Source organism: Pseudomonas sp. LBUM1663 (assembly GCF_059695905.1).
On the sequence record NZ_CP166792.1, the window covers coordinates 513,111 to 628,453 of the forward strand.

Consider the following 115,343-nt stretch of genomic DNA (forward strand, 5'->3'; position numbering starts at 1 on the left):
GCCGACGACGCTGAATTGGCCGCCTATGGTTTGTACAGCCAGGCCGATGAAGCCTGGATCGTCACCCTCACTGCCGGTGAAATCGAAGCCGAACACTATCAACAGCTGGGCCTGAACAAGGTCGAGGCGGCGCGCCTCAAGGGCCGTTTGCGCGCCTGGGACAGCATCGCGGTGCCGCGTTGGGCGGGTGTGCCTGAAGCGCATTGCGTGCAGCTGGGTTATTTCTGCCTGCAACTGGCGGCGATGCAAGCCGCGCCAGCGCAGCCGATGGGTTCCCGTGAGGCCGAGTTGAGCGACACCCGCGTGTATCGCCAGTTGAATCCGTTTGCCCTGCCGGGCGACATCGATGGCGCACCGACCTGGAACAACCTGCTGGCCGATCTGCGTGAACTGTTGTTGCGCGCACGCCCAGAAGTGATCGTGCTGCCGCACCCGACGCTGGATCCGCACCCCGATCATCTCTGCGCCCAGCAAGCGGTTCTCGAAGCCTTGAAAGGCCTTGAATGGCAGCCGACCACGTTGCTCGGCTACGCCAATCATCTGCACGATAACGACCGCTGGCCGATGGGCGACTCGGGAACCGGTACGGCGCTTCCCCCGGCTTTCGATTCGACCAGCCTGCTGGTTCCCTATTGCCTTGTGCTTTCTGCGGCGCAGCAGCGTGACAAGGCCATGGCGTTGGGAATGATGCACGACTTGCAGCCCCGGGCACCGTTCAAACGGCGTTTGCGCCGCGTGTTGCAGCGTCTGTTGGCGGGGCGCTCCGGCTCACCCTACGGTGAAAACGAATTTTTTCGCAAGGCTGTGCGTCGCCATGAACTGTTCTGGCGTTTGTAAGTAAGTGACTCTGCCTCTGGACAGGGTTGGCTTCAGGTTTGGCTCAGTTTGCCTGGTGCGGCAAGGAAGACGATGAAGATTCTATTTCTGGTACAGAAAGATCAGCGGGCCATTCTGGACCGCTTGTACGAGGGTGTGGCTGCTCATTGCGAGTGCGACTTGCGGTGGCTCAGCAGTGAGGATCAACGCAACTTGCGCGGCTACTTCCGGCGTGAAGTCGACGTGTCACGGTATGACCGGATTGTGTTCTTCCTGCGCTTCAAGCAGGAAATCCGTCAGGCCGGGTTTATCCGTACGATCCCCAATCTTGTGATTCTTGAGCACGACGCTTACCAGAATTACATTCCTTGCAAGTACACCGGCAAGTTCAGTGCGCATTACCGCCGCATGCCTTGGGTACGGGTGATCAGTTCCGGTTTCGTGGTCGCCGAACGTCTGCGCGGGGAGGGGTTCGACGCGGTGTTCGTTCCCAAGGGATACGACCAGACGCTGTTGCAGGACCAGGGCCGCGAGCGCGATATCGAACTGGCGTTTGTCGGCAGTACCAACAGCGTCGCTTACAGTGGCCGCAAGGCTTTGCTCGATGAGTTGGGGCGCGTTGAATCCCTGGTGGTGACGCGTACCAAGTCCGGTGAAGAGTACTGCGACACGCTCAACCGTATTCGCTTCTTCGTCAGCGCCGATGTCGGTATGGGCGAGTTCATGATCAAGAATTTCGAGGCCATGGCGTGTGGCTGTGTGTTGCTGGCCTATGATCAGGGCGCGGCGGAAAGCCGCGCGCTGGGTTTGCAGGACATGCACAATGTCGTGTTCTATCAGGACATCCCTCAGCTACAGGAAAAGCTTGCCAAGCTGCGGGCCGACCCTGAGCTGGCGCAGCGTATCGCCCACAATGGCCGCGAACTGGCGGTCAGCCAGTTCAGCTTTGCGCGTATCGGCCAGCGTATCGTCGAGGAACTCGAACCGGTATTGCGCCCTCGAGCGCCGTTAAGCCTGCTGGAAAAAGTGCGCCTGAAACTGGGTGTTTGACAAGAACTGTTCAGCCATTGATATTGCTGATACTTCGACTTTATCGAGAATCAGGTGCTGTTTTCCGAAGAAAGTAACATCACATTGGTAGTCACCAGCTGTGGCCGCCTGGATCTGCTCAAGGCTACTCTCCAGAGTTTTGATCGGTTTAACACCGCCCCCATTCGCGAAGTGTTCATCACTGAAGATGCGGGTGATGAAGGGGTGCACGCGGTCATTCCTGCACATTGGAAGGATCACTGCACGGTGTTCGTCAATCAGCCGAAGCTGGGCCAGTTGGCGTCGATCGATCTGGCATACGAGCACGTCACGACGCCGTACATCTTTCATTGCGAAGATGATTGGGAATTCTATCGCTCTGGGTTTGTGGAAGATTCCATGACCATACTTGAGTTGCGCCCGCAAATCCTTCAGGTGTGGCTACGCAACTATATTTATGATCTGCGTGTTCACAGTCCCTACATTCATCTGGGGGCGCGTGAGGTTATCGCTGGGGTGCCTTGCTATCCATTGATCTCCGACAAGCCAGAGTGGCAGAGTTTCTCGCTGAACCCCGGGCTGCGCCGCATCAAGGAATATCGGCTGTGCGCTCCCTTTGCCGCGCATGGTGGGGAGAAGGCGCTGTCACAACGTTACGCGCAGCTGTATTTAACGGCAGTGACGCTTGAAGGGGATGCTGTTCTTCATACTGGCTTTGGCGTTCACGTACAGACGCCAGTTGAGCGTCAGCGCAAGGCGCGCCGCAGTCGACGCGAACACGTAAAGTCCGCATTGTTTCTATTGCTGGGAGTCGGCATTGGCTGGTTCATCAATTAAGTGCACCGCAGCTTATATCCTGAGAACCGTGCATTGGCTTCTTGCCCTATGAGTATTCTTAACGTCATGTGGGCAGGCGGCTCTCCGTTCGCCTCGATTCACAAGGTTCATCAGCAGATACTGTCTCAGGCCGACCCCGCCGCGTCGGTCAAGACCTGGTTACTTCAGGGGCGCGCGTCAGTATGCGGGGTCAATGTCGGAGACGTTCGGGAGTGGGGGCTGTCCTCTGCCCGCTTGAAAGGGCGACATTTCTGGCGGCTGATGAAGCCCTGGACGCGGGCTAATTTTCACAAGGCCCTCAAAGACAGTGATGCCCGTGTACTGCTGCTTGATGGTCTGGGCGTAGCGCGAACGCTGCTGCCCATACTCAAAACCCTGCCGCATCTGCGAGCCGTGGTGATTTTTCATGGATCTTCACGACTTCATGCCGCTGATCGAGCGCTCTTTCAGCAGTTCCCGGCTTCCCGGCTGACATTGGCCGCGGTGTCGAACACTCTGGCAGCCTTGCTGGCCCGCGACCTTCAAATGCCGATCATGACCTTGCGCAGTGCGTTCGACCCTGTCGCCTTCCGCGCTGCAGTGCTCCCTCGGGGGGAAGCCCGGGTCCGGCTGGGATTACCCCAGGACGACACGCCGGTACTCGGTGCGGTGGGACGACTGGTGGAGGAAAAGGGTTTTGCCTGCCTGCTCGATGCCTTTGCCAAGGTGTTGCAGCATCGGCCCGATCTGCGACTGGTGATTATTGGCGAAGGTTCGACCCGAGCAGCGCTGCAAGCCCGTATTGATAACCTGGGGTTACGCGCCAGCGTCTCATTGCCGGGCCATCTGAACGACGCCGCGCGGCTTTACAGTGCGTTCGACTGGGTTGCGATCCCTTCGCTGGACGAAGGCCTGGGCCTGATCATGCAAGAAGCTGTGATGGCGGGTGTTCCGGTACTGTCCAGCGAACTGGCAGTGTTTCGCGAGCAGTTGGCAGACGCAGGCTGGTATGCCCCAGTAGATGATGTGAGCGCCTGGAGCGATGCCATCGAGCGAGCGCTCAGCGTCTCCCCCGGGAAAATTGCTGCGGATCAATATCAGGCACTTGCGCCCGACCAGGCCTGGCGGGATTTCAGTCAGACCGCCCGCACATTGCTCTCATGACGGCAGTAAAGCCTGCTCCAGCGCCTGCATTGGAAAGCTGTCGTTCAGCTTCTCTCGGTCAATATAGCGGGCGAAGTGCTGCAGGTTGCGCCTGATCAGATACTTGGGCAGCGGTCCTCGCAAAAAGCGCATGTCCGCCACATCGATCAGGCCCATCCGGTTGTCCGGTGTGACCACGATGTTGCCCAAGTGCAGTGAACGAAAATAGATACCCGATGCGTGAAGACTGCGGATCAGCCCGACCAGAGCAGGTAAGGACTGTTGCCAGTTGAAACCGTCCTTGCTGGCGATCTGGCGCAGGGTTTCACCCGGCAGAGGCTGGTAAAGCACAGCCGTCATGCCTGGGGCTTGCAGTCGATAGAACTGCAGGACCTGAAAGGTCGGCACGCCAAGCTTTTGCAGTTCGACGGCATTGTCGATGAAGCGTTTTGAATACGGGCGGAACAACGCGGAAGAAAAAATACGCTTGCGACGAAACAGTTTGAGGATATTCCCATCCTGCAACAGGTAGACTTTCGGACCGAAGCTGTCGGTCTCCAGTACTCTGGCGCCTTCAATCATTTGATTTAAAGCGGCTTGCGGAAGCCGGGAGCATTGCATCGTAGGAAGCCTTGTTGAAATAGCGGGGCACTGTGGCGGGCAATGATGCCGAAAAGTTTCAGTTTTAACCATGCCGGGATGGGTGGGAGAACTATCTCAGGAGTAATTTGATGCAAGCAACTCGTTGGGCGCAGGTATGGATGATGATGGGGCTGTTGTGGTTTCTGCTGGCCATCGCTTTTGCGCCTACCAACAAAATTTATCAACAGGGGCTGGTTGCACTGCTCTGGTTGCCGGCCATGGTATTCGCCTGGCCGGCGCGTGCTCGGCTCCGGGAGCTCCTGTATGAGCAGCGCTGGGTCTACCTGCCAATGCTCGGCCTGCTGGTCTGGTCGCTGATCAGTCTCTTGTGGACGATCGACCCGGACCCGACTCGCGGCGCCAAGCGTTTGCTGTACATCGCAGTATTCCTGCTGTTCTTCCCGGTGTTTGCCGATGCCCGACCCGAGCGAGTGATTCGCGTCATGCAATGGGGCGGCATCGGGTTGGCGCTGTCTGCGCTACTGGCCATCATCAAGTTCTATTGGGTCAACGGCAATGCCTGGTACGGGCGAATTGAAGGTTTGGGCCAGTTGTCTCACCCGATTTTGGGTGGCTACGTCATTGGATTGGCAGCCGTGTGGCTGGTCCACTGGGTGCCGCAGACCCGCTGGATGAGGGTTGTCTGGGCGGTTGCACTGGCGTTGCTTGGTATGTTTGTGGTGCTTAGCCAGAGTCGTGGTGCCGCCTTGGCGTTGTTGCTCTCTTGCCTCGCCATGCCGATCTGGTGCCGTGATCGACGCAGCCGCATCGTCGCGGTATCGGCGCTGACATTGGCGATGCTGGCTTTCTGGTTTCTCGAGCCTTTGGTCATGGCGCGCGGTGTTTCCTATCGCCCCCAGATCCTCATGGTCAGCCTGCAAATGATCTCCGAACACCCATGGACCGGCCTGGGCCTTGGCGGCAACTACAAGGTGATCGCCGACGGTCAGTACTTCGACCACGCCCATAACCTGTTCACCCATGTGGCTATCGAACTGGGTCTGCCGGGCCTGCTATTGTGGTGCGCGGTGTGGCTTGCAGTACTGCGGGAGGCCTGGAAAGCCCGGGAAACGATATACGGACAAGGTGTCATCGGTGTCTGGTTATTCTCGTTCCTGGCCATGCAGTTCGACGCGGCCAACCTGACCGGAACGCCAAGAGCCGAGTGGTTCATCAGTTGGTTGCCCATTGGCCTGGCCAGTGTTTTGGTATGGGCGCGGGTCAAAACCGACGCTTGTGATAAAATTTCGCGTTCTTCCTAACCAGTGAGCTCTACGATGAGTGACGCACCGCCCAAAGCGGGACAGGATTCCAGCCTGAAAATCTATTTTCGGCTGTTGGGGTATGTAAAACCCTATGTTGGCCTTTTCCTGCTGAGTATCGTGGGCTTCGTGATTTTTGCCTCCACCCAGCCCATGCTGGCCGGGATTCTCAAATATTTCGTCGATGGCCTGAGCAACCCTGAAGCGGTGCTCTTTCCTAATGTGCCCTATTTGCAAGACTTGCAGTTGCTGATGGCTGTGCCGTTGCTGATCATCCTGATCGCCGCGTGGCAAGGCCTGGGGTCATTTCTCGGCAACTACTATCTTGCGAAGGTTTCGTTGGGTCTGGTGCATGACCTGCGTGTCGAGCTGTTCAACAAGCTGCTGGTGCTGCCCAACCGCTATTTTGATACCCACAACTCCGGGCATCTGATCTCGCGTATCACTTTCAACGTGACCATGGTCACCGGTGCTGCCACGGATGCCATCAAGGTGGTGATTCGCGAAGGTCTGACCGTGGTCTTCCTGTTCGCCTATCTGCTGTGGATGAACTGGAAGCTGACCTTGGTGATGTTGGCGATCCTGCCGCTGATCGCGCTCATGGTCGGCAATACCAGCAAGAAATTTCGCAAGCAGAGCAAGAAGATCCAGGTTGCGATGGGCGACGTTACTCACGTTGCGTCCGAGACCATCCAGGGTTATCGCGTGGTACGCAGTTTCGGTGGCGAGAGCTACGAGCAGCAGCGTTTCGCCGAGGCCAGCCAGAGCAACACCGACAAACAGCTGCGCATGACCAAGACCGGCGCGGTCTACACGCCGATGTTGCAACTGGTGATCTACTCCGCCATGGCCGTGCTGATGTTCCTGGTGCTGTTTCTGCGCGGTGATGCGACCGCCGGTGACCTGGTGGCCTACATCACCGCTGCCGGTCTGCTACCCAAGCCGATTCGCCAATTGTCGGAAGTCAGCTCGACGATTCAAAAAGGTGTGGCCGGTGCCGAAAGCATTTTCGAGCAGCTGGATGTCGAGCCGGAAATCGATTTGGGTACCGTCGAGCAAGAGCGAGTCAGTGGCCGTCTGGATGTACGCAATCTGAGCTTCACCTACCCTGGAACCGACCGTGAAGTCCTGAAAAATATCAGTTTCACCGCAGCACCGGGGCAGATGATCGCGTTGGTGGGACGCTCCGGCAGCGGGAAGTCAACCTTGGCCAGCCTGATTCCGCGTTTCTATCACCACGAAACCGGTGAGATCCTGCTCGATGACGTTGAAATCGAAGACTATCGCCTGCGCAACCTGCGTCGTCATGTTGCCCAGGTGACGCAACACGTCACATTGTTCAACGACACTGTGGCCAACAACATCGCCTACGGTGATCTGGCTGGCGCACCGCGTGCGGATATCGAGAAGGCCGCTGAAGACGCCTATGCGATGGACTTCATTGCCCAGCTGCCGCAAGGCCTGGACACTGAAGTCGGGGAGAACGGTGTGCTGCTTTCCGGTGGTCAGCGCCAGCGTCTGGCAATCGCCCGGGCGTTGCTGAAAAACGCACCACTGCTGATTCTCGACGAAGCGACGTCGGCATTGGATACGGAGTCCGAGCGGCACATTCAAGCCGCGTTGGATAAAGTCATGAAAGGCCGCACTACCTTGGTGATCGCGCACCGTCTGTCGACGATCGAGAAGGCTGACATGATCCTGGTCATGGATCACGGCGAAATCGTCGAGCGTGGCACCCATGCTCAGCTGCTGGCGCAAGGAGGCTATTACTCGCGCTTGCACGCCATGGGCCTGGACACGCCGGCTGAAAACATCGCCTGACACAGACGAGAGGGTGAGCCCGGCTCACCCTCTCGTTCACCCGACGTGCAACGCGCCCGGTGATTTATATCCAGGTCTTTACCTTTCTTGATCAAACGTGAATAAAACTCCGCACCGCACTTGTTAAGGTTCCTGAGCGAACCTCTGACTTGAATCGAGGGGGGCCATCCTCTTCGCACGGGTACTGCAATGTGGCAGATTTTGGATGGTCTGCGAGCAGTTGGGTCACTCGATGGTGCTGCCCCACCTCAGCGGCTCGCAGCCGCGTTGCCCGATGCTCGCCGGTGATTTCTGCTCGGCTCCTGCCCATCGGCTGGTGCGGCCGGTGTACCGGCGCGATTACGAGATGCTTGGTTATGAATGCAGAGCGACCGATGTCAGTTTGCGCGCAACGTGACCCAAAGGGCTTGTACCAGGGGGGGAAGGGAAGGACGGATCAAGGATTTCATCGGCATCGACAGTCCCTATGAGGCACCGCTGCGTGCTGAATGCGAGATTGACACGCGGACGCTGTCGATGGCGGATACCTCCCATCGGTTATCGGGTTTATGGATCAATAAATGAGTAAAAACCCCTGTTGAATCATCCCATTGCAGCCGCCGCACAAGCCCACGCCAACCCTGTGGTAATATCGCGGCCCTGTTCATTTTGTATGTGGGTTGCTCCATGAAGTTGTCCATGCCGCGATTCGATCAAGCCCCTGTCTTGGTGGTCGGCGATGTCATGCTCGACCGTTACTGGCATGGTGGTACCTCACGGATTTCCCCTGAGGCGCCGGTACCGGTAGTCAAGGTCGAGCAAATCGAGGACCGCCCGGGCGGTGCCGCCAACGTTGCGTTGAACATTGCCGCCCTCGGCGCACCAGCCTCGCTGGTCGGTGTGACCGGCGATGACGAAGCTGCCGATAGCCTGGCCAATAGCCTCAAGGGCGCGGGCGTGCGGGCGTTGTTCCAGCGCATCGCGCACCAGCCGACCATCGTCAAGCTGCGGGTCATGAGCCGTCACCAGCAATTGCTGCGTATCGACTTCGAAGAGCCCTTCGCCACCGACGCCCTGGCGCTGGGCGAGCAAGTCGACGAGTTGCTCGACGGCATCAAGGTGCTGGTGCTGTCCGACTACGGCAAAGGCGCGCTGAAAAACCATCAGGTGCTGATCCAGGCCGCCCGTGCCCGTGGCATTCCGGTGCTGGCCGATCCCAAGGGCAAGGATTTCTCGATCTACCGTGGCGCGAGCCTGATCACGCCGAACCTCAGCGAATTCGAAACCATCGTCGGCGGCTGCGCCGATGAGCACGAGCTGGTGAGCAAGGGCGCGCAGTTGATGCACGACCTGGACCTCGGTGCGTTGCTGGTGACCCGTGGCGAGCACGGCATGACCTTGCTGCGCCCGGATCATCCGGCGCTGCACCTGCCGGCCCGTGCGCGTGAAGTGTTCGACGTGACCGGTGCCGGCGACACGGTGATTTCCACGCTGGCGGCTGCGATTGCCGCGGGCGAAGAGCTGCCCCACGCGGTGGCTCTGGCCAACCTGGCGGCGGGCATCGTCGTCGGCAAACTCGGTACGGCGGCGATCAGTGCCCCGGAACTGCGTCGTGCCATCCAGCGCGAAGAAGGTTCCGAGCGCGGTGTGCTGGGCCTTGAGCAGTTGCTGCTGGCGGTCGACGATGCGCGTGCGCATAAAGAGAGAATCGTTTTCACCAACGGCTGCTTCGACATCCTGCACGCCGGCCACGTGACCTACCTCGAGCAGGCACGCGCCCAAGGCGATCGTCTGATCGTTGCGGTCAACGACGATGCCTCGGTCAGCCGCCTGAAAGGGCCGGGTCGTCCGATCAACAGCGTCGACCGTCGCATGGCCGTACTGGCCGGTCTGGGCGCCGTGGATTGGGTGATCAGCTTCCCTGAAGGCACCCCGGAAAACCTGCTGCGCGAGGTCAAGCCGGACGTGTTGGTCAAGGGCGGAGATTACGGGATCGACCAGGTGGTCGGTGCCGACATCGTGACCGCTTACGGCGGAACCGTGAAAGTGCTGGGGCTGGTGGCAAACAGCTCGACCACCGCAATAGTCGAAAAAATCCGCAATAACTGAAAACGACGCGGTCACTGTGGCAAGGGCGCTTGCTCCCGCTGGGCTGCGAAGCGGCCCCAAAACCATACACCGCGTGATTTCAGGGAACACTCGTTAGCCAGTGCGGCTACTGCGTAGCCGAGCGGGAGCAAGCTCCCTCGCCACACAAACCCTCTTGTTCCTATCGCACTGCCTTACGTGGCACGATTTTCTTCAGCAATTGCTTCGCCTTCCCACGCAACCGCGCTAAACCGGAATCCTTCCCCGGCAAACTCAACCCCTGCTGCCGCACCCAATCCTTCCAGCGAATCCGCTCATCGCGCACCAGCCAGCCTTCCTGCTGGGCAAAACTCTCTGCCAGGTAAAGCCCGCGCGTACTCGCCGGGTACAGCTGATCCTTTTTCAAGGTATACAGCTCAGCCAGCGGCTGACCGTCCTGCAGTGGCATCAAATACAAATCGGGGCGTTTGCGATCGAGCCGGGCTACCAGTTGATCGCCTTCCAGCCGCTCGTCGACATGGAACAGGCTCAGGGATTTGGCTTCCTTGGGTACGTCCAGGCGCAAGTCATAGATCAATTGCAACGAGGCCGTCGGCAAGTGCACGTAAGCCCGTGGACGTTCGATCAACTGCATCTTGGCGCAACGCACGGGCCGCGCCGAGCCGGACAACGGCGTCAGGCGAAAGGGCAACGCCTCGCGATAATGCAGCGCAGAGGAGTAGGGCGCCGGCAGCCAGGTGTCATTGAAACGTCCGCCGAGCCAGCCTTCCGGGGTTTCCAGCAGACACTCTTCGGCGATCTCCTGGATCGCCGTATGCAGCGGCAGGTTCAACTCGTGGGCCGGCACGTAACCGGAGATCAACTTGAGCACCACGTCGCCACGGTCTTGCCGGCGCTGACGCACCAAGACCCAGTAATCGCGATTCTGCCAATGCAGGGTCAGGCGTACCGAGACCCCCAGATTGGCCAGTTCCAGCGCGAAGCGCTCAGTATCGGGCACCGTCACCGGACGGCGACGTTGCAGTGTCTGGGAGAAATTGAGCGGCATCCCGACGCTCTGATAGCTCAAGCCTTCGGGAGTCGCTTCGACGTACAACGGCAGGGTCTTGAAGTTGCTCGGGTTCTTTCTTATGAGCGTGCGCGGCATGTCGGCTCCTGCTTAAGGCCGCGTGCGCGGCATCAGTTTCTACGTAGGACCTGGGCAACGGTCGCGACGTTGTGGGCGAGGTGCAGCGGATTGATGGTCCCGACAATAGCACTGGCAACACCCGGATGTTCAAACAACAACTCGAAGCTGGCGCGCACCGGGTCCACGCCCGGACTCAGGCAGACGTGGCCGCTGGCGAGGGCTTTTTTGACCAGAATGGCTTTGCCGTGAGCAGCAGCATAGTCAATGACTGGCTTCTCGTTCTGTTCGTTCAGATTGTAGGTGACCATGGCGCAATCACCCTGTTCCAGAGCCTTCAAACCCCCTTCGACGGTTTTGCCGGAAAAACCGAAGCCGCGAATCTTTCCTTCGGCCTTGAGCGCGGCGAGGGTCGCGTAGACCTCGCTGTCATTGAGAATCGCCAGGTCGTTGCCGTCGGAGTGCACCAGCACCAGATCGATAACATCCGTTTCCAGGCGTTGCAGGCTGCGCTCCACTGAACGTCGGGTGTGGGCGGCGCTGAAGTCGTGGCTCGATTGGCCGTCGGCAAACTCTTCGCCGACCTTGCTGACAATCACCCACTCCTGACGTTGGCCGCGCAACAGCGGGCCGAGGCGCTCTTCGCTGCGACCATAAGCCGGGGCGGTGTCGATCAGGTTGATGCCCATGTCGCGGGCGAGTTTGAGCAGCATGCGTGCTTCGTCATCGCCGGGAATCTGGAAGCCGTTGGGGTATTTCACGCCCTGATCGCGGCCCAGTTTGACGGTGCCCAGGCCCAGCGGTGAAACCAGCAGGCCGGTGCTGCCCAAGGGGCGATGCAGGTCGTGCAGGGTCTTTACGCTCATGGCAGCAGTTGCTCCCAGGCTGGAACGCAAATCGGTGGTTTTGGCAGGTCGGGCAGCGGCGCCGGGTGGCTTGGCTGGATGCCGTCACGCTGCAAAGACGCGATGACCCGGTCGGCGAAGTCCGGTGCCAGCGCCAGTTTGGTCGGCCAACCAACCAGCAGCCGGCCTTCTTCGGCAAGGAAGGCATTGTCCGGACGCGTCAGCCCAGATTGCAGCGGTTCGGCGCGATCCACACGCAAGGTGGCCCATTGCGCGGTGCTCAGGTCGATCCATGGCAGCAACTGGCCGAGTTCTTTCTGAGCGGTGGCAATTTGCTCGGCGGGTTCGCGGGCGACCCCTTCGGCTTCAGCAATGTCGCCGCCCATGTACCAGACCCATTGGCCATCGGCAGCAGGATGGGTGGTCACGGTCAGGCGCGGTTTGGTGCCGCCGCCCAGGCAGTGGGCGTACAGCGGTTTGAGGCTTGGGCCTTTGGCGATGATCATGTGCAACGGCCGGCGTTGCATCGCGGGCTGGCTCAGCCCCAGGGATTCGAGCAACGCCGCTGTGCCGGCACCGGCGCTGAGCACGATGCGCTGGGCGCGGATCTCGCGCCCGTCGACCTTCAGGCCCACCAGCACGCCGCCTTCCAGCAACGGTTCGATCTTCTGACCGGCGAGCAGGCCATCACCGGCCAGATCAGCCAGGCGCTGGATCAGGCTCGGCACGTCGATCACCAGTTCTGCCAATCGGTAAACCTTGCCCTTGAAGCGCTTGTCCTGCAGGGCCGGCGGCAGTTGGTCGCCCTTGACCTGGTCGACACGGCCGCGCACCGCTTTGCTGGCGAAGAAACTGGTGAGGTTGCCGGCGAGGGTGCCCGGGGACCAGAGGTAATGGGCTTCGGAGAGCAAGCGCACGCCGGACAGATCCAGCTCGCCGTCGCCGGCCAAGGCTTCACGCCAGCGGCGCGGCATGTCGGCGATGGCTTCCGAGGCGCCGGTCAGGGCGCCATGCAGCGCGTACTTGGCGCCACCGTGGATGATGCCCTGGGACTTCACACTCTGTCCGCCGCCGAGGCTGGCGCTTTCCACCAGCACGGTCGAAAAACCCTGGCGGCGCAGGCGTGCATTCAGCCAGAGGCCGGCGACACCAGCGCCGACAATCAGAACGTCGGTGGAAATAACGGATGGCATGCAGCGACCTCAGTGTTCAAGACGAGGGCGCAGTATACAGACTCGAAGAAGAGGGGATTTGTTGGGGATCAATGTCTATTGGGCAATGGAGATTACGGTGGCGAGGGAGCTTGCTCCCGCTGGGTGGCGAAGCCGCCCCAAAACCTGAATCCGAGGTCTGTCTGACACTCGGGTTTTACGACCGCTTCGCAGTCGAGCGGGAGCAAGCTCCCTCGCCACAGGCTTGTTGTATTCAGTCAGTGCCCGGCGGTTTTGGAGAAAAGCTGGATGACGACGACGCCCAGCACGATGAGCGCCATTCCGAGAATCGCCGGCACATCCAGTTTCTGCCCGTAGATAAACAGCGCCGCGACGCTGACCATCACGATTCCCATGCCGGCCCACACCGCATAAGCGACGCCCACCGGAACGCTGCGCACCACCAAGGTCAGCATCCAGAAGGCAATGCCGTAACCGACAATCACAAGAGTCAGCGGCAGTGGGGTGCTGAAGCCTTTGACGGCTTTCATTGAAACGGTCGCGATCACTTCGGCGCAGATGGCAATGGCCAGGTAGTAGTAAGCGGTCATAGGTGCATCCTCGTGTGAAGTGTTGCTGTCTGAGTTCGGCATTCTAGAGATTCTCCAGATGCGGTAAAGTCATTACCTATCTGTTCTGGAGATGGGTAGCCTCATGAGCATGCAATGGAATCTGGAGCAGCTGCGCTTGTTTGTCAGCGTAGCGGAGCAGCGTTCGTTTTCTGCCGTAGCACGGGATCAGCGCAAGGCGCAGTCGGCGGTCAGCAGTTCGATTGCGCTGCTGGAGGAAGACCTCGGCGTCAGCCTGTTCGACCGCAGCAGCGGCCGTCAGCCGAAACTCACCGAGGCCGGCAATGCCTTGCTGGAAGAGGCGCGGGAAGTCCTGCGTCAGTGCGAACGCCTGAACGGCCGGGCGCTGGCGATGATGCGCGGTCAGGAAGCGCGTTTGCGGGTGGCTCAGGATGAGGCGATGCCCTATCAGCCGATCATCGAAAGCTTTGCAGCCCTGGCCGACAAATTTCCCAGCCTTGAAGTGCAGCTGACCAGTGCCGCTCAAGGTGATGTGGCGCGCAAACTGGTCGAGCGTCGGGCCGACCTCGGGCTGCTGTTTTATCACGACCAGATCCCCGAGGCGCTTGAGCGTCGAGTGCTCGGCAGCGTTGAGATGCTCACCGTGTGCGGCGTCGGCCACCCATTGGCGAAACAAGCGCAGGTTGATTGTCAGCAACTGGCGCAGCACCGCCAGTTGCTGATGTCCACGCAGTCCAGCGTCTATCCCGGCAGCGAGCCGGCCAGCCCGCAGGTCTGGCGGGCCGACAGCTTTTACGTGATGGCCGAATGGCTGGTGCGCGGCCTCGGTTGGGCCTGGCTGCCGCGACACGTGGTGCAGTACCCGGCGTATCAGGACCTGATGGTCGAACTGGACAGCGAATGGACCCCGCCAGCGCTGGTTGTGGAACTGGTCTGGCGCCGCGACGAGCCCCTCGGCCCGGCGGCTCGTTGGCTGGCAGAACGTTTTGCCGTGCACTTGCAGGCGATCGGTGAAAAAACCGATAAACTCCGCCGCCATGAATAGAACTCTCTACACCGCGCTGTTTTACCTGGGGCTGCCATTGGTAGCTATTCGGCTGTGGCTGCGTTCGCGCAAGGCGCCGGCGTATGCCAAGCGCATTGGCGAACGCTTCTCCCTCGGCCTGCCGACGATGAAGCCGGGCGGCATCTGGGTGCACGCGGTGTCGGTGGGCGAGAGCATTGCCGCAGCGCCGATGATTCGCGCCCTGCTGCAACGTTACCCACTGCTGCCAATTACCGTGACCTGCATGACCCCGACCGGTTCGGAGCGCATCCATGCCCTGTTTGCCAGCGAGCCGCGCATCCAGCACTGCTATTTGCCTTACGACTTGCCATGCGCGGCGGCACGGTTTCTCGATCGGGTCCAGCCGAAACTGGCGGTAATCATGGAAACCGAACTCTGGCCGAACCACATCCATCAGTGCGCCAAACGCGGGATTCCGGTGGCGTTGGCCAATGCGCGATTGTCCGAGCGTTCGGCCAGAGGCTATGGCCGCTTCCGAAAACTCACCCAGCCGATGCTGGCGGAAATGAGCCTGTTCGCGGTGCAGACCGAAGCCGAGGCTCAGCGTTTCCGTAACCTGGGTGCGCGTGCGGACACCGTCGAAGTGACCGGCTCGATCAAGTTTGACCTGACCATCGATCCGCAATTGCTTCTGCGCGCCACCGAATTGCGCGCGCAATGGCAGGCGCAGGAACGCCCGGTGTGGATCGCCGCGAGTACTCACGAAGGTGAAGACGAAGTGGTGCTGGCGGCCCATCGTCAGTTGCTGGCCAATCATCCCGATACGTTGCTGATTCTGGTGCCGCGTCATCCAGAGCGTTTCAACCCGGTGTTCGAGTTGTGCCAGCAGCAGGGTTTCGCCACGGTGCGTCGTGCCTCCGGCGAGCCGGTCACGGCGAATACGTCGGTGTTGCTGGGCGACACCATGGGTGAGTTGTTGTTTCTTTATGCCTTGGCGGACAGCGCGTTTGTCGGCGGCAGCCTGGTGCCGAACGGCGGGCATAACCTGCTGGAACCGGCGGCGCTGGCCAAACCGGTGCTGAGCGGCCCGCACCTGTTCAACTTCCTCGAAATCGCCGCGCAATTGCGCAGCGCCGGGGCGTTGCAGGAGGTGGAGGATGCCGAAGGCCTGGCGCTGGCGGTGCAGCGGCTGTTCGAATTGCCGAGCGATGCGCAGCGGATGGCGGAGGCGGGGTTGAAAGTGATGCGCACCAATCAGGGCGCGTTGCAGCGGTTGCTGGATGGGTTGGGGCGGTTGATCGATCGTTAGACCGCGTCGTCTGCATTCGCGAGCAAGCCCGCTCCCACATTTGATCTCTGTCGCGCACAAGTTTTGTGTTCACAGGAGATCCAATGTAGGAGCGGGCTTGCTCGCGAAGCTTTTGCTTTTTATTGAGTTGGATTTGCCTTCAACTGCGCCGCCGCAGCCTTGGCCAGGTCCGGTGGCAGGAAGTCCTTGTCCGGGTTGTAGTCGGCCTTGAGATAGCGCGCCAGGTCCTGCAAATCCCCCGGGTTCAACGTCCCGGCGGCCTGCTTCAAGCGCAGGTTGTCGAGGATGTAATCGTAGCGGGTGTTGTTGTAGTCGCGCACCGAGGTGTACAGCTGACGCTGGGCATCCAGCACGTCGACGATGTTTCGCGTGCCGACCTGATAACCGATTTCAGTCGCTTCCACCGCGCTCTGGTTGGAGATGATCGACTGCTTGCGCGCCTGCACCTGCTCGACGTCGGTGTTCACCGCCCGGTGCAGGTTGCGGGTGCTTTCCACGATTTGGCGACGCAGGGATTCACGTTGCTGCTCGGACTGGTCCAGTTGCGCATACGATTGGCGCACCTGGGAATTGATCAGGCCGCCACTGTAGATCGGGATGTTCAGTTGCAATCCCACGGACGTTTGGTCGACGTTGCCTTTATAAGCCGGGCCGGAGATGGTCGGGTTGCTGAACCCCAGGGCGTCGTTGTCACCTTTCTGGTACTTCGCCACGGCATCCAGGGTCGGCGCATGACCGGCCTTGCGCTGCTTGAGGGTTTCTTCGGCGGCACTGACGGCGTAGTTGCTGGCCAGCAAATTCAGGTTCTGTCTGGCGGCGGTGTCGACCCAGGCCTTGGCATCATTCGGTGCTGGCGGCAGGATCGGCAGTGTGTGGACGATGCCCTGGATCGAGTTGTACTGACGATTGGTCAGGGTGATCAGCGCTTCGAAAGCGTCATCCACCTGGCGCTGCGCAACTATCCGGTTGGCCCGTGCGGTGTCGTAACTGGCTTGCGATTGCAGCACGTCGGTCTTGTCCGACAGGCCGACATCGAAGCGCTCGTTGGACTGGTCGAGCTGGCGTTTGAATGCCGCTTCCTCGGCCTTGGTCGAGGCCAGGTTGTCCTGGGTGCGCAGCACGTTGAAGTAGTTTTCAGCGGTCTGCAGGATCAGGTTCTGTTCGGTGGCCGAGAGTTGCAGCGCGGCCTGCTCGTTGACGTCTTTGGCAGCCTGGAACTGGAACCAGCGATCAGCTCGGAACAGCGGCTGCGCCAGAGTGGCCTGATACGAATGCGCATTGCGGTTGATCGTGGTTGCAGGCTGATCGATCGAGGTGCGCACGTTGTTCAGTTCTGCGCCGCCCGACAGGTTTGGCAGCAGCCCGGCGCGGGCCTGGGGCACGACTTCTTTCTGGGCGCCATATTGAGCGCGGGCGGCAGCCAGGTCGGCGTTGTTGTCCACTGCTTCCTGGTAGACGCTGACCAGATCGGTTTTTGTCGATAAGGGCGCTTCTGCTGCCCATGCCATTCCATTGGACGCACAAGACACGGCAAAGGCCAGTGAGAGTTTGCGCAGCATTTGACGATCCCTAGAAAATTACGCTGATAATTTGAGCGCCAAGGCTACGGCGCGGCCCATACAGCGTCAAGGCGCGGCACGGCGTAGCGAGTGTAGTGGGGCGCAACGATGGCAACAATCCTGTAATTGCGCCATTCATCATGGTGTTTACAGCGGTGTTGGCGTTCTTTGCCAGTTGTGTCTAGACTGGCCGGGTTCTTGTCGGGGTGCCTTGCTATGAGGCTGAGATCGAATAATTTCGGATCCCGTTGAACCTGATCAGGTTAGCGCCTGCGTAGGGAACAAGATTTCTCGTCACCCGGCGAGTCCTCTTGTGCTTCGTCCGGGATGTTGTTCGACAATCGAACACCCCTCGAGCACTGAGCACAGCACCAACGGCTTCGTTATGGCTGATTGGTCGCGTCCATTCGTTACAGGTTCGCTCCGACAAAATTCCACTGCCTGGATGCTGTCTGGAGAGCCCGTGATGACGATAAAACTAAAAAACACTACGAACCTGAGTGACTCGGCCCAAGTCGATCAACAATCGGTTCAGCCGTTTACCCGCTCGCAAAAAATCTATGTTCAGGGCTCTCGTCCGGACATCCTCGTGCCGATGCGCGAAATCAGCCTGGATGTGACCCCGACCGACTTCGGCGGCGAGATCAACGCGCCCGTGGTTGTGTACGACACCTCGGGCCCGTACACCGACCCCAACGTCATCATCGACGTGCGCAAAGGCCTGGCCGATGTGCGTTCGCCGTGGATCGAATCCCGTGGCGACACCGAGCGCCTGCCCGGCCTGAGCTCGAACTTCGGCCAGGAACGCCTCGCCGACGCCGAACTGACCAAGCTGCGTTTCGCCCACGTCAACAACCCGCGCCGCGCCAAGGCCGGGGCCAACGTCAGCCAGATGCACTACGCCCGCCAAGGCATCATCACCGCCGAGATGGAATACGTCGCCATCCGCGAAAACATGAAGCTTGAAGTGGCTCGCGCTGCCGGGCTGCTGGACCAGCAACACGCCGGTCACAGCTTCGGCGCCAGCGTGCCGAAAATCATCACCCCCGAATTTGTCCGTGACGAGATCGCCCGTGGTCGCGCGATCATCCCGGCCAACATCAACCACACCGAACTGGAACCGATGATCATCGGCCGTAACTTCCTGGTGAAGATCAACGGCAACATCGGTAACAGCGCACTGGGTTCGTCCATCGAAGAAGAAGTGGCGAAACTGACCTGGGGCATTCGCTGGGGTTCGGACACGGTCATGGACTTGTCCACCGGCAAGCACATTCACGAAACCCGCGAGTGGATCATCCGCAACTCGCCGGTGCCGATCGGTACCGTACCGATTTATCAGGCCCTGGAAAAAGTCGGCGGCGCCGCTGAAGACCTGACCTGGGAGCTGTTCCGCGACACGCTGATCGAACAGGCCGAGCAGGGCGTCGATTACTTCACCATCCACGCCGGTGTGTTGCTGCGCTACGTGCCGCTGACTGCCAAACGCGTCACCGGCATCGTGTCCCGTGGTGGTTCGATCATGGCCAAGTGGTGCCTGGCGCACCACAAAGAGAACTTCCTCTACACCCATTTCGAAGACATCTGCGAAATCATGAAGGCCTACGACGTCAGCTTCTCGCTGGGCGATGGCCTGCGTCCGGGCTCGATTGCCGACGCCAACGACGCCGCGCAATTCGGTGAGCTGGAAACCCTCGGCGAGCTGACCAAGATCGCCTGGAAGCACGACGTGCAATGCATGATCGAAGGCCCGGGCCACGTGCCGATGCAGTTGATCAAGGAAAACATGGACAAGCAGCTCGAGTGCTGCGACGAGGCGCCGTTCTACACCCTCGGTCCGCTGACCACTGACATCGCACCGGGCTACGACCACATTACCTCGGGTATCGGTGCGGCGATGATCGGCTGGTTCGGTTGCGCGATGCTGTGCTACGTCACGCCGAAGGAACACTTGGGCCTGCCGAACAAGGATGACGTGAAGACCGGGATCATCACCTACAAGATCGCCGCACATGCCGCCGATCTGGCCAAAGGGCATCCGGGCGCGCAGATCCGTGACAATGCCTTGAGCAAGGCGCGATTCGAATTCCGTTGGGAAGACCAGTTCAACCTGGGCCTTGATCCCGACACCGCCCGTTCGTATCACGATGAGACCCTGCCGAAGGATTCGGCCAAGGTCGCGCATTTCTGTTCGATGTGCGGGCCGAAGTTCTGTTCGATGAAGATCACTCAGGAAGTCCGCGAATACGCGGCCAACCAACGGATCGAAACCATCGACGCCGAAGTCGCCCAGGGATTGGCGGACCAGGCTGAGCGGTTCAAGCAGGAAGGCAGTCAGCTGTACAAGAAGGTTTGATCTGACCTGAAAGGGTAGGGCCTGCAGAGGCCCCATCGCCAGCAGGCTGGCTCCCACACTGGATTTGTGGTGTTCACAAGTCCCCTGTGGGAGCCAGCCTGCTGGCGATAGCGATCAACACAACAAAAAATGTCCCTCTGAGATAACACCCTTGAGCATTCAACCCAGCACTTATTCCCCCGACATCGCGGTGCCAATCGACAAACGTGTCTTCGGCGGTCGCGATCTGTTTTCCCTGTGGTTCTCCCTCGGCATCGGCCTGATGGTGCTGCAGACCGGCGCCTTGCTCGCGCCAGGCCTTGGCCTGTCCGGCTCGTTGCTGGCGATTTTTCTCGGCACACTGGTCGGCGTTCTGCTGCTGGCCGCTGTCGGCGTGATCGGCAGCGACACCGGCCTGTCGTCGATGGCCGCGCTCAAACTCAGTCTCGGCAAACGCGGCGCGAGCCTGCCGGCCGTGCTGAACCTGCTGCAGCTGATCGGTTGGGGTTCGTTCGAAATCATCGTGATGCGCGACGCCGCCAGCTTGCTGTGTGCGCGGGCGTTCAGCGAAGGCAGCCTGCTGTCGAACCCGCTGCTCTGGACTGTATTTTTTGGTGGTTTGGCGACCTTGCTGGCCGTCAGCGGTCCGCTGACTTTTGTCCGTCAGATCCTGCGTAAGTGGGGTATCTGGCTGCTGCTGGCCGCGTGCATCTGGCTGACCTGGAACCTGTTCGCCAAAGCCGATCTGGCAGCATTGTGGGTACAGGCCGGTGACGGTTCGATGCCATTCGCCGTGGGCTTCGACATTGCAATTGCGATGCCGCTGTCGTGGCTGCCGCTGATTGCCGACTACTCACGCTTCGGCAAACGCGCGAAAAACGTGTTCGGCGGTACAGCGATTGGCTTCTTTATCGGCAACTTCTGGCTGATGAGCCTCGGCGTCGCCTACACCCTGGCGTTCGCGCCGAGCGGTGAAGTGAATGCCTTGCTGTTGGCATTGGCCGGTGCTGGCTTGGGGATTCCGCTGTTGCTGATTCTGCTGGACGAGTCGGAAAACGCCTTCGCCGACATTCACTCGGCGGCCGTTTCCAGCGGGATTCTGTTGCGCTTGAAGGTCGAACATCTGGCATTGGCGATCGGTGTGATCTGCACGCTGATCGCGTGCCTGGCGCCGTTGGCCCAGTACCAGAATTTCCTGCTGTTGATCGGTTCGGTGTTTGCGCCGCTGTTCGGCGTGGTGCTGGTGGATCACTTCATCCTGCGCAAACGCAGTGCTCAAGTCGCATCAGCCGCGTTGCGCTGGCCGGCGTTGCTCGCCTGGTTGGGCGGGGTGAGCACCTATCATTTGCTGGCTAATCTGTATCCGGACGTCGGCGCAACCCTGCCGTCGTTGATTCTGGCAGGGCTGCTCCAGCTGGTGCTGGGCCGGGCCTTCAGTTACGGCCGGGAAACAGCTCGGGCTTGAGAATGCCGTTCAGGCGTGGGTAGGGGATCTTCAGTTCGACGTGACCCAGCGCGTAAGGCGCGATGGTGCTGGTTTCGTACTTGAGGATCACCCCGCCGTAGGTCAGCGCCACGTTCTGGGTTTTCTGGAAATGCCACTCCTTCAGGAACTCCGGTTCCTGATCGAGCTTGGTGCTGATCAGCCAGCTGTTGTGAGCCACCTGCGCGGCTTTCCAGAACGCCTCTTCCTGCCCCGGCACCAACATGTCGGACAAGGTCAGCACTTTATGCTGCTGGCGCGAATAGTTGATGAAGCTGCGGCCCGGGGTGCCATGCGCGCCGCCGGTGTCCAGGTAGCTGGAAAACTCGACGATCACCAAGCCGTCATGCTGCTCACGTACTTTGGCTTGCAGGTAGCTGCTGTAGCGCGGGCCGGCGGTGCGCAAAAACTCATCGCGATAGGCCGTCAGCGTCGGTGCCGCCGAGGCATCGGGTGAGGTGCGGGTCATTTGCAGCAGGCGCTTTTCGACAATGCCGTCCAGCTGAGGCTCGGCGGGGAAGCGCAGCGTATCGATGTTCACCAGCGGGCAGTCAGGTGTCGTGCAACCCGGTTTCAGCGTTTCGGTGGCGTCGCGAGTGGTTTCCAGCGGTGCCCGGTAGTTGGGTTGAAACAAACTCTGGCAGGCGCCCAGGGTCAGGGCGATTGTGGCCACGGAGGCGATTTTAAAAAGTGACATGGGCGTCCTTCATAAAACAGGGAAAGGCAAAAAGTTATCCGCTTCGACTCTCAACGAAGCAGTCAGTTCGCCACTAAGCTAATTAGAGTTGGTTTCGCCCTCACCGTCTATCTCGCTGATGGGAAAGGGGCTGCATCAAACGGCGCGAGCGCGTTAGGATGGCGCGAAGTCGAGGTTGGAGCCTCTTCATGGATTTGCAGTAAACGAGGATTGTCATGACTGATTTTGCCAACGCCATTCCGACCGCCGTTGATATCGTTCGGCGCGAAAAGTGCTACGAGGGCTTTTACAAGCTCGATCGTGTGCACTTGCGTCATGAATTGTTTGCCGGTGGCATGAGTCGCGAGATCAATCGTGAAGTGTTTGTTCGCCATGATGCGGTGTGCGTGTTGCCCTACGATCCGCAACGCGATGAAGTGGTGCTGATCGAGCAGTTTCGCGTTGGCGCGATGGGCAAGACCGACAACCCGTGGCTGATCGAGCTGGTCGCCGGTCTGATCGACAAGGATGAAGTACCGGAAGAAGTTGCTCACCGCGAGGCGCAGGAGGAAGCTGGGCTTGTGTTCGGGGCGCTTTGGCCGATGACCAAATACTTTCCATCGCCGGGCGGCAGCAACGAATTTGTGCATTTGTACCTGGGGCGTTGCGACAGCACCGGAGTCGGCGGCCTGCATGGGCTGGAGGAAGAAGCAGAAGATATCCGCGTCACGGTCTGGGCGTTCGAAGATGCCCTGCAGGCCGTTCGCGACGGACGAATTGCCAACGCGGCCAGCATCATTGCCTTGCAATGGTTAGCTTTGAACCGCGCTGAAGTGAGGGGGCTATGGTCGTAAACAAGCTGCGCGATCGTTACAGGGTGGACCTCGTGGGGCTGCAAGCCTCCTGCGAGGCCAACTACGCGCGCCTCATGCGACTGCTACCGGACATGCGCAACGAACCCGAGGCGCGGCGCATTGCCGTGACCCACGGCGACCAGATGCTCGGCGTGCTGGCCCTCGAAGTGCTGCAGGTCTGCCCATACACCACGACCCTGCAAGTGCGCCAGGAACACAGCCTGCCGTGGCTGCCGGTGCCGCAACTGGAAGTGCAGGTCTATCACGATGCGTGCATGGCCGAAGTGGTCAGCGCCGAACATGCGCGACGCTTTCGTGGCATCTATCCTTACCCGAATGCCTCAATGCATCAGCCGGATGAAAAGGCCCAGTTGAATATGTTTCTGGGTGAATGGCTGAGCCATTGTCTGGCGTGTGGGCATGAGTACGCTGTCGTTCGATAGATGTGAACTGTGTCAGGTTCACAGGTTTCCTCTTTTGATCGTCCCCCAGCATAATTGCGGCACTCATTCGATCCCGTGATTCAGCCTGGGAGAACGCCTTGCCGAGCGTATCCACTTTGACCACCGCCGATTCGGCGTTGCTGGTGCAACTGTCCGACAGTCATTTGTTTGCCGAAGCGGACGGGACGTTGCTGGGCATGAATACCCGTGACAGCCTGCAAAAGGTCATTGAGCTGGTGCGCGTTCAGCAGCCGCAGATTGATCTGATCGTTGCCAGTGGTGATCTGTCTCAGGACGGGACGCTGGAGTCTTATCAGTTGTTTCGCGACCTGACTCGACAGCTCGATGCGCCGGCGCGCTGGATTCCCGGCAATCATGATGAGCCGCAGGTCATGGCCGAAGCGGCGGTGCAAAGTGCTTTACTGGAGCCTGTGGTGGATGTGGGTAACTGGCGGGTCACTTTGCTGGATTCGGCGGTGCCGGGGTCGGTGCCGGGGTATTTGCAGGATGAGCAGTTGCAGTTGCTGGCTCGTTCGCTGAGTGAGGCGCCTGAACGGCATCATTTGGTGTGCTTTCACCATCATCCGGTGTCGATTGGTTGTGCGTGGATGGAGCCTATTGGCTTGCGCAATCCTGAGGCTTTGTTTGCGGTGCTGGATCGCTTTCCGCAGGTACGTGCTGTTTTGTGGGGGCATGTGCATCAGGAGATTGATCAGGTGCGCAATGGTGTGCGGTTGATTGCTTCGCCTTCGACGTGCATTCAGTTTGAGCCTGGGAGTGAGGATTTCAAGGTCGGGGAGCAGGCGCCGGGGTATCGGTGGTTGCGGCTTTTGCCTGATGGGCAGCTGGAAACCGGTGTTGAACGTGTCACCGGGTTCGACTTTCAGGTCGACTACGGCTCGAACGGGTATTGATGGTTGTGGTCTTGGCGGCCTTCGGGCCGACCATGTTGTGGTTGACCGGGTGCATATCCATTTCTGCGGTAACGGCGGCTGGCGGTTTCGCCCTTACGGCGACTCACTTTTTTTACAAGCGCCTAAAAAAAGTAAGCAAAAAAACGCTCGCCCCAAACGTCCGGCCCCTCGCTAAGGCTCGGCGTACCTTCGTTCCGGTATTCATCTGGGGGCATCGCCTCCGGTCGGCTTCGCTTCGACCTCCTCTCGATGTGTGCGGCTTCGCCGCACGGCGCTACGCGCCTACCCCCCAGATGAACACCTCCACTCAGCCTCCCGACGGGGCGGGTGGATCAAGATCAAAAGCAGGCGAGCTAACGCTCGGCCTAATGAGTGGTGAGAAGCGTGCGGTGTGCACCGCCCCACTGTAGGAGCGAGGCTTGCCCGCGAAGGCGGCCTGACAGCCGACCAACATTTTGCGGATACACCCATTCCAATTGTGGGAGCTGGCCTGCCAGCGATGGCGGCCTGACAGCCGACCAGTCTCTTGCAGATGTACCCCATCCCCCTGTGGGAGCTGGCCTGCCAGCGATGGCGGCCTGACAGCTGACCAATATCTTGCTGATGTACAAGATTCCCTGTGGGAGCGAGCCTGTTCGCGAAGACGGCCTCACTGACGACGCTGTTTAATGGTCAGCAAAAATTTCAGAACCTTCCCACGAAGTTTTCAGGTTGCCCGTCAGACGTGGCTTCTCTAGCCTTTGCCTGTCGCTGACACATTCAGCGATCGGGCTTCGCGGTCCGTTTTCTCAGGCATAATCGCCCCCCGCCTTACGACAGCGCTTTCGGTTGTCTGTCGTTTCGTGTCATGGCGGCTGTGCGCGGGATACCTTCGGGTATGCCGAGCTGCCAGAGGATCGGTCCGCGAACCTGCGTACAGCTGCCACCCAAATTGCTTCGCGGTGATTTGCAAGTGGCTCCACTCTTCCTCTGGAGTACTACCATGTTCAAACCAACCCCCAATCCCCCCGCCCGCAAACCTAGCACGATGTACATGATCGTCCCCGACATGGACACGGAAAGCCTTTTGGCCCATTCCTGTGAGTCACTGGCTTCGGCGAGTGTCATGGCCAGCGATTTTGCGGCGCGCCTGCAGGGGCCGGACCGGCATGCGGCGATGGCGATTCAGCAGTTGGTCATGCTGGCCGAACTGGCGGTGAATCGGGCGCTGGATAACGTCGATCCGACATAACGGTTAGACCGAGTCATCGTTCTTCGCGAGCAGGCTCGGTCCCACATTGGATCTGCGTCGTTCACACATCCCCTGTGGGAGCGAGCCTGCTCGCGAAGGCGTCAGTTCTTGCGCCTGTAATCCCGAGGATATCCCCGATCCCCCCGACTCCCTGTAAACTCCGCCTTCTTTACCGACGCACAGGGAGCTCAAATGTCCGGTTCGATCCTTTATATCCACGGTTTCAACAGCGCGCCTTCGTCAAAAAAGGCCACTCAGTTGATGCAAGTGATGGAGCGGCTGGGCTTGAGCGATCAATTGCGCGTCCCGGCTCTGCATCACCATCCCCGCGAGGCCATCGGTCAGCTGAACAAGGCGATTGAGGAGCTTGGGCGGCCGCTGCTGGTCGGCAGCTCACTCGGCGGCTACTATGCGACTCACTTGGCCGAGCGCCATGGCCTCAAGGCTCTGTTGATCAACCCTGCCGTCAGTCCGCACCGGATGTTCGATGGGTATCTGGGGACGCAGAAAAACCTGTATACCGATGAGGCCTGGGAATTGACCCACGACCATGTGACGGCCCTGGCCGAGCTGGAAGTGCCGGCGCCCCGGGATCCGCAGCGGTATCAGGTGTGGTTGCAGACCGGCGACGAAACGCTGGACTATCGCCTCGGCCAGCAGTATTACCGCGCCTGTGCCTTGCGCATCCAGGCCGGCGGCGACCATAGTTTCCAGGGTTTTGCCGCGCAACTGCCGGCAATGCTGAGTTTTGCCGGTATCGGCGCAGATTTGTATCAGGCGATCGATTTCACTGCACTGTGAGTCGTCGCCTCTTTTTCACAGAACACTCTTTTTCACAGAACACTTTTTACAGGCGGACGACGAGACCCCATGGCCACTCCCAGCGCTAGCTCTTATAACGCAGACGCCATCGAAGTCCTCTCGGGCCTCGACCCGGTGCGTAAACGCCCCGGGATGTACACCGACACCAGTCGGCCGAATCACCTCGCCCAGGAAGTCATCGACAACAGCGTCGACGAAGCCTTGGCCGGGCATGCGACCTCGGTGCAGGTCATCCTGCACGCCGATCACTCCCTGGAAGTCAGCGATGACGGCCGCGGCATGCCGGTGGATATTCACGCCGAAGAAGGCGTGTCGGGCGTCGAGCTGATCCTCACCAAGCTTCATGCGGGTGGCAAGTTTTCCAACAAGAACTACCAGTTCTCCGGCGGTCTGCACGGGGTGGGTATTTCGGTGGTCAACGCCTTGTCGACCGAAGTCCGGGTGCGCGTAAAGCGTGACGGCAACGAATACCAGATGACGTTCGGTGACGGTTACAAGAAAACCGAATTGGAAGTGATTGGCACCGTCGGCAAGCGCAACACCGGCACCAGCGTGTTCTTCGCGCCAGACCCGAAATACTTCGATTCACCGAAATTCTCCATCAGCCGCCTCAAGCACGTGCTCAAGGCCAAGGCCGTTCTGTGCCCGGGGCTGCTGGTCAGTTTTGAAGACAAGGCCACCGGCGAGAAAGTCGAATGGCATTACGAAGACGGCCTGCGCTCCTATCTGGTCGACGCCGTCAGCGAATTCGAACGCCTGCCGGACGAGCCGTTCTGCGGCAGCCTGGCCGGTAACAAGGAAGCGGTCGACTGGGCGCTGTTGTGGTTGCCGGAAGGTGGCGACAGCGTGCAGGAAAGCTACGTCAACCTGATCCCGACGGCGCAGGGCGGTACCCACGTCAACGGTCTGCGTCAGGGCTTGCTCGATGCGATGCGCGAGTTCTGCGAATTCCGCAGCCTGCTGCCGCGCGGTGTGAAGCTGGCGCCGGAAGACGTCTGGGAACGGATCGCTTTCGTGCTGTCGATGAAAATGCAGGAACCGCAATTCTCCGGCCAGACCAAGGAGCGTTTGTCCTCCCGTGAAGCGGCGGCGTTTGTCTCCGGAGTGGTCAAGGATGCGTTCAGCCTGTGGCTCAACGCCCACCCGGAAACCGGCATGCTGCTGGCGGAACTGGCGATCAACAACGCCGGTCGTCGTCTCAAGGCCAGCAAGAAGGTCGAGCGCAAGCGCATCACCGCCGGGCCGGCACTGCCGGGCAAGCTTGCCGACTGCGCCGGGCAGGACCCGATGCGTTCCGAACTGTTTCTGGTGGAAGGTGATTCCGCCGGCGGTTCGGCCAAACAAGCGCGGGACAAAGAATTCCAGGCAATCCTGCCGTTGCGCGGCAAGATTCTGAACACCTGGGAAGTCGACGGCAGCGAAGTGCTGGCCAGTCAAGAAGTGCACAACATCGCCGTAGCCATTGGTGTCGATCCGGGCTCGGCGGACATCGCCCAGCTGCGTTACGGCAAGATCTGTATCCTCGCCGACGCCGACTCAGACGGCTTGCACATCGCCACCTTGCTTTGCGCCTTGTTCGTCCAGCATTTCCGTCCGTTGGTGGATGCCGGTCACGTTTATGTCGCGATGCCGCCGCTGTACCGCATCGACTTGGGCAAAGAGATTTACTACGCCCTGGACGAAGCCGAGCGCGATGGCATTCTCGATCGCCTGGTGGCCGAGAAGAAACGCGGTAAGCCACAGGTCACCCGATTCAAAGGCCTGGGTGAAATGAACCCGCCGCAGTTGCGCGAAACCACCATGGACCCGAACACTCGGCGTCTGGTGCAGTTGACGCTGGACGATTTCGAAGCGACTTCGGAAATGATGGACATGTTGCTGGCGAAAAAACGCGCCGGTGACCGTAAATCCTGGCTGGAATCCAAAGGCAACCTCGCCGAGGTTCTTGGCTGATGCGGGTTGGCTTTGCCCTGGCGTGTGCGTTACTTCTGATCTCCGTTTCGGCGTTTGCCGAACCGGCACCGGAGTTGCGCCTGTTGTCCGAACATCCCGTCGACGGCATGCGCGGTGGCAACCTGTCGGGGTTGGCTCAGTGTGGAAAGGACCTGTGGACGGTCTCCGATCGCGACGATGACCAGATCTATCGTCTTGATACCCGCGACACGGTTTGGCAGGCCGAAACCGTGGGCATCGGCGTGCCTCCAGTGCCGGACAGCGGTTTGCCCTGGGGGTTGCGTTCGCGGGCCTGGGTCGCGGCGTTTGTACGGGGCGGGGACCTGGATTTTGAAGGAATCACTTGCGACAGCGCCGGTAATCGCTACATCGTCAGCGAGTCCCACGCAGCGATCCTGCAAGTACCGCCCGTTGGGCCGTCATCCTGGCTGAAGATCTCACCGATGCTGGTTCGCGAAGCCCGGGCCAGTGGCATGCTATTGCAGTTCAATGCGCTGTTCGAGGGCCTGGCGATCAATCCGGCGGGCGATCAATTGTGGCTCGCCGCCGAGCGTCAAAGCCGTGGCTTATTGCTGATCAAGCGTAAACAGACGGTGTGGGATTGCGACGGTGGTTGCGTACTGCTGAGCGAGGCGGGGAAAGAAATGCAGCCGGCACAGTTTCCACGGGCCAAAGCCGTGACGCGGGATTTTGCCGATGTATCGCTGTTCAACGGCAAGCTGTTTACCCTTGAACGCAACGCTTACCAGATCTGCCGCCGCGACGCGCTGACGGCCAAGGTCGAGCGCTGCTGGTCGTTTGCCGATGAAGCCTTGCAGGAACACCGCCGCTATCAAAATCCGTTTGGTCTGACCGAAGCGTTGATTGTCGATGCCGAGGGGGCCTGGGTCGGCACCGACAACAACAACGATGCCCGCGCCGATGGCGAGGTTCGCCCGGTCGTCTGGCGTTTCGCCGCGCCTGAGGGTGGTTGGAGTGCCAAACCGTGACCCAGCAAACGCCGGGAAAGCGCGCCGGCCGGGTGTTCATGGTGCTGGCCTGGTGCGCGGCGCTGTTCCTGGCGACGCGGTTTTTCGGCCAGTGGGAGGATCGGCAGCAAAATCCCAATGTGGTCGTCACCTCGGAGCAGGGCGAAGGTTTTATCGAAGTGAAACTGGCCAGCAACACCCAGGGGCACTTCGTCGCCAGCGGCCAGATCAACGGTCAGCCGGTGGATTTCATGCTCGATACCGGGGCAACCGATGTGGCGATCCCGGCGCAAATGGCCGAACGGCTGAAACTGGAACAAGGCTTCGGGGTGACCCTGAGCACCGCCAACGGTCGTACCGAGGGTTATCGAACCCGCGTCGACCGGCTGCAACTGGGCGACATTGTGCTGCGTGATGTGCGCGCCATCGTCGTGCCAGGCCTGGATGGCAAGCAAGTGCTGCTCGGTATGAGCGCACTGAACAAACTTGAATTTACCCAGCGCGGTGGCACCATGCTGCTGCGCCAGACAACGAACCGATGAGGCCCGCATGAGCGACTCCCTTGATCTCAGCCTGGACGGTGTAGAGCGCCGGTCACTGGCTGACTTCACCGAAAATGCCTACCTCAACTACTCCATGTACGTGATCATGGACCGTGCCTTGCCGCATATCGGCGACGGCCTGAAACCGGTACAGCGGCGCATCATCTATGCGATGAGCGAGTTGGGGCTGGACGCCGATTCCAAGCACAAGAAATCGGCGCGTACCGTCGGTGACGTGCTTGGTAAATTCCACCCGCACGGCGATTCGGCCTGCTACGAAGCCATGGTCCTGATGGCCCAGCCGTTCAGCTACCGCTACACGCTGGTCGACGGCCAGGGTAACTGGGGTGCGCCGGATGATCCCAAGTCCTTCGCCGCCATGCGTTACACCGAGGCGCGGCTGTCGCGTTATTCCGAAGTGCTGCTCAGCGAACTGGGCCAGGGCACGGCGGACTGGGGCCCAAACTTCGACGGTACACTCGATGAGCCGCTGGTGTTGCCGGCACGTTTGCCGAACATCTTGCTCAACGGTACCACCGGCATCGCCGTGGGCATGGCCACCGACGTACCGCCGCACAACCTGCGCGAAGTTGCGACAGCCTGCGTGCGCTTGCTCGATGAACCAAAAGCCACGGTCGAGCAGCTCTGCGAGCACATCCAGGGCCCGGATTACCCGACCGAAGCGGAAATCATCACGCCCCGCGCCGATCTGCTGAAAATGTACGAAACCGGCAAGGGTTCGGTGCGCATGCGCGCCGTGTACCACATCGAAGACGGCGACATCATCGTCACCGCGTTGCCGCATCAGGTCTCGGGCGCCAAGGTGCTGGAGCAGATCGCGGCCATGATGCAGGCCAAACCGTCCAAGGCCCCGCAGATCGCAGACCTGCGCGATGAATCCGACCACGAGAACCCATGCCGGATCGTGATCATTCCGGGCGCGCGGAAAAACTTTGACCACGATGCACTGATGCAACACCTGTTCGCCAGCACCGAGCTGGAGTCGAGCTACCGGGTCAACATCAACATCATCGGCCTGGACGGCAAGCCGCAGCTGAAGAACCTGCGCGCGCTGCTGGTGGAATGGCTGGAATTCCGCGTTCAAACCGTGCGTCGTCGCCTTCAGTTCCGCCTCGACAAGGTCGAGCGTCGCCTGCACCTGTTGGATGGTTTGTTGATTGCCTACCTCAACCTGGATGAAGTGATTCACATCATCCGCACCGAGGAGCACCCGAAGGCCGCGCTGATCGCACGATTTGCCCTGAGCGAAATCCAGGCCGACTACATCCTCGACACCCGTTTGCGTCAGTTGGCGCGACTGGAAGAGATGAAGCTGCGGGCCGAGCAGGATGAATTGCTCAAGGAACAAGCCAAGCTGCAAGCCCTGCTGAGCAGCGAAGCCAAGCTGAAAAAGCTGGTGCGTACCGAACTGATCAAGGACGCCGAAACCTACGGCGACGACCGTCGTTCGCCCATCGTCGAGCGCACCGAAGCCAAGGCCCTGACCGAGCACGATCTGCTGCCGAACGAGAAAGTGACTGTCGTGCTGTCGGAAAAAGGCTGGGTGCGTTCTGCCAAAGGCCACGAGATCGACGCCACCGGACTTTCCTACAAGGCCGGGGATGGTTTCAAGGCATTGGCGCCGGGTCGCTCCAACCAGTTTGCGGTGTTTATCGACTCCACCGGTCGCAGTTATTCGGTGGCCGCCCACACGCTGCCATCGGCCCGTGGCCAGGGCGAGCCGTTGACCGGCCGTCTGACGCCGCCGCCAGGGGCGAGTTTCGAGTGCGTGCTGATGCCGGAAGACGATTCGCTGTACGTGATCGCCTCCGACGCCGGTTACGGCTTCGTGGTCAAGGGTGAAGACCTGCAAGCCAAGAACAAGGCCGGCAAGGCGTTGTTGAGCTTGCCGAACAACTCCAAGGTCATTCTTCCGCGCCCGGTGACGGATCGCGAGAACAATTGGCTGGCCTCGGTGACCACCGAAGGTCGCCTGCTGATCTTCAAGATCAGTGATCTGCCACAATTAGGTAAGGGCAAAGGCAACAAGATCATCGGGATCAACGGTGAGCGTGTGGCCAGTCGCGAAGAATATGTCACGGACATCGCCGTACTGCCGGATGGCGCCACTTTGGTGTTGCAGGCCGGAAAACGTACGTTGTCGCTGAAAGCGGACGACCTCGAACACTACAAAGGTGAGCGTGGGCGTCGTGGTAACAAACTGCCACGTGGCTTCCAGCGGGTCGATGCGCTGCTCGTCGAAAACCTCAATTAAGCGTCCTAGAGCGCTCGATCTGCGATTTAACGCGTAGATCGACGCTTTGGCGCTGGAGTCGGAACGCATATTCACGGATGATATGGCCTTTCAAGCGCCGGCGTGGCCGAGCGTTCTTCATATTTATTGAGTATTTTCACTGTGGTTAGCCTTGTGGCAACCACCTGGATGGGACGATGACTGCTCTGCGCCTTCCTTTTATTTTGATGCTCGCTGGCGTTCTTGGCCTGGCGGGTTGCAGCGTTCACCAACCGGTGTCGCTGTATCAGCTGGACAGCGGAAGTCCGGCCCAGCCTGCGCAAAGCGCGGGCATGGCGGTTCTGCTGGGCCCGGTAACGGTTGCGGATTACCTGCAACGCGAAACCTTGTTGCAGCGACAGCCCGATGGCAGCCTGCAAGCGTCGCCTGACGGTCGTTGGGCGGGAAGCCTGTCTTCCGACATCGATCAGCTGCTGCTGCGTCAGGTAGCGGGTCATCTGGACAGCCAACGCGTGGTGCTGGCGCCTGCGACATTGGGCTTCACACCGGACGTTCAGGTGCTGCTGACGATTACTCGCCTGGACTCGGGCGAATCGCAACCGGCGATCCTGGATGCGCAATGGCGTCTGATTGACCGTCGTGGCCAGGTTCGCGATAACCGCATCATTCATCTGCAAGAGCAGCACGCAGGCGGCACGGCGGCTCAGGTTCAGGCTCAGGGCGTATTGCTGCAGCGTCTGGCCGAGCAGTTGTCGGTGGCGCTCAAACCGCTGGCTAATCAGCCTCCGATCGCTGAAGCGCCGAAGAAGCCTGCTCCGAAGCCTGTTGCACCTGCAGCCGAGCAAGAGAAACAGCCAAAGATCCCGATGGCTTCGCCGATCCGCACCGATATGGAAGTGTTCAGGTTCTAAGCCTGGATTGATTCAACACAAAGCCTGCAGAGATGCGGGCTTTGTTGTTTCTGGAGGTTGGAGATCTCTGCTGCCTGTTCTGGCCTCATCGCGAGTAGGCTCGCTCCCACAGTGGATGTGTGGGAGGCCGATATCTCCTGTGGGAGCGAGCCTGCTCGCGATGGCGTCAGAACAGGCAACAAAAAAGCCCGCAGACGAGTGATCATCTGCGGGCTTCTTCACTTCTGGAGTTTAAGGCTTACGCCCGACGCTCATGCATCCGCGCCAGTTGCCGCTCCAGCATCGACGGATAAGGCTCCATCAACCGCTCCACACAGCATGCACCCTCAGGGCTGGCAATCGGGCGGATCCGTGCACGCTGACGGATCAGCGCGTCGTCACTGATCTTGCGCTCCACCAGCAGCAGGTTGCGGCTGTGTTGCGACAAGGCCAGGGCATCCTGAGCGGCTTCGGTCAGCAGCAGGTCGATCTGGCTCAGGCCGTACAGCTCATCACCCAGCGTCAGGCCCAGCTGCAATTGCAGGGTGATGCCGCTGTCCGCGACTTCAATCTGCAACTGATGGCCCAAGGCTCGCAGCAATTCACCGCAGCAGATCGCGTTGGTCAGGTAGTCGTCGCCGCTGTCTTCGGTGTGGAACAGCATCAGCGTGCTGCCATCGTTCAGGGTGTGCAGTTCGCTCTGATAGAGCGAAGCCGCCTGATCGAGGCAATCGCGATAGCGTTTCAGCAATTCTTCCAGGCGTGTACGAGGCAGGCGACGCAACTGATCCTGAGCGCCCAGTTGCACGGCCAGGACGGCGCTGTGTTGTGGCACGTTCGAGACCACCGGTTTTGCGACCGGTTTCGGTGCAACATCGGCCGATTCATCACGCAAGTCAGCAAACGCATCATCGTCATCGTCGTCCTCAACGGTGCTGACACTGCGCCGCGGTGCAGGCTTGAGGCCGGCCACAGGCTTGCTTTCATCGAAACTCGGATCCCGCAGGTTGCGCACTTCGAAGGTCGGCTCGTTATCGTCGGCCTCTTCGTAATCGCTTTCGTCGTATTCCGGCTCCGGCACAGGTTCCGGCTCGGCCGGCTCCGGCGCGAAGTTGGCGTGCAGCTGACGGGCCAGGTCGCCGATCTCATCCTGACGCTCGGTGGCCGGGGTGTATTCGTCGATATTGCGCAGCCACACGCGCAGTTGCAGCAGCGGCGTGGAGATGTGCCGACCCAGGCGCAGGCTCAAGGCCAGGGACAGGGCCAGCAGAATCGCACTCAAAATGCCCATGCTTTGCAGGCTGATGGTCATCGGCTGCTGGAACTGATCCATGTCCAGGCTGATGCGCAGTTGCCCGGCGGTCACGTCCTGGAAGGTGATCTTGCTCTGGTACATGCCCTCGGCTTCGCCCAACAGGCTGTGCTTGGGGCGTTGACCAGCTTCGGCGAGGATGCGGTTATCCACGCTGTAGATGGCGGCGTGGGCCACCAGCTTGTTTTTGGTCAGGTTGTTGAGCAGCACGTTGAGGCTGAGGATGTCGTTGGACACCAACAGCTCCGTGGCGGAGGTGGCGGTCTGCGTGGTCAGGCTTTCGCCCAGCGCATCGGCCTGCTCATGCATGGCCTGCTTGAACTGCAATCCCATCACGCAGGCGTAGATCACCAGGGCCAGAGCGACCAGGATCACGTTATGGCTGGCGATGCGCAATGCAATCGGTACACGGCGGTGGCGCAGTGCACGGAAGATCAGCAGAAAGAAGTTATCGGTTTTTACTGGCGTGGGCCGGTTCACTTGAGCTCGGCTCTTTTGTCCGTGAAGTTGACGCGCAGTATAGCGACAGGCCCTAGACCGGCAAAGCGCTCACGGTGCCCGATGGTCACTGAAAGTGGGTAGAATGCGGTTTTTTTCCACTTGCGGGGGTGCGCCTTGCGCGAAATCGTCCTGATAAACATCACGGGAGTCGACCGACCGGGTCTGACTGCGGCCATTACCGGCGTTCTGGCCCAGGGTGGTGTGAACATTCTCGACATCGGTCAGGCGGTGATCCACGACACCCTGTCGTTCGGCATCCTGGTTGAAATTCCTGATACCGAGCAAGGCAAGTCGGTGCTCAAGGACATCCTGTTCAAGGGTTACGAGCTCGATCAACAAGTGCGTTTCACCCCGGTGTCCGAAGAGGATTACCAGCAGTGGGTCGGCAACCAGGGCAAAAAGCGCCACATCGTGACGCTATTGACCCGCAAAGTGACCGCCGGGCAACTGCAGGCCGTGAGCTCGATCACCGCCAAATATGGCCTGAACATCGATCACATCGATCGCTTGTCCGGGCGTATGCCGCTGGACACTCCGGCCGACAAGGGCAAGGGCTGCATCGAGTTTTCCGTGCGCGGCGAAGCGGCTGATCCGCAGGCGCTGCGGGCTGAATTCCTCAGCGTCGCCCAGGAACTGAACGTCGACATCGCCTTCCAGGAAGATTCGCTGTTCCGCCGTAACCGTCGCTTGGCAGTGTTTGACATGGACTCGACGCTGATCGAAGCCGAAGTCATCGACGAACTGGCCAAGGTAGCGGGCGTGGGCGAGCAGGTGTCTGAAATCACCGAGCGAGCGATGGCCGGTGAGCTGGATTTCCGCGCAAGCTTCAAGGAGCGCCTGGCCTTGCTCAAGGGGCTGGACGTCAGTGTGCTGGATTCCATCGGTGCTTCGTTGCGGCTGACTGAGGGTGCTGAAACCCTGTTTGCCGAGCTCAAGCGCCTGGGCTACAAGACCGCGATCCTGTCCGGCGGCTTTACCTACTTCGCCAAGCAATTGCAGGCCAAGTTGGGTATCGACTACGTGTTTGCCAACGAGCTGGAAGTGGTCGACGGCAAGGTTACCGGCGTGGCGGTCGAGCCGATTGTCGATGCGCAGCGCAAGGCGGATCTGCTGAAGGAGCTGGCGCACAAGGAAGGTTTGCGCCTGGAGCAGACCATTGCGGTCGGCGACGGTGCCAACGATTTGCCGATGCTGGCAATTGCCGGCCTGGGCGTGGCGTTCCGCGCCAAGCCGTTGGTCAAACAGTCGGCGAAGCAGGCGATTTCCACCCTTGGGCTCGATGGCGTGCTGTATCTGCTGGGCTTTCGGGATCGCGACGGGCAGCTCTGAGCCTTCGATTGTCGGATATGGCCTCTGTGGCGAGGGGGCTTGCCCCCGTTCGCCTGCGCAGCAGTCGTAAATCCAGATGACTCGGTATGTCTGAGGGACGCAGGGGGCCGCTTCGCAGCCCAACGGGGGCAAGCCCCCTCGCCACAGGTATCGGGTTTACCTCAAAGCGACTTCCACAACGAATCGAAATCCTCCTCAGCGCCGCTCACCGCGGCGTTGTCGTTCTTGGTCGCCTCCAGCGAACGATAGGCAAACTGATTGAAGCTGTTGGTGCTCGCCACCCGCCGATCAAGCCCGGCGCGGCGTTCCCGGCCGTTGGTGTTGATCAGCACTTTGCTGCCTTCCTGAAAGGGTAGGCGCGGGGCGAGCAACGTAGCGGGCAGGTCGATGGCGCTGATTTCCGGCAGCAACAGGCCACGCAGATATTGACTGTGGTCGTCCCGCGTTCGCACCAGTTGCAACCCGCAGGGCTCGGCGTAAGGCGCGACCTGCTCGATCCCCATCTGCGTACCACCGCCACGCACCTGACGAATCCAGCGCACCACCGCAATACTCCAGCCTTGATTGGCAGAGTCCTGAATGCCGACCATCTCGCCAGCCTGCAGCTCGGCGGGCACCGCGTTGGGCCACGCCAGACAATAACCGCCGGGACTGTGGTTGATGATCGGCAGGGCGTAGGTCGGAAAGTGCCGATTGCTATCGGCCGCTTCCTGGCTGTCGTCGTTCTGAAGGTGCGGGTATTCAATTTCTTCATAGGGCAGCAAGGTATCGGCGCCGCCGTGGGGGTCGGCGTCGAACGCCTGGTGCCATTGGTCCTTTCCTTGGTTCGTCGGGGACGCTGCCGAGAACTGCGCGAGTCGGGTGCCGGGGTTTTTCAGAATGTCGCTGAATGAACGTTCCCCGCCCAGATAGAAGTGCAGCGCGCTCATGCCCACGCACAGGGTCAAGGTGCCGTGGCCGACGGTGCGTTGAAAACTGCGCTCGGCCGCCTGGCCCCAGGCGGCGTGCAGGTGTTGCAGCGTATCCAGGCTGAGCCCGCTTGGCACGGGCAGCGGTGGTGTGCCGACAGCGCCTTGCAAATGCGCTTCGATGGCGGCGACCAGTGGCTGCGGATCAATCCCCAGCAGACTGTCCTGCTGCTCGGCCCTGAACTTCGAACGATAGCGCGGTCCGGTATCGAGGTCCGGCGCGACGGCAAACAATCCGTCAGCGGGTTGGCCGGGTTGCAACTTAATCCATCGGCTCCAGGGCTCCAGTACCTCGGCGAGCCGGGCGATCTGGTTCTGGCGCAGTTGATTGCAGCGTGAGGCGCCCAGCAGCAGGGCGGTCACGTAAGTCTGTTCGATGCTCAGGGTTTTGGTCTGGCTGGCCAGTTCATCGCGCAGGCTCAGGTGCTGAAGTTTGAGTGCGCAGGCGATCCGATACAGCTGATGCAGTTCCAGCCACAGGCCTTCCGGTACCGGGCAATACAGTTGAGTCGAGCGAATCAGCGGCCCGTTCAGGCAATGGATCGCCCGTTGCAGCGCCTGTGTCAATAGAGGGGCTCTGTCCTTGCTGAAGCGCGGGGTGATGCGCACGACAATCTGTTTGTAACCAATAGCCAAGTGACTTTGCAGGGCCTGGCAGAGGTTGGCGATCTTGCGCGAACGCTCGTCGAGCACAATCGCCTGGTGCAGGAAATGCCGCTCGAGGTGTTTGCAGACGTAATACACCTCGGGTCGCAACAGTTCGAGCAGTTGCAGTCGATTGTCGCTGGGGGTGAGCAGTTGGTTGAGTTCGCTCAAGCCTTGATAGAGCAGGCGAGCGGTTTCACCGATGTTGGCTTTGGGCAGGTTGGCGATCCAGCGCTTGAGGTCGCGTGGCGTCGGTTCACAGAACGACAGGCGCAACTGCGTCGGGATCGGTGCACGTAGCAGCAGGTGAGGGCTGGTCTCATTCATGCCGTGGAAAACTCCAACCGGAAAATGGGCAGTGAATGACCTGACTGTAGCAGTTACGGATGTCGACCGTTTGTCTGTCAGTCGAGTGCCGCCCGGGCGTACTACTAATCTGACACACGTGCGACTGGATACGCACGGTCGTGCGGCCTGCTGCCTACGCAGGGCAGGTCTCTTGTAACTTCAAGGAGATGAGGTTCATGTCTAGATACGTAGTGGCAAATCAATGGGGCGGTAGTTCGGCACCCTGGCATCCGGGCGGAGACTGGACGTTAGGTGCGCGGGACAACCAGAACGTGGTCGCGATCGAGATCAAATCGGGCGATGGCGGGAAGAGCTTCACCGGCACCATGACTTACGCGGGTGAAGGTCCCATTGGCTTCAAGGCTCAGCGCACGGGCCAGAACCAGTACAACGTGGAAAATCAGTGGGGCGGCAACGACGCTCCATGGCATCCGGGTGGCAAGTGGGTCATCGGCGGCCGTGATAATCAGAACGTTGTCGCGTTGAGCGTCACCTCCAATGATGGAGGGAAAAACCTCAGTGGCACCAATACCTACGCCAACGAAGGGCCGATCGGCTTTCGTGGACAGATAGAGTAACGGCGCTACCGAAATGTCCGCCCCTTCGAAGACGTTCGACGGGGCGGATCAGCCAATCAGGCTGTTGGCAGGCCCAGCGCCTGGCCCATTTGTACTGGCGACAGGGCACCGAGCCCCTCAGCCCATTTCACCTGGTCCGGCCCGAACAGTACGACAGCGGTCGAACCCAGCTTGAAGCGACCCAGTTCCGCACCTTTTTCCAGATGGATCGGCGCGCGGGCGGCTTCGTCGTAACGGAAGGTTTTCAGCTCGCGTTTCGGTGGCGTCACCAGCCCAGCCCATACGGTTTCGATCGACGCCACGATCATCGCGCCCACCAGCACCACGGCCATTGGCCCGCGCTCGGTGTCGAAAATGCACGCCACGCGTTCGTTGCGGGCAAACAGTTCCGGCACGTTTTCGGCGGTGGTCTGGTTGACCGAGAAAATCCGCCCCGGGATGTAGACCATCTCGCGCAGGGTGCCTGCCAGCGGCATGTGGACACGGTGGTAGTCTTTCGGCGACAGGTAGATCGTCGCGAAATCGCCGCCCATGAACGGCGCGGCATTGGCAGCATCACCGCCCAGCAATTCCAGCACGCTGAAGCTGTGGCCCTTGGCCTGGAACACGCGACCGTGTTCGATCGGGCCGAGTTGGCTGACTGCACCGTCGGCCGGGCTGAGAATGGCGCCCGGGGTTTCATCGAGCGGGCGAGCGCCGTCTTTCAAAGCGCGGGTGAAGAACGCGTTGAAGTGCTCGTAAGCGGTGAGGTCTTCGACCAGCGCCTGGGACATGTCCACCTGATAGCGCTTGGCGAACCAGGCGGTAAAGGCATTCTTGAACCAGCGCACGCGGCATTCGGCAATGCAGCCGGCCAGTCGCGACAGCAAATGGTGAGGCAGCAGGTATTGGCTGAGGATAAACAAACGCTTATTCATTGACTGTCCTTAAAAACCTTAAATCTCTACGGGCGTATCGGGATGGTTGCCCCATTCGCCCCAGGAACCGGCGTAGCCTTTGACCCGCGGATAACCGAGGGATTTGGCCACCAGATAAGTGAAGCCAGAGCGATGGTGGGTCTGGCAGTGGGTAATGACTTCTTTGTCTTTGGTGATACCGAGTTGTTCCAGGATCTGCGGCATGTCCGTGCGGATGCGCAGGTTGCGCGCCTGATCCATGCCGGCCGTCCATTCGAAATTCACCGCGCCGGGAATGTGCCCGGCCTTGGCTGCCAGGACTTTCTCGCCGGAGTATTCCAGCGGGCCGCGCGCGTCCCAGATCGCCAGGTCGGCGGCACCGAGACGGCTTTGCAGGTATTCGCGGGTGGCGGTCGGTTCGTCGTGCAGGGTCAACGCAACCGGGCCGCCAACGGGGGCCGGGACCTGGATCGACATGGGCATGCCGTCTGCCAGCCAGGCCGTCAGGCCACCGTCGAGATAGTGGTAGTTGCGATGGCCGATGACATCGAGCAGCCAGATAAAGCGCCCGGCCCAGCCGCCGCCTTCGTCGTCATAGACCACGTAGGTCGCATTGGCGTTATGTCCCAATTCACCGAACAACGCTTCGAGTGCCGCTTGCGGCGGCATCAGCCCCGGCGCGGGCGCCTGGCCGAGTTGTGTGCGTTTCGGATCGACAAAGCGCGCACCGGGAATATGCCCTTCGGTATAGCGGGCACTACTGGTCAGGTCCACCAGAATCAGTTCGCGGGACTCAAGGCGAGGGAGCAAGTCGCTCGGCTCGATGACCAGCGCCAAGCCAGAGAAGTCAGACATGTGAGGTCTCCAGAGCACAAAGGGGAGGATTGTAGCGCAGCATTCATTGACCGCGCTGGCTAAAGCTATGGAGTGCCTTTTCAATGCACTGCGCGGTTTTGCCGAAGGCTTGCACGGTGATTTCCGAAAAGGGGCCGCCGCCCTGATCCGCCACAACGACCATGATCACCCGGCCATTGTTGACCAGCGAGCGCAGCAGCAGGTGTTCGCCGCGAAACTGCGCACGCAGGCTGGCGGGTAGCAACGCTGAGAACTGGGCGTTGTTGGCCGGGGTCAATCGCACCTGGGCCTGTTGCGAGAGCAACCGTTGCAGCACGGTGCTCTGACTCACGACCAGGTTCAGCCCCGCCGCTTCCTTCGCCAGCCCGGCTGTTTGATGCGCACGCAAATTGGCGTGGGTGCGGTCTGCCATCAAAATCATCACCCGACGCATGCCACACGCGACCAGTGCGTCCCGGGCCGACGTGGTCAAGTGCATCGCATTGGTGAAGCGGCTCGGCTCGACCAGCAGTTCGGCACATTGTTTACGCCATGCCGTCAGGTCTTCGGTGGTCGGCGCCGGAGCGGGCAACAACCCGGCGTGAATGCGGTTCACGCCCGAGGGCCAGATCAACGCTACGGCAGGGTGCCAGATGTCCGGCATGGCTTGCTGGTGCGCGCTGTTGACGGCTTGTTGATGCAGTTGCTGCTGCACGTCGCTCATCGGCATTTGCAGGTAAAGGCTGGTCAGGTATTGCCAGCGCTCGCTGTGCGGACTGTCCCAGGCCTGTTGCGCCGACAGTGCCAGCCCATTGGCCAGCAACACGGTATTGGCCGGTTGGTTGAGCCAGCGACGCAAAGTCGGATCGTCATCGAGGCGGTTTTGCTGGCGCAACGGATGCTCGCTGTCCCGGGCAATGCGCAGGACTTTGACCAGTTCGCGCTGCTCGTTGAGCAGCAGGCGATAACCTTGCTGTACCCAGATCGGCAGGCGCCAGATGTCCACCAGCGCCTGGCAGATGTCCAGCAGGCGAACGCCGAACAATTGCTTTTCGACTTTGCGCGCTGACTCGCCTTTATGGATGACCCGCAACTCCCACTCTTCGAGCAGTTGCGGATGAGTCAACGCCATCGGCCAGAGCGGTGAGAGAAACAGCAGGCTGCCCCAGTGGATGTCCTGCCAGAGCCGCGCCAGCCGACCGGCGAAAAAGCCGTTGGCCTGTTGGGTCGCGTGCTGGCTGATCATCTGCAGCTGACGCAACGCCACCGGGATCTGGGATTGAGGTTCGGCAGGCAACCGGGCGAGCAGTTCCTCAGTGCGTTTCAGCCCGAGACGATTGATCGCCACCTCAAGGTTTTCCGCCGGCTCGGTCATGCTGCCGTGGGTGTGGCGATTGGCTTCGCGAATCACGCTCAAGGCCAGTGCCGGGCTGTCCTGCAACAAATCGGCGATGTCACGAAGCGAGCTGCGATTATCGGCGAGGGCCTTGCAGACACGGTCGTGACTGTCTTGCGGAACCGGCAGGCGCACGCCGTCGAGAAGCTTTACCCAGCCTTCAAGCGTGGTCGGTTTCGGGGTTGGATTGTTCGTTTCGTTAGCCATGGTTGGACGTGATCATCGTCTGCATTACCTATGCCCCCAGAGGGCTAAATTAGCTTTTCGCTTGAACGGGCTATAGTCTGGCGCAGTTTTGCCGATAAGTAGAAGAAGAGATTTTTTAACTTCCGAATATGACCTTGAACCCGACTCAGTAAGTGCTCTCCTACCTATGGCTAAAATAATCGGCATCATCGTCGTATTCGCGAGCGTGCTCGGCGGATACGTGCTCTCCCACGGCAAGATTGCCGCCCTGATTCAACCTTTCGAGGTGATGATTATCGGTGGTGCGGCCCTCGGTGCATTCCTGCAGGCCAACCCTGGTCACATGTTCAAGCTCGTTCTCAAGAAAGCCTTGGGAATGTTCAGCTCGCGCTTCAGTCACACGTTCTATCTGGAAGTGCTGGGTCTGATTTACGAGATCCTCAACAAAAGCCGCCGCGAAGGCATGATGGCAATCGAAGGCGACATTGAAGACGCCGCCGCGAGCCCTATCTTCGCCAAGTACCCGGCGGTACTGAAAGATGACCGCATGACCGCGTACATCTGCGATTACCTGCGCATCATGTCCTCCGGCAACATGGCTCCCCACGAGCTCGAAGGCCTGTTCGACATGGAGCTGACCAGCCTCAAGGAAGATTTGGATCATCCTTCCCATGCGGTGAACGGCATCGCCGACGCCATGCCCGGTTTCGGTATCGTCGCGGCCGTACTGGGTATCGTGGTGACCATGGCCTCCCTGGGTGAAAGCGACCAGAAAATGATCGGCCTGCACGTGGGGGCGGCACTGGTGGGTACCTTCTTCGGTATTCTCGCCGCCTACGGTTTCTTTGGCCCGTTGGCCCATGCCCTGGCCCACGAAGCCAAGGAAGAACTGAACGTCTACGAAGCCATCAAGGCCTCGCTGGTGGCTTCGGCTTCCGGCATGCCGCCATCGCTGGCGGTGGAGTTCGGCCGCAAGGTTCTGTACCCGGCGCACCGTCCTAGCTTCGCTGAGCTGGAACAAGCGGTTCGCGGTCGCTAAGTCATGGAAAATAACCAGCCGATAATCATCAAGCGCGTAAAAAAATACGCGGCCGGGCATCACGGGGGCTCCTGGAAAATAGCCTTCGCTGACTTCGCGACGGCGATGATGGCGTTCTTCCTGGTGCTGTGGCTGCTGTCCACCGCCACGCCGGAACAGAAGATCGCCATCGCCGGTTACTTCAAGGACCCGGTCGGCTTCACCGAAAGCGGCACGCCGTACATCATCGATCTGGGCGGTTCGCCGACCCTGGCGCCAGAGAACACCCTCAACCCCGAGGTGAAGTCCCAGCCGCAGCCCGACCGCGTCACCGTCGATACTGAACAGGTCGAAGGCATGGCCGAACAGGTCGAGAAGGAACGCCTGGAACTGTTGCTGCAAGAATTGCAGAACAAGGTCGATGAAAACCCGCAGCTGCAAAAATTCAAGGACCAGATCCTGTTCGAAATCACACAGGACGGCTTGCGCATCCAGATCATGGACGCGGAAAACCGGCCGATGTTCGACTCAGGCTCAGCACGTCTGAAACCGTATTTCGAAGACATCCTGCTGGCCATGGCCGACACCATCAAAGCGGTGCCGAACAAGGTCAGCATCAGCGGCCACACCGATGCCAAGCCGTACTCAGGCACCGGTGATTTCGGCAACTGGGAACTCTCGGCCAACCGCGCCAACGCCGCTCGCCGTGCGCTGGTCGCTGGCAGCTATCCGGATCAGCAAGTAGCGCGGGTCGTCGGTTATGCCTCGTCGGCGCTGTTCGACCGGGAGAACCCGTTCAACCCGGTCAACCGCCGGATCGACATCGTGGTGCTGACCAAGAAAGCCCAAAAGGCCATTGAAGGTTCGCAAGGTGCTGAACCTGCGCCAGCGCCAGCGCAAGGCCAGGGTGGCCCGGGCGAAGTGCCGGCCACGCCGGTCGATCCGAACGCATTGCCGGCGGATAAACAACCGCTGCCGGCCCATGAGCTTCGCGAGCGTTTGAATATCTTCGAAAACCCGGCACCGAAACCGGCGGAACCGCCGAAGAAGTGACCATGCTGTCGATCACTTTCGTGACGTTACGAAAATGATCGGGATCAGCAAAATAACCCACGAAGAAGCCGACAGTGATGTCGGCTTTTTTGTGCCTGTCATTTCTGAAGTTGGGATTTGCCAGTCATTCGTTTGGGGGGGCGGCGATCTTCGGTGGCGAAATTTCCTTCCTGTTTTAAAGATCGGTCTTACATCTATCCGTTTTTCCCGTTGTTAACGTGCCCGCCAGTTTCGCGAGCACAGACCATGGACGGTTTGGACGTCGCGCTTCATTTCCTCTCTGCTTAAGGAAAAGCGTATTTTCCGGTCGGCCAATACGTCGCACTTCGAACTAAAAATCCCCACTGTTCGCAACGATTTCAAAGTCCTCGCCTTCGACGGGGTCGAGGCCATCAGCGCCTTGTACGCGATCCGCGTTGAGCTGGTCAGCGAACACCCGGATTTCGATCTGGAGAGTCTGCTCAGCCAGCCTGCCTTTCTCCAGTTCGGTCATCACAGTGAAGGCCTTCATGGCCGTATCGAAGACGTATTCGTCGGTGAATCCGGAAAACGCCTGACCCGTTATCACCTGACCCTGGTGCCGGCGCTGCACTACTTGCAGTTCAGCCACAATCAGCGGATTTTTCAGCACCTGACGGTGCCGCAGATCATCGCGCAGGTACTCAAGGGCCACGGCATTCAGGCCGATGCGTTTACCTTCCATGTCAGCACCAGCCCCGAGCGTGAATACTGCACGCAGTATGGGGAAAATGACTTCGAGTTCGTCCAGCGGCTGTGCGCCGAGGACGGCATCGCCTGGCATCACCAGCATTCGCCAGACGGTCATCTGCTGGTGTTCACCGACGACCAGACCTGCTTCCCCAAACTGGGCGAAACCCCTTATCAGCAAGGCTCCGGCATGGTGGCGGAGCACCCGGTGGTCAGCCAGTTTTCCATGCGTTTCAGCACCCGGACCAGCACGGTCACGCGCCGGGACTATGACCTGAAACGGCCGAGCCTGCTGCTGGAGAGCCGCTTCACCGCCGAGTTCAGTCCAGAGCTCGAAGACTATCGCTACCCGGCGTTCATCGAGAACGAAAAACGCGGCAAACAACTCGCGCGCCAGGCCTTGGAGCGCCACCGTGCCGATTACCAGTTAGCCGAGGGCAACAGCGATCAACCGAGCCTGCGCAGTGGTCACTATTTTGACCTGACCGAGCACCCGCGCAAAAGCTGCAACGATTTGTGGTTGCTGGTAAGCCTTCGTCACATTGGGAAACAACCTCAATCACTTGAAGAGGCCATCACCAGCGACGTCAAATCCGAAGACGGTTTTACCCAAGGCTATCGCAACAGCTTCAGCGCCATTCCCTGGGATGTGTTTTATCGGCCACCGATACCCGCACCAAGACCGGCGCTGGTCAGCCAGACCGCTCGTGTCACCGGGCCGGCCGGCGAACAGATTTATTGCGACGAGTTTGGTCGTGTGAAGGTCGAGCTGCCGTGGGATCGTGCCGAACTCAACAGTGAAAAAAGCAGCTGCTGGCTAAGGGTGTCATCGAGTTGGGCGGGTGACAGCTTTGGTGCGGTGACCGTCCCGCGCATCGGCATGGAAGTCGTCATCACTTATCTGGACGGCAATCCTGACAATCCGCTCATTACCGGGTGCGTACCGAACAAGGTCACGTCCGTGCCGTATTCGTTGCCCGAGCACAAAACCAAAACCGTCTTGCGCAGCCACAGCTCCCCGCACACCGGCGGCTACAACGAGCTGTCGCTTGAAGACCGTGCTGGGCAGGAACAAATCTTCCTGCGCGCCCAACGCGACCTTGAGCAACTTGTCCTCAACGACAGCGACACCAAGATAGGCAACGACCGCCGCGAGCAGATCACCCGCGACAGCCACAGCCTGATCAGCAACGACCGTTTCGAACAGGTCGACCGAAACAGCGCCAGCCTGATCAAGGGCGACGAGTTGCACACCACCCAAGGGGTGCGCAACACGGTGATCGGCGGCAATGAACTGATCACCATCACCGGCAATAGCAGCACGACGGCAGAGGGCACTCTGGTGATTCAGGCTGGGCCGCATGCCCATGTCAGCGCGAGCAATGTGGTCATTAATGCCGGAACGAGCTTGACGCTTATGGCCGGTGGTCAGCACATCGTCATTAATTCGAGCGGGATTTTCAGCAGTGTGGCCATTGTCGAGGGTGGTTCGCCGGTCGCGGGCCTGCCCGGGCAGGCGGCACTGTCAGTAGTTCCCCAAGCTGCCGAGGCAGTGGTTATCGACACCCTCCCCATGGAAGCCCTGCTCAAACAGAACATCGTCTTTCGTGAGGCCGATACCGGCATTTGCCCCATATGCGATGCCGCCCTGGAACATCAGGTAACAGAGAGGGTTGAAGCATGACCCCGATCAGCCCGAACAAAGGCCTGCTCCTGCTTGACGGTGCCCAGTATGAGGACGCTTTCGATTGGCTTCACGAGCACTACGGCGCAGACGCTCCTCAATCGCTTTTCAAGGGAACCGCCTACGAGCCGATTGGCGCAGCGGGGCCATTTCTGCTCAATGCCTCACTGAGTAGCGCAGCCTACGCCGCGTGGTGGGGTGGCTCTGACTTGCAACACGGTGTTTGGCTGGCTACTCCACAGAGTGCCCAGCAATGGCTCCCGATCCTGCAACGTCGGTTGCGCATATTTGATGAATACCAGCGAGAGCTATGGCTGCGCCTGGCGGATGGCTCGGTTCTGCGACGCGCCTGGTTGGCCGGAGTGCAATGGCCAGCAGGCTTTTGGTTTGGTGTGGAAAGCGTCTGGCTGCGTCATGGCAACGCGCCGGTGTGCGCTTGGGAAAACGAAGCGCCGGAATTCGACTCAGCGCCGGCCAATAAAGGTCTGGTCGCGCAAATCACCCTGCCTGAGCCGCTTCTGCATGCACTGAGCCTTCCCACCCACCCGGAGAAAAACGCATGAGTGCCCAGAGTAAAGTTCGCGTTGGAACGTGCCCGCTGTTCGCTGCCGTTTTGCCCCTGCGATACGCTCTTGGCCCAACCCTCGCTGTCGATACTGATGCCTACGACTTACCGGCGTTGAGCGGTTCGTTTCCCGAGTTGGGGCCTCGGCATCCTGATTTGACCGCGCACGCGCTTAGCTACACCTCGCGTTTGTTGCGCGACGGTTGGCTCTACGTCTGGGAGAGCAGTCCACCCAAGTTGGTGGAGTATCAGGTCGAAAAAGCTCAGCTCACCCAAACCCCGCGTGCAGGCAGGGTGATCGACACCCGAGCCAAACCCCATCTGTTATTGAGAGCGGGCGACCCTGCCGGATTGGTCTGGTCGCCCATTCGCTGGAGTGAGGCGCAATACGAGGCCACTAGAAAAGACCCATCGGTGCGTCAGCGCATCATGCGCAGTTTTGTGCCGGGCGTTGCGCCGTTCAGTGGCAAGGTCGACACCATCGCCCAACAGATTGGCGAATACACCGATGTGACGAACTATGGTTGGAGCGGGGAGCCCGAAACGGAGCACGCCCCCGACTGGTTGAAAGTGCTCAAACAGATGGGGCGTTGCGAACAGCAGACCTACGCCGTCATTGATGATGCATGGGGCGTGCTACTCGACCTTGCCGCGCTGATGCGTGTGCGTAAAGAAGCGTTCGACAGTTACCAGGAACATCACGCTGAAGAGTGGGCGATGGCCAGTGTCATCAAGTCACTGAGCGAAGGCGACCGCCAACTGAGTGCACAACTGCCGTCTATCACTCGCTATGACGAACTCCAGCGCGCGTGGAAGGATCAGGAGATTCAGAACGACCGGTATACCGCCGACACGCGGCGTCTGGCCCAACTCTGGGTGGCGTGGTTCAACACCCTGCAAGTGGCTGGACCGTCGAGCATGGACACGGCTTGTGGTCATTTCGACATCACCCAGTCGATGGCGCGTGAGGCACTGGAGTTGCATTTCGCGGCGGCTTGCCTCGGGCCGGCCAATACCAGCATCGGCGCTCAGGCCATTACTCTGAATCTGGACGGCAACTCGCCGGGTAAACCCTGGCTGCTTTGGGCTTTGCTCGGATTACCCGCACGGCTTGGCAAAGGCGAAATCAAATACCTCGTCGATCTGGGCGATGCGTTCAACGACAACACGACGGCGTTGCAGGAAGGTGCTAGCAAGCTTGCCAGCGCTTTCGGGTATGCCGATGCAGTGAACAAGACCGCCGACAAATTGAAACAACATAAACCGGCCTCGAGCATTGAGGCCTTGTTTCTGGCCATCGCTCCGGTTGCTGGGTTGCAACTGCATCGGGCACAAAATCCGGCCAGCACCGCCGGGAGCTTGTACATGGCGGCGGTTCTGGCTCGTAGCGACCAGCGCATCCAAACGTTGGGCGTTACCTCACGTCAGCTGGGGGAGTGGTACAGCGACTTGATGGGGACACGCCCAACGGCGCCTGCTCATTTGAGCGTTGCACCGCTGGTCGCGGCTTTGGGGCAGAGCGTGCCGTTCATGCATCTGGTGCCGGCCAGCACCAAATTGCCTCCGTTGCCGGTAAATCTGGCGGCGGGTGTGGATTTGAGTAGCGTGCTGGATCTGAAAGGGACTTGGGACAAAGCGCCGATCAAGGTTTTGGTGACGTTGATGGCAGGGCTGAATTTTTATTGGTCAATGGATCAATTTGCAAGTAAGCCGACAACCAAAGGAGGATTCGGCGCGTTAGGTGCTTTGGTCGGAGTTGGAGCAGCAGGCGCGGCAGTTGCTCAGCGGGTGGCAGAGGTTAACTGGACTTCTGTTGTTAGCCAGAGCGGCAAAAGTTCTATTCCAGCAAGGCTCGCGTTAGTTCGAGCCATGGGAATGGCCGCAGGTGCTGCGTTGGCACAGTCAGCTTTCCTCTGCTTTGATGTGGTGGTCTATGGTTTTGAAGCCTTTGAGGCGTTCCAGGCGGGTGACTTCGACACCTTCTCCGTTAATCTGGGGCTGATCGGGGCTTCAGTAGCGAGTATCAGGCTCCAGGCTCAAGCCTTCCGGGCGCTGCGCGTTGCGCGAGCGGCCGTTATAGCGGGGGATGCGGCGGCTATTTCTAAAGGGATGGATGTCGTGCCTCACTTGGGTGTCAAGCTTTTGGGGCTTGCCGTGGTGATTGTGGGTGGGATCATTGCCCGGCTCTATACGACGGATTCACCGCTGGAAAAATGGGTAAAAAACAGTCATTTCGGTATCCGTCCGGACAGCGTTTGGTCAAATAACTACACCCTGTCAATGGAACGTCTATATCCCATTCTGTTTCCTGTCAGTTTTGAAGTCTTCCGACTGAGAGAGTTGCACCCCTATCAAGGGCAAGTCACCTCCACCTACTTGATGTTGAACCTACCGGGGGAAAACATTCAGATGACGGATGGGATGATTCACTTCAAAGGCCATGAAATCTGGCGCGATACACTCGGATATCACTCCGACCGGGTCAAAAAGGTCGACTGGACAGGTGAAAATTTTGATCGGCATAGTGGCAGCCGGATTACTGTGCAAACTGGCATAACCCCATACCGGCGCGTCTACCATGAAGACGGCGTGCGGGATTTGTGGAGCATTGAGGGCGATTTGATCTATTCGCCGCGTGAAGGACTGACGCTGCCAGCGGTAAAAATCAAGGATTGGGCATGGATATGAATACGCCGGAACAACCGCGCTACAGCGCCGCCCCCACCGTACTGCTCGAAGCGGATAAACCCACCGGTGAACAGCCTATGGAGTTATTTCTTACGGAGGATCATACAGAGGACTATTTAGCGTTATCGGCTGTTGGGGATGCGGGACGAGGGCAACTTACTGGTTTATGTGGCTGGGTTCTCATTGGAAGTTTAGGTATCGGTATTTACAGCTTTATCCAAAGCTCTGAATTGAAAGCTCTTTACATAATGCTTGGAATTGGGCTACCGGTATTCCTCGTGCCTTTCCTTTGGGAAGTCCTCCGTCCCTTGCCTTTGCCTATCCTGTTTAACCGTCGCACCCGCGAAGTGTATTTCGAACACGAAGGTGAACTGCTCCACACTCCTTGGGATGGCATAACCGCCGTGGCTAATGAATACCAGCTAGTTGGAACCCACATTGGTGGCGTGCAAAGCGCCTCACTTGAAATACGCATGCAGCAGTTTGAAACACCAGAAGTTGCATTGATGGTCAGCCTCGGCCCCCCTTTCGGCAAATCATTGGCGATGCAGAAAGGCTTTTGGGAATACATTCGTTCCTATATGAACAACGGCCCGTATTTCGACGAGCAGGGAAATCACAGCGAGTCTGATGCTTTCGTACAAAGCCAACTGGCCGTGCAGCCAAACATGAGCGGCTGGTTCAAGGACACCTTCAACGACATAAAAAAGAAAAGAGCGGAAAGTGGCGGCAAGAACTACTTGGGCGGCAGCGACGTAGTCATGCTTTTTCTTACTTTTCTCTTTTACCCATGGTTTCGGATTCAGGAGCTCACCTACAACCTCGCCAAACGCCGCTCCCGCAAACTGTGGCCGAAAGTTGTCACTGAGCGGCTGAAAGCGAATGGCCCAACCACACGCCTTGTAGATCTGGAAAACGAGCAGGATTATGGCGTACAGAAAGAAGGTTGAACGATCCCCGCGTGAGCGGTAAAAAAATCAAAGAAAGAGGCATTTCCGAGAAAGGTGTAGGACGGCTCCGAGACGCATAAACCGGGTTTCACTTCGCTGGAGGCTCACCTATAGTTTGCTCGTCGCCGACAAATCGGTGATCGACTTTAGCCGGTCGTTACAGATGATGCACAAGCGCCCGTATAATCGTGGCGCTTTTTGCTGCCTGACATCTACGTGTCTATGGTGGCTGTGCGTGGGACACCTTCGGGTGTGCCGGAGTCATCTGTCCGGTCGGCTAACCCGCGTACAGCTACCACCCCAATTCGTTTAGCCGCGAAAGGGTGGGAACTTCACCTATCAGATGAGATTCAAGCCATGCCCAAATACCACCCGCTCCAAGGCAATTTCAGTGTCGGCCCGACGCTATACATCGACACCGAAGCCCGCGCTTCCGATCTTCTCGAAACCGCCGTCCACCGACTCAAAGCCGCACGCAATCTGCTCAACAGCGTCACCTGCCTGTGCGTCAAGGAAGCCGAAGGTCACGACCTGGAGCATTTCGCCAATGCTGCACACATGTTGATCCAGGACGGCTGTGATGCCTTGGATGTACTGGGCTGGACGCTGGAAAAAGCTGCACGCTGAAAATGAAAGCCGCGATGTTCGCGGCTTTTTCTAGGGCTGTGGATACCTGCTTATAAAGTGGGAGGCGCCACTTCAACTCGAAGAACCTGTGTTCCGGTAAGGGCGCTGGCTGACTCCGACGAGCAGCATGGTCCGCATCTCTGCATAACTTGCAACTGCTACAAAGAATCTATACTGTCCCGTGAGTTTTGCGGCAAGACATGATGTCTACTGCTTGAGCTACCCATTTCATGTGATGCCATTCTAGGGAGGAGGGATCTATGACAACAGTTCAGAACCTTTACTCCGCCTTAGACAAGCAGGGCATTTCGAAAAGAAAGCTCGCTCTTCTGCTGCCTGACTGGTGGACAGATGAGGTAGAAGCGTCACCGTCAGGTGTGCAGCAAGCCAAGGTTTATTTGGCCAAAGCATTAAGTCTGCGTATGCGTCCTTTCAGTGAGACGCCTCCTCGGATTGAGTTCGACTTACCGGCAGATAAGCGATTCAAAAAGTCTGCCAAAACCTCTGAAGCAGATGTGAATCTTGCGGTTGCCTTGGCTCGCAGTGCCTCGCGCCTTGCGCTTTCTGCGCTGGATACTCAATTCGTCCCCCCGCCGCCGGATGCTCTGGCGATTCGCGAGTACCTGCTTTCGTCAGGGGCTCCTTGGGTGGGCTTGCCTGCGTTGCTCGACTATTGCTGGAGCATTGGCATCCCTGTCATTCATTTGGCTACGCCTTTGCTCGGTCGAAAAATGGACGGCATTGCCATGGCGATCAATGGCAGGCCATCGATCGTTCTTTCTAACAACCGAAAAAGCGGTTTCTTGCTTTTCCATTTGGCACATGAGCTTGGGCATATCGCCTTGGGGCATGTCGGCGCAAATGGAACGATTGTTGATGATGAAATCAAAAAAGACGATGATCAGGACAAAGACGCCGATGAACTTGCAGCGGACCAGTTCGCTATCCAGTTATTGACTGGGAATGCTCATGGCAATCTAATACTTCAGCACTTGATCAAAGCGCCCGTGCTGGCACGGCAAGCAGTGCAGTATGGGAAAGATCATAAGATCGATCCTACACATATCGTTTTAAATTGTGCCCATAACAACAAGCGACTTTTCCCTTTGTGTGTCTCTGCGGCAAATCTCATTGCTGGAGAAAGCACCGACCAATCATTGGTATCAGACTTTGTTTTTCGGCAGTTGCATGGAAACCTAAAGCACGACAGCGAGCATTTACTGCGGAAGCTTATCGCATAAATGATTCTCCTCACCGACAACGACATATTAGTAAAACTTGCTCAATGTGACTTGATTGATGAGGCTTTGACCGTTTTTCAGTGCGGGCTAGGTGATTGCTACGTTTTAGATAGTGCCAAGCATTCTCTCTACTTAAATGACGTTGAAAAGTGCGTATCCAGGCGTGTCGGTAGCTACCAATCTTACGATCGACTTTGTAATCTCGTCCAGTCATGCCGCGTGCTCGGCGCAGCCGATGAAGATTTGGATTTCATGGATGAACTGCTTCAAATCGACAGCATCGACGATGGAGAGCTTTTGCTGTTGATGCATGCCTTTTCCCTCTACCAAAATCAACAGTCTTACTCATTTACCACAGGCGACAAGCGCGCACTTGTTGGTATCTTGATGTCGGGGTCGGATAGAGCCAAGCAGATACTTTTCCAGCGCGTGGAATGTGTGGAGTCGATCATTCTGAAAGCAATTCGAATATACGGTTTCGCGCATATCAGTACGAAGCTCATACAAGCTCAGGCTCTTGTTGCTGCAGAAAAATATGACAAGGTTCTGAGAATGGCTTTCGGTGCCGGACGTGATGAGCATCACTCCAATATTTGCCTTTCTCAATACCTCGCGCCCGTCGGTCAGTTCATCAAGCCCTGACTTATATGCAAACTAGACAGCCCCCAGAACTGTTAAATATTCAGGAGGGCTGTTCGATGCATGTAACTAATCAGACAAAAAATGGTATCGGTGGACCAGAAGGCTCTTCTACCATCTCAACGCCAAATGTTGCGTGCTGCAACACTTTGGACTTGTCGAACCATGAACATGTGAGCTGAACGCCAATGCCATCTCCCAAATCTTCTTCAACATGTTTAATCGTCATGTTCGGTCCGCCACTTTTAAGTACCACAACGTCGCCTTTTGCAAAACTCGACATCTCCCTGCTCCTTGGATAGTTGAAAAATTATAATGGCTGCCAAGAGATACTAATTCAATGACCCATTCGAAGACCCGGCACCGAAACCGGTGGAGCCGCCGAAGCAGTGATCCACAAAAAAGCCGCGAGATCATCGCGGCTTTTTTGTGCCTGTCAGTAACCGCGACGAATGCGGTTTTTGAGCTGGTCGTGGAACAGGTCGGCATTACTCTTGTAGGTGCCTCGAGCGGATTCACTGAAGGACTCTATTCCTGTCGAGCGCTCCAGCATGGCCTCTTTGCGGTACGCATCGATGAAAAAGTCGAGATCGGTATCACCACTCAACTTCGGCCATTTATCGAGGTACAGCGGCAACGCGCTGGCCCCGATCTTGTAAGAGCAGATCCTGCGATCACTGATGGTCGCTTCACCGATTTCAAACGGCACCCACCAGGACATGGCGGTCTCCTGCGAGACCACCGCCAGCAAGTGTGTGCATTCGGTAATGTTGCGGGTGATGACGGCGGTAATGTCGTCGGTCTGCTGGGATTCTGTGTCCAGCACATCGAGATAGGTCTTGATATTCGCCAGTTTCAGGCGCGCATTGATGGCCATTGCCTGGATGCGGTCGGTGTGGCGGTAGCTGATAAACACTGGCATCAGAAATGTCCCTTGATCGCGAGTTCGCGGTAATAGGCGCCGAGGGCGGTGAGGCGGCAGCCGGTGGAGTGGATGGCGGCGTAGTACATGTGCTCTGCGTCCACCGGTTCGATCAGGCTGTGGCGATTGCACTTTTGCAGCTGGGCGAAGACTTCGCCGTGGTCCGGGTCGAACGATGTTTCGGTGGGTTCGTAGCTGGGGTCGAGTGCAAAGACATGGCTGGGCTCCGGGAACCAGTCCTTGAGTTTGCGCAGGGTCTCTTCGGCGATCAGTGGCGTGACCTCGCGCAAGGGGACAAATTGCGAGACGTTGGTCTTGAACACCGGCCGTTGTTCCCACGCGCCCAACGCATTGTCGACGAATGAATACACGCTGCCGGGAGTGACCTTGCCCAATACGTTGGCGGCTCCGCCGTGCAGCGCTTGCAGCAGCAGATCGGTAAACACGCCGTGGCCGCGACCTTCGAGTGCAACCTGATCTTTTTTGCAGGCCGTGAGAATGGTCATGCCTTCGCCGATGACGCTGCTGCCTCCGCGTAACCCGCGCATCGCGGCGGCTGCGCCGGCCTGGCAGCAGTCGAGGATGATGATTTTGTTCTTGATGTGGGGGGCGTTGTCCGCCCAACTCAATATGTCACTGATGCGAATGCCATCGCCACCCGGTGCAAAGTCCTGAGGAATCAGCAGCCCTTCGTCGATGCTGGTATCGAACTGGCCATGGCCGGCGAAATACAGCAGCGCCACATCACAATCGCCGGAAAACAGGCTTTGGATATGTTGCTTCATGGCCGTCAGCGAAAGGTCATCTTCGGCTGAGTTCAGCACCTTGCTGCTGAAGTTCGGTCGCCCGTTGGCGTGACGCTCCAGCACTGAGGCCATGGCCATCGCGTCGTTATTGCATCCGCTCAACGGGGAGACGTGGGCGTAATGGTTGATCCCGATGAACAATCCCTTGCGCATGGTTCAACCCGCCGCGTGAGTGCGAATGGCACTGATGATGCTGTTGGTGTTCCAGGCGCATTCGGCATGTGCGGCCTGGCGCACTACGGCAGAAATCCGCTCCGCGCCAAAGGGTTTGACCGCAATGATCACCTTGCCCATTCGTTTGGCGATCTCGATTTCCTTGTTGATCCACTTGCTGTAGGTCGAATACATCCCCGCCATGATCAGCACTGCCGAGCAGGGCCGGATTTTGTTTTCGATGGCTTCTTCCAGCTGTTTGTCGGTTTTCGCGCCGATGATCGGGTTGTCCGGCGGCACCGAAAAATTTTTGAACGTGAAGCCGGGTTTAGCGTTGAGCAGCCGCACGAGGTTGTCGTGGGCGTGGGGGTAGTTCCACGAATGGCTGATGAACAAATGGTAGGTTTGCATGGATGTCCCTCGTTATCGCCGGAATGCGAAGAGGGTTTGAATGTATGCACGTGGATGGCCGCAACAAGGTCTGCGCGGTTAAAGAGACGGGTCCTTCAAACAGGCGCGCAAATGCCCTACAGGGATATCTGACGTTTAAAAGGCGGGGGATTTTCAGGTCGCAACGAACAACCCGCCGCCCCGTCTGCATCGGGGCGGCTGGAATGTCTGTTTAGTAGCTGGTTTCGGGCAAACTGGCGATGATCGAGCGATAACTGTTCATCCGCTGCTGCTGCACGCGACCCTCTTCCAGCGCCTTGAGCAAGGCGCAACCCGGCTCGCGGTCGTGCTTGCAGTCGCGGAAGCGGCAAGTGCCAATCAAGTCGTTGAACTCGATGAAACCGGCTTCGACATCGGCGCGGCTGACGTGGCCCAGGCCGAATTCGCGGATGCCCGGGGAGTCGATCAACTCACCGCCACCGGGGAAGTGGAACAACCGCGCGGTCGTGGTGGTGTGGGTGCCCTGGCCGGACAGCTCGGACAGCGGGCCGACACGGGCTTCGACTTCAGGCAACAGGGTGTTGACCAACGAGGATTTGCCGACGCCGGACTGGCCAACGAACACACTGATGTGCCCGTCCAGTTGTGCCTGCAATTGCTCCATGCCGTTGCCGTGGTGCGCCGAGACTTCCAGCACCGGGTAACCCAGCGTGCGGTAAACCGCTAGCAAGGCATTCAGCGCGGGGGCGTTCTGCTCGTCAATCAGGTCGAATTTGTTGAGCAGTAGCAGTGGCCGGATACCGGCGTGCTCAGCAGCCACCAGGTAACGGTCGATCAGGTTCGCGTGAGGCTCGGGCAGCGGGGCGAAGACGATGACAATCATGTCGACGTTGGCCGCAACAGGCTTGAGCTGGCCACGGCTGTCCGGACGGCAGAGTTCGGTTTTACGCGGCAGTTGCGCCACGATCACACCGATGCCCTGGTTGCCGGCACGCCACACCACCTGATCGCCGGTCACCAGCGCAGGCAGGTTGGCGCGCAAATGGCAGCGGAACACCTGGCCCGCTAAATCGCCATCAAGCGCTTCGACTTCGACCTGCACACCGAAGTGCGCGATCACCAGGCCCGTCTGTTCGGGGCCCAGGTCGCCGCCCTCAAGTGCCTCGACAGCCGAGGACTCGCGTTTGGCGGCGCGGGCAGCGCGCTCGCCTTGAATCTTTTCGATGCGCCAGTTTTGACGACGATTGAGTTGGCGTTTGGCCATGGGTGTTCCGTATCAAGAATGCAGCGATTATGTAAAACGGCCGCGAGTTTAGCACGCCCGGGCCTCGCCCTAGGCTAAACTGCGCAGCATTGCCTAGGAGCCGACACATGCAAAACCCGCAGAATCTGATCTGGATCGACCTGGAAATGACCGGTCTGAACCCGGACACCGACGTCATCATCGAAATGGCCACCATCGTCACCGACAGTGACCTGAACACCTTGGCCGAAGGACCGGTCATCGCTATCCACCACAGCGACGAGATCCTCGCCGGTATGGACGAGTGGAACACCCGTCAGCACGGCGGTTCGGGCCTGACCCAACGAGTTCGCGACAGCCGCATCAGCATGGCCGAAGCCGAAGCCGAGACCATCGCCTTCCTGGAACAATGGGTGCCGAAGGGCAAGTCGCCGATCTGTGGCAACAGCATCTGCCAGGACCGTCGCTTCCTTTATACCCACATGAAATCCCTGGAAAGCTTCTTCCACTACCGCAACCTCGACGTGTCGACCCTTAAAGAGCTGGCCGCACGCTGGGCGCCGGACGTGCGCGACAGCTTCAAAAAGGGTAGCACCCACCTGGCTCTGGACGACATCCGCGAATCCATCGCCGAGCTGCAGCACTACCGCAAGCATTTCATCAAGTTTTGATGCAGAGCGGTGAGGGCTTTTGTGGCGAGGGGATTTATCCCCGTTCGGCTGCGCAGCAGTCGTAAACCTGCGAATGCGGTGTGACTGAAAGAATGCAGGGGGAGTGCTGCGCGCTCCGGCGGGAGCAAGCTCCCTCGCCACAGGTTGCGTGTAATGCTTTCTTGCCCTCTTTTGGTGCCGGGACTAAATGGCTAGACTGCGCGCCTTTCTGCAAGGACCGCCACCATGTTGCTGATGCTTTACCTGATCGCCATCACCGCCGAAGCCATGACCGGTGCCCTGTCTGCCGGCCGTCGCGGCATGGACTGGTTTGGTGTGGTGCTGATCGCGTGCATCACGGCGCTCGGCGGCGGTTCGGTGCGTGATGTGTTGCTCGGTCACTATCCGCTGACCTGGGTCAAACACCCGGAATACCTGGTGTTGACCTCGATCGCAGCGATGTTCACCGTCTTCGCTGCACGCTGGATGCGTCACTTGCGCTCGTTGTTTCTGGTGCTTGACGCTGTGGGGCTGGTGGCATTCACCCTGATCGGTTGCATGACGGCCCTGGAAATGGGCCACGGCATGTTGGTGGCCTCGGTCAGTGGCGTGATCACCGGGGTGTTTGGGGGCATCCTGCGCGACATCTTCTGCAACGACATCCCGCTGATCTTCCGCCGCGAACTCTACGCCAGCGTCTCGTTCGCTGCCGCGTGGTGCTACATGCTCTGCATTTACCTGCAATTACCCGGCGAACAGGCGATTCTGATCACGCTGTTTGGCGGCTTCCTGCTGCGGTTGCTGGCGATTCGTTTCCACTGGGAAATGCCGAAGTTCGTTTATAACGACGAAGCCTGACGCTCTGCGTGTTGCTTCAACGCCCACTCGACGTGTTCCCGTACCAGTTCCGACGGATAGTCGCGGCGCGCCTTCAAGGCTTCCAACACCGGAATGCTCGAGGGTGCGTTCCCTAGTCCCACTGCGAGATTGCGCAACCAACGCTCGTAACCGGCACGGCGCAGCGGTGATCCTTCGGTGCTGCTGAGGAACCTGTCCTCATCCCACATGAATAGTTCGGCCAATTCGGCGTTGTCCAGGTTATGCCGTGGCTTGAAGTCGCTTTCGCCGGACGGGCGGGCGAAGCGGTTCCATGGGCAGACGATCTGGCAATCATCGCAACCGAATACCCGATTGCCGATCAACGGCCGCAAGTCTTCGGGGATCGCGCTTTTCAGTTCGATGGTCAGGTAAGAGATGCAGCGCCGGGCGTCCAGCACGTATGGGCCGACGAAGGCGTTGGTCGGGCAAATGTCCAGGCACGCCGTGCAGCGGCCGCAATGTTCGGTGCTGTGCGGTGGATCGACCGGCAGCGGCAGATCGACAAAGAGTTCGCTGAGGAAGAAGTAACTGCCGGCCTTGCGATTCAAGACCAGGGTGTTTTTGCCGATCCAGCCCAGGCCGGCCTTTTCCGCGATGGCCTTTTCCAGCACCGGCGCGCTGTCGACGAAGGCGCGGTAGCCGAACGGCCCGATGACTGCCTGAATTTTTTCTGCCAGTTGTTGCACACGTTTACGGATCAATTTGTGGTAATCGCGGCCCAAGGCATAACGCGATACGTAGGCTTTTTCCGGTTGGGCCAGACGTTTGGCCATTTCGGTGTCGCCCGGCAGGTAGTCCATGCGCAGGGAAACTACCCTCAACGTGCCCGGCACCAGTTCTTCCGGGTGTGAGCGTTTGCTGCCGTGGGCGCCCATGTAGTCCATTTCGCCGTGGTAGCCGGCCGCCAGCCAGCGTTCCAGGTGCTGCTCATGCTCGGCCAGGTCCAGGCCGCTGATGCCGACTTGCTGAAAGCCCAGCTCGCGGCCCCAGTCCTTGATGGATTGGGCGAGGGCGGGCAGGTCTGTAGTAATAGCGGGCATGAGGCGAGAGAAACCGGGCTGAGGTGCGTATAATTCTGCCAGACATCGGAGCCCGAAGACGCATGCCGCACACTAAAGATGATTTACCCGACGCGCTGTACAGCGCCGCGCACGTGCGAGCCCTCGATGCGAACCTGATCGCGGCCGGCACGCCGGGCTTCGAATTGATGCAGCGGGCAGCGCGAGCGACCTGGCGTGCGCTGGTCCGTCAGTGGCCAACGGCGAATGAATTGAGCGTGGTGGCCGGTCACGGCAATAACGCAGGCGACGGGTATCTGGTGGCGGTGCTGGCGCGGCGTGCCGGTTGGCATGTCCGGGTGTTGGCGGCCGGTGATCCCCCGCGTTTGCAGGGCGACGCAGCGCTGGCCCATGCCGAGGCCGTGTCCGAGGGCATTGCGGTTCAAGCCTTCACTGCGCAGTCGGAGTTGCGTGGGATCGTGCTCGACGCCTTGCTCGGCACCGGTTTGACCGGCGAGGTACGAGAGCCCTTTGCCAGTGCGATTGCCGCAATCAATGCCAGTGGCCTGCCGGTGGCGGCGGTGGATATCCCTTCGGGTTTGTGTGCGGATACAGGGCGCATTTTGGGCTCGGTTGTTCGAGCTGATCTGACCGTGACGTTCATTGGCTTGAAGGTGGGATTGTTCACGGGCGACGCGGCGGATGTGGTCGGCAATCTGGTGTTCAACGATTTGCAAGCCAGCGCCGAGTCGTTTGACGAAGTCGACATTGATGCCCTTCGCCTGACAGCCGGTAACTTGCCGCGTCTGGCAGGCCGCGCGCCAACCGCCCATAAAGGCAAATTCGGGCACGTCTTGCTGATCGGCGGTGATCGTGGCTTTGGCGGCGCCATTCTGCTGAGCGCACAAAGTGCCCTGCGCAGTGGTGCGGGCATGGTGTCCGTGGCCACGCGCAGTGAACATGTGCCTGCGGCGTTGGCGAGAATTCCTGAGGCCATGGTGCTGGGCACTTCGTCGGCCAATCAGCTGATGGAACTGCTGCAAAAAGTTTCCGTGCTGGTGGTCGGCCCGGGCCTGGGTCAGGCTGCCTGGGGGCGCAGTCTTTTGTCGGCGGCGGCCAACGCGCCGTTGCCGCAAGTCTGGGATGCCGATGCGTTGAATTTGCTGGCTTCAAGCCATGTGAGCCTGCCCAAGGGTTGTGTGATCACGCCGCATCCGGGCGAAGCGGCGCGGTTGCTGGGGATTAGCGCCGCCGAAGTCCAGGCTGATCGCCCGGCGGCGGCGCATGCATTGAGCAAAAAATATACAGCTGTTGTGATTCTCAAAGGCGCCGGCAGTCTGATCGCCAGCCCCGATGGGCGCCTGTCGTTGTGTCATCAGGGCCATCCGGCAATGGCCACCGCGGGTTTGGGTGATGTGTTGGCCGGTCTGGTCGGCGCATTGATGGCCCAGGCCATGGACGCATTCGACGCCGCCTGCCTGGCGGTCTGGCTGCACGCCAATGCCGGCGCGCAACAAGGTAAATCGGGCCGTGGGCTGGCGGCCAGTGATCTGATCCCAGCCATTCGTCAGTTGTTGGAGGAGCAAGCACCGTGTCTGAAGTAACCCTGTACCTGGCCGATGAAGAGGCGATGACCGCATTTGGCGCACGCATCGCACAAACCACCCAAGGGCACGGTCTGATTTTTCTGGAAGGCGATCTGGGGGCGGGGAAAACCACGCTTTCACGGGGCATCATCCGTGGCCTGGGGCATGTCGGGGCGGTAAAAAGTCCGACGTTCACCCTAGTCGAGCCTTACGAGATCGGCGACATCCGGGCCTTCCATTTCGACCTCTATCGCCTGGTCGACCCGGAAGAGCTGGAGTACCTCGGTATCCGCGACTACTTCGAAGATGACGCGCTGTGCCTGATCGAATGGCCCCAGAAGGGTGCAGGCTTTTTGCCAAAGCCCGACCTGACCATTACCATTAGCCCGCAAGACAGCGGGCGTTCGCTGAAAATTTTGTCCCAAGGCTCGCGTGGCGAGTCGTGGTGTGCCGCTTTGGCATTGGAATCCAATTAAATGATGGGGTCTGGTATGCGCTTTCGCGCGATGGTAGCTGCCGTAGGGATGTTGTTTTTGGCGGTGACCGTCGACGCTGTGGCCGAGACTAAGGTCAACAGCGTTCGTTTGTGGCGGGCGCCGGACAACACGCGGTTGGTGTTCGACCTGACCGGGCCGGTGCAACATAGCGTTTTCACCCTGACCTCCCCGGATCGGCTGGTGATCGATATCAATGGTGCGACCCTCGGCGCCCCCCTGAACGTCAATGCTTCGAATACGCCAATCACCGCCATGCGCTCGGCTCAACGCACGCCGACCGACTTGCGCGTGGTCATCGACCTGAAAAAAGCCGTCACGCCCAAAAGTTTTACCCTGGCGCCGAACGCCCAGTACGGCAATCGTCTGGTGGTCGATCTGTTCGATAACGCCGCCGACGCCGCACCGATTCCGCCGCCGACCAACGTTGCGACGGTCGCGCCGGTTCCAGTCACCCCGATAGACCCGCCGGTCAAGCTGCCGCCCGCTCCGGCTGGCAAGCGCGACATCATCGTGGTCATCGATGCCGGTCACGGCGGCGAAGACCCGGGTGCCTCGGGCTCTCGCGGTCAGCGTGAAAAAGACGTGGTACTGGCCATCGCCCGCGAACTGCAACGCCAGGTCAACGGCATGAAAGGCTTCCGCGCCGAACTGACCCGTACCGGCGACTACTTCATTCCATTACGCGGCCGTACTGAAATCGCCCGCAAAAAAGGCGCCGACTTGTTCGTCTCGATCCACGCCGATGCCGCGCCTTCGGCGGCTGCGTTCGGTGCGTCCGTGTTTGCCCTGTCTGATCGCGGTGCCACCTCGGAGACGGCCCGTTGGCTGGCCGATAGCGAAAACCGTTCCGACTTGATCGGCGGTGCCGGCAACGTCAGCCTCGACGATAAGGACCGCATGCTCGCGGGCGTGCTCCTCGACTTGTCGATGACCGCATCCCTCACGTCCAGCCTGAACGTTGGCCAAAAAGTCTTGAGCAACATCGGTCGCGTCACGCCGCTGCACAAACAGCGCGTGGAGCAGGCCGGGTTCATGGTGTTGAAGTCGCCGGACATCCCGTCGATCCTGGTGGAAACCGGGTTCATCTCCAACGCCAACGAAGCGTCCAAGCTTGCCGCAGCGAACCACCAGCAGGCGCTGGCGCGTTCGATCAGCAGTGGCGTGCGTCAGTTCTTCCAGCAGAACCCGCCACCGGGCACCTATATCGCCTGGCTGCGTGACTCCGGCAAGATCGCTCAAGGCCCGCGCGACCACCGGGTGAGCCCGGGCGAAACGTTGGCGATGATTGCCGTGCGTTACCAAGTGTCTCCGGCCACTTTGCGCAGCGCCAATAACCTGAAAAGCGACGAGCTGAAAATCGGTCAGACCCTGACCATTCCCGGCACAGAACTGGCGTCCAAAGAATGAATCAGGTGCTGTCCAACACGGCTCGCATCGAGCTGCTCAGCCCGCGACTGGCGAACCAGATTGCCGCCGGTGAGGTGGTTGAGCGTCCGGCGTCGGTGATCAAGGAGTTGCTGGAAAACAGCCTCGACTCCGGCGCCCGGCGTATCGATGTCGATGTGGAGCAGGGCGGCGTCAAGCTGTTGCGGGTGCGCGATGACGGCAGCGGCATTTCGGCCGATGACTTGCCGCTGGCCTTGGCGCGACACGCCACCAGCAAGATCCGCAACCTGGAAGACCTCGAGCAGGTCATGAGTCTCGGGTTTCGCGGCGAAGCACTCGCCTCGATCAGCTCCGTGGCACGTCTGACCCTGACGTCCCGTACCAAGGATGCCGATCAGGCCTGGCAAGTCGAGACCGAAGGCCGGGACATGGCGCCTCGTGTGCAGCCGGCGGCCCATCCGGTGGGTACTTCGGTTGAAGTTCGCGACTTGTTCTTCAACACCCCGGCGCGGCGCAAATTCCTCAAGACTGAAAAAACCGAATTCGATCACCTGCAAGAAGTGATCAAGCGCCTGGCGCTGGCGCGTTTTGACGTGGCGTTTCATTTGCGCCACAACGGCAAAACCATCCTCAGCCTGCACGAAGCCCATGACGACGCGGCTCGCGCCCGGCGAGTGGCGGCGATTTGCGGTTCAGGTTTCCTGGAGCAGGCGCTGCCGATCGAAATTGAACGCAATGGCCTGCATTTGTGGGGTTGGGTCGGGTTGCCGACGTTCAACCGCAGCCAGGCGGATTTGCAGTATTTCTTTGTGAACGGCCGTGCCGTGCGTGACAAGCTGGTGGCCCACGCGGTGCGTCAGGCGTATCGCGACGTGCTGTTCAATGGTCGGCATCCGACGTTCGTGCTGTTTTTCGAGGTCGATCCGGCCGGTGTCGACGTCAACGTGCACCCGACCAAACACGAAGTGCGCTTCCGTGACGGGCGCATGGTTCACGACTTCCTCTACGGCACTTTGCACCGCGCCTTGGGCGATGTGCGTCCGGATGATCATCTGGCTGCGCCGGTGGCGACGGCGATTGTTCGGCCGACCGGTATCGATGCGGGTGAGTTCGGTCCCCAGGGCGAAATGCGCCTGGCGGCCAATGCCTTGCTGGAACAACCTCAAGCGCAGCCGTCGTTCAATACGACAGCAGGCTCGGGCGCTGGCGCCGGTTATCAGTATCAATACACGCCGCGTCCTCAGTCCGGCGTGCCAGCGGCTGAAGCCCAGGCGGCGTACCGGGAGTTTTTTGCACCTTTGCCAGAGGCAAATGCCGTCGCGCTCCCGGCCGGGCAGGATGATATTCCTCCATTGGGCTACGCATTGGCGCAGCTCAAAGGCATTTACATTCTCTCGGAAAACGCCCAGGGCTTGGTGCTGGTGGACATGCACGCCGCCCACGAGCGGATCATGTACGAGCGCCTGAAAATCGCCATGGCCAGTGAAGGCCTGAGCGGCCAGCCGCTGTTGGTGCCGGAATCGTTAGCGGTGAGCGAGCGCGAAGGCGATTGCGCCGAAGAAAACGTCGCGTGGTTCCAGCGTCTTGGTTTTGAACTGCAGCGACTGGGCCCGGAAACACTGGCTATTCGGCAGATTCCAGCCTTGCTCAAGCAGGCGGAAGCCAATCGCTTGGTCAGCGATGTGCTGGCCGATCTGATGGAATACGGCACCAGCGACCGCATTCAGGCGCACCTGAACGAACTGCTCGGCACCATGGCCTGCCACGGCGCGATTCGGGCGAACCGGCGCCTGGCGCTGCCGGAAATGAATGGTCTGCTGCGGGACATGGAAAACACCGAGCGCAGCGGTCAATGCAACCATGGCCGACCGACCTGGACCCAATTGGGCCTGGACGATCTGGACAAACTGTTCTTGCGCGGTCGTTGATGAGCCAGCTCCCACCTGCGATTTTCCTGATGGGCCCGACCGCAGCGGGCAAGACTGATCTGGCCATCGAGCTCACCAAGGTCCTGCCTTGCGAGCTGATCAGTGTCGATTCGGCGCTGGTCTATCGCGGTATGGATATCGGCACCGCCAAGCCTTCGAAAGAAACGCTGGCGGAATTCCCGCACCGTTTGATCGATATCCTTGACCCGGCCGAGAGCTATTCGGCGGCTGATTTTCGCCGTGATGCGCTTGAGGCGATGGCCGAGATCACTTCGCGGGGCAAAATTCCGCTGCTTGTAGGCGGCACGATGCTCTACTACAAGGCTTTGGTCGAAGGACTGGCAGAAATGCCGGCGGCCGATCCCGAGGTCCGTGCGCAGATCGAAGAAGAGGCTGCACGCCTTGGCTGGCAAGCCCTGCATGAACAATTGGCACTCGTTGATCCGGTTTCGGCGGCGCGAATTCATCCGAACGATCCGCAGCGAGTCAGTCGAGCGCTGGAAGTTTATCGCGTCAGCGGTCAGAGCATGACCGAGCTGCGACTTAGACAAAGTGCGCAAAGTACTGAAGCAGCCGCTTCGGGACTGCAACAATTGCCCTATACTGTCGCGAACTTGGCCATTGCTCCGGCAAATCGCCAGGTACTGCACGAGCGAATTAAACAAAGATTCACAGTTATGTTGGAACAGGGATTCATTGACGAGGTCGTAGCCCTGCGTAAGCGAAGTGACCTGCATTCCGGGTTGCCGTCTATACGTGCGGTAGGCTACCGACAAGTCTGGGACTACCTGGATGGCAAGCTGACCCAAGCCGAGATGCAGGAGCGTGGAATCATTGCCACGCGCCAATTGGCAAAGCGTCAGTTCACCTGGCTGCGCAGCTGGGCTGATTTACACTGGTTGGACAGCCTGGATTGCGACAATCTGCCGCGCGCCTTGAAATACCTGGGGACCATCTCCATATTGAGCTGAGTCCTTGCAATTGCCGTCTATCCTTGGGGGTGTGACGGCCACAAGTCATCTGTTTACCTATTTTTTATATTGAATCCTTAAAGGAGTGCGGCACATGTCAAAAGGGCATTCGCTACAAGACCCTTACTTGAATACTTTACGTAAAGAGAAAGTTGGGGTGTCCATCTACCTGGTGAACGGGATCAAACTGCAAGGCACGATCGAGTCTTTCGACCAGTTCGTTATCCTGCTGAAGAACACCGTCAGCCAGATGGTTTACAAACACGCTATCTCTACAGTGGTGCCGGTTCGTCCAATTCGTCTGCCTAGCGCAACCGAATCCGAAGCAGGTGACGCTGAGCCAGGTAACGCCTGATAGGAGTCTCCTTTGTTCTTTGAGCGCCACGGTGGTGGTGAGCGAGTAATCCTCGTTCACTTGGATGGACAGGACCCTGAGGCGCGCGAAGATCCGCAGGAGTTTCAGGAGTTGGCTAATTCGGCTGGCGCCGAGACCGTTGCGTTTTTTAACGTGCCGCGTCATCGGCCAACCGCCAAATTCCTGATTGGCAGCGGCAAGGTCGAGGAACTTCGCGACCTGGTCCATGCCGAGAAGGCAGATCTGGTGATCTTCAATCACATCCTCACGCCCAGTCAGGAACGTAACCTCGAACGTGTTTTCGAGTGTCGCGTGATCGACCGCACCGGTCTGATTCTCGATATTTTCGCCCAGCGCGCCCGTACCCATGAAGGCAAGCTCCAGGTAGAACTGGCCCAGCTTGACCACATGAGCACCCGGCTGGTTCGTGGCTGGACTCACCTTGAGCGTCAAGGTGGCGGTATCGGCATGCGTGGCCCGGGTGAAACCCAGCTTGAGACCGACCGTCGCTTGCTGCGGGTTCGCCTGCGACAGATCAAGGGCCGGCTGGAAAAAGTGCGCAGCCAGCGCGAACAGTCGCGACGTGGCCGTATGCGTGCGGATATCCCTACCGTGTCGCTGGTGGGGTATACCAACGCCGGTAAATCCACGCTCTTCAATAATGTGACGAAATCCGACGTGTACGCGGCGGACCAGTTGTTTGCCACGCTGGACCCGACCTTGCGCCGTCTGGAACTGGACGACCTGGGGCCGATTGTCCTGGCTGACACTGTGGGTTTCATTCGCCACTTGCCCCACAAGCTGGTCGAGGCATTTCGGTCTACCCTCGAAGAGTCGAGCAACTCGGACCTGCTGTTGCACGTGATCGATGCGGCCGAACCGGATCGCATGTTGCAGATCGAGCAGGTGATGGTGGTGCTGGGCGAGATTGGTGCCCAGGACTTGCCGATCCTCGAGGTCTATAACAAACTCGATTTGCTTGAAGGCGTTGAGCCACAAATCCAGCGCGACGAAAACGGCAAGCCTCAACGGGTCTGGCTTTCGGCGCGTGATGGCAGTGGTCTGGAATTGCTTGAACAAGCCATTGCCGAGTTGCTGGGCAGTGAGTTGTTTATCGGTACCTTGCGCCTGCCGCAGCGATTCGCTCGACTGCGTGCGCAGTTCTTCGAACTCGGAGCGGTGCAGAAAGAAGAGCACGACGAAGAAGGTGTCAGCTTGCTGGCCGTTCGATTGCCGCGTTCGGAGCTCAATCGGCTGGTCAGCCGTGAAGGCGTAGTGCCGACGGAGTTCATCGAGCAACACACTTTGCAATAAAAGCCTGAGAAAGCGGTTGTGCCGTGGTGACAGGCATTCTGTAGCATTGGTCGGCGCGCCGTGGGTGCGTCTTTGCTTTATCAGATGGAGAGCGCTATGGCTTGGAATGAGCCGGGTGGCAACTCGAATAATCAGGATCCTTGGGGTGGCAAGCGCCGCAATAACGGCGACCGCAAGGGACCACCGGATCTCGACGAGGCCTTCCGAAAGCTGCAGGAAAGCCTGAACGGGTTGTTCGGTGGTGGTAAGAAACGCGGTGATGACGGCGGTGGTTCGGGCAAGAGTGGCGGCTTCGGCGGCCTGCTCGGCATCGGCCTGGTCGTGTTGGCGGCCGTGTGGCTGTACAGCGCGGTCTACGTAGTCGACGAGCAGGAGCAAGCCGTGGTGCTGCGCTTCGGCAAGTACTACGAAACCGTCGGCCCGGGCCTGAACATCTATTTCCCGCCGATCGATCGCAAATACCTGGAAAACGTCACGCGTGAGCGTGCCTATACCAAGCAGGGTCAAATGCTCACTGAAGACGAGAACATCGTCGAAGTGCCGCTGACCGTGCAGTACAAGATCAGCAACCTGCAGGACTTCGTCCTGAGCGTCGATCAGCCGGAAATCAGCCTGCAGCACGCGACCGAAAGTGCCTTGCGCCATGTGGTGGGTTCCACCGCGATGGACCAGGTGCTGACCGAAGGTCGTGAGTTGATGGCCAGCGAGATCAAGGAGCGTCTGCAACGCTTCATGGATACCTATCGCACCGGTATCACCGTCACTCAGGTGAACGTACAGAGCGCAGCGGCACCGCGTGAAGTGCAGGAAGCCTTCGATGACGTGATCCGCGCCCGTGAAGACGAGCAGCGTTCGCGCAACCAGGCCGAAACCTACGCCAACGGCGTCGTGCCGGAAGCCCGTGGTCAGGCCCAGCGTATCCTCGAGGATGCCAACGGCTACCGTGACGAAACCGTCTCGCGCGCCAAGGGTGAGGCCGATCGCTTCACCAAACTGGTGAGCGAGTACCGCAAGGCCCCTGAAGTGACCCGTGAGCGTCTGTACCTGGACACCATGCAGGAAGTCTTCACCAACACCAGCAAGGTGCTCGTGACCGGCAACAAGAATGGCCAGAGCAATCTGCTGTACTTGCCGCTGGACAAGATGGTCGAAAGTGGTCGCAACCCCAGCACTCCGGTGACCGGTGCGGCAGCCACCAGCAATGAAGCGAATGCGCGTGCGGCAGCTGATCTGCAGCAACAGCAAGCACGTACCAGGGAGAGTCGCTGATGAGCAATAAATCGCTGATCGCCCTTATTGTCGGCGTCGTCGTGGCCATCGCTGCCTGGAACTGCTTCTACATCGTGGCTCAGACCGAGCGTGCGGTGCTGCTGCAGTTCGGTCGTGTGGTCCAGACCGATGTTCAGCCGGGCCTGCATGTGAAAGTGCCTTACGTTAACCAGGTGCGCAAATTCGACGCACGCCTGATGACGCTCGATGCACCGACGCAACGCTTCCTGACGCTGGAAAAGAAAGCCGTGATGGTCGATGCCTACGCCAAGTGGCGCGTGAAGGACGCTGAGCGTTACTACACCGCAACCTCCGGCCTCAAGCAGATTGCCGACGAGCGCCTGTCCCGGCGTCTGGAATCGGGCCTGCGTGACCAGTTCGGTAAGCGCACGCTGCACGAAGTGGTTTCCGGTGAACGTGATGCGCTGATGTCCGACATCACCGCCTCGCTGAACAAGATGGCGGAAAAAGAGCTGGGTATCGAAGTGGTCGATGTCCGGGTCAAGGCCATCGACCTGCCGAAGGAAGTGAACCGCAGTGTGTTCGAGCGCATGAGCTCCGAGCGTGAGCGTGAAGCTCGCGAGCACCGCGCCAAGGGTAACGAGCTGGCAGAAGGCATCCGTGCCGACGCCGATCGTCAACGCCGCGTGCTGCTGGCTGAAGCCTATCGTGAATCTGAAGAGGTTCGCGGTGACGGTGATGCCCAGGCCGCTGCGATCTACTCCAAGGCCTACGGCCAGGATCAGGAGTTCTACGGTTTCTACCGTAGCCTGCGCGCCTACCGTGAAAGCTTCGCGAACAAATCCGACGTCATGGTCCTGGACCCAAGCAGCGACTTCTTCCGTTACCTGGAAAAAGCCAAGCCTTGATACGACGTTGACCTGAATCATCCCCCGCCTGGCGGCTAAAGCCTCGGGCGGGGTGATCCTTTGGGAAAACGTGTGTATGATGCGGCAGCCGGGAAATTCCCGGCTTTTTTGCGTCTGCACGTTTGATTGCTGTTTTTAAGCGGGCGCCCGAGTTGAATGACTCGACAGGTTTTTCGAGGAAAGTGGTTGGCGAAGCCGGTTTCAGGCTTTTCGCCACGTTGTTTATGCGCGTGGTTTGCACATGAGCCGACCATTTTCTGCTTCACTCAAGGCTTGCCCAACGGCTGGCCGCCCGGATCATAGGGGAATGGCGTAATGGCAACGGTAGACCGCTGGCTGCTGCCAGATGGCATCGAAGAAGTACTGCCACCAGAGGCGGCGCGCATTGAAGTCGCGCGTCGTCAGGTGTTGGATCTGTTCCAGAGCTGGGGTTACGAGTTTGTCGTGACTCCCCATATCGAGTACCTGGAATCCCTGCTGACCGGCGCGGGCTCGGACCTCGATCTGCGTACCTTCAAGGTCATCGACCCGCAATCGGGCCGGCAGATGGGTTTCCGTGCCGACATCACGCCGCAAGTGGCGCGCATCGATGCGCACACCCTGCGTCGCGAAGGCCCGAGCCGCCTGTGCTATGCCGGCAGCGTACTGCATGCCCAGCCGCGCGCCTTGTCGTCCTCGCGCAGCCCGATCCAGCTGGGCGCCGAGTTGTACGGCGATGCCAGCCCGAGCAGCGACGTGGAAGTCATCAGCCTGATGCTGGCCATGCTGCAACTGGCCGATGTGCCGGATGTGCACATGGACCTCGGTCATGTCGGCATCTACCGCGGCCTGGCCCGTGCAGCCGGTCTGTCCGGTGAAGTTGAACAACAGTTGTTCGATGCATTGCAACGCAAGGCCATCGACGAGGTCATTACCTTGACCAAAGGCTTGCCTGCCGATCTGTCGGGCATGCTGCGTGCGTTGGTCGATCTGTGTGGCGGTCGCGAAGTATTGAGCGCTGCCCGCGAGCGCCTGGCGCATGCGCCGGCGCCGGTTCTGGCGGCGCTGGACGATTTGCTGGCGATTGCCGAGCGTCTGTCCACGCGTTTCCCGGAATTGCCGCTTTACTTCGACCTGGGCGAGTTGCGTGGCTACCACTACCACACCGGTGTGGTGTTCGCTGTGTTTGTACCGGGTGTTGGCCAGTCCATTGCCCAGGGCGGTCGTTACGACGACATCGGCGCCGACTTCGGTCGCGCTCGTCCGGCAACCGGCTTCTCCACCGATTTGAAAACCCTGGTGACCCTGGGGCGTGCTGAGATCGAGCTACCGTCTGGCGGTATCTGGATGCCTGACAGTACGGATGCGGCACTCTGGCAGCAGGTTTGCCAGTTGCGCAGTGAGGGTCAGCGTGTCGTTCAGGCGTTGCCTGGACAACCTTTGGCCGCCGCCCGTGAAGCGGACTGCGACCGGCAATTGATTCAGCAGAACGGGCTTTGGCAAGTATCGCCACTGGCTTCTTGAGTTTTCCTGTCGGCTGCGGCCGGCACCAAGTTTGCGCGAATGAGGACAAGTGTTATGGGTAAGAATGTCGTAGTCCTGGGCACCCAATGGGGTGATGAGGGCAAAGGCAAGATCGTTGATCTGCTGACCGAACATGCTGCCGCCGTAGTGCGCTATCAGGGTGGCCACAACGCGGGTCACACCTTGGTGATCGACGGCGAAAAAACCGTCTTGCACCTGATTCCGTCGGGCGTGCTGCGCGAAGGCGTGCAGTGCCTGATCGGCAACGGCGTGGTGGTTGCACCCGACGCTCTGCTGCGGGAAATCATCAAGCTGGAAGAGAAAGGCGTACCGGTGCGTGAGCGCCTGCGTATCAGCCCGTCCTGCCCGCTGATCCTGTCCTTCCACGTTGCGTTGGACCAGGCTCGTGAAAAGGCCCGTGGCGAGCTGAAGATCGGTACGACCGGTCGCGGCATCGGCCCGGCCTACGAAGACAAGGTTGCGCGTCGTGGCCTGCGTGTTGGCGACCTGCTAAACATGCCGCGCTTTGAAGAAAAGCTGCGTGAACTGGTGGATTACCACAACTTCATGCTGGTGGGTTACTACAAAGAGCCGGCCATCGAGTTCGAAAAGACCCTGGCTGAATGCAAAGAATACGCTGAGCTGCTCAAGCCGCTGATGCTGGACGTGACGGCCGAGCTGCACGACCTGCGTCGCGCCGGCAAAGACATCATGTTTGAAGGCGCCCAAGGTTCGTTGCTGGACATCGACCACGGTACCTACCCGTACGTGACCAGCTCTAACACCACCGCTGGTGGCGTCGCTACCGGTTCGGGTGTTGGTCCGATGTTCTTGGACTACATTCTGGGCATCACCAAGGCTTACACCACTCGGGTAGGTTCGGGTCCTTTCCCGACTGAACTCTTCGACGAAGTCGGTGCGCACCTGGCCAAACAAGGTCACGAGTTCGGTGCGACTACCGGCCGTGCCCGTCGTTGTGGCTGGTTCGACGCCGTTATCCTGCGTCGCGCTATCGACGTGAACAGCATCTCGGGCATCTGCCTGACCAAGCTGGACGTACTCGACGGTCTGGAAACCATCAACATCTGCGTCGGCTACAAAGATGCCGAAGGTAACGCTGTTGCCCCGACTGACGCTGACAGCTACGTGGGCCTGCAGCCTGTGTACGAAGAAGTTCCGGGCTGGACCGAGTCGACCGTGGGTGCCAAAACCCTGGAAGAGTTGCCAGCCAACGCGCGCGCCTACATCAAACGCGTCGAAGCGCTGATCGGTGCGCCGATTGACATTATTTCGACGGGCCCGGACCGCAACGAAACCATCGTTTTGCGTCACCCGTTCGCTTAATAAGTCGTTGATGTAAAACACAAAGGGTCCTTCATTGGACCCTTTGTCGTTTCTGTCTGCCGGACGGCATGACCTTTGCTGTGATGTTGAATAAAAGCATCGCTTCCAGTGCGCCATCAATTTAATGGCGCCAAAGCAGAGGGATTCCAAGTGTCGGCCGTTCTCTCATTGTTACAAAGCCGTTTGTTGCGGCCTGTGTTCGTTACCCTTGGTATCGCCCTTTTGGTGCAGGTGCTGGTGGCTGTTGCCCTGACTCGGAGCACGGTGACTGCGCTTGAAGCCGATTTGGCTGCTCGCCTGGGTGCCGACAGTCAAAAACTGTCTGGCGAACTTGAGCAGGCGGGGCGTGAAGTCACCTCGAGCCTGGACAATCTCTCCACCAGTACCCGCCAGCGACTCACCGCCGGCCTGTCTACGCGATTGAAAGACGAGCAGGTGCAACTGCGTGCGACGTTGGAAAAGGATCTCAAGGATTCGGCCAACGACATGGCGCAACTGCTGGCCTCGGTCGCTCCGCGTGCCATGTGGGACAGCGACGTTCCAACCCTGTCCGAATTCGCCCGCCGGGCCCAGCGCAATCCAAACGTACTGTTCGTGGTCTATGACGACGCGACGGGTCAGCACCTGACGCGCTACCTCAACCGCGAAAACCCGATCAACAAGGCGCTGCTGGAGAAAGGCCAGGGCGAGCGTGCGCTGGACAAGGTGCTGGACGCGGCGAAGAACGATCCGTCGGTCTACTACCTCGAAGCCTCGATCAACCCTAACGGCGTGGAAATCGGCAAGGTCTTGATGGGCGTCTCGACCGCCTCGGTGGAAACCGATCTGGCGGCCCTGGATAAACGTTTTGCGGCGCTGATTGCCAGCGGTGATCAACTGGTCGGCGACAGCCTCAAAGGCGCGGCTGCCGACAGTGCCACGGCGATGCGTGCGCGCCTGACTTCTGCGCAGGCCACGGCTTCTGAAATGAAAGCCAACACCACCAGCACCGTGCAGGAAGCAGCGTCGACATTGCGCTGGCGCATCGGGATGTTCCTGGCGCTGGTCGGTTGCGGTGTGTTGCTGTTGCTTGCGGTGGTGCTGGGCCGTCGCGTGGTCAATCGCTTGAAGATGTTGATCAGCGCCATGGATGATCTGGCGGCAGGCGAGGGCGACCTGACCAAGCGTGTGCAGATCAACAGCAAGGACGAAATTGGCGACATGGCCTCGGCGGTCAACCGCTTTGTGGATAAGTTGCAGCCAATCGTGCGCGAAGCAGGCGATGTCGCTCAGCGAACCGGCGTGGAAATCGGCGCCATGACCCTGCGCAATGCCGGAGCCGATGCGGCGGCGGGCATGCAGCGCGATGAAGTGGCTGAGAGCCTGCGTGCGTTGTCGCAGATGGCGGATGAAGCCCAATCGGAAAGCCACGCCATGCAGGCTGCGTTGCAGCAGGTGGTGGACATTCGTTCGGCCACTGATGAGAACACCCGCACTTCGGCGAAAGTCGGCAGCCTGATCGAGGCATTGGCCGGGCAGGTCGACACCGGATCGAAAGTCATTGAGCGTCTGGCGCAGCAGAGCGAGCAGATTGAGGTGGTGCTGACCGTTATTCACGGGATCGCCGAGCAAACCAACCTGCTGGCACTGAACGCCGCCATCGAAGCGGCGCGTGCCGGCGAAACCGGTCGTGGCTTTGCGGTGGTGGCGGACGAAGTCCGGGCGTTGGCGAGCAAGACCCAAAGTTCCACCGGCGACATCCAGGCGCACATCGTGGCCTTGCAGCAAGGTGCGCGTGAAGCGGTGGCAGCGATCGGCCAGGCCGGGCGTCAGGCCAATGAAGGTTTGCTGGTATTGCGTGACAGCGCAAGGCTGCAGCAGTCGGTGCAGGCATCGGTCGAGCAGGTGCATGCGGCGATTGGGCTGGCGACGCAAGCAGCGGCGCATCAGGCGCAGGGTGCGCAAGCGGTGCGGGGTCGGGTCGAGACCATTCATGCACAGGCTGAGAAAGCGGCTCAGGCGGTGGTGGAAACCACGGCCAGCGGCAAGGTGCTGGATGGGTTGGCGGCGCAACTGAAGGCGAGCCTGGGGCAGTTCCGGGCTTAAATTTGTATTGGCGGGTCTGACGCTATCGCGGGCAAGCCCGCTCCCACAGTGATTTCTGTCGCACACACATTGTGTGCTCACTGAAGAACATTGTGGGAGCGGGCTTGCCCGCGATAGCGGCTTCAGCGGCTCAGATACATTCGCGTCGTAAGAAGATAGACCGGCAACCCCGACACCAAGATCAACAACGCCGCATAAGGCGCCGCCGCCGCAAACTCCACATTCGAGGTATGCGCCCATACCTCCGTCCCCAACGTATTGAGCCCGGTCGGACTCAACAGCAACGTCGCCGTCAGTTCCTTCATCGCATCCAGAAACACCAGCGCAAACGCTGCACCCAGCGCTGGAAAGATGATCGGCAGCGTCACCCGGCAAAACGCGCTGAAAGACGACGCCCCCAGCGTGCGTGCCGCCTCTTCCAGTTGCGGCGCCGCCTTGTTCAGCGCCGTGCGAATCGGCGCCTGCGCCAAGGGCAAAAACAGCAGCGCATAAGCGATCAGCAGCAGTGCCGAAGTCTGGTACAGCACCGGCACGTAATGCAGGGCGAAATACACCAGCGTCAGCGCAATCACCAAGCCTGGCAGCGCGTGGAGCAGATACGGCAAGCGCTCGGCCCAGATCGCCAGTCGGCCTTTGTGCCGCACCACCAGCAGTCCCACCGGCACCGCCAGCACCAGGCACAGCGCGGCACCACCCAGCGACAGCGCCAGGGACGATAGCAGCGCCTCGCTGATCGCTGCCACTGGGAATGCCGCCGACGAACCTACCGCCAGCCAATACGCAAGCATCCCCAGCGGAGTGCCGCTGCCGATAATTGCCAATGCCAGGCAGTAAACCTGTCCGGCGAACGTCCACGACCCCAGTCGAACCTGTTCTGCCTGCCGCGCTGCGCCCTGGCCGGTGCGCACGTGCCGGCCTTTGCCGCGTACTCGCAACTCAAGCCACAACAACACCAGGCAAAGCGCCAGAAGCACCGCCGACAGCATCGCCGCGTTGGCGTTGCTGAATTCCAGTTCGAACTGCTGATAGATCGCGGTGGTAAAGGTTTGCAGGCCGATGATCGACAGGGCGCCGAACTCCACCAGCATGTGCAGGGCGATCAACAGCGAGCCGGCAAGCAGCGACGGCCACAGCAGGGGGAGGGTAATCCTGAAAAATACGCCCCAGCGATTCTGTCCCAGGGTGCGGGCAGACTCCTCCAGGGACGGATCGAGATTGCGCAAGGTCGCTGCGACGGGCAGAAAGATCAGTGGGTACTTCGACAGGGTCATCACCAGGATCGCCCCGCCCAGGCCTTCGAAATGCGCGCTCAGGGATACCCAGGTAAAACTGCTGACGAACGCCGGCACGGCGAACGGCAAGCACAGGATCACGCCCCACAAGCGCCGTCCCGGCAGATTGCTGCGTTCCAGCAGCCAGGCAAGGGATAAGCCGATCACGCCGCAAGCAACCGTCACACCGATCATCAGCGCCAACGTATTGCGCAGCAGCCCGAACACATAGGGCCGCCACAGCAAATGCAGCGCCTCGGCCCAGCCGGCCTGCCAGGTCTTGAGCCCGACATACACCAGCGGTAAAAGGCTGAGCAGCACCAACAGCAAAACCGGCAGCAACAGCCAGATTGACGGCCGCTTGCGCCGTGGCACGTAACCCCCGCGCGAGGCGGGGGCGGATAACGATGCGCTCATCAGTTCAAGCCAACATCACGTTCCAGGTCCAGAGCTTCTTCGGCGTTGCCGAGATCGGCCGGGGTGACTTTCGGCGCCTCCAGTTCGCTGAACGGCTTGAGGCCGCGATCCGATTCCATGCCTTTGTGCAGTGGGTATTCGGCGGTGGTCTGAGTGATCGCGCGCTGGCCTTCTTCACTGGCCATGTAGGCGAGGAATTGCTGGGCTTCTGTTGGATGTTTGCTGGATTTCAACACGGCAGCGCTGGAAACGGTGATCAGCCCGCCGACATCGCCGCCGGTGAAGTAATGCAGTTTCGAATCGAGCTGGCCTTTTTCGCGCTGCAAGGCGAACCAGTAATAGTTGTTCACCAATACGGTGGCGACTTCACCGTTTTCCACCGCCTTCAGCGCCACCATATTGTTGCTGTAAGTCTTGCCGAACGCGCGCAGGCCGGTCAGCCATTCTTCCGCTGCGTCCATGCCGTGGACTTTGATGATTGCCACGGCCTGTTCCTGGAACGCGCCGCTGGTGGGTACGAAACCGACCTTGCCTTGCCATTTCGGATCGGAGAATTCCATCACCGACTTGGGCAGGTCTTTTTCATCGATCAGTTTCGGGTTGAAGGCGACCACACGGACCCGGGCGGTGATGCCGATCCAGGTGCCATTGCCCGCGACGTAGTCTTTTGGCAGAACGGCAAGGGTGGCGGCATCGGTCTGGGCCAGCAGGCCTTGTTCGCCGAGCTTGTTCAGCGGTGGCGATTCTTCGGTGTAGATCACATCGGCGGGGGAGCGATCACCTTCTTCGATGACCTGGCTGGCGAGCTGGTTGCTGCTGCCTTTGCGCACGTTGACGTGAATGCCGGTTTTGGCCTCGAAGGCTTTGGCGATGGCGTCGCCGACTTCCTTGTGTTGGCCGTTGTAGAGGGTCAGGGAAACTGGATCAGCAGCCTGGGTGAGGGGAGTGGCGAGAGCCAGGCCGAGCAGGGTGAAGGTCAGGCCTCGGCGCAGGGTATTTCGAAACATCATTCGCAGGGTTCCTCACTGTCGCATTGCAAAAACTTGAAACAATGATAAACGATATTGGTTCTCAAGTGCGCCTTGCGGGGCGCAGAGGGTTTTGCTAGAGGGGTTGCGATCGATGTGGCGAGGGAGCTTGTCGAATCGTCGCACCGTCCCGTTCGGCTGCGAAGCAGTCGAAAATCTGACAATAAGGTGCCGCCAGGAAGATTGAAGAGGGCTGCTTCGCACCCCAGCGGGAGCAAGCTCCCTCGCCACAGGAGGAGTAATACTTGAAATTTTTGAATGCCAGAAACGCAAAAACCCGCTTTCGCGGGTTTCTGTGAAATTCAAGATCGTGACCTTGAATTTGAATTGGTGCCCAGAAGAAGACTCGAACTTCCACGACCTTGCGGTCACCAGCACCTGAAGCTGGCGTGTCTACCAATTTCACCATCTGGGCATAATCTTCAGCGTCGCCGCTGTTGATGTGGCGCACTATACGGAGAGCGTTTTGATCTGTAAACCCCTGATTTAGATTTAATAAATCAGATGTTTAGAATGCAAAAAACCCGCTTTCGCGGGTTTTTGTGTGAGCCTTGAAATTGATCTAATCTCAAGCTCTAAATTGGTGCCCAGAAGAAGACTCGAACTTCCACGACCTTGCGGTCACCAGCACCTGAAGCTGGCGTGTCTACCAATTTCACCATCTGGGCAGTATCGGCAACGCTAGTGCGTCGTCGATGGCGCGCACTATACGGAGCGTCTTTTTAACTGTAAACCCCTGGCATCAAAAAAACCTGGAAAATTTTACCGACGGCATTTAAATCAGCTTTGCGCTGTCGATATAAGGCTTTAGATGGGCTGTCGCAGTCTGAAATTTCCCGTTTCATTACGCCTATGCCAAACTAACCCGCATATAGACAAGGTGAAAACTCTCTAATGGCCGATTGGCAGTCCCTCGATCCCGAGGCCGCTCGTGAAGCGGAAAAATATGACAACCCTATTCCTAGCCGCGAACTGATCCTTCAGCACCTTGCTGATCGGGGTTCGCCTGCTAACCGCGAGCAGCTGGTGGAAGAGTTTGGTCTGACCACAGAAGACCAGATCGAAGCCCTGCGTCGTCGCCTGCGCGCCATGGAGCGCGATGCTCAACTCATCTATACCCGTCGCGGTACCTATGCGCCGGTGGACAAGCTCGACCTGATCCTCGGTCGCATCAGCGGCCACCGTGACGGCTTCGGCTTCCTGGTCCCGGACGACGGCAGCGACGACCTGTTCATGAGCCCGGCGCAAATGCGCCTGGTGTTCGATGGGGACCGTGCGCTGGCCCGTGTTTCCGGCCTTGACCGTCGCGGTCGCCGCGAAGGCATGATCGTCGAAGTGGTGTCCCGTGCCCACGAAACCATCGTCGGTCGTTACTTCGAAGAGGGCGGTATCGGCTTCGTGGTGGCGGACAATCCGAAGATCCAGCAAGAAGTGCTGGTCACCCCGGGTCGCAATGCCAACGCGCAGATCGGTCAATTCGTCGAAGTGAAGATCACTCACTGGCCGACGCCACGCTTCCAGCCGCAAGGCGACGTGGTCGAAGTCGTGGGCAACTACATGGCGCCGGGCATGGAAATCGATGTCGCCCTCCGCGCGTACGATATCCCGCATGTCTGGCCTGAAGCGGTCTTGAAAGAAGCCGCCAAGCTCAAGCCTGAAGTCGAAGAGAAAGACAAAGAGAAGCGCATCGACCTGCGTCATCTGCCGTTCGTGACCATCGACGGTGAAGACGCGCGCGATTTCGATGACGCGGTTTACTGCGAAGCCAAGCCAGGCAAGCTGCGCCTGTTCTCCGGTGGCTGGAAGTTGTACGTGGCGATCGCCGACGTCTCCAGCTACGTGAAGATTGGTTCGGCCCTGGACAACGAATCCCAGGTTCGCGGCAATTCGGTGTACTTCCCCGAGCGCGTCGTGCCGATGTTGCCCGAGCAACTGTCCAACGGTCTGTGCTCGCTGAACCCGCACGTCGATCGCCTGGCCATGGTTTGCGAGATGACCATCTCCAAATCCGGCGAGATGACCGACTACTGCTTCTATGAGGCGGTCATTCACTCCCACGCCCGCCTGACCTACAACAAGGTCAGCGCGATGCTGGAAACGCCAAAAATCACCGAGGCGCGTCAGCTTCGCGGCGAGTACAACGATGTTCTGCCGCACCTAAAGCAGCTTTACGCACTGTACAAAGTGCTGCTCGGCGCTCGTCACGTGCGTGGCGCGATCGATTTCGAAACTCAGGAAACCCGGATCATCTTCGGGACCGAGCGCAAGATTGCCGAAATCCGTCCGACCGTTCGCAACGATGCGCACAAGCTGATCGAGGAATGCATGCTGGCGGCCAACGTGGCCACGGCTGAATTCCTCAAGAAGCACGAAATCCCTGCGCTGTATCGCGTTCACAACGGCCCGCCACCGGAGCGTCTGGAAAAACTGCGCGCCTTCCTCGGCGAGCTCGGTTTGTCCCTGCACAAAGGCAAGGACGGCCCATCGCCGAAGGATTACCAGGCGTTGCTGGCGAGCATCAAGGACCGTCCGGATTTCCACCTGATCCAGACCGTCATGCTGCGCTCGTTGAGCCAAGCGGTGTACAGCGCCGATAACCAGGGCCACTTCGGCCTGAATTACGAAGCCTATACCCACTTCACCTCGCCGATCCGCCGCTACCCGGACTTGCTCACGCACCGGGCAATCCGCAGCGTCATCCATTCCAAGCAGGACACGCCGCACGTTCGTCGTGCCGGCGCGATGACCATTCCGAAAGCGCGCATCTATCCGTACGACGAAGCGGCGCTGGAACAGCTCGGCGAGCAGTGCTCGATGAGCGAGCGCCGTGCCGACGAAGCGACCCGCGACGTAGTGAACTGGCTCAAATGCGAGTTCATGAAGGACCGCGTTGGCGAATCGTTCCCGGGTGTGATTACCGCCGTGACCGGTTTTGGACTGTTCGTCGAGCTGACCGACATCTACGTCGAAGGCCTGGTGCACGTCACTGCGCTGCCGGGTGATTACTACCACTTCGACCCTGTGCACCACCGCCTCGCCGGTGAACGTACCGGTCGCAGCTTCCGCCTTGGCGACACCGTTGAAGTGCGCGTGATGCGCGTTGACCTCGACGAACGCAAGATCGACTTCGAGATGGCTGAAAAAACCATCAGCGCGCCGATCGGCCGCAAGAAACGCGGGACCGAAAAGACCGAGCCGGCCGCCAAGACAACGGCCAAAACCGCTGCAGAACCGGCCCCGGCTAAAACCGGTCGCCGTCCTGCCAAGGAAAAGGCTGTCGAAGCCTATCGCCCAAGCGATGCTGCGGCGAAAAATGCCGAGCTGCGTAAAAGTCGTGAACTGAAGCAGGCGTTGCTGTCTGAAGCGAAAAGCGGCGGTAAAGCGGCGTCTGGGGGAAAGACCGGACGGTCGGCGCCTGACAAGGCCCCCGGCAGCAAGCCAAGCAAACACCGTAAAGGCCCGCCGAAAGCGGGTTCGGCCCCAGCCAAAAGCGGCGGGGCGCGTAAACCTAAGGCCAAGTCATGAGTCATTTGGAAAAGATCTACGGCGTGCACGCTGTAGAAGCGTTGCTGCGTCACCACCCGAAACGCGTCAAGCAGATCTGGCTGGCTGAAGGCCGCAATGATCCGCGCGTTCAAACGCTGATCGAACTGGCTGCGGAAAATCGCGTAGCCGTCGGCAATGCCGAGCGCCGTGAGCTGGATGCCTGGGTTGAGGGCGTGCACCAGGGCGTCGTGGCGGATGTGAGCCCGAGCCAGGTCTGGGGCGAGGCGATGCTCGACGAGCTGCTTGATCGCACCGAAGGCGCACCGCTGCTGCTGGTGCTCGACGGCGTGACCGATCCGCACAATCTTGGCGCTTGCCTGCGTTCGGCCGATGCGGCCGGTGCGCTGGCGGTGATCGTACCGAAGGACAAGTCAGCCACCCTGACCCCGACGGTACGGAAGGTGGCTTGTGGTGCGGCGGAAGTGATTCCGTTGGTCGCCGTGACCAACCTGGCGCGCACCCTGGAAAAACTCAAGCAACGTGGCTTGTGGGTTGTCGGTACGGCGGGCGAGGCTGAGCAGAGTCTGTATCAGCAAGACATGACCGGTCCGACCATCCTGATCATGGGCGCTGAAGGCAGCGGCATGCGTCGCCTGACTCGCGATCTTTGCGACTATCTGGTGCATTTGCCAATGACTGGCAGCGTCAGCAGTCTCAACGTGTCCGTGGCGACCGGTGTTTGCCTGTTCGAGGCCCAGCGCCAGCGCAGCGTCAAAGCTGCAACGGGCGGCAAAAAGTCTTAAGCCAGTTGTAATCCCTGTGGGGGCGAGCCTGCTCGCGAAAGCGGAGTAACATTCAGCATCAATGTTGAATGTCAGACCCCCTTTGCGGGCAGGCTCGCTCCCACAGTGGTTTGTGTCAGGGCAAAAAATCGCGGTGCGAACGAACTGTTCAAATAATCACCAATTGCCTTGCGCCTCTCCTGTCCCTTCTCTACAATTGCGCCCCTTGCTGTGACGGCAGGCACTGATGTGTCTATCGCAAGCAAGTCCATAAGTGTCATTCACTCCTTGTCTGACCGTTTTTGAACGGCAGGCTACAACCCGTAAGGAGCATTCATGCGTCATTACGAAATCATCTTTTTGGTCCACCCGGATCAAAGCGAGCAAGTCGGCGGCATGGTTGAGCGTTACACCAAGCTGATCGAAGAAGACGGCGGCAAAATCCACCGTCTGGAAGATTGGGGCCGTCGTCAACTGGCCTACGCAATCAACAATGTTCACAAGGCTCACTACGTGATGCTGAACGTTGAGTGCACTGGCAAGGCCCTGGCCGAGCTGGAAGACAACTTCCGCTACAACGATGCAGTGATCCGTAACCTGGTCATCCGTCGCGAAGAAGCCGTTACCGGCCAATCCGAGATGCTCAAGGCTGAAGAAAACCGCAGTGAGCGCCGTGAGCGTCGCGACCGTCCTGAGCACGAAGGCGCTGATAGCGCTGATAGTGATGACAGCGACAACAGCGATAACGCTGACGAGTAATCCACGGACCTTTTAAGGAGCCTATCAAATGGCACGTTTCTTCCGTCGTCGTAAATTCTGCCGCTTCACCGCTGAAGACGTGAAAGAGATCGATTACAAAGATCTCAACACTCTGAAAGCCTACGTATCCGAGACCGGCAAAATCGTTCCAAGCCGCATCACCGGTACCAAAGCTCGTTATCAGCGTCAGCTGGCCACCGCTATCAAGCGCGCCCGCTTCCTGGCCCTGCTGGCCTACACCGACAGCCACGGCCGCTGAGACCGGGCAGTCGACACGTAGCAAAGGATTGAATGCATGCGCGCCTTAGCTGAGTTCATCATGCGCGGCCGTATGCAGGCCACTCTGGTAGTGGCTGGATGCGCAATATTGCCGTTGTTGTATTGGTTGGGTGCTGCCGCTGGATGCCTTGTGCTCCTGCGGCGCGGATTGAAGGACGCCGTTGGCGTACTTTCTCTGGGACTGCTGCCAGCGTTGATCTGGTGGCTTTACTCCGATGACCCACGGGCACTTCTGGTGCTGCTGGGGTCTTCGAGCCTTGCGTTGGTTTTGCGCGCAAGCGAATCCTGGAACCGCGTGCTGCTGGTCAGCATAGCGATGGGAGTGGTGTTTGCAGTGGTGCTGGGGACAGTTTTTGCTCCCCAAATCGAGATGCTGGCGCAGGCTTTGATAAAAGTCATGCCGTCGCTACTCGGTGATGTCTACCAGAAGTTGTCGGTAGACGAGCAAGCGCATTTTGCGTCCCTGATTGCACCGGTCCTGACTGGCCTGATTGCGGCCTTGTTGCAAATCGTCAGTGTGCTGAGCCTGATTGTCGGGCGCTACTGGCAGGCGTTGTTGTACAACCCGGGTGGTTTTGGTCGCGAGTTTCGCGCCATCCGATTCCCGCTTTTACCAGCGATGTTGCTGCTGGCGTTCATGCTTCTGGGGCCGAACATCGGTCCGCAGATGGCCATGTTGACGCCGTTGTGCAGCGTACCGCTGGTGTTCGCCGGGCTGGCCCTGATTCACGGGCTGGTGGCGCAAAAGCGACTGGCCAGGTTCTGGCTGGTGGGGTTGTACGTCACGCTGTTGCTGTTCATGCAGCTGATCTATCCGTTGCTGGTGGTCTTGGCCATCGTCGACAGCCTGATTGATTTTCGCGGTCGTTCGGCACCGAAAGATGCCGATAGCGCGAACGGTGAAGGTTAAAAGTTAAGAGGATTTTCACATGCAACTGATCCTTCTGGAAAAAGTCACCAACCTGGGCAACCTGGGTGACAAAGTAAACGTTAAGGCTGGTTACGGTCGTAACTACCTGCTGCCTTACGGCAAAGCGACCGCTGCGACCGCTGCCAACCTGGCTGCGTTCGAAGAGCGTCGCGCTGAGCTGGAAAAAGCCGCAGCAGACCGTAAAACGTCGGCTGAAAGCCGTGCCGCCCAACTGGCTGAGCTGGAAGTGACTATCACTGCCACCGCTGGTGACGAAGGCAAGCTGTTCGGTTCGATCGGTACTCACGACATCGCTGATGCACTGACCGCCTCTGGCGTTGAAGTGGCAAAAAGCGAAGTTCGTCTGCCGAACGGCACCATCCGCAACGTAGGCGAATTCGACGTAGCCGTGCACCTGCACGCCGAAGTTGAAGCCACCGTACGCGTTGTCGTGGTAGCAGCTTAAGCAGCACTTGATCGGCTGGCGGCTTGCCCGTCAGACGGTTAACATCGGGCACGATCCTGTTTACAGGTCGTGCCTTTTGTTTTTCTGAAATTCCTAATTCCAAGTGGCCATGAACGATATCTCCGCTCCCGAGCAATACGATCTGCAAACCGCTGCCCTGAAGGTGCCGCCGCATTCCATCGAGGCCGAACAGGCCGTGCTCGGTGGTTTGATGCTGGACAACAACGCCTGGGAACGCGTGTTGGATCAAGTGTCGGACGGCGATTTCTATCGGCATGACCACCGCTTGATCTTCCGTGCGATCGCCAAGCTCGCCGACCAGAACTCCCCCATCGACGTCGTGACCCTTGCCGAGCAATTGGACAAGGAAGGTCAGACCTCGCAGGTCGGTGGCCTCGGTTACCTGGGTGAACTGGCGAAAAACACGCCGTCCGTCGCCAACATCAAAGCCTATGCGCAGATCGTCCGTGCGCGGGCGACCTTGCGACAGCTGATCGGCATTGCTTCCGAAATTGCCGACAGTGCCTTCAACCCGGAAGGGCGCACGGCTGAAGAGATCCTCGACGAAGCCGAACGGCAGATCTTTCAGATCGCCGAGGCGCGGCCGAAAACCGGCGGCCCGGTGAGCGTGAATGACCTGCTGACCAAGGCCATCGACCGCATCGACACCTTGTTCAACACCGACAACGCCATCACCGGCCTGTCCACCGGCTACACCGACCTCGACGGGATGACCAGCGGCCTGCAACCGTCTGACCTGATCATCGTCGCCGGCCGTCCGTCCATGGGTAAAACCACCTTTGCGATGAACCTGGTGGAAAACGCCGTGTTGCGCAGTGACAAGTGCGTTTTGGTTTACTCGCTCGAGATGCCAGGCGAATCGCTGATCATGCGTATGTTGTCGTCCCTGGGCCGTATCGACCAGACCAAGGTCCGTGCCGGTCGCCTGGACGACGACGATTGGCCGCGTCTGACGTCGGCGGTCAATCTGCTGAATGATCGCAAGTTGTTCATCGACGATACGGCCGGTATCAGCCCGTCGGAAATGCGTGCGCGGACCCGGCGTCTGGTGCGCGAGCACGGCGATGTTGCCTTGATCATGATCGACTACCTGCAATTGATGCAGATTCCAGGTTCCGGCGGCGACAATCGGACCAACGAGATTTCCGAAATCTCCCGCTCCTTGAAAGCCTTGGCCAAGGAATTCAACTGCCCGGTGGTGGCGTTGTCCCAGCTCAACCGCTCCCTGGAGCAACGCCCGAACAAGCGCCCGATCAACTCCGACCTCCGGGAATCCGGAGCGATCGAGCAGGATGCTGACGTCATCATGTTCGTGTACCGGGACGAGGTTTATCACCCGGAGACCGAGCACAAAGGCATCGCCGAGATTATCATCGGCAAGCAGCGAAACGGCCCGATCGGCACGTCGCGGCTGGCGTTCATCGGTAAATACACCCGCTTCGAAAACCTCGCGCCGGGCAGCTACAACTTCGACGACGAGTAACGCCCAGGCAGGACGCTTGCCTGTGGCGAGGGAGCTTGCTCCCGCTCGGCTGCGCAGCAGTCGCAAAGCTGAGGAATGCGGTCCGTCTGGAAAAGTTCGGTCGAAGGTTTTGGGGTCGCTTCGCTGCCCAGCGGGAGCAAGCTCCCTCGCCACAAGGGTTGCGCCTGGCCTCTGGATCTTTGCGCGAAACGGGCGCCGCAATTTCCGACCATAGCCGTCGGAATTGGTTATTTTTTGTGCTATATTCCGCGCCCGCGATTTTTCATCTCAACACCGGTCATCGTCATGCAAACAGCCAAGCCGTTATTTGACTATCCCAAGTACTGGGCCGAATGTTTCGGCCCGGCGCCATTCCTGCCGATGAGCAGGGAGGAGATGGATCAGCTTGGCTGGGATTCCTGCGACATCATCATCGTCACCGGTGATGCCTACGTCGATCACCCGTCTTTTGGCATGGCAATCATCGGCCGGCTGCTGGAGTCGCAAGGCTTTCGCGTCGGGATCATTGCCCAGCCAAACTGGCAGTCCAAAGACGACTTCATGAAGCTCGGCGAGCCGAACCTGTTCTTCGGTGTCGCGGCCGGCAACATGGATTCGATGATCAACCGCTACACCGCCGACAAGAAAATCCGCTCCGATGACGCCTACACCCCGGGTGGCCTGGCGGGCAAACGTCCGGACCGCGCGAGCCTGGTTTACAGCCAGCGCTGCAAGGAAGCCTACAATCACGTGCCAATCGTGCTTGGTGGCATCGAAGCTTCCCTGCGCCGCATCGCCCACTACGATTACTGGCAGGACCGGGTGCGCAACTCGATCCTGATCGACGCCTGCGCCGACATCCTGCTTTACGGCAACGCCGAGCGTGCAATTGTCGAGGTCGCTCAGCGTCTGTCCTATGGTCACAAGATCGAAGACATCACCGATGTGCGCGGCACCGCGTTCATCCGTCGTGACACGCCGAAAGACTGGTACGAAGTTGACTCCACGCGTATCGACCGTCCGGGCAAGGTCGACAAGATCATCAACCCCTACGTGAACACCCAGGACACCCAAGCCTGCGCCATCGAGCAGGAAAAGGGGCCGGTCGAGGATCCGAGCGAAGCCAAGGTCGTACAGATCCTGGCCAGCCCGAAAATGACCCGCGACAAAACCGTGATTCGTCTGCCCTCGGTCGAGAAAGTCCGTGGCGACGCGGTTCTGTACGCCCACGCCAACCGCGTGCTTCACCTGGAAACCAACCCGGGCAACGCCCGTGCGCTGGTGCAGAAGCACGGCGAAGTCGACGTCTGGTTCAACCCGCCGCCGATTCCGATGACCACCGAAGAAATGGACTACGTGTTCGGCATGCCCTATGCGCGCATTCCGCACCCGGCGTATGGCAAGGAAAAAATCCCGGCCTACGACATGATCCGCTTCTCGGTGAACATCATGCGTGGTTGCTTCGGTGGCTGCACCTTCTGCTCGATCACCGAGCACGAAGGCCGGATCATCCAGAACCGTTCCGAAGAGTCGATCATTCGCGAAATCGAAGAGATCCGCGACAAGGTCCCAGGCTTCACCGGCGTCATTTCCGACCTCGGCGGCCCGACCGCGAACATGTACCGCATTGCCTGCAAGAGCCCGGAAATCGAATCCGCGTGCCGCAAGCCGTCGTGCGTGTTCCCTGGCATCTGCCCGAACCTGAACACCGACCACTCGTCGCTGATCCAGCTCTATCGCAGTGCCCGTGCCTTGCCGGGTGTGAAGAAGATCCTGATCGCGTCCGGCCTGCGCTATGACCTCGCGGTCGAGTCGCCGGAATACGTCAAAGAACTGGTGACTCACCACGTCGGTGGTTACCTGAAGATCGCCCCGGAACACACCGAGGAAGGTCCGCTCAACCAGATGATGAAACCGGGCATCGGCAGCTATGACAAGTTCAAGCGCATGTTCGAGAAGTACTCCAAGGAAGCCGGGAAAGAGCAGTACCTGATTCCTTACTTCATCGCCGCCCACCCGGGCACCACCGATGAAGACATGATGAACCTGGCCCTTTGGCTCAGGGGCAACGGCTTCCGTGCCGACCAGGTGCAGGCGTTCTACCCGTCGCCGATGGCCACCGCCACCGCGATGTACCATTCGGGCAAGAACCCGCTGCGCAAAGTCACTTACAAAAGTGACGCCGTGACCATCGTCAAGAGCGAAGAGCAGCGTCGCCTGCACAAGGCGTTCTTGCGTTATCACGACCCGAAAGGCTGGCCGATGCTGCGTGAAGCGCTGACCCGCATGGGCCGCGCCGACCTGATCGGGCCGGGCAAGAACCAGTTGATCCCGCTGCATCAGCCGGCGACCGACAGCTACCAGAGTGCCCGGCGCAAGAACTCGACGCCGGCCGGCAGCCATAAAGTGGCTGGGGAAAAGACCACCAAGATCCTGACCCAGCACACAGGCCTGCCACCGCGTGCCAGCGATGGCGGCAATCCGTGGGACAAGCGTGAACAGGCCAAGGCGGCGGCATTCGCCCGCAACCAGCAGGCGGCCAAGGAGCGCAAGGATGCGGCCAAAGGCAAAGGGCCCAAGCCTGCGCGTAAGCCGGTTGTACCGCGCTAAGCCTCGCTGGAGCTGAACAGAACGCCAACCTTCGGGTTGGCGTTTTGCGTTTCTGGGCCACTGAGCGCCGGGTCCCCAGGACGAACCCGCGAAGAGGCCGTTACAGCTACAGCAAATTCTGCCTGACAGCCCCCGGCCGCAACATTTCCGTGCAACTCCTTCCAACCAATTTCCCGCATCGCCCGATTTTGGTGCTGTACTGCCTCAAGCAACCGAAGAAAGCGCCAGCACCGCTGGATGGCATAAGTCTTGCGCGCTTTCCCAATACGCTTAAGGCTCGCAGGAGGCACGCCGTGTCGATTCATGTCGCATTGCACCACGTCACGCATTACCGCTACGACCGCGCCGTCGAGCTCGGTCCGCAAATCGTTCGCCTGCGCCCGGCCGCCCACAGTCGCACGCGGATTCTGTCCTATGCGCTGAAAGTCACCCCCGAGCAGCATTTCATCAACTGGCAGCAGGACCCCCAGGGCAATTACCTGGCGCGGTTGGTGTTCCCGGAGAAAACCGCTGAGCTGCGCATCGAGGTCGATCTGCTGGCGGAAATGGCGGTCTTCAATCCGTTCGACTTCTTCCTCGAGCCCTACGCGGAAAAGATCCCGTTCACCTACGCCGCGGACGAGCGCAAGGAACTGGCGCCGTACCTGGAAACCCTGCCGCTGACGCCGAAGTTCAAGGCCTATCTGGACGGCATCGACCGCACGCCGCTGCCGAGCGTCGATTTCCTGGTGGCGCTCAATCAGCGCCTGAGCGAGGACATCGGCTACCTGATCCGCATGGAGCCGGGGGTGCAAACACCCGAACACACCCTTGAACATGCTTCCGGTTCCTGCCGCGACTCGGCGTGGTTGCTGGTGCAGTTGCTGCGCAACCTCGGGCTGGCGGCGCGTTTCGTCTCCGGCTACCTGATTCAGCTGACCGCCGACGTCAAAAGCCTCGACGGCCCCTCGGGCACGGAAGTGGATTTCACCGACCTGCACGCCTGGTGTGAGGTCTATTTGCCAGGCGCTGGCTGGATCGGCCTGGACGCAACGTCAGGGCTGTTTGCCGGTGAAGGACACATTCCGTTGGCGTGCAGCCCCGATCCGGGCTCTGCGGCACCGATCAGTGGCCTGGTGGAACCGTGCGAGTGTGAATTCACCCACGAAATGTCCGTGGAGCGGATCTGGGAAGCGCCGCGGGTCACCAAGCCCTACACCGAAGACCAGTGGCTGGCGATTCAGGCGCTGGGGCGGCAGATCGATGCCGACCTGCTGGAGGGCGACGTGCGCCTGACCATGGGCGGCGAGCCTACGTTTGTTTCCATCGACGATCCGGACGGTGACGAGTGGAACACCGCTGCACTCGGGCCTGACAAACGTCGCCTGTCCGCCGAGCTGTTCCAGCGCATGCGCAGACACTACGCGCCTAAAGGCCTGGTGCATTTCGGTCAGGGCAAGTGGTACCCCGGCGAGCAACTGCCGCGCTGGTCGCTCAATTGCTATTGGCGCCGCGATGGCGTGCCGATCTGGCACAACAGCGCGCTGATTGCCGATGAACAGGAAGACTACGGCGCCGATGGCGAGCTGGCCGGGCGTTTTCTCTCGAGCGTCGCCGAACGCCTGAAAATTCCGACACGCTTTGTGTTCCCGGCCTACGAAGACAATTTCTATTACCTCTGGCGCGAAGGCACGTTGCCGCTGAACGTCAGCGCCGAAGACTCACGGCTGGAAGAGCCGTTGGAGCGGGCGCGCCTGCGTAAAGTCTTCAGACAGGGGCTGGACAAGGTGATCGGCCAGGTCCTGCCGCTGGCGCGCACTGCCAAGGGTGATCAGTGGCAAAGCGGTCGCTGGTACCTGCGAGACGAGCATTGTCGGCTGGTGCCGGGTGATTCGCCGCTGGGTTATCGCTTGCCGCTGGGTTCGCAGCCCTGGGTTAAAGCGGCTGAGTATCCGTTCATCTACCCGAACGACCCCAACCAGGAATTCCCCGCGCTTCCGGACACTCAGCAGTTGAACAGCCCGGGTACACCGGCCGAAGTGCTCGAGCGCGATCTGGAGGTCGATGAATCCGCCGATTGGCTGACCCGCACCGCGTTCTGCGCCGAGGCTCGGGAAGGGCGCTTGTACCTGTTCATGCCGCCGCTGGAACGGGTCGAGGATTATCTGGAACTGGTCACCGCGATCGAGGCCACGGCGCAGGAACTGCATTGTCCGGTGCTGCTGGAAGGCTACGAGCCTCCGAGCGATCCGCGCCTGAGCAACTTCCGCATCACCCCCGACCCGGGCGTGATCGAGGTCAATGTGCAGCCGTCCGCCACGTGGGATGAGCTGGTCGAGCGCACTGAGTTTCTCTACGAAGAAGCGCGCCAGACCCGACTGACCACCGAGAAATTCATGATCGACGGCCGGCACACCGGCACCGGCGGCGGCAACCATTTCGTACTGGGTGGCGCGACGCCGGCTGACTCACCGTTTCTACGCCGTCCCGACCTGCTGCGCAGCCTGATCAGTTACTGGCATAACCACCCGTCTTTGTCCTACCTGTTTTCCGGATTGTTCATCGGCCCGACGTCCCAGGCGCCGCGTGTCGATGAAGCGCGCAACGATGCGTTGTACGAACTGGAAATTGCTTTCGCTCAGATGCCCGAACCAGGCGAGGAGTGCGCGCCGTGGCTGGTCGACCGGTTGCTGCGTAACTTGCTGATCGACGTGACCGGCAACACGCACCGCGCCGAGTTCTGCATCGACAAGCTCTATTCGCCGGATGGCGCCACGGGCCGCCTTGGATTGCTCGAGTTGCGCGCCTTTGAAATGCCACCGCATGCGCGCATGAGCCTGGCGCAACAGTTGCTGCTGCGGGCGCTGGTGGCGCGGTTCTGGCGCGAGCCGTATGCGCCGCCGAAACTGGCGCGCTGGGGCACTGAGCTGCACGACCGATTCCTGTTGCCGCACTTCATCGAGCAGGATTTCGCGGATGTGATCGTCGATCTCAATGCCGCCGGTTATCCCGTGCGGGCGGAGTGGTTTGCCGCGCATCTGGAATTTCGTTTTCCCAAGGTTGGCGATTACGCGGTCAGCGGCATCGAGCTGGAAGTTCGGCAGGCGTTGGAGCCTTGGCATGTATTGGGTGAAGAGGGCGCGGTCGGCGGCACGGTGCGCTACGTGGATTCGTCCCTGGAGCGCTTGCAGGTCAAGCTCACCGGCCTGGCGCCGCAGCGTTATTTGCTGACGTGCAACGGTGTTCCCGTGCCGTTGCAGCCGACTGGCCGCGTCGGCGAGTTTGTTGCCGGCGTGCGTTTCCGCGCCTGGCAACCGGCCAACTGCCTGCAACCGACCATCCCGGTCCACGCGCCGTTGGTGTTCGACTTGCTCGACACCTGGATGCAGCGCTCGCTGGGGGGGTGTCAGTACCACGTCGCCCATCCGGGCGGGCGTAATTACGACAGCTTGCCGGTGAATGCCAATGAGGCCGAGAGCCGACGGATGGCGCGTTTCTTCCGCATCGGACACAGCCCGGGGAAACTTCCGATACCGATTCTGGAAATTAATGACGAGCTGCCGATGACGCTCGATTTACGACGTTTCTAAACCGTACACGACGCTCGGATTTTTCGTCTATCCGGGCGTCATGAGCCTGCGTTAGTCTGACCGTTCTTTGCTGTCTGCCGAGCTTTCCATGCCTGACCTGCTTGACCGCTACCCGCTGACGGCGGGCACTTATCACGAACTGCTCGACGACAGCGGCGCCGTGCGCCCGCACTGGCGCCGGTTGTTCGACCAATTGCAACGCAGCACGCCAGCGCAATTGGTGCAGCGTCAGGCCCTGTTGACCCGGCAGATCCAGGAAAACGGCGTGACCTACAACGTCTACGCCGACCCCAAGGGCGCGGATCGGCCGTGGGAACTTGACCTGCTGCCGCATGTGATTGCCGCTGATGAATGGCAGCAGTTATCGGCCGGGATCGCCCAACGCGCACGGCTGTTGAACGCTGTATTGGCTGACCTCTACGGCCCACAGCGGTTGATTGCCGAAGGGCTGCTGCCGGCTGAACTGGTGTTCGGTCACAACAACTTCCTCTGGCCTTGTCAGGGCATTACGCCGCCGGACGGGGCCTTTCTGCATTTGTATGCCGTCGATCTGGCGCGTACGCCGGACGGCCGCTGGTGGGTGACGGCGGATCGGACTCAAGCGCCTTCCGGTGCCGGTTATGCGCTGGAAAACCGCACCATCGTGTCCCGGGCCTTTCCCGAGTTGTACCGCGACCTGAAGGTACAACACCTGGCCGGATTCTTCCGCACGCTTCAGGAAACCCTCGCCCGTCAGGCGCCAACCGATGATGACGTGCCGCTGATCGTGTTGCTGACACCGGGGCGTTTCAACGAAAGTTATTTCGAACATTTGTACCTGGCACGCCAGCTCGGTTATCCGCTGGTAGAAGGCGGCGACCTGACGGTGCGCGATGCCACGGTCTACCTGAAGACCCTCAGTGGCCTGCGCCGGGTTCACGCGATTATGCGTCGGCTCGACGACGACTTCTGCGATCCGCTGGAGTTGCGTACCGATTCGGCACTCGGTGTGCCGGGTTTGCTTGAAGCTGTGCGGCAGGGGCGCGTATTGGTGGCGAATGCCCTCGGCAGCGGCGTACTGGAATCGCCGGGGTTGCTGGGCTTTCTGCCGAAGATCAACCAATTCCTGTTCGGCGAAGAACTCATCCTGCCGTCCATCGCAACGTGGTGGTGTGGCGAAGCGCCGGTACTGGCCCAGGCGTTGGAGAAACTGCCGGAATTGCTGATCAAACCCGCTTTCCCATCGCAAAGCTTCGCCCCTGTGTTTGGCCGCGATCTGAGTGAAAAACAGCGTCAGGCCCTGGCCGAGCGCATGCAAGCACGGCCTTATGCCTATGTTGCGCAAGAGTTGGCGCAATTGTCCCAGGCACCGATCTGGCAGGCCGAGGACGGTCAACTGCAACCGCGAGCCATCGGGATGCGTGTGTATGCGGTGGCCAGTCAAGACGGTTATCGGGTGTTGCCGGGCGGATTGACCCGAGTGGCTGCCGAAGCGGATGCGGAAGTGGTGTCGATGCAACGCGGCGGTGCGAGCAAGGACACTTGGGTGTTGGGGGATCGTCCTCCCAGCGGCGAGCAATGGAAAACCCAGCGCACGATCGGTGTGCATGACCTGGTTAGACGCGATCCGTACCTGCCGTCGCGGGTGGTCGAGAACCTGTTCTGGTTTGGCCGCTATTGCGAACGGTGTGATGACAGCGCGCGATTGCTGCGGATCATGCTGGCACGCTACATCGACGGCGATGACCCGCAGGCCCTGGAAGCGGCGGTCGACCTCGGCGAGCGACTGAATCTGTTGCCAGACGAAGGTGAGTTGCCCGAGCGGCTGTTGGCTGCACTACTCGGCGATGATTGGCCCTTCAGCCTGCGCTCCAACCTGCAGCGCATGCAGTGGGCTGCCTCGCAAGTGCGTGGCAAGCTCTCGCGGGAAAACTGGCAGGCGCTGGTGGAATTGCAGCGCGAAGCCATGGAGCTGGAAACCGAAGAGCCGGATTTCGGCGAGTTGCTGGATTTCCTGAACCGCTTGGTGATGTCCCTGGCGGCGCTGTCCGGTTTTGCCTTGGATGACATGACACGGGATGAAGGCTGGCGTTTTCTGATGATCGGTCGGCGGATCGAGCGCTTGCAGTTTCTCAGCGGCAGCCTCGCGGCGTTTCTGCGTGGTGCTGGTGCTTTCGATCAGGCCGGGCTGGAATGGCTGCTGGAGCTGGGCAACAGCAGCATCACCTATCGCTCGCGCTACCTGGCGGTGGCGCAGTTGATTCCGGTGCTCGACCTATTGCTGCTCGATGAGCAAAACCCGCATGCGGTGCTGTTCCAGCTGAAACTGGTGACCCGCACTTTGAAGCGTTTGAACGATGATTTTGGCGTGCCTCGCGAAGCGGGTCTGCCGCAACTGGTGGAGCGCCTGGCGCGTTTCGATCTGGGCTGCCTGGAGAACTCGCTGTTCGGCGACGCCAGCGTTCGCGCCGCCATCAACGGTCTGGCCGATTTGCTGCAAGAGATCGCCGATGCCAGCGGGCAAGTGTCGGATCGTCTGGCCCTGCGCCATTTCGCCCATGTCGATGATGTCAGCCAGCGCACGGTGTCCGTCTGATGAGCGCCCGTTACCAGATTCTCCACGACACCCATTATCACTACGACAGCCCGGTGTCCCTGGCCCAGCAACTCGCGCACCTGTGGCCACGGGCCTGTGCCTGGCAGCGCTGCACCGAGCAGCACTTGCAGATCAGTCCCGAACCGACCTCGCGCCGGGATGAGCTGGATGTGTTTGGCAATCCGCTGACTCGGTTGGCGTTTGAGCGGCCGCACGATGAATTGCTGGTCAACGCCCGGCTCACCGTCGAGGTGCTGGCCCGGCCAACGCTGGATTTCAATCAATCCACCGCGTGGGAAGAAACCCGCAACGCGCTGACCTACAGCAGTCAGCCGCTTTCTGCAGCGTTGCTGGAAGCGTGCCGTTACCGGTTCGAATCGCCCTATGTGCATTTGAAGCGCAACTTTGTCGAATTTTCGGAAAGCTGTTTTCCATCGGGACAGCCTTTGTTGCTGGGCGTACAGGCCTTGATGGAGAAGATTTTCAGCGAGTTCACCTTCGACGCCGAGGCGACGCAAGTGGCCACGCCATTGGTGGAAGTGCTGGAGCGTCGGCGTGGTGTCTGTCAGGACTTCGCTCACCTGATGCTCGCGTGTGTGCGTTCGCGTGGTTTGGCGGCGCGGTACATCAGCGGCTATCTGCTGACCCAGCCACCACCGGGCCAGCCACGGATGATTGGCGCCGATGCGTCCCATGCCTGGGTTTCAGTGTTTTGCCCGGCGCTCGGTTGGGTGGATTTTGATCCGACCAACAATGTGCAACCCGCGCTCGAACACATCACCCTGGCCTGGGGCCGTGATTTTTCCGATGTTTCGCCGTTGCGTGGGGTGATTCTGGGGGGCGGCAGTCATGATCCCGAAGTCCGCGTCACCGTGATGCCATTGGAGTAGCAATGATCTCCTGTGGGAGCGAGCCTGCTCGCGATTACGGTGTGTCAGTCGGTACTAATGTTGAAGACACACCGCAATCGCGAGCAGGCTCGCTCCCACAGGGGCTGTGCAGTTATTTAGGGATGGGGTATTTCAGATTGGCCTGTGAGGGTCAGCAAGGAACTGCTGACCCTGGACACAGATCCGGTGGGCCTGATCAGATCATCGGGCCCTGAGGGTCTCAGGCGTCGGGCGCCTGATCTTTCGGTGCTTCAGTTTCGTCTGTAGCCACTTCGCCTTCGGCATCCGGGTTCAGTGCTGCTGCTTCTTCTTCAGCTGTAGCTTTCTTGCGCTGAAGCTTTTCCTCTTTCTTCTGCTCCTTGGCCAAGTCTCTCTGACGTTTGGCGAAGGAATAATTAGGTTTAGCCATGGGCGATCCTCTGGGGTCGAAGGTGAGGTTGAGCGGCGCATATTCTGCCCTGTATCGGGACCGAGCCGTTAGCTGGGTTTTTGCTCTGTCCATTTGGGCACCACTGTCGGCTGCCAAGCGTCCAGCACATCGATCAGGGTTTGCGGCGATTCGCTCACTTGCAGCATGTCACGGTGCGCTTCGCGAACGAAGCCTTCGCCGACGATATGATCAAGAAAACCGGTCAATTTGCTGTAGAAACCGTTCACTTCCAGCAACCCGAGCGGTTTGCCGTGGTAGCCGAGCTGGCCCCAGGTCCAGACTTCGAACAGTTCTTCCAGGGTGCCGAGTCCACCGGGCAGCGCAATGAAGGCGTCGCTGAGCTCAGCCATCCGAGCCTTGCGCGCATGCATGCCGTCGACCACTTCCAGACGAGTCAGGCCGCTGTGGCCGATTTCCTTGTCTTTCAGGCTTTGCGGAATGATCCCGATCACTTCGCCGCCGGCCGCCAGTGCCGCATCGGCGACGATGCCCATCAGCCCGACGGCGCCGCCGCCATAGACCAGGGTCAGCTTGCGCTCGGCCAGTGCACGCCCGAGGGCGACAGCCGCTTCACGATAAGCCGGGTGGGTGCCGGTGCTGGCACCGCAAAATACACAAACGGACGCTAAAGACATGCCTTACTCCACGGTCAGGATGGCCACAGAGTAAAGGCAGGCGGGCGGCGCTCCAAGGTCTAAACTTCGCGTTCAGGTGTTTCGTAGGTGCCGCTGGAGCCACAGGCATAAGCGGCGAGCAAACTGCGCAACAGGCTGTTAAAGGACATGACAGGCGCTCCAGATGAGGGATGACGGCCTGATGATAGGGCCGGGCCAGACGTCTGGCTGGTAGATTGTTTCGATAGGTGTCATAGCCCGAAAGTTGTATACAATTTTTGATTCAGGTCATAGGAACTTGCGAAGTTTTCAGGCAGTCTTCTGTCCATTCGCACTTTTGTTAACCCTGCCTTGGAGATTCACCATGTTTGCCAAACTTGTTGCGGTATCCCTGCTGACACTGGCCAGCAGCCAACTGATGGCTGCCGAATGCAAGGTCACTGTCGACTCCACTGACCAGATGTCCTTCGATACCAAGGACATCGCCATCGACAAGAGCTGCAAGACCTTCACCGTGGAATTGAAGCACTCCGGCAGCCTGCCGAAAAATGTCATGGGGCATAACTGGGTGCTGAGCAAAACTGCTGATATGCAGCCGATCGCAACTGACGGCCTGGCTGCCGGTATCGACAAGAACTACTTGAAAGAAGGTGATACACGCATCATTGCCCACACCAAAATCATTGGTGCTGGCGAAACCGATTCGGTGACCTTTGACGTATCGAAACTGGCAGCTGGCGAAAGCTACGGCTTTTTCTGCTCGTTCCCGGGCCACATCTCGATGATGAAAGGTACGGTTACCCTGAAGTAATCGATTCGAGTACATAAAAAAGCGTCCCGATTGGGACGCTTTTTTTGTGCCTGACATTTGACCGCGTCATCGTTCATCGCTAACAGGCTCGCTCCCACAGGTACTGCGTAGTCCTTGTGGGAGCTAGCCTGCTAGCGATGACGTCGGTCCAGACGCCGCCTTACTTATGGCGCAAACGGCATCACCCGCTTGTGATGCGTCTTCTTATACGTATCGCAAATAATCTTGAACGCTTCCTCTCGCACCGGCTTTCCGTGCAGGAACGCGTCAATTTCGGCGTAGGTCACGCCGTGGGACGCTTCGTCCGGTTTGCCCGGTGACAGGTCTTCAAGGTCGGCAGTCGGGATTTTTTCCACCAGCGATTCCGGCGCGCCGAAACTGCGGGCGATGTCCCGGACCTGGTTTTTCACCAAGCCACTCAACGGGGCCAGGTCGCAAGCACCATCACCAAACTTGGTGAAGAAACCCATCACCGCTTCCGCCGCGTGGTCGGTACCGATCACCAGACCCTGTGCGGCGCCGGCGATGGTGTATTGGGCGACCATGCGCATCCGCGCCTTGGTGTTGCCAAGCACGAAATCCACCGAGACCGCATGCTTGCCTTCGAAGGCCGCCACTTCATTGGCCAGGGATTTGACCGCCGGACCGATGTTCACAGTGTGACGTTCGTCCGGGGCGATGAAATCCACCGAGGCTTGGGCATCGTGTTCATCGAACTGGGTTTCGTAAGGCAGGCGCACGGCGATGAACTTGTAGCTTTTGTCGCTGGTTTGCTCGCGCAACTCACGCATGGCGCGTTGGGCCAGGAGGCCGGCGGTCAGCGAATCGACGCCGCCGCTGATGCCGAGCACCAGGGTCTTGAGCCCGGAATTGACCAGGCAATCCTGAATGAAGCTGACCCGCCGGGCGACTTCGGCCTCGAGGGCGGCGTGGTCGGCGAATGGCGGCTGAACCTTGAGCTGCTCAGCAATCTCACGCTGTACGGCTTGCATGAATTCACTCCTTGCTAGTGGTGCCAGATGTGCTGGAAGGGGCGGCAGGTACTTTGAAAACGTGTCGCAAATAGGCGACGAAATTTGGGTCTTTGCAGTGAGTCTTGCCAGGCTCATCGGAAATCTTTGCCACGGGCTGGCCGTTGCAGGCCGCCATTTTAAGCACGATGCTCATCGGTTCGACACCCGGAATATCGCACGTCAGGTTGGTGCCGATACCGAAGCTGACATTAATCCGACCGCGCAACGCCCGGAATATTTCCAGGGATTTGGGCAGCGTCAGGCTGTCGGAGAACGTCAGGGTCTTGCTCATCGGGTCGATGCCCAGCTTTTGATAGTGGGCGATCGCCTTTTCTGCCCAGATCACCGGATCGCCGGAGTCATGGCGCAGGCCGTCGAAGAGCTTGGCAAAGAACAGGTCGAAGTCGTTGAGGAAGGCATCCATGGTGATGCAGTCGGTCAGGGCGATCCCCAGCAGGCCCCGGTACTCGCGGACCCAGCAATCGAGTGCGGCAATCTGGCTGTCGATCAGCCGTGGACCGAGTTGCTGGTGCGCCATGATCCATTCGTGGGCCATGGTGCCCAAAGGCTTCATGTCCAGCTCCCGTGAAAGGTGCACGTTACTGGTGCCGACGAAACGCCCGGGGAAATCGTGCTTGAGCACATTCACCACTTCTTCCTGCACACGGAACGAGAAGCGACGGCGTGTACCGAAATCGGCTACCTGCAATTCGGACAATTCGTCTGCACTGGCGTTGGCGGTGAGCCAGTCGAACTTGCGATAGAGCTGCTCACGGGCCTGCTCCAGCACGACTTCGCGGTAGCGATAACGATTGCGCACTTCGCTGACGATGGACAGCAACGGCACTTCAAACAGGATCACGTGCAGCCACGGCCCGCGCAGGCGGATGAACAGCTCGCCGTTTTCGATACCCGAGTGGACGTAACGCAGGTTGAAGCGGAACAGCCCGAGAAAACGCAGGAAATCCGGCTTCATGAAACTGATGCGTTCCATGAAGCTCAACTGGTCGGCACTCAGGCTCAACTCGGCCAGACGTTCGATCTGAAAGCGTATTTCAGCCAGATACGGGCGCAAATCCTCGCTGTTACGGCAACGAAACTCCCATTCGACTTCCACATTCGGGTAGTTGTGCAGCACCGCCTGCATCATCGTCAGTTTGTAGAAGTCGGTGTCGAGCAGGTTCTGCACGATGCGATCGCCAAACACGCTCTCGCTCATAACGGGGTTCTCCAGGCTTGCCGCGGCCCGTGGTCGCGACGTTTCAGCTGTTTCTATGAATGGGCTAGTGGCGCATATCAGAGGCAGTTATTGCCAGCGATTTTTTAGACAGTGCATATCCTTGTGGCGAGGGAGCTTGCTCCCGCTGGGGTGCGAAGCGCCCCCAATACAGGACTGCTGCGCAGTCCAACGGGAGCAAGCTCCCTCGCCACAAGGATTAGCCGGGGCTTCAAATCTACGGTGCAGCCGGGCTATCAATCTGCTCCAGCATCCACTTCACAAAATCCCGTACCTTTGGCACTTCCGCCGAATGCTCGGGGTAGGCCAGGTAATAAGCATCGGTGCTGGGCATCGCGTGCTGCCAGGGTATGACCAATTTGCCGTCGGCCAATTCCTCTTCCACCAGAAAACGTGGCAGCAGTGCTACGCCGCAGCCAACCTGGGCGGCGCGGATGCACATATAGAACGTTTCGAAGCGCGGGCCGTGGTAGCTGTGTTCGGTGTGGTAGCCCTGACTGTCGAACCAGTCATGCCAGGCTTGGGGCCGCGAGGCGTTTTGCAGCAGGACGAGGTCGGCGAGCTGCGTAGGGTCGGTGAACGGCGTGTCCGGCAGACTGCCCGGCGCACAGACGGGCACCAGCTCCTCGCCAAACAGCTTCAGGCATTCGGTGCCGGGCCGCGAGCCCTGGCCGAAGTAGAACGCCAGGTCGCTGCGACCTTGCAGCAAATCGTCGGCTTCCTGCTCGCTGCACAGGTCCAGATGGATCGAGGGATGGCGCAGGCGCCAACCTTTCAGGCGTGGCACCAGCCAGCGCGCGCCGAAGGTCGGCGGCGTCGAAACCCGCAAGACTTCGGTTTCACCGCCGTAGGAGCGCAGGTAATGGGTCGACATCTCGACCTGCGTGAGGATTTTTCGTACTTCCACCAGGTACAAATCTCCGGCCGGGGTCATTTGCAGGCGTCGGCGCACCCGGCGGAACAACAAGTGCTGCAACAACTCTTCGAGTTGCGCGACCTGTTTGCTGACAGCGCTCTGGGTCAGGTTCAGCTCTTCGGCGGCCCGGGTGAAGCTCAAATGCCGGGTCACGGCCTCGAAACACTGCAGCGCGGTGATCGACGGCAAATAGCGTTTATTCAGCATGGACGGTCCTTTTTCTTGTTTCTTTTACTGCCAGCAATTCAAAGCATGAATAAACGGAATGATATCTCTCTTAAAGGTCGTTTGTTGGGTAACCTCCGGGGAGCTAAAACTACAGGTCTGATCAGCCGTGAATATCCGGCTGCACGTTTTCTGTTTTTGCTCGAGGAGTGACCCATGGTTGCCGCATTGCTTGATCGTCTTGGTGTGAACCCGGCCCTGTACCAGAACGGCAAAGTGCCGGTGCATTCGCCGATCGATGGCAGCCGGATCGCTGCCGTGAACTGGGAAGGCGCCGCTGAAGTCGAACAGCACATCAGTCGTGCAGATCATGCGTTCGAATTGTGGCGCAAGGTCCCGGCCCCGCGCCGCGGCGAGCTGGTGCGCCAACTGGGCGACATCCTGCGCGAATACAAGGCCGACCTCGGCGAGCTGGTGTCCTGGGAAGCGGGCAAGATCACTCAGGAAGGCCTGGGTGAAGTTCAGGAAATGATCGATATCTGCGATTTCGCGGTCGGCCTGTCCCGTCAGCTGTACGGCTTGACCATCGCCTCCGAGCGTCCTGGCCACCACATGCGCGAAACCTGGCATCCGCTGGGCGTCGTCGGCGTCATCAGCGCCTTCAACTTCCCGGTTGCGGTCTGGGCCTGGAACACCACGCTGGCGCTGGTCTGCGGCAACCCGGTGATCTGGAAACCGTCCGAGAAAACCCCGCTGACCGCACTGGCCTGCCAGGCGCTGTTCGACCGCGTCCTGAAGAACTTCAGCGACGCACCTCCACACCTGAGCCAAGTGATCATCGGCGGCCGCGATGCCGGCGAAGCGCTGGTCGATGACCCGCGTGTCGCGCTGATCAGCGCCACCGGCAGCACCCGCATGGGCCGCGAAGTGGCACCGAAAATCGCCGCACGTTTCGCTCGCAGCATTCTGGAACTGGGCGGCAACAACGCCATGATCCTCGCCCCAAGCGCCGACCTGGACATGGCCGTTCGCGCCATCCTGTTCAGCGCCGTCGGCACCGCCGGTCAGCGTTGCACCACGTTGCGTCGCCTGATTGCCCATGAGTCGGTGAAGGAAGAAATCGTCACCCGCCTCAAGGCTGCCTATTCCAAGGTCCGCATCGGCAATCCGCTCGAGGGCAACCTGATCGGCCCGCTGATCGACAAAAACAGTTTCGAAAACATGCAGGACGCGCTGGAACAGGCCTTGAGCGAAGGCGGCCGGGTGTTTGGCGGCAAACGCCAGTTGGAAGACAAATTCCCTAACGCTTATTACGTCTCGCCGGCCATCGTTGAAATGCCGGAACAAAGCGATGTGGTCTGCAATGAAACCTTCGCGCCGATTCTGTATGTGGTCAGTTACAAGGACTTCGACGAAGCGCTGCGCCTGAACAACTCGGTGCCACAAGGCCTGTCCTCGTGCATCTTCACCACCGACGTGCGTGAAGCCGAGCAGTTCATGTCGGCGGTGGGCAGCGACTGCGGCATCGCCAACGTCAACATCGGCCCGAGCGGCGCGGAAATTGGCGGCGCGTTCGGTGGCGAGAAAGAAACCGGTGGTGGTCGTGAGTCGGGCTCCGATGCATGGCGCGGCTACATGCGCCGTCAGACCAACACCGTGAACTATTCGCTGGAGTTGCCGTTGGCTCAGGGCATTACGTTCGACTGATAGGCCCCTTCGCGGGCAAGTCGGATCGCCGCCCGCTCGCTCCTACAGGATCACTCAACACCTGTAGGAGCGAGGCTTGCCCGCGAAGCTTTTGCTTTGTTGTTTGTTAGGTTTCTGTTGGAGTCTGGCAATGCCGTTACGCGAAGAGTGTCTGTGGGAAAAACTGACGCCGCAAAGGCCCGACAATGCCGCGCTCAAGGGCGAAGTATCAGTCGATGTCTGCGTCATTGGCGCCGGCTTCACCGGTCTGTCGGCGGCGGTGCATCTGCTGGAAAAAGGTAAAACGGTCTGCGTGCTCGAAGCCCATCGCGCCGGTCACGGCGGTTCGGGGCGTAACGTCGGGCTGGTCAACGCCGGGATGTGGATTCCACCGGACGAGATCGAAGCCGGGTTCGGCGAAGCGGTGGGCAGTCAGCTCAATCGCATGCTGGGTGCAGCGCCCTCCCTGGTGTTCAGCCTGGTCGACAAATACAACATTGATTGCCAGTTACGTCGCGAAGGCACGCTGCACATGGCGCACAACGCCCGTGGCGAAGCCGATCTGCGCAGTCGCGAAGAACAATGGAAACGTCGCGGGGCTCCGGTCGAACTGCTGACCGGACAAGCGTGCGAACAAGCGACGGGCACCAAAAAGATTGCTGCCGCGCTGCTCGACAAGCGTGCCGGCACGATCAACCCGATGGCCTACACCACGGGGCTGGCCAAAGCGGCCATCGGCCTCGGTGGTCAGCTGTTCGATCATTCTCCGGTGACCCGACTCGAACGTCAGGGCCAACGCTGGTCGGTACAAACCGCTCAGGGTTCAGTGCTCGCCGAGCAAGTGGTCATCGCCTCCAACGCTTATACCGAAGGCGACTGGACGGAGTTGCGGCGCAATTTCTTCCCCGGTTATTACTATCAAGTGGCGTCGGTCCCGCTGACCGAAGATGCCGCGCAGCAAATTCTGCCCGGCGGTCAGGGTTCCTGGGACACGCGCCAGGTACTGAGCAGTATTCGTCGCGACAAAGACGGCCGTCTGTTGCTGGGCAGCCTCGGTAACGGCAATCAGAAACCGGCCTGGTTCCTCAAGGCCTGGGCCGATCGGGTGCAGCAGCACTATTTCCCCTACCTCAAACCCGTGGAATGGGAATGCACCTGGACTGGTTGCATCGCGTTTACCCCCGACCATTTGATGCGCTTGTTCGAGCCAGCGCCCGGTTTAGTGGCAGTCACCGGTTATAACGGCAGGGGCGTGACAACAGGGACGGTGGTTGGCAAAGCCTTTGCCGATTATCTGTGTAACGGAAATCCTCAGGCGCTACCGATTCCCTTTGCCCCCATGCAGCCATTGGCCGGGGTGGGTTTGCGCAGTTGTCTGTACGAGGCCGGTTTCTCGCTGTATCACGCAGGCCAGTGCTTGCGGATCGTTATTTGATTGTTGAAATTTGTTGCGGGGAGCGGCGCTTTTTCGCGCAGCGACTAGCCTGTAAAAGGTGCGGGTTGTAGCAGTTCCGCACCAGCAGTGTGCACTTCGGTGACGCACGTTGTTACAGGCTGGTTGCACGTCGTTTGGCGCCGCGGTTGCAATGATGGCGCGTGCGGGTTGCGCCTTTAAAAATAATTGGTTTCACCTTCCGCGGTTTAGACGGTTGCACGCCCAATGAAAATGGGATCGAAACAGTCGAAATAACAATAAAGCAGCGACTTTTTTCAGAATAAAAAACCGATGGCACGGCCCTTGCTCTGAGCATTCAGAGAAGTCGCAGTGCCAACTAAAAAAAAACCTTGGAGCACCACCTCATGTCCCAGACGTTTTACAAGAAAGGCTTTCTGGCCCTCGCAGTGGCAACTGCGTTGGGTGTTTCTGCGTTTGCACAGGCTGATGTGAAAATCGGTGTGGCGGGTCCGATGACAGGTGCCAACGCGGCATTTGGCGAGCAGTACATGAAGGGTGCACAGGCTGCAGCCGACGCGGTCAACGCGGCGGGCGGCGTCAACGGGGAAAAAATCGTACTGGTGAAGGGCGATGACGCCTGCGAACCGAAACAGGCTGTGACGGTCGCCAAGGACCTGACCAACCAGAAAGTCGCCGGCGTGGTCGGTCACTTCTGCTCCTCGTCGACCATCCCGGCCTCCGAGATCTACGACGAAGCGGGCATCATTGCAATCACCCCGGGTTCCACCAACCCTGCGGTTACCGAGCGCGGCCTGAGTGCCATGTTCCGTATGTGCGGGCGTGACGATCAGCAAGGCATCGTGGCCGGTGACTACATCGTCGACGTGCTCAAGGGCAAGAAAGTCGTCGTCCTGCACGACAAGGACACCTACGGTCAAGGCCTGGCGGACGCTACCAAGGCGCAACTGGAAAAACGCGGCGTGAAGCCTGTGCTGTATGAAGGCCTGACCCGTGGCGAGAAAGACTTCAGCACCATTGTCACCAAGATCCGCGGCGCTGGCGCCGACGTTGTCTACTTCGGCGGTCTGCACCCGGAAGCCGGTCCTCTGGTCCGTCAACTGCGTGAGCAAGGCCTCAAAGACGTCAAGTTCATGTCCGATGATGGCATCGTGACCGACGAACTGGTGACCACTGCTGGCGGTCCGCAATTCGTTGACGGCGTGCTGATGACCTTCGGCGCTGACCCGCGCCTGCTGCCAGACAGCAAAACCGTGGTAGATGCGTTCCGCAAGGCCGGTACCGAGCCTGAAGGCTACACCCTCTACGCTTACGCTTCGGTCCAGACCCTGGCTGCTGCCTTCAATGGCGCCAAGTCCAACAGCGGCGAAAAGGCCGCCGAGTGGCTGAAGAAAAACCCGGTCAAAACCGTGATGGGCGAGAAGACCTGGGACGCCAAGGGCGACCTGAAAGTCTCCGACTACGTGGTTTACGAGTGGGACAAGGACGGCAAATACCACCAGCTGGAAAAACAGAAGTGATATGACTTGCTGATCTGCCCGGTGCCTTGTGCACCGGGCAGTCAATGAACATGTCCGTGCAGTACCTGTCTTTTCTCGTAGAGCTGCACACAACCGTGTTGCCCCGGCGGCTGAACCCCGGTCCGTTGCACCCGGCTTCTGTGCAGTCTCTCAAATGCGTGAGATTGCGTTATGGATGGTATTTTCCTGCAGCAACTGGTCAATGGCCTGACCCTCGGGTCGGTCTATGGCCTGATCGCCATCGGCTACACAATGGTCTATGGCATCATTGGCATGATCAACTTCGCCCACGGCGAGGTTTACATGATTTCCGCTTACCTCGCGGCAATCAGTCTGGCTCTGCTGGCATACTTCGGTATTGAATCCTTCCCGCTGTTGATGCTCGGCACCTTGATCTTCACCATCGTGGTTACGGCGGTGTATGGCTGGGTCATCGAGCGCGTCGCCTACAAGCCCCTGCGCAACTCCACCCGACTGGCACCGCTGATCAGCGCCATCGGGATTTCGCTGATCCTGCAGAACTATGCCCAGATCGCCCAAGGCGCCAAGCAACAGGGCGTTCCGACCTTGTTGACGGGAGCCTGGCGCGTCGAAGTCGGCACTGGCTTCGTGCAGTTGACCTACACCAAGGTGTTTATCCTGATTGCCGCATTCGCCGGCATGGCGCTGCTGACCTACATCATCAAGTACACCAAGCTCGGCCGCATGTGCCGCGCCACCCAGCAAGACCGCAAGATGGCCTCTATCCTGGGGATCAACACTGACCGCGTGATTTCCTACGTGTTCATCATCGGTGCAGCGATGGCGGCCCTGGCCGGCGTACTGATCACCATGAACTACGGCACGTTCGACTTCTATGCCGGCTTCATCATCGGCATCAAGGCGTTCACCGCTGCGGTACTTGGCGGCATCGGCTCGCTGCCTGGTGCGATGCTTGGCGGGATCATCCTCGGTATCTCCGAGTCGCTGTTCTCAGGTTTGGTCAACTCGGACTACAAAGACGTTTTCAGCTTCTCGCTGCTCGTTCTCGTTCTGGTCTTTCGGCCCCAAGGCCTGCTCGGCCGTCCTCTTGTGTCGAAGGTGTAAGCGATGTCTTCAACCACTAAAAAAACCATTGATCTCAAAAGAAGCCTGGTTGACGCGATTCTTGCCGGCCTTGTCGCCCTGATTGTGTTCGGCCCGATTGTCGGCGTGGTCCTCGACGGCTACGGCTTCAATCTGGAAACGACCCGGGTGGCTTGGATTGTCGCCATCGTCATGGCTGGCCGGTTTGCCCTGAGCCTGTTCCTGCAAACGCCCAAGGGCCTGAAAATCCTTGAAGGCTTTGAAAGCACCGGCTCCGGGGTTCATGTACTGCCACCTGATTACAAATCCCGCTTGCGCTGGATCATCCCGCTGTTGATCCTCGTTGCCGTGGTGTTTCCGTTTTTTTCCAACTCCTACCTGCTGGGCGTGGTCATTCTCGGGCTGATCTATGTATTGCTGGGCCTGGGCCTGAATATCGTGGTCGGCCTGGCCGGTCTGCTCGACCTGGGTTACGTTGCGTTCTACGCCATCGGTGCCTACGGCCTGGCGCTGGGTTATCAATACCTCGGCCTGGGTTTCTGGACGGTGCTGCCGCTGGCGGCCATCACCGCGGGCCTTGCCGGTTGCATCCTCGGGTTCCCGGTGCTGCGATTGCACGGTGACTACCTGGCGATCGTGACCCTGGGTTTCGGTGAAATCATTCGCCTGATCCTCAACAACTGGCTGTCCCTGACCGGCGGCCCGAATGGCATGGCGGCTCCGTTACCAACGTTCTTCGGCCTCGAGTTCGGCAAGCGCGCGAAGGAGGGGGGCGTCCCGTTCCATGAATTCTTCGGCATCGCCTATAACCCGGACGTGAAGTATTACTTCATCTATGCGGTGTTGTTCCTGGTGGTGCTGGCCGTGCTGTATATCAAGCATCGTCTGGTCAAGATGCCGGTCGGCCGCGCCTGGGAAGCCTTGCGTGAAGACGAAATCGCCTGCCGCTCCATGGGCCTGAACCACGTACTGGTCAAGCTCTCGGCGTTCACCATCGGTGCCTCGACGGCCGGCCTGGCCGGGGTGTTCTTTGCCACCTATCAAGGCTTCGTCAACCCGACCTCGTTTACCTTCTTCGAATCGGCCCTGATCCTCGCCATCGTGGTCCTCGGCGGCATGGGCTCGACCATCGGCGTGGTGATTGCAGCCTTCGTGCTGACCGTTGCCCCGGAACTGCTGCGCGGCTTTGCGGAATATCGCGTGCTGCTGTTCGGCGTGCTGATGGTGTTGATGATGATCTGGCGACCGCGCGGCCTGATTCGGATCAGCCGTACCGGTGTGACCCCGCGTAAAGGAGTAGCGCCATGAGCGAAGTCGTACTCTCGGTCGAGAAGCTGATGATGCACTTCGGCGGCATCAAGGCGTTGAGCGATGTCAGCCTCAAGGTTCATCGCAACTCGATCTTTGCCCTGATCGGCCCCAACGGCGCCGGCAAGACCACCGTGTTCAACTGCCTGACCGGTTTCTACAAGGCCTCCGGCGGCAAGATCGAACTCAATACCCGCGGCGAGCGCACCGATGTCATCCAGCTGCTGGGCGAATCGTTCAAAGCCACGGATTTCGTTTCGCCGAAAAGCTTCATCACCCGGATGCGCTACAAGATGTTCGGCGGCACCCACCTGGTGAACCGTGCCGGGCTGGCGCGCACCTTCCAGAACATTCGCCTGTTCAAGGAAATGTCGGTACTGGAAAACCTGCTGGTGGCCCAGCACATGTGGGTCAACCGCAACATGTTGGCCGGCATCCTCAACACCAAGGGCTACCGCAAGGCTGAAAGCGATGCGCTGGACCACGCCTTCTACTGGCTGGAAGTCGTGGACCTGGTGGACTGCGCCAACCGTCTGGCCGGCGAACTGTCCTACGGGCAACAGCGCCGTCTGGAAATCGCCCGGGCCATGTGCACTCGGCCGCAGATCATCTGCCTCGACGAACCGGCTGCCGGCCTCAACCCTCAGGAAACCGAAGCGCTGAGCGCGATGATCCGTCTGCTGCGCGACGAGCACGATCTGACCGTGGTGCTGATCGAACACGACATGGGCATGGTAATGAGCATTTCCGACCACATCGTGGTGCTGGACCACGGTATTGTCATCGCCGAGGGCGGGCCTGAAGCGATTCGCAACGACCCGAAAGTGATTGCGGCCTATCTGGGCGCTGATGAAGAGGAAGTGGTGCTATGAGTCAACCCATCCTCGAACTCAAGGATCTGGATGTGTTTTACGGGCCTATCCAGGCCCTGAAAAAAGTCTCGCTGCATATCGAAGAAGGTGAAACCGTCAGCTTGATCGGCTCCAACGGCGCCGGTAAGTCGACCTTGCTGATGTCGATCTTCGGCCAGCCGCGAGCGGCTAACGGGCAGATCATTTATCAGGGCGTGGACATCACCCACAAGTCGTCGCACTACATCGCATCCAACGGTATCGCTCAGTCGCCTGAAGGCCGGCGGGTGTTCCCCGACATGACCGTCGAGGAAAACCTGCTGATGGGGACCATCCCTATCGGTGACAAGTACGCTTCCGAGGACATGCAGCGCATGTTCGAGCTGTTTCCGCGGCTCAAGGAACGCCGTAACCAGCGCGCCATGACCATGTCCGGCGGTGAACAGCAGATGCTCGCCATCGCCCGTGCGTTGATGAGTCGGCCCAAGCTGCTGTTGCTCGATGAACCGAGCCTGGGGCTGGCGCCGATCGTAGTGAAACAGATCTTCGCGACCCTGCGGGAACTGGCAAGTACCGGCATGACCATCTTCCTGGTCGAGCAGAACGCCAACCACGCGTTGAAGCTGTCGGACCGGGCATACGTGATGGTCAACGGCGAGATTCGCATCACGGGCACCGGCAAGGAGCTGCTGGTCAACGAGGAAGTGCGTAACGCCTATCTCGGCGGGCATTGATGCTCCGCTGAAATATCCAAAGCCCCGACGAGCAATCGCCGGGGCTTTTTTACATCCCCAATACACCCCTGATCCCTGTGGGAGCGAGCTTGCTCGCGATAGCGTCATCACCGTCACAATTGTGGTGACTGACCCACCGCCATCGCGAGCAAGCTCGCTCCCACAGGTGCCGCCGTGTGCTTTCCGGAAATTGTGGAAAACAATATTCACAAGCTCTCAAAGCGCGACATAAAGCCGCTGCAAATAGTTGTTTTGTCACGCTTTTGACTTGTCCCCGTTTGCTGTGGAACTGGCTGTGAATAACGTGGGAGTAGCTGTCTGAGAGCCTTTAAATCCGTGGCTTGCGGCGATATGGTTGTTTTTTGATCAGGTCTTTTTACTTGACCCGGAACAGGCTTTGTCAACCTTTTTGTTGGCGACCACAGTGGCTGGAAATGTGATGGGTCAGCCTGTGGATAAGTCTGTGGTTAAACTCTGGAAAGACTCGGCTGAGGGCCGTAGTTACTGGCTTGGCGCCATCGTCGGTTTGACCCGCCCATCGTGCAAAATGCCATGGGCTACACAGCTGACACCCGAGGGTCAAGCAAAAAACTTTGTAATCTGCCCGCAAAGCCTTGTGGATCGCGGCTTCCAGCTTTTCCACTTGCCCCCGGAAACTGTGGATCGGCCTGTGGATAAGGTGCGTGTACATGGCTGCAAGCCACGGCGCCTGTGGCTTCACAAGGTCTGGTTGTTTTTTGTACAGTTTTTGCGGTGGTTGCCGCTGTGGGCAAGGCCGGGCATGCTGCCAGCTGATTTTCTATTCAAATGGCTGACCGTCAGCCGAAGCAAGGAGAACACGATGTCCAACACCCTGTTTATTACCGGCGCGACTTCCGGTTTTGGTGAAGCCTGTGCCCGTCGTTTTGCCGATGCCGGCTGGAAACTGGTGCTGACAGGCCGTCGTGAAGAACGCCTCAACGCCCTGTGCACCGAGTTGTCGAAGCAGACTGAGGTCCATGGCCTGGTGCTCGACGTGCGTGATCGCAAGGCCATGGAGGAAGCGATCGCCAACTTGCCGCCGTCCTTTGCCAAGCTGCGCGGGCTGATCAACAACGCCGGCCTGGCGCTGGGTGCTGACCCGGCGCCGAAGTGCGATCTCGACGATTGGGACACGATGGTCGACACCAACATCAAAGGCCTGATGTACGCCACTCGCCTGCTGTTGCCACGCCTGATCGCCCACGGTCGCGGTGCCGGTATCGTCAACCTCGGCTCCGTCGCCGGCAACTATCCGTACCCGGGCAGCCATGTTTATGGTGGGACCAAAGCATTCGTTGGCCAGTTCTCGCTGAACCTGCGCTGCGATCTGCAAGGCACTGGCGTGCGTGTCAGCAACATTGAGCCGGGCCTGTGCGAGAGCGAGTTCTCGCTGGTGCGTTTTGCCGGTGACCAGGAGCGTTACAACGCGACCTACGCCGGTGCCGAGCCGATCCAGCCGCAGGACATCGCCGAGACCATTTTCTGGGTGCTCAATGCGCCGGCGCACATCAACATCAACAGTCTGGAGCTGATGCCGGTGAGTCAGACGTGGGCCGGGTTTGCGATTGAGCGTAATAACAAGGCTTAAGACCGCGTAACGGCCATCGCGGGCAAGCCACGCTCCCACAGGTTCAGCGCAATCACTGTGGGGGCGGCGGTGCGGCGATCCGACTTGCCCGCGATAGCTATCTGTCAGTCAGCCGAGATAATCGACCAGCCCGCGATAGCAAGTCGCCAAGTGATAAGGCGTCGTCGAAGGCATGTCCTTGCGGCTGACTTCGCCATTTTCATCACGACACTCATACCATCCACCCACATGCAGAAAGTGTTTCTGCAACGCCTGCAATTGATGTTGCACCGAGGCCTCGCTGTCCGGTCGCAAGGTCAGCGCACGCAGGTATTCAGCCTGGGCCCAGATGCGCTGGGTGGCATCCTTCGCCGAGCCATCGAGACCAAGCATTGCCGCTACGGCCCCCGTCTTCGGATCAACGCCCAGTTGTTCGGTGAGTACAAATGCACGGTCCAGCGAAACATGCAGTTTTGAACCGCGCAGCAGTGGCGAAGACTCCAGCAGGAAATACCACTCGAACTGATGCCCCGGTTCAAACCAGTTATCCACAGCGCCCAGCGGTTTCTCCATCAACACGCTGTGTTGCGGGTCGATAAAACGCTTCTGCATGGCTGTGCATAACTCGACCAGCGCGCGCTGTACGGCGATGTTTTCGCGCACCGACAGGGTCGCGAGGAAGGCTTCGGCCAGATGCATCAGGGGGTTTTGCAGGGGGCCGGAGTTGAGCGAGGACCAGTCACGCTCGAGGCTGGCTTCATACAGGCCGTCGCCCGTGGCGAAGCGCTGTGCCAGCACTTCCAGTGTCGCGTTGAGCACCGATTCCACCAGCGGCTCGCGCACCTTGCCCCAGTAATGGGCGCAGGCGAACAGGATGAAGGCATGGGTGTAGAGGTCTTTGCGCCGATCCAGTGGCGCACCTTGCGGGTCGATGCTGTAGAACCAGCCGCCGTGTTCAGCATCGTGGAAATGCTGTTGCAAGGAACGGAACAGCGCGGCGGCGCGCTCCTCGGCGGCCGGCACCTGGCCGATCAGGCTGGAAAACAGATACAGCTGCCGCGCGCAGGCCATTGCCCGATAGCGCTGGGGTGGCAGCGGCTGATGCCCGGCATCGAGCGCTTCGTACGGCAACGCCATGTCGGCATTCCAGCCGGGGCCTTGCCAGAGCGGCACGATCACGTCCTGGAAATGCTGTTGCACCGAGGCGAACAGGGCGGTCAATTCAGGCTGGGAGGCGGAGCGGGAAACAGGCGGCATTGGCTGGCGTCGTCACGGCAGGGTTGATTGCGCGACATGTTAGCAGGCCTGAGAGAGGCGGTGTCTGTCAGGCCGCCTTCGCGAGCAGGCTCGCTCCCACATTTGATCGCAGTCTAATGTGGGAGCGAGCCTGCTCGCGATGGGGTCATCATGCAATAGAGAAATCAGCCCGCCAACAACCAAACCCCAGTCGCCGCCGAAGCCGCACCGGCCAATCGAACCAACGGCGCCGCCGCTTGCGGCAACACGCGCACCACGCCATAACCCGCGGCATGCAACGCCGCCGTCGCCGCCACAAACCCTGCGGCATACGCCCAAGGGCTCGACATGTCCGGCAACTCCAACCCATGGGCCACACCATGGAACAGCGCAAACACAGCCGTCGCACCGACTGCCACGCTCAACGGCGGACGCACGGCCAAGGCCACCGCCAGGCCCAGCGCCAGCACCGACGCCGCAATGCCGCTTTCCAGCGCCGGCAGGTTCAGTCCTTCAAAACCCAACAGTCCGCCAATCAGCATGGTGCCAACGAACGTGCACGGCAGCGCCCAGCGCGCGGCGCCTTTCTGCTGCGCCGCCCACAAACCCACCGCCACCATCGCCAGCAAGTGATCAAGGCCGCCAACCGGGTGGCTGATGCCGGCGATCAGACCGTTGTCGCCGTGGCCCGGGTGAGCGAAGGCGATGGCCGGGGTCAGCAGCAGGGCCAGGGCGCCCAGGATGCGTTTCAGTGTCATGGATAAGCTTCCTTGTTGATAAGTCGTGATCAGGCTGCGATCAGCAAGCCTTGGCGTTCGATGAAGGCGATGATTGCTTCCAGGCCCAAACCGGTTTTCTGATTGCTGAAGACGAAGGGTTTGCCGTTGCGCATGCGCTGGGTGTCGCTGTCCATCAGTTCCAGGGACGCGCCCACCAGCGGCGCGAGGTCGACCTTGTTGATCACCAGCAAGTCGGATTTGCAGATTCCCGGCCCGCCCTTGCGCGGCAGCTTGTCGCCCGCCGAGACGTCGATCACGTAAATGGTCAGGTCGGACAGTTCCGGGCTGAAGGTCGCCGACAGGTTATCGCCGCCGGACTCCACCAGAATCAGATCCAGCCCCGGAAAGCGGCGGTTCAGTTGATCCACCGCTTCGAGGTTGATCGAGGCGTCTTCGCGGATCGCTGTGTGTGGGCAGCCGCCGGTTTCCACGCCGATGATGCGCTCAGGCGCCAAGGCTTCGTTGCGTACCAGGAAATCGGCGTCTTCGCGGGTGTAGATGTCGTTGGTGACGACGGCCAGGTTGTAGCGGTCGCGCAGGGCCAGGCAGAGTGCCAGCGTCAGCGCCGTTTTACCGGAGCCGACCGGGCCGCCAATGCCGACGCGCAGGGGTTGTGTGTTCATGTGATTCTCCAAGTAAAAAGACCCTAGGAACGGAACAGACGGCTGTACTGACGCTCATGGGCCATGCTCGCCAGGGACAGGCCGAACGCCGCGCTGCCGTAGTGTTCGGGGTTGATTCGGGTGGCGTTTTGCTGCGCTTGTTGCAGCAGCGGCAGCAGTTCGCTGGTCAGGCGTTGCGCGGCTTGCTGGCCCAGCGGCAGGGTTTTCATCAGCACCGCCAATTGATTTTCCAGCCAACTCCAGAGCCACGCCGCCAGCGCGTCTTGCGGCGTGATCTGCCAGGCGCGAGCGGCCAGCGCCCAGCCAAGGGCCAGGTGCGGTTCGGGGCGCTGCTGGAGAAAGGCGCGGGCGGGCGCATCGAGTTCCGGCAAGCCGTTGAGCAGTTGTTGCAATGAATAGCCCATCTGCCGGCTTTCCTGGTGCAACTCGCGGGTTTCCCGGCTGGCGCGATGTTCTTCGCAGCGTTGCAGCAACTCAGTCCAGTTTTCTTCGGTGGCGGCGGTGCAATGGGCGAGTAGCAGCGGCGCTTCGAAGCGTGCCAGGTTCAGCAGCAACTGATCGCTGATCCAGCGTCGCGCGCTGTCTGCATCGTTCACCCGGCCGTTATCCACTGCCATCTCCAGGCCTTGCGAATAGCTGTAGCCGCCAATCGGCAGTTGTGGGCTGGCCAGGCGCAGCAGCGCCCAGGCCGGGTTCATAACCGGACGCCGAACTGGTGCAGTTTCGGCGGGTAGTTGAAGTCCTCGTCGCCGTGGCGGGAATGGTGATGGCCGCCGCCATAGGCGCCGTGTTCCGGCTGGAACGGTGCCTCGATGTTGTCGACCTTGGCTTCCAACTGTTCGAGCATGGCCTTGAGCACGTAATCATCGAGCAGGCGCAACCAGCCATCACCGACCTGCAGGGCGACGTGGCGATTGCCCAAGTGATAGGCCGCGCGAGTCAGTTCGAACGCGTTGGCGCAAGTGACATGCATCAGTTGCTCGGGGCGGGCGCAGACACGGACGATGCGCCCGTCTTCGGCTTGCAGGCACTCGCCGTCAAACAGTGGCGGCTGGCCGCGCTCCAAAAACAAACCGACGTCCTCGCCTTCGGCACTGAAACAGCGCAAACGGCTTTTGCTCCGGGCCTCGAAGGTTAGGTGCAACTCGGCGGCCCAGACGGGTTGAGGGTCGATTCTGCGATGAATCACCAGCATCGGGAGGCTTCCAGCAATGGACAATGTTCAGGCTAGAGCAAGGGGCTTGCCAATCGGGCGATACGTAGGAAATACCTGTCGGAGCGTAGCGGGTGTTTCAGGATGTTGCAGGATTTTGACCTGCAATGGTGCGAGGATTTTTCGGCGGCACCAAATTGATGCCTTGACTGGTTTTTTGTGGGAGCGGCGGTGCGACGATTCGACTTGCTCGCGAAAGCGTCGGCACAATCAACATTGATGTGGCCGACATTCCGCTATCGTGAGCAGGCTCGCTCCCACAGGATTTATTCGGTGCTGCCGAGGCCTTGCCAATGCTTGAGGCCGATGAAGATGAAGCGCAGTTGTTGAGTGATTTTTGCCTGTGGTGTCAGGTGCTCGGGTAGCGCCTCGGGCGGCGGATCGATAATGTCCGGCAAGGTCGCGAACACGCTTTTGACGATCAGGTCCGCCATGACGCTCAGGCCGGCGATGTCCAGATGCTGCAATTTCGGCATCAAGGACAGGTCGGCCGCAAGGTCCGAGCTGATGTCTTCACGCAGGCGGCCAATGGCCTGGCGCACGGGCAGCGATCCACCGTACTGCTCCCGGGCCAGAAACAGGAACTGCGAGCGATTGGCCGAGACAACGTCGAGAAAGATCCGAACCGAAGCGTCAATGATGCCGCCCATGACGAACTCGTTATGGCGCACCAGGCGAATGGTTTCGCGAAAGGTCTGGCCGACTTCGCTCACCAGCACCAGGCCCAGTTCATCCATATCGGAGAAATGCCGGTAGAAACCGGTGGGCACGATCCCGGCGGTTTTCGCGACTTCGCGCAGGCTCAGGCTGCCGAATCCTCGACCACATTCCATCAGGTGACGGGCAGCGTCCATCAGGGCGTTGCGGGTTTGTTGTTTCTGTTCGGCGCGGGGCAGCATCGCAAGGGTGTTTTTCTGGACAGGGACAGCGGCGCACTCTAGCAAATCGGCTTCGCTGGCGTCGAACGACTATCGGGGGATCAAGCGGGGATATGCAACTTCCAACAAGGCCAAACCCTATAAAGTCAAAAGCCCAATCCGGGGATTGGGCTTTTTTTCAGGGCCGCCATGGGCTCAGCTCAAAGCGCTGTTGCGTTTGATTACACGGTCACCACCACCTTCGGCCAGGGTTTGACCTTGTGGAGTGCGGTCGGAACCGTCAGCAGCCAGGGTTTGGCCTTGTGGAGTGCGGTTGGAGCCGTCAGCAGCCAGGGTTTGGCCTTGTGGAGTGCGGTCGGAACCGTCAGCAGCCAGGGTTTGGCCTTGTGGAGTGCGGTCGGAACCGTCAGCAGCCAGGGTTTGGCCTTGTGGAGTGCGGTCGGAACCGTCAGCAGCCAGGGTTTGACCTTGTGGAGTACGGTCCGAGCCATCCTGAGTGATCAGGCCTTTTTCTTTCAGGCGATCATTGCCACCTTCGGCAAGCGTCTGGCCTTGTGGTGTGCGGTCGGAACCATCGGCAGCGACGGTTTGGCTGAACACCGAGCGGCTGTCTTTGACTTGTGGAGTGGCTTGGTCAGCAGCAGGCAAAGCGAAAGCGGTGCTGGCCAGCATTGAAAGGGTAAGGCTAAGCAGTAATTGGCGTTTCATGATGGGTTGCTCCTTGGGAGGGCGATAAAGTGGGTACGAGGGCAATGCTACTCTCGATAAGTCGATATAAAAGTTCATAAACGCAATGGTAATAATCAACGGAATTGATTGTTCTGCCGAAGCGCTCTAGAACGGGCGTCTCCGGTGATCGTTTTTGCCCTGTGATGG

The 115,343-nt window shown here is 59.7% G+C and carries 98 protein-coding genes, 2 tRNA genes, 1 pseudogene and 1 riboswitch (1 of these 102 only partly in view); of the genes and pseudogenes, 67 read left to right on the plus strand and 34 right to left on the minus strand.

Features of this window, described 5'->3' with window-relative positions; translation table 11 throughout:
- The 4 genes from ACA075_RS02310 to ACA075_RS02325 all read left to right on the plus strand — a co-directional run.
- A protein-coding gene (locus ACA075_RS02310) for a PIG-L family deacetylase (protein ID WP_497297123.1) crosses the window boundary here: on the plus strand, positions 1 to 837 show its 3' portion. It extends 567 nt beyond the left edge of the window; 837 of the gene's 1,404 nt are visible here — the last part of the coding sequence; its start codon lies off the left edge, out of view; its stop codon occupies positions 835 to 837.
- Between the two features lie 72 nt (positions 838 to 909).
- Positions 910 to 1,866, plus strand: coding sequence for a glycosyltransferase family protein (locus ACA075_RS02315; protein WP_219093529.1), 957 nt, complete (start codon positions 910 to 912; stop codon positions 1,864 to 1,866).
- 54 nt (positions 1,867 to 1,920) lie between these two features.
- Entirely contained in the window at positions 1,921 to 2,682 is a 762-nt protein-coding gene (locus tag ACA075_RS02320) for a glycosyltransferase family 2 protein (protein WP_497297124.1), read from the plus strand.
- 48 nt (positions 2,683 to 2,730) lie between these two features.
- The gene (locus ACA075_RS02325) at positions 2,731 to 3,825 is read left to right on the plus strand and encodes a glycosyltransferase (RefSeq protein ID WP_497299189.1); all 1,095 of its coding nucleotides are present in this window, start codon (positions 2,731 to 2,733) and stop codon (positions 3,823 to 3,825) included.
- Here ACA075_RS02325 and ACA075_RS02330 read toward each other — a convergent pair.
- Positions 3,820 to 4,425 carry a BUD32 family EKC/KEOPS complex subunit gene (locus ACA075_RS02330; protein ID WP_497299190.1) on the minus strand — a complete coding sequence of 202 codons (606 nt, stop codon included), beginning with the start codon at positions 4,423 to 4,425 and terminating at the stop codon, positions 3,820 to 3,822. The genes ACA075_RS02325 and ACA075_RS02330 overlap by 6 nt on opposite strands.
- A gap of 110 nt (positions 4,426 to 4,535) precedes the next feature.
- Here ACA075_RS02330 and ACA075_RS02335 point away from each other — a divergent pair, with 110 nt between their 5' ends.
- The 4 genes from ACA075_RS02335 to hldE all read left to right on the plus strand — a co-directional run bounded on the left by ACA075_RS02335 (position 4,536) and on the right by hldE (position 9,617).
- Positions 4,536 to 5,708, plus strand: a complete 1,173-nt coding sequence (locus tag ACA075_RS02335) for an O-antigen ligase family protein (protein WP_497297126.1) — start codon at positions 4,536 to 4,538, stop codon at positions 5,706 to 5,708.
- Positions 5,709 to 5,723: 15 nt separating this feature from the next.
- Positions 5,724 to 7,529, plus strand: coding sequence for a lipid A export permease/ATP-binding protein MsbA (msbA, locus tag ACA075_RS02340; protein ID WP_497297127.1), 1,806 nt, complete (start codon positions 5,724 to 5,726; stop codon positions 7,527 to 7,529).
- Between the two features lie 360 nt (positions 7,530 to 7,889).
- A complete protein-coding gene (locus tag ACA075_RS02345) occupies positions 7,890 to 8,093 on the plus strand; it encodes an adenylyl-sulfate kinase (RefSeq protein WP_497297128.1) in 204 nt (67 codons plus the stop codon).
- Positions 8,094 to 8,195: 102 nt separating this feature from the next.
- Positions 8,196 to 9,617, plus strand: coding sequence for a bifunctional D-glycero-beta-D-manno-heptose-7-phosphate kinase/D-glycero-beta-D-manno-heptose 1-phosphate adenylyltransferase HldE (gene hldE / locus ACA075_RS02350; RefSeq protein WP_497297129.1), 1,422 nt, complete (start codon positions 8,196 to 8,198; stop codon positions 9,615 to 9,617).
- Positions 9,618 to 9,777: 160 nt separating this feature from the next.
- Here hldE and ACA075_RS02355 read toward each other — a convergent pair whose 3' ends face one another.
- From ACA075_RS02355 to ACA075_RS02370, 4 genes are all read right to left on the minus strand, one after another.
- Positions 9,778 to 10,743, minus strand: a complete 966-nt coding sequence (locus ACA075_RS02355; protein ID WP_497297130.1) for a metal ABC transporter ATPase — start codon at positions 10,741 to 10,743, stop codon at positions 9,778 to 9,780.
- A gap of 32 nt (positions 10,744 to 10,775) precedes the next feature.
- Positions 10,776 to 11,588 carry an aldo/keto reductase gene (locus ACA075_RS02360; protein ID WP_497297131.1) on the minus strand — a complete coding sequence of 271 codons (813 nt, stop codon included), beginning with the start codon at positions 11,586 to 11,588 and terminating at the stop codon, positions 10,776 to 10,778.
- On the minus strand, positions 11,585 to 12,760 hold the full coding sequence (locus ACA075_RS02365) for an NAD(P)/FAD-dependent oxidoreductase (protein ID WP_497297132.1): 1,176 nt from the start codon (positions 12,758 to 12,760) through the stop codon (positions 11,585 to 11,587). Before ACA075_RS02365 ends, ACA075_RS02360 begins: the two co-directional genes overlap by 4 nt.
- A 236-nt stretch (positions 12,761 to 12,996) precedes the next feature.
- Positions 12,997 to 13,329 (minus strand): DMT family transporter, encoded by a 333-nt coding sequence (locus tag ACA075_RS02370; RefSeq protein WP_497297133.1) that lies wholly within the window; start codon positions 13,327 to 13,329, stop codon positions 12,997 to 12,999.
- A gap of 103 nt (positions 13,330 to 13,432) precedes the next feature.
- Here ACA075_RS02370 and ACA075_RS02375 point away from each other — a divergent pair, with 103 nt between their 5' ends.
- A complete protein-coding gene (locus ACA075_RS02375; protein ID WP_497297134.1) occupies positions 13,433 to 14,353 on the plus strand; it encodes a LysR family transcriptional regulator in 921 nt (306 codons plus the stop codon).
- Entirely contained in the window at positions 14,346 to 15,623 is a 1,278-nt protein-coding gene (gene waaA / locus ACA075_RS02380) for a lipid IV(A) 3-deoxy-D-manno-octulosonic acid transferase (RefSeq protein WP_497297135.1), read from the plus strand. The genes ACA075_RS02375 and waaA overlap by 8 nt, the downstream gene beginning before the upstream one ends.
- Positions 15,624 to 15,742: 119 nt before the next feature.
- Here waaA and ACA075_RS02385 read toward each other — a convergent pair whose 3' ends face one another.
- Positions 15,743 to 17,182 carry a TolC family outer membrane protein gene (locus tag ACA075_RS02385; protein WP_497297136.1) on the minus strand — a complete coding sequence of 480 codons (1,440 nt, stop codon included), beginning with the start codon at positions 17,180 to 17,182 and terminating at the stop codon, positions 15,743 to 15,745.
- Positions 17,183 to 17,374: 192 nt separating this feature from the next.
- Positions 17,375 to 17,480: riboswitch (TPP riboswitch) on the plus strand.
- A gap of 168 nt (positions 17,481 to 17,648) precedes the next feature.
- Here ACA075_RS02385 and thiC point away from each other — a divergent pair.
- Positions 17,649 to 19,538 (plus strand): phosphomethylpyrimidine synthase ThiC, encoded by a 1,890-nt coding sequence (gene thiC, locus ACA075_RS02390; protein ID WP_497297137.1) that lies wholly within the window; start codon positions 17,649 to 17,651, stop codon positions 19,536 to 19,538.
- Between the two features lie 151 nt (positions 19,539 to 19,689).
- Positions 19,690 to 20,982, plus strand: a complete 1,293-nt coding sequence (gene cytX / locus ACA075_RS02395) for a putative hydroxymethylpyrimidine transporter CytX (protein WP_497297138.1) — start codon at positions 19,690 to 19,692, stop codon at positions 20,980 to 20,982.
- Here cytX and ACA075_RS02400 read toward each other — a convergent pair.
- Positions 20,951 to 21,697 (minus strand): RsiV family protein, encoded by a 747-nt coding sequence (locus ACA075_RS02400; RefSeq protein WP_497297139.1) that lies wholly within the window; start codon positions 21,695 to 21,697, stop codon positions 20,951 to 20,953. The genes cytX and ACA075_RS02400 overlap by 32 nt on opposite strands.
- A gap of 215 nt (positions 21,698 to 21,912) precedes the next feature.
- Here ACA075_RS02400 and ACA075_RS02405 point away from each other — a divergent pair, with 215 nt between their 5' ends.
- The 10 genes and pseudogenes from ACA075_RS02405 to ACA075_RS02450 all read left to right on the plus strand — a co-directional run bounded on the left by ACA075_RS02405 (position 21,913) and on the right by ACA075_RS02450 (position 32,568).
- Positions 21,913 to 22,530, plus strand: coding sequence for an NUDIX domain-containing protein (locus ACA075_RS02405; RefSeq protein ID WP_131058782.1), 618 nt, complete (start codon positions 21,913 to 21,915; stop codon positions 22,528 to 22,530).
- Entirely contained in the window at positions 22,521 to 22,973 is a 453-nt protein-coding gene (locus ACA075_RS02410) for a DUF1249 domain-containing protein (protein ID WP_008153350.1), read from the plus strand. Before ACA075_RS02405 ends, ACA075_RS02410 begins: the two co-directional genes overlap by 10 nt.
- A gap of 98 nt (positions 22,974 to 23,071) precedes the next feature.
- Positions 23,072 to 23,887, plus strand: coding sequence for a 3',5'-cyclic-AMP phosphodiesterase (cpdA, locus tag ACA075_RS02415; RefSeq protein ID WP_497297140.1), 816 nt, complete (start codon positions 23,072 to 23,074; stop codon positions 23,885 to 23,887).
- 1,012 nt (positions 23,888 to 24,899) lie between these two features.
- A pseudogene (locus tag ACA075_RS02420) lies at positions 24,900 to 25,118 on the plus strand (DUF6124 family protein); the annotation flags it as partial.
- Positions 25,119 to 25,310: 192 nt separating this feature from the next.
- A complete protein-coding gene (locus ACA075_RS02425; protein WP_497297142.1) occupies positions 25,311 to 25,919 on the plus strand; it encodes a YqiA/YcfP family alpha/beta fold hydrolase in 609 nt (202 codons plus the stop codon).
- Positions 25,920 to 25,988: 69 nt separating this feature from the next.
- Positions 25,989 to 27,893, plus strand: coding sequence for a DNA topoisomerase IV subunit B (gene parE, locus ACA075_RS02430; protein WP_064675590.1), 1,905 nt, complete (start codon positions 25,989 to 25,991; stop codon positions 27,891 to 27,893).
- Positions 27,893 to 28,882 carry an esterase-like activity of phytase family protein gene (locus ACA075_RS02435; protein WP_497297143.1) on the plus strand — a complete coding sequence of 330 codons (990 nt, stop codon included), beginning with the start codon at positions 27,893 to 27,895 and terminating at the stop codon, positions 28,880 to 28,882. Before parE ends, ACA075_RS02435 begins: the two co-directional genes overlap by 1 nt.
- Positions 28,879 to 29,403 carry a retropepsin-like aspartic protease family protein gene (locus ACA075_RS02440; RefSeq protein ID WP_497297144.1) on the plus strand — a complete coding sequence of 175 codons (525 nt, stop codon included), beginning with the start codon at positions 28,879 to 28,881 and terminating at the stop codon, positions 29,401 to 29,403. The genes ACA075_RS02435 and ACA075_RS02440 overlap by 4 nt, the downstream gene beginning before the upstream one ends.
- Positions 29,404 to 29,410: 7 nt before the next feature.
- Positions 29,411 to 31,678, plus strand: a complete 2,268-nt coding sequence (gene parC / locus ACA075_RS02445) for a DNA topoisomerase IV subunit A (RefSeq protein WP_403106211.1) — start codon at positions 29,411 to 29,413, stop codon at positions 31,676 to 31,678.
- A 176-nt stretch (positions 31,679 to 31,854) separates the two neighbouring features.
- Positions 31,855 to 32,568, plus strand: coding sequence for a PqiC family protein (locus ACA075_RS02450; protein ID WP_219093583.1), 714 nt, complete (start codon positions 31,855 to 31,857; stop codon positions 32,566 to 32,568).
- 238 nt (positions 32,569 to 32,806) lie between these two features.
- On the opposite strand, the gene ACA075_RS02455 is transcribed toward ACA075_RS02450, so the two are convergent.
- Positions 32,807 to 34,339, minus strand: coding sequence for an AhpA/YtjB family protein (locus ACA075_RS02455; protein WP_497297145.1), 1,533 nt, complete (start codon positions 34,337 to 34,339; stop codon positions 32,807 to 32,809).
- A 135-nt stretch (positions 34,340 to 34,474) separates the two neighbouring features.
- Here ACA075_RS02455 and serB point away from each other — a divergent pair, with 135 nt between their 5' ends.
- Positions 34,475 to 35,689 (plus strand): phosphoserine phosphatase SerB, encoded by a 1,215-nt coding sequence (serB, locus tag ACA075_RS02460; protein ID WP_497297146.1) that lies wholly within the window; start codon positions 34,475 to 34,477, stop codon positions 35,687 to 35,689.
- 161 nt (positions 35,690 to 35,850) lie between these two features.
- Here serB and ACA075_RS02465 read toward each other — a convergent pair whose 3' ends face one another.
- On the minus strand, positions 35,851 to 37,629 hold the full coding sequence (locus tag ACA075_RS02465; RefSeq protein WP_497297147.1) for a cyclic-di-GMP receptor FimW-related protein: 1,779 nt from the start codon (positions 37,627 to 37,629) through the stop codon (positions 35,851 to 35,853).
- A gap of 197 nt (positions 37,630 to 37,826) precedes the next feature.
- On the opposite strand from ACA075_RS02465, the gene ACA075_RS02470 reads away from it, so the two are divergent.
- Positions 37,827 to 38,228, plus strand: a complete 402-nt coding sequence (locus ACA075_RS02470; protein ID WP_094469425.1) for a lectin OAA family protein — start codon at positions 37,827 to 37,829, stop codon at positions 38,226 to 38,228.
- A gap of 56 nt (positions 38,229 to 38,284) precedes the next feature.
- Here the strand turns inward: ACA075_RS02470 and asd are convergent, their stop codons facing one another.
- The 3 genes from asd to ACA075_RS02485 are packed head-to-tail and all read right to left on the minus strand — an operon-like array spanning position 38,285 to position 41,561.
- Positions 38,285 to 39,145 carry an archaetidylserine decarboxylase gene (gene asd, locus ACA075_RS02475; protein WP_083375180.1) on the minus strand — a complete coding sequence of 287 codons (861 nt, stop codon included), beginning with the start codon at positions 39,143 to 39,145 and terminating at the stop codon, positions 38,285 to 38,287.
- A gap of 18 nt (positions 39,146 to 39,163) precedes the next feature.
- Complete coding sequence (rhdA, locus tag ACA075_RS02480; RefSeq protein WP_497297148.1) at positions 39,164 to 39,979, minus strand: thiosulfate sulfurtransferase; 816 nt, start codon at positions 39,977 to 39,979, stop codon at positions 39,164 to 39,166.
- A 43-nt stretch (positions 39,980 to 40,022) separates the two neighbouring features.
- Positions 40,023 to 41,561, minus strand: a complete 1,539-nt coding sequence (locus ACA075_RS02485) for an HDOD domain-containing protein (protein ID WP_497297149.1) — start codon at positions 41,559 to 41,561, stop codon at positions 40,023 to 40,025.
- A gap of 166 nt (positions 41,562 to 41,727) precedes the next feature.
- On the opposite strand from ACA075_RS02485, the gene motA reads away from it, so the two are divergent.
- From motA to ACA075_RS02530, 9 genes are all read left to right on the plus strand, one after another.
- On the plus strand, positions 41,728 to 42,579 hold the full coding sequence (motA, locus tag ACA075_RS02490; protein ID WP_219093597.1) for a flagellar motor stator protein MotA: 852 nt from the start codon (positions 41,728 to 41,730) through the stop codon (positions 42,577 to 42,579).
- A 3-nt stretch (positions 42,580 to 42,582) separates the two neighbouring features.
- Positions 42,583 to 43,611 carry a flagellar motor protein MotB gene (gene motB, locus ACA075_RS02495; protein ID WP_497297150.1) on the plus strand — a complete coding sequence of 343 codons (1,029 nt, stop codon included), beginning with the start codon at positions 42,583 to 42,585 and terminating at the stop codon, positions 43,609 to 43,611.
- 298 nt (positions 43,612 to 43,909) lie between these two features.
- A complete protein-coding gene (gene tssI, locus ACA075_RS02500) occupies positions 43,910 to 46,003 on the plus strand; it encodes a type VI secretion system tip protein TssI/VgrG (RefSeq protein WP_497299191.1) in 2,094 nt (697 codons plus the stop codon).
- A complete protein-coding gene (locus ACA075_RS02505) occupies positions 46,000 to 46,566 on the plus strand; it encodes a DUF4123 domain-containing protein (protein WP_497297151.1) in 567 nt (188 codons plus the stop codon). Before tssI ends, ACA075_RS02505 begins: the two co-directional genes overlap by 4 nt.
- Complete coding sequence (locus ACA075_RS02510; protein ID WP_497297152.1) at positions 46,563 to 49,256, plus strand: toxin VasX; 2,694 nt, start codon at positions 46,563 to 46,565, stop codon at positions 49,254 to 49,256. The genes ACA075_RS02505 and ACA075_RS02510 overlap by 4 nt, the downstream gene beginning before the upstream one ends.
- Complete coding sequence (locus ACA075_RS02515; protein WP_497297153.1) at positions 49,247 to 50,206, plus strand: DUF6708 domain-containing protein; 960 nt, start codon at positions 49,247 to 49,249, stop codon at positions 50,204 to 50,206. The genes ACA075_RS02510 and ACA075_RS02515 overlap by 10 nt, the downstream gene beginning before the upstream one ends.
- 357 nt (positions 50,207 to 50,563) lie before the next feature.
- Entirely contained in the window at positions 50,564 to 50,833 is a 270-nt protein-coding gene (locus ACA075_RS02520) for a hypothetical protein (RefSeq protein WP_461952106.1), read from the plus strand.
- Positions 50,834 to 51,093: 260 nt separating this feature from the next.
- Positions 51,094 to 52,074 carry an ImmA/IrrE family metallo-endopeptidase gene (locus ACA075_RS02525; protein ID WP_497297154.1) on the plus strand — a complete coding sequence of 327 codons (981 nt, stop codon included), beginning with the start codon at positions 51,094 to 51,096 and terminating at the stop codon, positions 52,072 to 52,074.
- The gene (locus tag ACA075_RS02530) at positions 52,075 to 52,716 is read left to right on the plus strand and encodes a hypothetical protein (RefSeq protein WP_497297155.1); all 642 of its coding nucleotides are present in this window, start codon (positions 52,075 to 52,077) and stop codon (positions 52,714 to 52,716) included.
- Positions 52,717 to 52,786: 70 nt separating this feature from the next.
- Here the strand turns inward: ACA075_RS02530 and ACA075_RS02535 are convergent, their stop codons facing one another.
- From ACA075_RS02535 to rsgA, 5 genes are all read right to left on the minus strand, one after another.
- On the minus strand, positions 52,787 to 52,996 hold the full coding sequence (locus tag ACA075_RS02535; protein ID WP_497297156.1) for a DUF2158 domain-containing protein: 210 nt from the start codon (positions 52,994 to 52,996) through the stop codon (positions 52,787 to 52,789).
- Between the two features lie 153 nt (positions 52,997 to 53,149).
- Positions 53,150 to 53,635, minus strand: coding sequence for a toll/interleukin-1 receptor domain-containing protein (locus ACA075_RS02540; RefSeq protein WP_497297157.1), 486 nt, complete (start codon positions 53,633 to 53,635; stop codon positions 53,150 to 53,152).
- Positions 53,635 to 54,594 carry a caspase family protein gene (locus ACA075_RS02545; protein ID WP_497297158.1) on the minus strand — a complete coding sequence of 320 codons (960 nt, stop codon included), beginning with the start codon at positions 54,592 to 54,594 and terminating at the stop codon, positions 53,635 to 53,637. Before ACA075_RS02545 ends, ACA075_RS02540 begins: the two co-directional genes overlap by 1 nt.
- A gap of 3 nt (positions 54,595 to 54,597) precedes the next feature.
- Complete coding sequence (locus tag ACA075_RS02550) at positions 54,598 to 55,005, minus strand: TIR domain-containing protein (RefSeq protein ID WP_497297159.1); 408 nt, start codon at positions 55,003 to 55,005, stop codon at positions 54,598 to 54,600.
- A 211-nt stretch (positions 55,006 to 55,216) separates the two neighbouring features.
- Positions 55,217 to 56,248 carry a small ribosomal subunit biogenesis GTPase RsgA gene (rsgA, locus tag ACA075_RS02555; protein ID WP_074873186.1) on the minus strand — a complete coding sequence of 344 codons (1,032 nt, stop codon included), beginning with the start codon at positions 56,246 to 56,248 and terminating at the stop codon, positions 55,217 to 55,219.
- A gap of 107 nt (positions 56,249 to 56,355) precedes the next feature.
- Here rsgA and orn point away from each other — a divergent pair, with 107 nt between their 5' ends.
- Positions 56,356 to 56,898 carry an oligoribonuclease gene (gene orn, locus ACA075_RS02560; protein ID WP_056746367.1) on the plus strand — a complete coding sequence of 181 codons (543 nt, stop codon included), beginning with the start codon at positions 56,356 to 56,358 and terminating at the stop codon, positions 56,896 to 56,898.
- 225 nt (positions 56,899 to 57,123) lie between these two features.
- Positions 57,124 to 57,735, plus strand: a complete 612-nt coding sequence (locus tag ACA075_RS02565) for a trimeric intracellular cation channel family protein (protein ID WP_007945604.1) — start codon at positions 57,124 to 57,126, stop codon at positions 57,733 to 57,735.
- Here ACA075_RS02565 and queG read toward each other — a convergent pair.
- Positions 57,717 to 58,796 (minus strand): tRNA epoxyqueuosine(34) reductase QueG, encoded by a 1,080-nt coding sequence (gene queG, locus ACA075_RS02570; RefSeq protein ID WP_497297160.1) that lies wholly within the window; start codon positions 58,794 to 58,796, stop codon positions 57,717 to 57,719. The two genes, ACA075_RS02565 and queG, sit on opposite strands and share 19 nt — an antisense overlap.
- 62 nt (positions 58,797 to 58,858) lie before the next feature.
- Between queG and ACA075_RS02575 the strand changes: the two genes are divergently transcribed.
- The 12 genes from ACA075_RS02575 (at position 58,859) to ACA075_RS02630 (ending at position 73,861) form a co-directional block, all read left to right on the plus strand.
- On the plus strand, positions 58,859 to 60,358 hold the full coding sequence (locus ACA075_RS02575; RefSeq protein WP_497297161.1) for an NAD(P)H-hydrate dehydratase: 1,500 nt from the start codon (positions 58,859 to 58,861) through the stop codon (positions 60,356 to 60,358).
- On the plus strand, positions 60,346 to 60,816 hold the full coding sequence (gene tsaE / locus ACA075_RS02580) for a tRNA (adenosine(37)-N6)-threonylcarbamoyltransferase complex ATPase subunit type 1 TsaE (protein ID WP_077750238.1): 471 nt from the start codon (positions 60,346 to 60,348) through the stop codon (positions 60,814 to 60,816). Before ACA075_RS02575 ends, tsaE begins: the two co-directional genes overlap by 13 nt.
- Before the next feature lie 48 nt (positions 60,817 to 60,864).
- Positions 60,865 to 62,244: an N-acetylmuramoyl-L-alanine amidase gene (locus ACA075_RS02585; protein WP_497299192.1), complete on the plus strand. Its 1,380-nt coding sequence runs from the start codon at positions 60,865 to 60,867 to the stop codon at positions 62,242 to 62,244.
- 8 nt (positions 62,245 to 62,252) lie between these two features.
- Complete coding sequence (gene mutL / locus ACA075_RS02590; protein ID WP_497299193.1) at positions 62,253 to 64,151, plus strand: DNA mismatch repair endonuclease MutL; 1,899 nt, start codon at positions 62,253 to 62,255, stop codon at positions 64,149 to 64,151.
- Positions 64,151 to 65,122 carry a tRNA (adenosine(37)-N6)-dimethylallyltransferase MiaA gene (miaA, locus tag ACA075_RS02595; protein WP_497299194.1) on the plus strand — a complete coding sequence of 324 codons (972 nt, stop codon included), beginning with the start codon at positions 64,151 to 64,153 and terminating at the stop codon, positions 65,120 to 65,122. Before mutL ends, miaA begins: the two co-directional genes overlap by 1 nt.
- A 94-nt stretch (positions 65,123 to 65,216) precedes the next feature.
- The gene (gene hfq, locus ACA075_RS02600) at positions 65,217 to 65,477 is read left to right on the plus strand and encodes an RNA chaperone Hfq (protein ID WP_007902656.1); all 261 of its coding nucleotides are present in this window, start codon (positions 65,217 to 65,219) and stop codon (positions 65,475 to 65,477) included.
- A 12-nt stretch (positions 65,478 to 65,489) separates the two neighbouring features.
- A complete protein-coding gene (hflX, locus tag ACA075_RS02605) occupies positions 65,490 to 66,791 on the plus strand; it encodes a ribosome rescue GTPase HflX (RefSeq protein WP_033055543.1) in 1,302 nt (433 codons plus the stop codon).
- A gap of 96 nt (positions 66,792 to 66,887) precedes the next feature.
- Positions 66,888 to 68,060, plus strand: a complete 1,173-nt coding sequence (gene hflK, locus ACA075_RS02610) for an FtsH protease activity modulator HflK (protein WP_497297162.1) — start codon at positions 66,888 to 66,890, stop codon at positions 68,058 to 68,060.
- Entirely contained in the window at positions 68,060 to 68,929 is an 870-nt protein-coding gene (gene hflC, locus ACA075_RS02615; RefSeq protein WP_497297163.1) for a protease modulator HflC, read from the plus strand. The genes hflK and hflC overlap by 1 nt, the downstream gene beginning before the upstream one ends.
- A 315-nt stretch (positions 68,930 to 69,244) precedes the next feature.
- Entirely contained in the window at positions 69,245 to 70,432 is a 1,188-nt protein-coding gene (locus ACA075_RS02620; protein ID WP_497297164.1) for an ATP phosphoribosyltransferase regulatory subunit, read from the plus strand.
- Between the two features lie 54 nt (positions 70,433 to 70,486).
- On the plus strand, positions 70,487 to 71,776 hold the full coding sequence (locus ACA075_RS02625) for an adenylosuccinate synthase (protein ID WP_497297165.1): 1,290 nt from the start codon (positions 70,487 to 70,489) through the stop codon (positions 71,774 to 71,776).
- Positions 71,777 to 71,926: 150 nt separating this feature from the next.
- The gene (locus ACA075_RS02630) at positions 71,927 to 73,861 is read left to right on the plus strand and encodes a methyl-accepting chemotaxis protein (protein ID WP_497297166.1); all 1,935 of its coding nucleotides are present in this window, start codon (positions 71,927 to 71,929) and stop codon (positions 73,859 to 73,861) included.
- Between the two features lie 122 nt (positions 73,862 to 73,983).
- On the opposite strand, the gene ACA075_RS02635 is transcribed toward ACA075_RS02630, so the two are convergent.
- The 4 genes from ACA075_RS02635 to ACA075_RS02650 form a co-directional block, all read right to left on the minus strand.
- Entirely contained in the window at positions 73,984 to 75,549 is a 1,566-nt protein-coding gene (locus ACA075_RS02635) for an ABC transporter permease (RefSeq protein ID WP_497297167.1), read from the minus strand.
- Entirely contained in the window at positions 75,549 to 76,559 is a 1,011-nt protein-coding gene (locus tag ACA075_RS02640) for an extracellular solute-binding protein (RefSeq protein ID WP_497297168.1), read from the minus strand. Before ACA075_RS02640 ends, ACA075_RS02635 begins: the two co-directional genes overlap by 1 nt.
- A gap of 346 nt (positions 76,560 to 76,905) precedes the next feature.
- Positions 76,906 to 76,992 (minus strand) — tRNA-Leu (locus ACA075_RS02645).
- 166 nt (positions 76,993 to 77,158) lie between these two features.
- Positions 77,159 to 77,245 (minus strand) — tRNA-Leu (locus ACA075_RS02650).
- Between the two features lie 226 nt (positions 77,246 to 77,471).
- On the opposite strand from ACA075_RS02650, the gene rnr reads away from it, so the two are divergent.
- The 11 genes from rnr to ACA075_RS02705 all read left to right on the plus strand — a co-directional run bounded on the left by rnr (position 77,472) and on the right by ACA075_RS02705 (position 94,386).
- Complete coding sequence (gene rnr / locus ACA075_RS02655; protein WP_497297169.1) at positions 77,472 to 80,102, plus strand: ribonuclease R; 2,631 nt, start codon at positions 77,472 to 77,474, stop codon at positions 80,100 to 80,102.
- Positions 80,099 to 80,866, plus strand: a complete 768-nt coding sequence (gene rlmB / locus ACA075_RS02660; protein WP_497297171.1) for a 23S rRNA (guanosine(2251)-2'-O)-methyltransferase RlmB — start codon at positions 80,099 to 80,101, stop codon at positions 80,864 to 80,866. Before rnr ends, rlmB begins: the two co-directional genes overlap by 4 nt.
- A 315-nt stretch (positions 80,867 to 81,181) precedes the next feature.
- Complete coding sequence (gene rpsF / locus ACA075_RS02665) at positions 81,182 to 81,604, plus strand: 30S ribosomal protein S6 (RefSeq protein WP_003236224.1); 423 nt, start codon at positions 81,182 to 81,184, stop codon at positions 81,602 to 81,604.
- 28 nt (positions 81,605 to 81,632) lie between these two features.
- Positions 81,633 to 81,863 (plus strand): 30S ribosomal protein S18, encoded by a 231-nt coding sequence (rpsR, locus tag ACA075_RS02670; protein WP_002551829.1) that lies wholly within the window; start codon positions 81,633 to 81,635, stop codon positions 81,861 to 81,863.
- A 36-nt stretch (positions 81,864 to 81,899) separates the two neighbouring features.
- Positions 81,900 to 82,793 (plus strand): hypothetical protein, encoded by an 894-nt coding sequence (locus tag ACA075_RS02675; RefSeq protein WP_497297172.1) that lies wholly within the window; start codon positions 81,900 to 81,902, stop codon positions 82,791 to 82,793.
- Between the two features lie 19 nt (positions 82,794 to 82,812).
- Complete coding sequence (rplI, locus tag ACA075_RS02680; RefSeq protein ID WP_003197251.1) at positions 82,813 to 83,259, plus strand: 50S ribosomal protein L9; 447 nt, start codon at positions 82,813 to 82,815, stop codon at positions 83,257 to 83,259.
- A 109-nt stretch (positions 83,260 to 83,368) separates the two neighbouring features.
- Complete coding sequence (dnaB, locus tag ACA075_RS02685; protein ID WP_045061826.1) at positions 83,369 to 84,763, plus strand: replicative DNA helicase; 1,395 nt, start codon at positions 83,369 to 83,371, stop codon at positions 84,761 to 84,763.
- 285 nt (positions 84,764 to 85,048) lie between these two features.
- Positions 85,049 to 87,352, plus strand: coding sequence for a YgiQ family radical SAM protein (locus tag ACA075_RS02690; protein ID WP_497297173.1), 2,304 nt, complete (start codon positions 85,049 to 85,051; stop codon positions 87,350 to 87,352).
- A 293-nt stretch (positions 87,353 to 87,645) separates the two neighbouring features.
- A complete protein-coding gene (locus ACA075_RS02695; protein ID WP_497297174.1) occupies positions 87,646 to 90,921 on the plus strand; it encodes a transglutaminase family protein in 3,276 nt (1,091 codons plus the stop codon).
- An 88-nt stretch (positions 90,922 to 91,009) separates the two neighbouring features.
- Positions 91,010 to 93,496, plus strand: coding sequence for a circularly permuted type 2 ATP-grasp protein (locus tag ACA075_RS02700; RefSeq protein WP_497297175.1), 2,487 nt, complete (start codon positions 91,010 to 91,012; stop codon positions 93,494 to 93,496).
- On the plus strand, positions 93,496 to 94,386 hold the full coding sequence (locus tag ACA075_RS02705; protein ID WP_497297176.1) for a transglutaminase family protein: 891 nt from the start codon (positions 93,496 to 93,498) through the stop codon (positions 94,384 to 94,386). The genes ACA075_RS02700 and ACA075_RS02705 overlap by 1 nt, the downstream gene beginning before the upstream one ends.
- A 220-nt stretch (positions 94,387 to 94,606) precedes the next feature.
- On the opposite strand, the gene ACA075_RS02710 is transcribed toward ACA075_RS02705, so the two are convergent.
- Both ACA075_RS02710 and ACA075_RS02715 read right to left on the minus strand, forming a co-directional pair.
- Positions 94,607 to 94,795 (minus strand): hypothetical protein, encoded by a 189-nt coding sequence (locus tag ACA075_RS02710; protein WP_007947526.1) that lies wholly within the window; start codon positions 94,793 to 94,795, stop codon positions 94,607 to 94,609.
- 68 nt (positions 94,796 to 94,863) lie between these two features.
- The gene (locus ACA075_RS02715) at positions 94,864 to 95,451 is read right to left on the minus strand and encodes a cytokinin riboside 5'-monophosphate phosphoribohydrolase (RefSeq protein WP_497297177.1); all 588 of its coding nucleotides are present in this window, start codon (positions 95,449 to 95,451) and stop codon (positions 94,864 to 94,866) included.
- Positions 95,452 to 95,794: 343 nt separating this feature from the next.
- Here ACA075_RS02715 and azu point away from each other — a divergent pair, with 343 nt between their 5' ends.
- Complete coding sequence (azu, locus tag ACA075_RS02720) at positions 95,795 to 96,241, plus strand: azurin (protein ID WP_219093655.1); 447 nt, start codon at positions 95,795 to 95,797, stop codon at positions 96,239 to 96,241.
- A 164-nt stretch (positions 96,242 to 96,405) separates the two neighbouring features.
- Here the strand turns inward: azu and nadE are convergent, their stop codons facing one another.
- The 3 genes from nadE to ACA075_RS02735 form a co-directional block, all read right to left on the minus strand.
- Positions 96,406 to 97,233: an NAD(+) synthase gene (nadE, locus tag ACA075_RS02725; protein WP_497297178.1), complete on the minus strand. Its 828-nt coding sequence runs from the start codon at positions 97,231 to 97,233 to the stop codon at positions 96,406 to 96,408.
- 4 nt (positions 97,234 to 97,237) lie between these two features.
- Positions 97,238 to 98,473, minus strand: a complete 1,236-nt coding sequence (pncB, locus tag ACA075_RS02730) for a nicotinate phosphoribosyltransferase (RefSeq protein ID WP_497297179.1) — start codon at positions 98,471 to 98,473, stop codon at positions 97,238 to 97,240.
- A 235-nt stretch (positions 98,474 to 98,708) separates the two neighbouring features.
- A complete protein-coding gene (locus ACA075_RS02735) occupies positions 98,709 to 99,614 on the minus strand; it encodes a LysR family transcriptional regulator (RefSeq protein ID WP_497297180.1) in 906 nt (301 codons plus the stop codon).
- Between the two features lie 174 nt (positions 99,615 to 99,788).
- On the opposite strand from ACA075_RS02735, the gene amaB reads away from it, so the two are divergent.
- From amaB to ACA075_RS02775, 8 genes are all read left to right on the plus strand, one after another.
- Entirely contained in the window at positions 99,789 to 101,279 is a 1,491-nt protein-coding gene (amaB, locus tag ACA075_RS02740) for an L-piperidine-6-carboxylate dehydrogenase (RefSeq protein WP_497297181.1), read from the plus strand.
- 130 nt (positions 101,280 to 101,409) lie between these two features.
- Complete coding sequence (amaA, locus tag ACA075_RS02745) at positions 101,410 to 102,693, plus strand: L-pipecolate oxidase (RefSeq protein WP_497297182.1); 1,284 nt, start codon at positions 101,410 to 101,412, stop codon at positions 102,691 to 102,693.
- A 365-nt stretch (positions 102,694 to 103,058) separates the two neighbouring features.
- Entirely contained in the window at positions 103,059 to 104,192 is a 1,134-nt protein-coding gene (locus tag ACA075_RS02750; protein WP_219093672.1) for an ABC transporter substrate-binding protein, read from the plus strand.
- A gap of 171 nt (positions 104,193 to 104,363) precedes the next feature.
- Positions 104,364 to 105,278 carry an ABC transporter permease subunit gene (locus tag ACA075_RS02755; protein ID WP_046064350.1) on the plus strand — a complete coding sequence of 305 codons (915 nt, stop codon included), beginning with the start codon at positions 104,364 to 104,366 and terminating at the stop codon, positions 105,276 to 105,278.
- A gap of 3 nt (positions 105,279 to 105,281) precedes the next feature.
- Positions 105,282 to 106,565 carry a high-affinity branched-chain amino acid ABC transporter permease LivM gene (livM, locus tag ACA075_RS02760; protein ID WP_219093675.1) on the plus strand — a complete coding sequence of 428 codons (1,284 nt, stop codon included), beginning with the start codon at positions 105,282 to 105,284 and terminating at the stop codon, positions 106,563 to 106,565.
- Positions 106,562 to 107,437 carry an ABC transporter ATP-binding protein gene (locus tag ACA075_RS02765; protein WP_109627727.1) on the plus strand — a complete coding sequence of 292 codons (876 nt, stop codon included), beginning with the start codon at positions 106,562 to 106,564 and terminating at the stop codon, positions 107,435 to 107,437. The genes livM and ACA075_RS02765 overlap by 4 nt, the downstream gene beginning before the upstream one ends.
- A complete protein-coding gene (locus tag ACA075_RS02770; protein WP_109627728.1) occupies positions 107,434 to 108,150 on the plus strand; it encodes an ABC transporter ATP-binding protein in 717 nt (238 codons plus the stop codon). The genes ACA075_RS02765 and ACA075_RS02770 overlap by 4 nt, the downstream gene beginning before the upstream one ends.
- A gap of 841 nt (positions 108,151 to 108,991) precedes the next feature.
- Entirely contained in the window at positions 108,992 to 109,759 is a 768-nt protein-coding gene (locus ACA075_RS02775) for an SDR family oxidoreductase (protein WP_497297183.1), read from the plus strand.
- Between the two features lie 108 nt (positions 109,760 to 109,867).
- Here ACA075_RS02775 and ACA075_RS02780 read toward each other — a convergent pair whose 3' ends face one another.
- The 7 genes from ACA075_RS02780 to ACA075_RS02810 all read right to left on the minus strand — a co-directional run bounded on the left by ACA075_RS02780 (position 109,868) and on the right by ACA075_RS02810 (position 115,175).
- The gene (locus ACA075_RS02780) at positions 109,868 to 110,995 is read right to left on the minus strand and encodes an AGE family epimerase/isomerase (RefSeq protein WP_497297184.1); all 1,128 of its coding nucleotides are present in this window, start codon (positions 110,993 to 110,995) and stop codon (positions 109,868 to 109,870) included.
- Between the two features lie 164 nt (positions 110,996 to 111,159).
- Positions 111,160 to 111,732, minus strand: a complete 573-nt coding sequence (locus tag ACA075_RS02785) for a HupE/UreJ family protein (protein WP_497297185.1) — start codon at positions 111,730 to 111,732, stop codon at positions 111,160 to 111,162.
- 29 nt (positions 111,733 to 111,761) lie between these two features.
- Positions 111,762 to 112,376 (minus strand): urease accessory protein UreG, encoded by a 615-nt coding sequence (gene ureG, locus ACA075_RS02790; RefSeq protein ID WP_497297186.1) that lies wholly within the window; start codon positions 112,374 to 112,376, stop codon positions 111,762 to 111,764.
- A 23-nt stretch (positions 112,377 to 112,399) separates the two neighbouring features.
- Positions 112,400 to 113,074 carry an urease accessory protein UreF gene (locus ACA075_RS02795; protein WP_497297187.1) on the minus strand — a complete coding sequence of 225 codons (675 nt, stop codon included), beginning with the start codon at positions 113,072 to 113,074 and terminating at the stop codon, positions 112,400 to 112,402.
- On the minus strand, positions 113,071 to 113,571 hold the full coding sequence (gene ureE, locus ACA075_RS02800) for an urease accessory protein UreE (protein ID WP_497297188.1): 501 nt from the start codon (positions 113,569 to 113,571) through the stop codon (positions 113,071 to 113,073). Before ureE ends, ACA075_RS02795 begins: the two co-directional genes overlap by 4 nt.
- 284 nt (positions 113,572 to 113,855) lie before the next feature.
- On the minus strand, positions 113,856 to 114,488 hold the full coding sequence (locus ACA075_RS02805; RefSeq protein WP_497297189.1) for a TetR family transcriptional regulator: 633 nt from the start codon (positions 114,486 to 114,488) through the stop codon (positions 113,856 to 113,858).
- Positions 114,489 to 114,662: 174 nt separating this feature from the next.
- Positions 114,663 to 115,175, minus strand: a complete 513-nt coding sequence (locus ACA075_RS02810) for a hypothetical protein (protein WP_497297190.1) — start codon at positions 115,173 to 115,175, stop codon at positions 114,663 to 114,665.
- Positions 115,176 to 115,343 lie beyond the last annotated feature (168 nt).

Coding starts and splice junctions, on each gene's coding strand:
- ACA075_RS02315 (WP_219093529.1), top strand. CDS start 910: ATGAAGATTCTATTTCTGGTACAGAAAGATCAGCGGGCCATTCTGGAC.
- ACA075_RS02325 (WP_497299189.1), top strand. CDS start 2,731: ATGAGTATTCTTAACGTCATGTGGGCAGGCGGCTCTCCGTTCGCCTCG.
- ACA075_RS02330 (WP_497299190.1), bottom strand. CDS start 4,425: ATGCAATGCTCCCGGCTTCCGCAAGCCGCTTTAAATCAAATGATTGAA.
- ACA075_RS02335 (WP_497297126.1), top strand. CDS start 4,536: ATGCAAGCAACTCGTTGGGCGCAGGTATGGATGATGATGGGGCTGTTG.
- msbA (WP_497297127.1), top strand. CDS start 5,724: ATGAGTGACGCACCGCCCAAAGCGGGACAGGATTCCAGCCTGAAAATC.
- ACA075_RS02345 (WP_497297128.1), top strand. CDS start 7,890: ATGCAGAGCGACCGATGTCAGTTTGCGCGCAACGTGACCCAAAGGGCT.
- hldE (WP_497297129.1), top strand. CDS start 8,196: ATGAAGTTGTCCATGCCGCGATTCGATCAAGCCCCTGTCTTGGTGGTC.
- ACA075_RS02355 (WP_497297130.1), bottom strand. CDS start 10,743: ATGCCGCGCACGCTCATAAGAAAGAACCCGAGCAACTTCAAGACCCTG.
- ACA075_RS02360 (WP_497297131.1), bottom strand. CDS start 11,588: ATGAGCGTAAAGACCCTGCACGACCTGCATCGCCCCTTGGGCAGCACC.
- ACA075_RS02365 (WP_497297132.1), bottom strand. CDS start 12,760: ATGCCATCCGTTATTTCCACCGACGTTCTGATTGTCGGCGCTGGTGTC.
- ACA075_RS02370 (WP_497297133.1), bottom strand. CDS start 13,329: ATGACCGCTTACTACTACCTGGCCATTGCCATCTGCGCCGAAGTGATC.
- ACA075_RS02375 (WP_497297134.1), top strand. CDS start 13,433: ATGAGCATGCAATGGAATCTGGAGCAGCTGCGCTTGTTTGTCAGCGTA.
- waaA (WP_497297135.1), top strand. CDS start 14,346: ATGAATAGAACTCTCTACACCGCGCTGTTTTACCTGGGGCTGCCATTG.
- ACA075_RS02385 (WP_497297136.1), bottom strand. CDS start 17,182: ATGCTGCGCAAACTCTCACTGGCCTTTGCCGTGTCTTGTGCGTCCAAT.
- thiC (WP_497297137.1), top strand. CDS start 17,649: ATGACGATAAAACTAAAAAACACTACGAACCTGAGTGACTCGGCCCAA.
- ACA075_RS02400 (WP_497297139.1), bottom strand. CDS start 21,697: ATGTCACTTTTTAAAATCGCCTCCGTGGCCACAATCGCCCTGACCCTG.
- ACA075_RS02405 (WP_131058782.1), top strand. CDS start 21,913: ATGACTGATTTTGCCAACGCCATTCCGACCGCCGTTGATATCGTTCGG.
- ACA075_RS02410 (WP_008153350.1), top strand. CDS start 22,521: ATGGTCGTAAACAAGCTGCGCGATCGTTACAGGGTGGACCTCGTGGGG.
- ACA075_RS02425 (WP_497297142.1), top strand. CDS start 25,311: ATGTCCGGTTCGATCCTTTATATCCACGGTTTCAACAGCGCGCCTTCG.
- parE (WP_064675590.1), top strand. CDS start 25,989: ATGGCCACTCCCAGCGCTAGCTCTTATAACGCAGACGCCATCGAAGTC.
- ACA075_RS02435 (WP_497297143.1), top strand. CDS start 27,893: ATGCGGGTTGGCTTTGCCCTGGCGTGTGCGTTACTTCTGATCTCCGTT.
- parC (WP_403106211.1), top strand. CDS start 29,411: ATGAGCGACTCCCTTGATCTCAGCCTGGACGGTGTAGAGCGCCGGTCA.
- ACA075_RS02450 (WP_219093583.1), top strand. CDS start 31,855: ATGACTGCTCTGCGCCTTCCTTTTATTTTGATGCTCGCTGGCGTTCTT.
- ACA075_RS02465 (WP_497297147.1), bottom strand. CDS start 37,629: ATGAATGAGACCAGCCCTCACCTGCTGCTACGTGCACCGATCCCGACG.
- ACA075_RS02470 (WP_094469425.1), top strand. CDS start 37,827: ATGTCTAGATACGTAGTGGCAAATCAATGGGGCGGTAGTTCGGCACCC.
- asd (WP_083375180.1), bottom strand. CDS start 39,145: ATGAATAAGCGTTTGTTTATCCTCAGCCAATACCTGCTGCCTCACCAT.
- rhdA (WP_497297148.1), bottom strand. CDS start 39,979: ATGTCTGACTTCTCTGGCTTGGCGCTGGTCATCGAGCCGAGCGACTTG.
- ACA075_RS02485 (WP_497297149.1), bottom strand. CDS start 41,561: ATGGCTAACGAAACGAACAATCCAACCCCGAAACCGACCACGCTTGAA.
- motA (WP_219093597.1), top strand. CDS start 41,728: ATGGCTAAAATAATCGGCATCATCGTCGTATTCGCGAGCGTGCTCGGC.
- motB (WP_497297150.1), top strand. CDS start 42,583: ATGGAAAATAACCAGCCGATAATCATCAAGCGCGTAAAAAAATACGCG.
- ACA075_RS02505 (WP_497297151.1), top strand. CDS start 46,000: ATGACCCCGATCAGCCCGAACAAAGGCCTGCTCCTGCTTGACGGTGCC.
- ACA075_RS02510 (WP_497297152.1), top strand. CDS start 46,563: ATGAGTGCCCAGAGTAAAGTTCGCGTTGGAACGTGCCCGCTGTTCGCT.
- ACA075_RS02515 (WP_497297153.1), top strand. CDS start 49,247: ATGGATATGAATACGCCGGAACAACCGCGCTACAGCGCCGCCCCCACC.
- ACA075_RS02520 (WP_461952106.1), top strand. CDS start 50,564: ATGCCCAAATACCACCCGCTCCAAGGCAATTTCAGTGTCGGCCCGACG.
- ACA075_RS02525 (WP_497297154.1), top strand. CDS start 51,094: ATGACAACAGTTCAGAACCTTTACTCCGCCTTAGACAAGCAGGGCATT.
- ACA075_RS02530 (WP_497297155.1), top strand. CDS start 52,075: ATGATTCTCCTCACCGACAACGACATATTAGTAAAACTTGCTCAATGT.
- ACA075_RS02535 (WP_497297156.1), bottom strand. CDS start 52,996: ATGTCGAGTTTTGCAAAAGGCGACGTTGTGGTACTTAAAAGTGGCGGA.
- ACA075_RS02540 (WP_497297157.1), bottom strand. CDS start 53,635: ATGCCAGTGTTTATCAGCTACCGCCACACCGACCGCATCCAGGCAATG.
- ACA075_RS02545 (WP_497297158.1), bottom strand. CDS start 54,594: ATGCGCAAGGGATTGTTCATCGGGATCAACCATTACGCCCACGTCTCC.
- ACA075_RS02550 (WP_497297159.1), bottom strand. CDS start 55,005: ATGCAAACCTACCATTTGTTCATCAGCCATTCGTGGAACTACCCCCAC.
- rsgA (WP_074873186.1), bottom strand. CDS start 56,248: ATGGCCAAACGCCAACTCAATCGTCGTCAAAACTGGCGCATCGAAAAG.
- orn (WP_056746367.1), top strand. CDS start 56,356: ATGCAAAACCCGCAGAATCTGATCTGGATCGACCTGGAAATGACCGGT.
- ACA075_RS02565 (WP_007945604.1), top strand. CDS start 57,124: ATGTTGCTGATGCTTTACCTGATCGCCATCACCGCCGAAGCCATGACC.
- queG (WP_497297160.1), bottom strand. CDS start 58,796: ATGCCCGCTATTACTACAGACCTGCCCGCCCTCGCCCAATCCATCAAG.
- ACA075_RS02575 (WP_497297161.1), top strand. CDS start 58,859: ATGCCGCACACTAAAGATGATTTACCCGACGCGCTGTACAGCGCCGCG.
- ACA075_RS02585 (WP_497299192.1), top strand. CDS start 60,865: ATGTTGTTTTTGGCGGTGACCGTCGACGCTGTGGCCGAGACTAAGGTC.
- miaA (WP_497299194.1), top strand. CDS start 64,151: ATGAGCCAGCTCCCACCTGCGATTTTCCTGATGGGCCCGACCGCAGCG.
- hfq (WP_007902656.1), top strand. CDS start 65,217: ATGTCAAAAGGGCATTCGCTACAAGACCCTTACTTGAATACTTTACGT.
- hflK (WP_497297162.1), top strand. CDS start 66,888: ATGGCTTGGAATGAGCCGGGTGGCAACTCGAATAATCAGGATCCTTGG.
- hflC (WP_497297163.1), top strand. CDS start 68,060: ATGAGCAATAAATCGCTGATCGCCCTTATTGTCGGCGTCGTCGTGGCC.
- ACA075_RS02620 (WP_497297164.1), top strand. CDS start 69,245: ATGGCAACGGTAGACCGCTGGCTGCTGCCAGATGGCATCGAAGAAGTA.
- ACA075_RS02625 (WP_497297165.1), top strand. CDS start 70,487: ATGGGTAAGAATGTCGTAGTCCTGGGCACCCAATGGGGTGATGAGGGC.
- ACA075_RS02635 (WP_497297167.1), bottom strand. CDS start 75,549: ATGAGCGCATCGTTATCCGCCCCCGCCTCGCGCGGGGGTTACGTGCCA.
- ACA075_RS02640 (WP_497297168.1), bottom strand. CDS start 76,559: ATGATGTTTCGAAATACCCTGCGCCGAGGCCTGACCTTCACCCTGCTC.
- rnr (WP_497297169.1), top strand. CDS start 77,472: ATGGCCGATTGGCAGTCCCTCGATCCCGAGGCCGCTCGTGAAGCGGAA.
- rlmB (WP_497297171.1), top strand. CDS start 80,099: ATGAGTCATTTGGAAAAGATCTACGGCGTGCACGCTGTAGAAGCGTTG.
- rpsF (WP_003236224.1), top strand. CDS start 81,182: ATGCGTCATTACGAAATCATCTTTTTGGTCCACCCGGATCAAAGCGAG.
- rpsR (WP_002551829.1), top strand. CDS start 81,633: ATGGCACGTTTCTTCCGTCGTCGTAAATTCTGCCGCTTCACCGCTGAA.
- ACA075_RS02675 (WP_497297172.1), top strand. CDS start 81,900: ATGCGCGCCTTAGCTGAGTTCATCATGCGCGGCCGTATGCAGGCCACT.
- rplI (WP_003197251.1), top strand. CDS start 82,813: ATGCAACTGATCCTTCTGGAAAAAGTCACCAACCTGGGCAACCTGGGT.
- dnaB (WP_045061826.1), top strand. CDS start 83,369: ATGAACGATATCTCCGCTCCCGAGCAATACGATCTGCAAACCGCTGCC.
- ACA075_RS02690 (WP_497297173.1), top strand. CDS start 85,049: ATGCAAACAGCCAAGCCGTTATTTGACTATCCCAAGTACTGGGCCGAA.
- ACA075_RS02700 (WP_497297175.1), top strand. CDS start 91,010: ATGCCTGACCTGCTTGACCGCTACCCGCTGACGGCGGGCACTTATCAC.
- ACA075_RS02705 (WP_497297176.1), top strand. CDS start 93,496: ATGAGCGCCCGTTACCAGATTCTCCACGACACCCATTATCACTACGAC.
- ACA075_RS02710 (WP_007947526.1), bottom strand. CDS start 94,795: ATGGCTAAACCTAATTATTCCTTCGCCAAACGTCAGAGAGACTTGGCC.
- ACA075_RS02715 (WP_497297177.1), bottom strand. CDS start 95,451: ATGTCTTTAGCGTCCGTTTGTGTATTTTGCGGTGCCAGCACCGGCACC.
- azu (WP_219093655.1), top strand. CDS start 95,795: ATGTTTGCCAAACTTGTTGCGGTATCCCTGCTGACACTGGCCAGCAGC.
- nadE (WP_497297178.1), bottom strand. CDS start 97,233: ATGCAAGCCGTACAGCGTGAGATTGCTGAGCAGCTCAAGGTTCAGCCG.
- pncB (WP_497297179.1), bottom strand. CDS start 98,473: ATGAGCGAGAGCGTGTTTGGCGATCGCATCGTGCAGAACCTGCTCGAC.
- ACA075_RS02735 (WP_497297180.1), bottom strand. CDS start 99,614: ATGCTGAATAAACGCTATTTGCCGTCGATCACCGCGCTGCAGTGTTTC.
- amaB (WP_497297181.1), top strand. CDS start 99,789: ATGGTTGCCGCATTGCTTGATCGTCTTGGTGTGAACCCGGCCCTGTAC.
- amaA (WP_497297182.1), top strand. CDS start 101,410: ATGCCGTTACGCGAAGAGTGTCTGTGGGAAAAACTGACGCCGCAAAGG.
- ACA075_RS02750 (WP_219093672.1), top strand. CDS start 103,059: ATGTCCCAGACGTTTTACAAGAAAGGCTTTCTGGCCCTCGCAGTGGCA.
- ACA075_RS02755 (WP_046064350.1), top strand. CDS start 104,364: ATGGATGGTATTTTCCTGCAGCAACTGGTCAATGGCCTGACCCTCGGG.
- livM (WP_219093675.1), top strand. CDS start 105,282: ATGTCTTCAACCACTAAAAAAACCATTGATCTCAAAAGAAGCCTGGTT.
- ACA075_RS02765 (WP_109627727.1), top strand. CDS start 106,562: ATGAGCGAAGTCGTACTCTCGGTCGAGAAGCTGATGATGCACTTCGGC.
- ACA075_RS02770 (WP_109627728.1), top strand. CDS start 107,434: ATGAGTCAACCCATCCTCGAACTCAAGGATCTGGATGTGTTTTACGGG.
- ACA075_RS02775 (WP_497297183.1), top strand. CDS start 108,992: ATGTCCAACACCCTGTTTATTACCGGCGCGACTTCCGGTTTTGGTGAA.
- ACA075_RS02780 (WP_497297184.1), bottom strand. CDS start 110,995: ATGCCGCCTGTTTCCCGCTCCGCCTCCCAGCCTGAATTGACCGCCCTG.
- ACA075_RS02785 (WP_497297185.1), bottom strand. CDS start 111,732: ATGACACTGAAACGCATCCTGGGCGCCCTGGCCCTGCTGCTGACCCCG.
- ureG (WP_497297186.1), bottom strand. CDS start 112,376: ATGAACACACAACCCCTGCGCGTCGGCATTGGCGGCCCGGTCGGCTCC.
- ACA075_RS02795 (WP_497297187.1), bottom strand. CDS start 113,074: ATGAACCCGGCCTGGGCGCTGCTGCGCCTGGCCAGCCCACAACTGCCG.
- ureE (WP_497297188.1), bottom strand. CDS start 113,571: ATGCTGGTGATTCATCGCAGAATCGACCCTCAACCCGTCTGGGCCGCC.
- ACA075_RS02805 (WP_497297189.1), bottom strand. CDS start 114,488: ATGCTGCCCCGCGCCGAACAGAAACAACAAACCCGCAACGCCCTGATG.
- ACA075_RS02810 (WP_497297190.1), bottom strand. CDS start 115,175: ATGAAACGCCAATTACTGCTTAGCCTTACCCTTTCAATGCTGGCCAGC.